101 protein-coding genes, 1 rRNA gene and 3 pseudogenes (1 of these 105 cut by a window edge) are annotated in these 114,337 nt (G+C 64.2%); 64 read left to right on the forward strand and 41 right to left on the reverse strand.

The features are described 5' to 3' along the window. Positions 1–86: ribosomal RNA gene (gene rrf, locus ABIB42_RS06860) — 5S ribosomal RNA — on the forward strand; the annotation flags it as partial. Between the two features lie 216 nt (positions 87–302). On the opposite strand, the gene ABIB42_RS06865 is transcribed toward rrf, so the two are convergent. The 4 genes from ABIB42_RS06865 to ABIB42_RS06880 all read right to left on the reverse strand — a co-directional run bounded on the left by ABIB42_RS06865 (position 303) and on the right by ABIB42_RS06880 (position 3,525). Continuing rightward, entirely contained in the window at positions 303–644 is a 342-nt protein-coding gene (locus ABIB42_RS06865; RefSeq protein WP_040778602.1) for a DUF1840 domain-containing protein, read from the reverse strand. Positions 645–720: 76 nt separating this feature from the next. Beyond that, on the reverse strand, positions 721–2,256 hold the full coding sequence (locus ABIB42_RS06870) for a putative ABC transporter permease subunit (protein ID WP_429248123.1): 1,536 nt from the start codon (positions 2,254–2,256) through the stop codon (positions 721–723). After that, the gene (locus ABIB42_RS06875; RefSeq protein WP_184240445.1) at positions 2,253–2,987 is read right to left on the reverse strand and encodes an ABC transporter ATP-binding protein; all 735 of its coding nucleotides are present in this window, start codon (positions 2,985–2,987) and stop codon (positions 2,253–2,255) included. The genes ABIB42_RS06870 and ABIB42_RS06875 overlap by 4 nt, the downstream gene beginning before the upstream one ends. Positions 2,988–2,994: 7 nt before the next feature. Next, complete coding sequence (locus tag ABIB42_RS06880) at positions 2,995–3,525, reverse strand: hypothetical protein (protein WP_229410043.1); 531 nt, start codon at positions 3,523–3,525, stop codon at positions 2,995–2,997. Between the two features lie 248 nt (positions 3,526–3,773). Here ABIB42_RS06880 and ABIB42_RS06885 point away from each other — a divergent pair, with 248 nt between their 5' ends. Continuing rightward, positions 3,774–4,724 carry a GlxA family transcriptional regulator gene (locus tag ABIB42_RS06885; protein ID WP_312183662.1) on the forward strand — a complete coding sequence of 317 codons (951 nt, stop codon included), beginning with the start codon at positions 3,774–3,776 and terminating at the stop codon, positions 4,722–4,724. 17 nt (positions 4,725–4,741) lie between these two features. Here ABIB42_RS06885 and ABIB42_RS06890 read toward each other — a convergent pair. After that, a pseudogene (locus ABIB42_RS06890) lies at positions 4,742–5,335 on the reverse strand (ATP-binding protein); the annotation flags it as partial. A gap of 78 nt (positions 5,336–5,413) precedes the next feature. On the opposite strand from ABIB42_RS06890, the gene ABIB42_RS06895 reads away from it, so the two are divergent. From ABIB42_RS06895 to ABIB42_RS06905, 3 genes are all read left to right on the forward strand, one after another. Continuing rightward, positions 5,414–6,577, forward strand: coding sequence for a tyrosine-type recombinase/integrase (locus tag ABIB42_RS06895; protein ID WP_429248124.1), 1,164 nt, complete (start codon positions 5,414–5,416; stop codon positions 6,575–6,577). A gap of 278 nt (positions 6,578–6,855) precedes the next feature. Next, positions 6,856–8,208, forward strand: a complete 1,353-nt coding sequence (locus ABIB42_RS06900; protein WP_429248125.1) for a hypothetical protein — start codon at positions 6,856–6,858, stop codon at positions 8,206–8,208. A gap of 2 nt (positions 8,209–8,210) precedes the next feature. Next, positions 8,211–10,031, forward strand: a complete 1,821-nt coding sequence (locus ABIB42_RS06905) for a tyrosine-type recombinase/integrase (protein ID WP_429248126.1) — start codon at positions 8,211–8,213, stop codon at positions 10,029–10,031. A gap of 376 nt (positions 10,032–10,407) precedes the next feature. Here ABIB42_RS06905 and ABIB42_RS06910 read toward each other — a convergent pair whose 3' ends face one another. The 7 genes and pseudogenes from ABIB42_RS06910 to ABIB42_RS06940 all read right to left on the reverse strand — a co-directional run. Beyond that, positions 10,408–11,376, reverse strand: a complete 969-nt coding sequence (locus ABIB42_RS06910; RefSeq protein ID WP_429248127.1) for a hypothetical protein — start codon at positions 11,374–11,376, stop codon at positions 10,408–10,410. After that, positions 11,373–13,190: a hypothetical protein gene (locus ABIB42_RS06915; RefSeq protein WP_429248128.1), complete on the reverse strand. Its 1,818-nt coding sequence runs from the start codon at positions 13,188–13,190 to the stop codon at positions 11,373–11,375. Before ABIB42_RS06915 ends, ABIB42_RS06910 begins: the two co-directional genes overlap by 4 nt. A gap of 1 nt (position 13,191) precedes the next feature. Further along, positions 13,192–14,268, reverse strand: a complete 1,077-nt coding sequence (locus ABIB42_RS06920) for an HD domain-containing protein (protein ID WP_429248129.1) — start codon at positions 14,266–14,268, stop codon at positions 13,192–13,194. A 3-nt stretch (positions 14,269–14,271) separates the two neighbouring features. Continuing rightward, positions 14,272–15,087, reverse strand: coding sequence for an FAD-dependent thymidylate synthase (gene thyX, locus ABIB42_RS06925; RefSeq protein WP_429248130.1), 816 nt, complete (start codon positions 15,085–15,087; stop codon positions 14,272–14,274). Positions 15,088–15,099: 12 nt separating this feature from the next. Beyond that, positions 15,100–16,218 (reverse strand): DNA cytosine methyltransferase, encoded by a 1,119-nt coding sequence (locus ABIB42_RS06930; RefSeq protein WP_429248131.1) that lies wholly within the window; start codon positions 16,216–16,218, stop codon positions 15,100–15,102. Between the two features lie 117 nt (positions 16,219–16,335). Further along, a complete protein-coding gene (locus tag ABIB42_RS06935) occupies positions 16,336–16,581 on the reverse strand; it encodes a helix-turn-helix domain-containing protein (RefSeq protein ID WP_429248186.1) in 246 nt (81 codons plus the stop codon). Between the two features lie 345 nt (positions 16,582–16,926). Beyond that, positions 16,927–17,868: pseudogene (locus ABIB42_RS06940) on the reverse strand (YifB family Mg chelatase-like AAA ATPase); the annotation flags it as partial. Positions 17,869–18,106: 238 nt separating this feature from the next. On the opposite strand from ABIB42_RS06940, the gene ABIB42_RS06945 reads away from it, so the two are divergent. The 4 genes from ABIB42_RS06945 to ABIB42_RS06960 all read left to right on the forward strand — a co-directional run bounded on the left by ABIB42_RS06945 (position 18,107) and on the right by ABIB42_RS06960 (position 24,284). Beyond that, positions 18,107–19,024: an ABC transporter ATP-binding protein gene (locus ABIB42_RS06945; RefSeq protein ID WP_005667776.1), complete on the forward strand. Its 918-nt coding sequence runs from the start codon at positions 18,107–18,109 to the stop codon at positions 19,022–19,024. Positions 19,025–19,034: 10 nt separating this feature from the next. Next, on the forward strand, positions 19,035–22,616 hold the full coding sequence (locus ABIB42_RS06950) for an ABC transporter permease/M1 family aminopeptidase (protein WP_429248132.1): 3,582 nt from the start codon (positions 19,035–19,037) through the stop codon (positions 22,614–22,616). Between the two features lie 112 nt (positions 22,617–22,728). Then, positions 22,729–23,103, forward strand: coding sequence for a DUF5329 domain-containing protein (locus tag ABIB42_RS06955; protein ID WP_005667779.1), 375 nt, complete (start codon positions 22,729–22,731; stop codon positions 23,101–23,103). A gap of 182 nt (positions 23,104–23,285) precedes the next feature. Next, the gene (locus tag ABIB42_RS06960; protein ID WP_005667781.1) at positions 23,286–24,284 is read left to right on the forward strand and encodes a tetratricopeptide repeat protein; all 999 of its coding nucleotides are present in this window, start codon (positions 23,286–23,288) and stop codon (positions 24,282–24,284) included. Positions 24,285–24,330: 46 nt separating this feature from the next. Here the strand turns inward: ABIB42_RS06960 and ABIB42_RS06965 are convergent, their stop codons facing one another. The 3 genes and pseudogenes from ABIB42_RS06965 to ABIB42_RS06975 all read right to left on the reverse strand — a co-directional run. Then, the gene (locus ABIB42_RS06965) at positions 24,331–24,711 is read right to left on the reverse strand and encodes a SirB2 family protein (RefSeq protein ID WP_005667783.1); all 381 of its coding nucleotides are present in this window, start codon (positions 24,709–24,711) and stop codon (positions 24,331–24,333) included. A gap of 75 nt (positions 24,712–24,786) precedes the next feature. Beyond that, entirely contained in the window at positions 24,787–27,258 is a 2,472-nt protein-coding gene (locus ABIB42_RS06970; protein ID WP_429248133.1) for an adenosylcobalamin-dependent ribonucleoside-diphosphate reductase, read from the reverse strand. A gap of 197 nt (positions 27,259–27,455) precedes the next feature. Continuing rightward, positions 27,456–27,683, reverse strand: a pseudogene (locus tag ABIB42_RS06975) (accessory factor UbiK family protein); the annotation flags it as partial. A gap of 251 nt (positions 27,684–27,934) precedes the next feature. Here ABIB42_RS06975 and ABIB42_RS06980 point away from each other — a divergent pair. From ABIB42_RS06980 to gshA, 4 genes are all read left to right on the forward strand, one after another. Next, positions 27,935–28,669, forward strand: coding sequence for a TorF family putative porin (locus ABIB42_RS06980; RefSeq protein ID WP_071360473.1), 735 nt, complete (start codon positions 27,935–27,937; stop codon positions 28,667–28,669). Between the two features lie 19 nt (positions 28,670–28,688). Next, entirely contained in the window at positions 28,689–29,027 is a 339-nt protein-coding gene (glnK, locus tag ABIB42_RS06985) for a P-II family nitrogen regulator (RefSeq protein WP_005667790.1), read from the forward strand. Between the two features lie 14 nt (positions 29,028–29,041). Then, positions 29,042–30,442, forward strand: coding sequence for an ammonium transporter (gene amt / locus ABIB42_RS06990; RefSeq protein ID WP_429248134.1), 1,401 nt, complete (start codon positions 29,042–29,044; stop codon positions 30,440–30,442). Between the two features lie 144 nt (positions 30,443–30,586). After that, positions 30,587–31,888 carry a glutamate--cysteine ligase gene (gene gshA, locus ABIB42_RS06995; protein WP_071360471.1) on the forward strand — a complete coding sequence of 434 codons (1,302 nt, stop codon included), beginning with the start codon at positions 30,587–30,589 and terminating at the stop codon, positions 31,886–31,888. 61 nt (positions 31,889–31,949) lie between these two features. Here gshA and ABIB42_RS07000 read toward each other — a convergent pair whose 3' ends face one another. After that, positions 31,950–32,663, reverse strand: a complete 714-nt coding sequence (locus tag ABIB42_RS07000) for a class I SAM-dependent methyltransferase (protein WP_005667796.1) — start codon at positions 32,661–32,663, stop codon at positions 31,950–31,952. A 170-nt stretch (positions 32,664–32,833) separates the two neighbouring features. Between ABIB42_RS07000 and gshB the strand changes: the two genes are divergently transcribed. The 8 genes from gshB (at position 32,834) to ABIB42_RS07040 (ending at position 40,123) form a co-directional block, all read left to right on the forward strand. Then, entirely contained in the window at positions 32,834–33,778 is a 945-nt protein-coding gene (gshB, locus tag ABIB42_RS07005) for a glutathione synthase (RefSeq protein WP_429248135.1), read from the forward strand. Positions 33,779–33,782: 4 nt separating this feature from the next. Continuing rightward, positions 33,783–34,184, forward strand: a complete 402-nt coding sequence (locus ABIB42_RS07010; RefSeq protein WP_219862502.1) for a PTS sugar transporter subunit IIA — start codon at positions 33,783–33,785, stop codon at positions 34,182–34,184. Positions 34,185–34,253: 69 nt separating this feature from the next. Then, positions 34,254–34,523 (forward strand): HPr family phosphocarrier protein, encoded by a 270-nt coding sequence (locus ABIB42_RS07015; protein ID WP_005667800.1) that lies wholly within the window; start codon positions 34,254–34,256, stop codon positions 34,521–34,523. Positions 34,524–34,561: 38 nt separating this feature from the next. After that, on the forward strand, positions 34,562–36,331 hold the full coding sequence (ptsP, locus tag ABIB42_RS07020) for a phosphoenolpyruvate--protein phosphotransferase (RefSeq protein ID WP_005667802.1): 1,770 nt from the start codon (positions 34,562–34,564) through the stop codon (positions 36,329–36,331). A 72-nt stretch (positions 36,332–36,403) separates the two neighbouring features. Beyond that, positions 36,404–37,540 (forward strand): homoserine O-succinyltransferase MetX, encoded by a 1,137-nt coding sequence (gene metX / locus ABIB42_RS07025; protein WP_081589939.1) that lies wholly within the window; start codon positions 36,404–36,406, stop codon positions 37,538–37,540. Beyond that, entirely contained in the window at positions 37,537–38,154 is a 618-nt protein-coding gene (gene metW, locus ABIB42_RS07030; RefSeq protein ID WP_005667805.1) for a methionine biosynthesis protein MetW, read from the forward strand. Before metX ends, metW begins: the two co-directional genes overlap by 4 nt. A 138-nt stretch (positions 38,155–38,292) precedes the next feature. Continuing rightward, positions 38,293–39,177 carry a M48 family metallopeptidase gene (locus ABIB42_RS07035; protein ID WP_429248136.1) on the forward strand — a complete coding sequence of 295 codons (885 nt, stop codon included), beginning with the start codon at positions 38,293–38,295 and terminating at the stop codon, positions 39,175–39,177. Between the two features lie 7 nt (positions 39,178–39,184). Continuing rightward, entirely contained in the window at positions 39,185–40,123 is a 939-nt protein-coding gene (locus ABIB42_RS07040) for a pseudouridine synthase (protein WP_429248137.1), read from the forward strand. Position 40,124: 1 nt separating this feature from the next. Here ABIB42_RS07040 and ABIB42_RS07045 read toward each other — a convergent pair whose 3' ends face one another. Continuing rightward, positions 40,125–40,895 (reverse strand): exodeoxyribonuclease III, encoded by a 771-nt coding sequence (locus ABIB42_RS07045; protein WP_005667810.1) that lies wholly within the window; start codon positions 40,893–40,895, stop codon positions 40,125–40,127. Between the two features lie 218 nt (positions 40,896–41,113). On the opposite strand from ABIB42_RS07045, the gene ABIB42_RS07050 reads away from it, so the two are divergent. After that, the gene (locus ABIB42_RS07050; RefSeq protein ID WP_273028960.1) at positions 41,114–43,081 is read left to right on the forward strand and encodes a hybrid sensor histidine kinase/response regulator; all 1,968 of its coding nucleotides are present in this window, start codon (positions 41,114–41,116) and stop codon (positions 43,079–43,081) included. Between the two features lie 33 nt (positions 43,082–43,114). Then, on the forward strand, positions 43,115–43,777 hold the full coding sequence (gene pyrE / locus ABIB42_RS07055) for an orotate phosphoribosyltransferase (RefSeq protein ID WP_005667813.1): 663 nt from the start codon (positions 43,115–43,117) through the stop codon (positions 43,775–43,777). Positions 43,778–43,872: 95 nt separating this feature from the next. Here pyrE and gatB read toward each other — a convergent pair whose 3' ends face one another. From gatB to gatC, 3 genes are read right to left on the reverse strand one after another with little or no spacing between them, the layout of a single operon-like run. Then, positions 43,873–45,333, reverse strand: a complete 1,461-nt coding sequence (gene gatB / locus ABIB42_RS07060; RefSeq protein ID WP_005667815.1) for an Asp-tRNA(Asn)/Glu-tRNA(Gln) amidotransferase subunit GatB — start codon at positions 45,331–45,333, stop codon at positions 43,873–43,875. 32 nt (positions 45,334–45,365) lie between these two features. Next, positions 45,366–46,853, reverse strand: a complete 1,488-nt coding sequence (gene gatA / locus ABIB42_RS07065; RefSeq protein WP_184239687.1) for an Asp-tRNA(Asn)/Glu-tRNA(Gln) amidotransferase subunit GatA — start codon at positions 46,851–46,853, stop codon at positions 45,366–45,368. 35 nt (positions 46,854–46,888) lie between these two features. After that, positions 46,889–47,188 (reverse strand): Asp-tRNA(Asn)/Glu-tRNA(Gln) amidotransferase subunit GatC, encoded by a 300-nt coding sequence (gene gatC, locus ABIB42_RS07070; RefSeq protein WP_005667818.1) that lies wholly within the window; start codon positions 47,186–47,188, stop codon positions 46,889–46,891. A gap of 314 nt (positions 47,189–47,502) precedes the next feature. Here gatC and ABIB42_RS07075 point away from each other — a divergent pair, with 314 nt between their 5' ends. From ABIB42_RS07075 to rodA, 5 genes are all read left to right on the forward strand, one after another. After that, the gene (locus ABIB42_RS07075) at positions 47,503–48,546 is read left to right on the forward strand and encodes a rod shape-determining protein (RefSeq protein ID WP_005667820.1); all 1,044 of its coding nucleotides are present in this window, start codon (positions 47,503–47,505) and stop codon (positions 48,544–48,546) included. Positions 48,547–48,646: 100 nt separating this feature from the next. After that, a complete protein-coding gene (gene mreC / locus ABIB42_RS07080) occupies positions 48,647–49,756 on the forward strand; it encodes a rod shape-determining protein MreC (protein WP_429248138.1) in 1,110 nt (369 codons plus the stop codon). A 6-nt stretch (positions 49,757–49,762) separates the two neighbouring features. Next, entirely contained in the window at positions 49,763–50,281 is a 519-nt protein-coding gene (gene mreD / locus ABIB42_RS07085; RefSeq protein ID WP_071360459.1) for a rod shape-determining protein MreD, read from the forward strand. Between the two features lie 16 nt (positions 50,282–50,297). After that, the gene (mrdA, locus tag ABIB42_RS07090) at positions 50,298–52,268 is read left to right on the forward strand and encodes a penicillin-binding protein 2 (RefSeq protein WP_429248139.1); all 1,971 of its coding nucleotides are present in this window, start codon (positions 50,298–50,300) and stop codon (positions 52,266–52,268) included. Between the two features lie 3 nt (positions 52,269–52,271). Next, positions 52,272–53,390, forward strand: a complete 1,119-nt coding sequence (gene rodA, locus ABIB42_RS07095; protein ID WP_429248140.1) for a rod shape-determining protein RodA — start codon at positions 52,272–52,274, stop codon at positions 53,388–53,390. A gap of 187 nt (positions 53,391–53,577) precedes the next feature. Here the strand turns inward: rodA and ABIB42_RS07100 are convergent, their stop codons facing one another. Continuing rightward, positions 53,578–55,731, reverse strand: a complete 2,154-nt coding sequence (locus tag ABIB42_RS07100) for an ATP-binding protein (RefSeq protein ID WP_429248141.1) — start codon at positions 55,729–55,731, stop codon at positions 53,578–53,580. Positions 55,732–55,928: 197 nt separating this feature from the next. On the opposite strand from ABIB42_RS07100, the gene ABIB42_RS07105 reads away from it, so the two are divergent. Continuing rightward, the gene (locus ABIB42_RS07105; RefSeq protein WP_005667831.1) at positions 55,929–56,942 is read left to right on the forward strand and encodes a septal ring lytic transglycosylase RlpA family protein; all 1,014 of its coding nucleotides are present in this window, start codon (positions 55,929–55,931) and stop codon (positions 56,940–56,942) included. 90 nt (positions 56,943–57,032) lie between these two features. On the opposite strand, the gene ABIB42_RS07110 is transcribed toward ABIB42_RS07105, so the two are convergent. From ABIB42_RS07110 to argS, 7 genes are all read right to left on the reverse strand, one after another. Beyond that, positions 57,033–57,827, reverse strand: a complete 795-nt coding sequence (locus ABIB42_RS07110; RefSeq protein WP_005667833.1) for a PEP-CTERM sorting domain-containing protein — start codon at positions 57,825–57,827, stop codon at positions 57,033–57,035. A 216-nt stretch (positions 57,828–58,043) separates the two neighbouring features. Beyond that, positions 58,044–58,787, reverse strand: a complete 744-nt coding sequence (locus tag ABIB42_RS07115; protein WP_005667836.1) for an SPOR domain-containing protein — start codon at positions 58,785–58,787, stop codon at positions 58,044–58,046. Beyond that, entirely contained in the window at positions 58,781–59,524 is a 744-nt protein-coding gene (locus ABIB42_RS07120; RefSeq protein ID WP_005667839.1) for a type III pantothenate kinase, read from the reverse strand. The genes ABIB42_RS07115 and ABIB42_RS07120 overlap by 7 nt, the downstream gene beginning before the upstream one ends. After that, positions 59,521–60,285, reverse strand: a complete 765-nt coding sequence (locus ABIB42_RS07125; RefSeq protein ID WP_071360454.1) for a biotin--[acetyl-CoA-carboxylase] ligase — start codon at positions 60,283–60,285, stop codon at positions 59,521–59,523. The genes ABIB42_RS07120 and ABIB42_RS07125 overlap by 4 nt, the downstream gene beginning before the upstream one ends. Continuing rightward, entirely contained in the window at positions 60,282–61,067 is a 786-nt protein-coding gene (locus ABIB42_RS07130) for an SDR family oxidoreductase (protein WP_071360453.1), read from the reverse strand. The genes ABIB42_RS07125 and ABIB42_RS07130 overlap by 4 nt, the downstream gene beginning before the upstream one ends. Before the next feature lie 4 nt (positions 61,068–61,071). Continuing rightward, entirely contained in the window at positions 61,072–61,737 is a 666-nt protein-coding gene (locus ABIB42_RS07135) for an SPOR domain-containing protein (protein WP_429248142.1), read from the reverse strand. A 190-nt stretch (positions 61,738–61,927) separates the two neighbouring features. Beyond that, the gene (argS, locus tag ABIB42_RS07140) at positions 61,928–63,640 is read right to left on the reverse strand and encodes an arginine--tRNA ligase (RefSeq protein WP_429248143.1); all 1,713 of its coding nucleotides are present in this window, start codon (positions 63,638–63,640) and stop codon (positions 61,928–61,930) included. A 205-nt stretch (positions 63,641–63,845) separates the two neighbouring features. Between argS and rsmB the strand changes: the two genes are divergently transcribed. From rsmB to ABIB42_RS07180, 8 genes are all read left to right on the forward strand, one after another. Continuing rightward, positions 63,846–65,474, forward strand: a complete 1,629-nt coding sequence (gene rsmB / locus ABIB42_RS07145; RefSeq protein WP_229520339.1) for a 16S rRNA (cytosine(967)-C(5))-methyltransferase RsmB — start codon at positions 63,846–63,848, stop codon at positions 65,472–65,474. 43 nt (positions 65,475–65,517) lie between these two features. Next, the gene (locus ABIB42_RS07150) at positions 65,518–66,093 is read left to right on the forward strand and encodes a DUF4390 domain-containing protein (RefSeq protein WP_429248144.1); all 576 of its coding nucleotides are present in this window, start codon (positions 65,518–65,520) and stop codon (positions 66,091–66,093) included. Further along, a complete protein-coding gene (locus ABIB42_RS07155) occupies positions 66,083–68,362 on the forward strand; it encodes a sensor histidine kinase (RefSeq protein ID WP_005667856.1) in 2,280 nt (759 codons plus the stop codon). Before ABIB42_RS07150 ends, ABIB42_RS07155 begins: the two co-directional genes overlap by 11 nt. Before the next feature lie 158 nt (positions 68,363–68,520). Beyond that, positions 68,521–69,276 carry a response regulator gene (locus ABIB42_RS07160; protein WP_005667858.1) on the forward strand — a complete coding sequence of 252 codons (756 nt, stop codon included), beginning with the start codon at positions 68,521–68,523 and terminating at the stop codon, positions 69,274–69,276. Continuing rightward, entirely contained in the window at positions 69,273–69,686 is a 414-nt protein-coding gene (locus ABIB42_RS07165; RefSeq protein WP_219862523.1) for a GTPase, read from the forward strand. Before ABIB42_RS07160 ends, ABIB42_RS07165 begins: the two co-directional genes overlap by 4 nt. Positions 69,687–69,803: 117 nt before the next feature. Then, a complete protein-coding gene (locus tag ABIB42_RS07170; protein ID WP_005667861.1) occupies positions 69,804–70,061 on the forward strand; it encodes a BTH_I0359 family protein in 258 nt (85 codons plus the stop codon). Positions 70,062–70,169: 108 nt separating this feature from the next. Further along, the gene (locus ABIB42_RS07175) at positions 70,170–70,934 is read left to right on the forward strand and encodes a class II glutamine amidotransferase (RefSeq protein WP_429248145.1); all 765 of its coding nucleotides are present in this window, start codon (positions 70,170–70,172) and stop codon (positions 70,932–70,934) included. A gap of 129 nt (positions 70,935–71,063) precedes the next feature. Continuing rightward, the gene (locus ABIB42_RS07180) at positions 71,064–72,341 is read left to right on the forward strand and encodes an EAL and HDOD domain-containing protein (RefSeq protein ID WP_429248146.1); all 1,278 of its coding nucleotides are present in this window, start codon (positions 71,064–71,066) and stop codon (positions 72,339–72,341) included. Between the two features lie 57 nt (positions 72,342–72,398). Here ABIB42_RS07180 and metH read toward each other — a convergent pair whose 3' ends face one another. Next, the gene (metH, locus tag ABIB42_RS07185; protein WP_005667868.1) at positions 72,399–76,166 is read right to left on the reverse strand and encodes a methionine synthase; all 3,768 of its coding nucleotides are present in this window, start codon (positions 76,164–76,166) and stop codon (positions 72,399–72,401) included. 237 nt (positions 76,167–76,403) lie between these two features. Here metH and ABIB42_RS07190 point away from each other — a divergent pair, with 237 nt between their 5' ends. Continuing rightward, positions 76,404–76,631: a BrnA antitoxin family protein gene (locus ABIB42_RS07190; RefSeq protein WP_040776893.1), complete on the forward strand. Its 228-nt coding sequence runs from the start codon at positions 76,404–76,406 to the stop codon at positions 76,629–76,631. Positions 76,632–76,755: 124 nt separating this feature from the next. Here ABIB42_RS07190 and fmt read toward each other — a convergent pair whose 3' ends face one another. Both fmt and def read right to left on the reverse strand, forming a co-directional pair. Further along, the gene (gene fmt, locus ABIB42_RS07195) at positions 76,756–77,703 is read right to left on the reverse strand and encodes a methionyl-tRNA formyltransferase (RefSeq protein ID WP_429248147.1); all 948 of its coding nucleotides are present in this window, start codon (positions 77,701–77,703) and stop codon (positions 76,756–76,758) included. A 13-nt stretch (positions 77,704–77,716) separates the two neighbouring features. Then, a complete protein-coding gene (gene def, locus ABIB42_RS07200; RefSeq protein ID WP_005667874.1) occupies positions 77,717–78,256 on the reverse strand; it encodes a peptide deformylase in 540 nt (179 codons plus the stop codon). 307 nt (positions 78,257–78,563) lie between these two features. Between def and ABIB42_RS07205 the strand changes: the two genes are divergently transcribed. The 4 genes from ABIB42_RS07205 (at position 78,564) to ABIB42_RS07220 (ending at position 84,445) form a co-directional block, all read left to right on the forward strand. After that, a complete protein-coding gene (locus ABIB42_RS07205) occupies positions 78,564–79,682 on the forward strand; it encodes a LysM peptidoglycan-binding domain-containing protein (RefSeq protein ID WP_429248148.1) in 1,119 nt (372 codons plus the stop codon). Positions 79,683–79,689: 7 nt separating this feature from the next. Next, complete coding sequence (dprA, locus tag ABIB42_RS07210) at positions 79,690–80,835, forward strand: DNA-processing protein DprA (RefSeq protein ID WP_429248149.1); 1,146 nt, start codon at positions 79,690–79,692, stop codon at positions 80,833–80,835. Between the two features lie 213 nt (positions 80,836–81,048). Beyond that, complete coding sequence (locus ABIB42_RS07215; RefSeq protein ID WP_005667881.1) at positions 81,049–81,507, forward strand: DUF494 family protein; 459 nt, start codon at positions 81,049–81,051, stop codon at positions 81,505–81,507. A 277-nt stretch (positions 81,508–81,784) separates the two neighbouring features. Continuing rightward, positions 81,785–84,445 carry a DNA topoisomerase III gene (locus ABIB42_RS07220; protein WP_005667883.1) on the forward strand — a complete coding sequence of 887 codons (2,661 nt, stop codon included), beginning with the start codon at positions 81,785–81,787 and terminating at the stop codon, positions 84,443–84,445. 94 nt (positions 84,446–84,539) lie between these two features. Here the strand turns inward: ABIB42_RS07220 and ABIB42_RS07225 are convergent, their stop codons facing one another. The 3 genes from ABIB42_RS07225 to ABIB42_RS07235 are packed head-to-tail and all read right to left on the reverse strand — an operon-like array spanning position 84,540 to position 89,272. Then, positions 84,540–84,746 (reverse strand): addiction module protein, encoded by a 207-nt coding sequence (locus tag ABIB42_RS07225; RefSeq protein WP_005667885.1) that lies wholly within the window; start codon positions 84,744–84,746, stop codon positions 84,540–84,542. 42 nt (positions 84,747–84,788) lie between these two features. Beyond that, complete coding sequence (locus ABIB42_RS07230; protein ID WP_005667887.1) at positions 84,789–88,376, reverse strand: ABC transporter permease/M1 family aminopeptidase; 3,588 nt, start codon at positions 88,374–88,376, stop codon at positions 84,789–84,791. 2 nt (positions 88,377–88,378) lie between these two features. Further along, positions 88,379–89,272: an ABC transporter ATP-binding protein gene (locus tag ABIB42_RS07235; RefSeq protein ID WP_273163589.1), complete on the reverse strand. Its 894-nt coding sequence runs from the start codon at positions 89,270–89,272 to the stop codon at positions 88,379–88,381. A gap of 233 nt (positions 89,273–89,505) precedes the next feature. Between ABIB42_RS07235 and ABIB42_RS07240 the strand changes: the two genes are divergently transcribed. Then, positions 89,506–89,982, forward strand: coding sequence for a hypothetical protein (locus ABIB42_RS07240; RefSeq protein WP_273163587.1), 477 nt, complete (start codon positions 89,506–89,508; stop codon positions 89,980–89,982). Between the two features lie 34 nt (positions 89,983–90,016). Further along, positions 90,017–90,661 carry a 2-polyprenyl-3-methyl-6-methoxy-1,4-benzoquinone monooxygenase gene (gene coq7, locus ABIB42_RS07245; RefSeq protein WP_040777181.1) on the forward strand — a complete coding sequence of 215 codons (645 nt, stop codon included), beginning with the start codon at positions 90,017–90,019 and terminating at the stop codon, positions 90,659–90,661. Between the two features lie 51 nt (positions 90,662–90,712). Here the strand turns inward: coq7 and ABIB42_RS07250 are convergent, their stop codons facing one another. The 4 genes from ABIB42_RS07250 to ABIB42_RS07265 all read right to left on the reverse strand — a co-directional run bounded on the left by ABIB42_RS07250 (position 90,713) and on the right by ABIB42_RS07265 (position 94,613). Beyond that, positions 90,713–91,135 carry an OsmC family protein gene (locus ABIB42_RS07250; protein ID WP_005667895.1) on the reverse strand — a complete coding sequence of 141 codons (423 nt, stop codon included), beginning with the start codon at positions 91,133–91,135 and terminating at the stop codon, positions 90,713–90,715. A 100-nt stretch (positions 91,136–91,235) separates the two neighbouring features. Further along, complete coding sequence (locus ABIB42_RS07255) at positions 91,236–92,420, reverse strand: ABC transporter permease (protein WP_005667896.1); 1,185 nt, start codon at positions 92,418–92,420, stop codon at positions 91,236–91,238. Next, positions 92,417–93,148 (reverse strand): ATP-binding cassette domain-containing protein, encoded by a 732-nt coding sequence (locus ABIB42_RS07260; protein WP_005667898.1) that lies wholly within the window; start codon positions 93,146–93,148, stop codon positions 92,417–92,419. The genes ABIB42_RS07255 and ABIB42_RS07260 overlap by 4 nt, the downstream gene beginning before the upstream one ends. A 13-nt stretch (positions 93,149–93,161) precedes the next feature. Beyond that, positions 93,162–94,613, reverse strand: coding sequence for an alpha/beta hydrolase (locus ABIB42_RS07265; protein ID WP_429248150.1), 1,452 nt, complete (start codon positions 94,611–94,613; stop codon positions 93,162–93,164). A 270-nt stretch (positions 94,614–94,883) separates the two neighbouring features. Between ABIB42_RS07265 and rplM the strand changes: the two genes are divergently transcribed. From rplM to ABIB42_RS07300, 7 genes are all read left to right on the forward strand, one after another. After that, the gene (gene rplM, locus ABIB42_RS07270; protein ID WP_005667902.1) at positions 94,884–95,312 is read left to right on the forward strand and encodes a 50S ribosomal protein L13; all 429 of its coding nucleotides are present in this window, start codon (positions 94,884–94,886) and stop codon (positions 95,310–95,312) included. Between the two features lie 9 nt (positions 95,313–95,321). Continuing rightward, a complete protein-coding gene (gene rpsI / locus ABIB42_RS07275) occupies positions 95,322–95,714 on the forward strand; it encodes a 30S ribosomal protein S9 (RefSeq protein ID WP_005667904.1) in 393 nt (130 codons plus the stop codon). 318 nt (positions 95,715–96,032) lie between these two features. Then, a complete protein-coding gene (argC, locus tag ABIB42_RS07280; protein WP_071360439.1) occupies positions 96,033–97,070 on the forward strand; it encodes an N-acetyl-gamma-glutamyl-phosphate reductase in 1,038 nt (345 codons plus the stop codon). 126 nt (positions 97,071–97,196) lie between these two features. Continuing rightward, positions 97,197–97,598: a bactofilin family protein gene (locus ABIB42_RS07285; protein WP_005667909.1), complete on the forward strand. Its 402-nt coding sequence runs from the start codon at positions 97,197–97,199 to the stop codon at positions 97,596–97,598. 53 nt (positions 97,599–97,651) lie between these two features. Continuing rightward, positions 97,652–98,020, forward strand: coding sequence for an iron-sulfur cluster insertion protein ErpA (erpA, locus tag ABIB42_RS07290; protein ID WP_005667912.1), 369 nt, complete (start codon positions 97,652–97,654; stop codon positions 98,018–98,020). Between the two features lie 127 nt (positions 98,021–98,147). Next, a complete protein-coding gene (locus ABIB42_RS07295; RefSeq protein ID WP_005667913.1) occupies positions 98,148–98,375 on the forward strand; it encodes a hypothetical protein in 228 nt (75 codons plus the stop codon). 35 nt (positions 98,376–98,410) lie between these two features. Then, the gene (locus ABIB42_RS07300; RefSeq protein ID WP_005667915.1) at positions 98,411–98,677 is read left to right on the forward strand and encodes a hypothetical protein; all 267 of its coding nucleotides are present in this window, start codon (positions 98,411–98,413) and stop codon (positions 98,675–98,677) included. Positions 98,678–98,680: 3 nt separating this feature from the next. On the opposite strand, the gene ABIB42_RS07305 is transcribed toward ABIB42_RS07300, so the two are convergent. After that, on the reverse strand, positions 98,681–99,778 hold the full coding sequence (locus ABIB42_RS07305) for an anhydro-N-acetylmuramic acid kinase (RefSeq protein WP_429248151.1): 1,098 nt from the start codon (positions 99,776–99,778) through the stop codon (positions 98,681–98,683). 105 nt (positions 99,779–99,883) lie between these two features. Further along, positions 99,884–101,248 (reverse strand): M23 family metallopeptidase, encoded by a 1,365-nt coding sequence (locus ABIB42_RS07310; protein WP_219862547.1) that lies wholly within the window; start codon positions 101,246–101,248, stop codon positions 99,884–99,886. Positions 101,249–101,396: 148 nt separating this feature from the next. Between ABIB42_RS07310 and tyrS the strand changes: the two genes are divergently transcribed. From tyrS to ruvB, 10 genes are all read left to right on the forward strand, one after another. Beyond that, complete coding sequence (gene tyrS / locus ABIB42_RS07315) at positions 101,397–102,656, forward strand: tyrosine--tRNA ligase (protein WP_071360435.1); 1,260 nt, start codon at positions 101,397–101,399, stop codon at positions 102,654–102,656. Further along, positions 102,653–103,111 carry a D-aminoacyl-tRNA deacylase gene (gene dtd / locus ABIB42_RS07320; protein WP_005667923.1) on the forward strand — a complete coding sequence of 153 codons (459 nt, stop codon included), beginning with the start codon at positions 102,653–102,655 and terminating at the stop codon, positions 103,109–103,111. The genes tyrS and dtd overlap by 4 nt, the downstream gene beginning before the upstream one ends. A gap of 47 nt (positions 103,112–103,158) precedes the next feature. Continuing rightward, positions 103,159–103,824, forward strand: a complete 666-nt coding sequence (locus ABIB42_RS07325) for a YbhB/YbcL family Raf kinase inhibitor-like protein (protein WP_005667924.1) — start codon at positions 103,159–103,161, stop codon at positions 103,822–103,824. A 38-nt stretch (positions 103,825–103,862) separates the two neighbouring features. Further along, entirely contained in the window at positions 103,863–104,549 is a 687-nt protein-coding gene (locus tag ABIB42_RS07330; protein WP_005667926.1) for a histidine phosphatase family protein, read from the forward strand. A 149-nt stretch (positions 104,550–104,698) separates the two neighbouring features. Further along, entirely contained in the window at positions 104,699–105,724 is a 1,026-nt protein-coding gene (dusB, locus tag ABIB42_RS07335) for a tRNA dihydrouridine synthase DusB (RefSeq protein WP_429248152.1), read from the forward strand. Between the two features lie 97 nt (positions 105,725–105,821). Next, positions 105,822–106,055, forward strand: coding sequence for a helix-turn-helix domain-containing protein (locus ABIB42_RS07340; protein WP_005667930.1), 234 nt, complete (start codon positions 105,822–105,824; stop codon positions 106,053–106,055). Between the two features lie 95 nt (positions 106,056–106,150). Beyond that, positions 106,151–107,737, forward strand: a complete 1,587-nt coding sequence (gene purH, locus ABIB42_RS07345; protein WP_429248153.1) for a bifunctional phosphoribosylaminoimidazolecarboxamide formyltransferase/IMP cyclohydrolase — start codon at positions 106,151–106,153, stop codon at positions 107,735–107,737. 119 nt (positions 107,738–107,856) lie between these two features. Beyond that, positions 107,857–108,396 (forward strand): crossover junction endodeoxyribonuclease RuvC, encoded by a 540-nt coding sequence (gene ruvC, locus ABIB42_RS07350; RefSeq protein WP_071360429.1) that lies wholly within the window; start codon positions 107,857–107,859, stop codon positions 108,394–108,396. A gap of 15 nt (positions 108,397–108,411) precedes the next feature. Beyond that, positions 108,412–108,990, forward strand: a complete 579-nt coding sequence (ruvA, locus tag ABIB42_RS07355; RefSeq protein ID WP_005667935.1) for a Holliday junction branch migration protein RuvA — start codon at positions 108,412–108,414, stop codon at positions 108,988–108,990. Between the two features lie 15 nt (positions 108,991–109,005). Continuing rightward, the gene (gene ruvB / locus ABIB42_RS07360) at positions 109,006–110,073 is read left to right on the forward strand and encodes a Holliday junction branch migration DNA helicase RuvB (RefSeq protein WP_005667936.1); all 1,068 of its coding nucleotides are present in this window, start codon (positions 109,006–109,008) and stop codon (positions 110,071–110,073) included. Positions 110,074–110,082: 9 nt separating this feature from the next. On the opposite strand, the gene ABIB42_RS07365 is transcribed toward ruvB, so the two are convergent. Further along, the gene (locus ABIB42_RS07365; RefSeq protein WP_429248154.1) at positions 110,083–110,484 is read right to left on the reverse strand and encodes a hypothetical protein; all 402 of its coding nucleotides are present in this window, start codon (positions 110,482–110,484) and stop codon (positions 110,083–110,085) included. Positions 110,485–110,969: 485 nt separating this feature from the next. Here ABIB42_RS07365 and ABIB42_RS07370 point away from each other — a divergent pair, with 485 nt between their 5' ends. The 3 genes in view from ABIB42_RS07370 to ABIB42_RS07380 are tightly spaced (each overlapping or abutting the next) and all read left to right on the forward strand, a layout consistent with a single transcriptional unit that may run on beyond the window. Next, positions 110,970–112,784, forward strand: a complete 1,815-nt coding sequence (locus ABIB42_RS07370) for a CIA30 family protein (protein ID WP_429248155.1) — start codon at positions 110,970–110,972, stop codon at positions 112,782–112,784. Then, entirely contained in the window at positions 112,781–113,899 is a 1,119-nt protein-coding gene (locus tag ABIB42_RS07375) for a sensor histidine kinase (RefSeq protein ID WP_312487299.1), read from the forward strand. Before ABIB42_RS07370 ends, ABIB42_RS07375 begins: the two co-directional genes overlap by 4 nt. Beyond that, positions 113,896–114,337 carry the 5' portion of a response regulator transcription factor gene (locus ABIB42_RS07380; RefSeq protein WP_071360424.1) on the forward strand. Its footprint extends 164 nt past the window's final position, so only the first 442 of its 606 coding nucleotides appear in the window; its start codon is at positions 113,896–113,898; its stop codon lies beyond the right edge, outside the window. Before ABIB42_RS07375 ends, ABIB42_RS07380 begins: the two co-directional genes overlap by 4 nt.

A 114,337-nucleotide genomic window follows, 5' to 3' on the forward strand; every position in this document is an offset into this window, starting at 1 on the left:
CCCCTTCCCATCCCGAACAGGACCGTGAAACGACTTTGCGCCGATGATAGTGCTGCAACCAGTGTGAAAGTAGGTTATCGTCAGGCTAGTTATATAGAAAAAGCCCGCTCAGTTGAACTGAGTGGGCTTTTTTGCTTTCCGGCCTTGGAAAGCCGTCTGGATCTGGTTTAACGATCGGGAATGCATGCATCTGGCGAACGCGTCGGCGGCAGAGCCGCCAACCCTACGGCAGGTGCTGATCCGAATACAGGGTTGGCAGCTGCGCTGCCGGCGCGTTCAACCAGCCTGGAATCAAGCGAAGCTCAAACACCCCACAAGATATCGGTCTTGTTGTCCCGCGCAGATCGCATCATTTCCAGCAGCGGATACATCCGTGCCGAGAAGGTGACCACTTCGATCGGCTGATGGTCGTGGTCGTCTTCATCGCGATGGTGCGCCTGGACGTCTTGCGCCACCTGATCGGTCGCCTGGTGCTTGCGACTCTCTTCGATCTCGGCCTCGAGCAGAGGGATCACGCGTTCCGCTTCTGCCGCGGTGATGACACCGCGTTCCGGTTCCTTGTGCAACAGGTCGAGGATGCGCTTGGCATGCTCCTGGTACATCAAGACCTCTGGGTAGGATCTGCATTTAAAGGTAATCAACATGGCTATCTCTTGGTATTGTTAGTGTCTAAACGATAGCACGACTGACGCAGGCGCACAGTGCGCGCGCTCGCACAACTCAGGCACGTTTCACCCTCAGGACCCAAGCGGCCCCGAGCACCACGACGGCCAGCGCACCGCTCCCCGTCACCGCCAGCGCGCTCGTATCCGACAAGGGCGAGCGCGTCGTCCCGGCCAGGAACCAGCCCAGCGCGCCCCAGGCGAGGCTGTTGAACATCTCGAGCATGTTCATCACCACGCCGCCCTTGCCGCGGCCCTTGAAGTTGCTGCGCACGTCAGGCCGGCCGCACCAGAACACGATCAGCCCGGCGCCCAGCACGGCGCCGCCCACTACAAAACAGACGATCAGCCCTGTGGCGGGCATACGCACGGTCAGCCACAGCAGCGGAACAGCCACCAGCGCCAGCACCGGCATGATGGCCGCCGCCAGTTTTGCGCGCCGCACCGTGGACAGCGACGCGGGCGACACCAGCAGCAGGTCCGGCGCATCCTCGGCCGACAGCGCGATCCAGGCCAGCGCGCCGGTCAGCGAGCCGCACAGCAGCGCCAGTCCGGCGCCCAACGCCTGCACCTGCACGTCAGACCGCTGGAAGATGAGGAAGAACAGCGGCAGCAGGAACAGCAGCTGCAGCAGCACCTGCGACAGCAGATGTGGATCGCGCACGATCAGGCGCCACTCCTTGACGACGACGGTCGAGAACAGACTGCGCCCGAAGCGGGGGCGCAGCGGCGCCGTGGGCGCCGTGCCCGCGCGCGCCGCCGATGCCGCCAGTTGCAGGCCATGCGCGAAAAAGCGGTGGGTGCGCCGCGCGGTCAGCACGAACACGACAGCAGCCAGCGCGGCCAGCAGCAGCATCGGCAGCGGCTCACCGAGCATGGCGCGCGCCGGCAGCAGCAAAGGGTGATCACCCATGCCATCCTGGCGCAACAGGCCGTCCAGCATCTCGCGCACGCGGCCTTGCGACTCCCTGGACGAGAGCGAGTGCAGCTGGGATGCGATGACGAACAGCGCCCCAGCCAGCGCTCCGATCACCTGCGCCACCACGCGGGTACGGCGCGCGCCGAGCACGCGCACCAGGCCGAGCGTGAGCAGCATCGCCGCGCAGCTGCACAGCGCCGCCACCGAGATCACGCCCGGATAGACGCCGAGCCAGGGCCACTGCCCCTGCAGCAGGCCGGCATGGGCGAACGGCGCCAGGAAGAACAGGTACACGGCGGCGGTGCTGGCCGCCACGCCGGCCAGGCGCACGCTGAAGATGCTGTACGAGGGCAGGGGCGACGACAGCAGCAAGTCGAGATCACTGCGCTCGAACAGCACCAGGACGCTCGACTTGATCGCCGACGACAGCATCAAGGCCGCGCCGCCTGCCAGCACGGCCGAGATGACGAACAGGATGCGCGGATCGTCGCCCGCCACGCCGGCCAGCCGTTGCACCGTCACCCATCCCAGCAGGTGCAGGGCGGCCCAGCCGAGCAGCGCCAGGCCGATCGCCGCATTGCCGGGCCGCCGCTTGCCGGCGCCCGAGGCATTGAACCAGGCCAGCCGCAGCTCATGCCGCAGCAGCCAGCCGACGCTGCCCGGCGCCGCCCTCATGGCGTGGCCGTCAGCTGCAGGAACACGTCTTCCAGGCTGCCGCCCCGGGTGCGCGCGCGCAGCTCGTCCAGCGTGCCCTCGGCGATCAGGCGCCCCTGGCGGATGATCCCGATGCGCTGCGCCAGCCGCTCCGCCACTTCGAGGATGTGCGTGGTCAGGATCACCGTGCCGCCCTTGGCCACGTGGGCCAGCAGCAAGTCCTTCACCTGGCGCGCCGCCGCCGCATCCAGGCCGGTGAGCGGCTCGTCGAGGATCAGGAGTTCAGGTTCGTGGATCAAGGCCCCGGCCAGCGCCAGCTTCTGCTTCATCCCGCGCGAGAACCCTTCGGTCAGCTCGTGCGCATGCCGGCTCAGGTCGAGCCAGTCGAGCAGCTCACGCGCGCGCGGCTCGGCCTGGTCGGCGCGCACGCCCCACAGCCCGGCCACGAATTCCAGGTACTCGAAAGGCTTGAGCTTCCCGTACAACATCGGCTCGTCCGGCAGGTAGGCCATCCTGGCCTTGGCCGCCGCCGGCGCGTCGGCCAGGTCGATGCCGAGCACCTCGATGCTGCCGGCGTCCGGCGCCAGCAGGCCGCTCACCAGCCGCAGCGTGGTGGTCTTGCCGGCGCCGTTCGGGCCGAGCAGGGCATAGAACTCGCCGCGCCGCACGACCAGGTCGAGGCCATCGACGGCGGGACGGCCGAAATCCTTGCGCAGGCCGGCCAGGCGCAGGGCGGGTGGTTGCGCATTCATGAAAGCCTCACAGGGGCGCGAACGAGGACAGGAACTGGTCGACCTGCTCGGGCGGCGTCGCATTCGCCGGTCCGAGCACGATGACCTGGTAGAAGCGCTCGCCGCGCGCCTCGAAGCGGCCATGCAGGCGCATCGGCTTGCCGTTGGCGGCGCCTGTCGCTTGCACGCGCAGGCCGTCCCGGGCCACCGGCGCCGGCGCCGCCTCCGCGCCGGCGCCGATATTGCGCAGCAGGGCCAGGCGCATCGCCGGCAGCGCGGCGCGGGCGCGCGCTGCATCGGGCGCCGTGGCGGCGCCGACGGCGAAGGTGGCGCCGTCGACCTCGGCCGCCGTCATGGTCATCTCCACCCGCAGGCCGTCGAGGTCCACCGCGCGCGTGAAGGTGGCCGGCTTGGCCGGGAACAGGATCTTGTAGCGGCCTTCCTGGCTCGTGTGCTCGCGCCAGTTATAGGTGGGATTGCAGCCGGCCAGCAGGCTGGCCGCCAGCATGGCCGGGACGAGGAAGCGCAAGCGCATGCGGAACGGATTCGGTGGTCGCATGGATGGGTCAATAGCGGGGTGCATGGCACGATAGTAGCAGCAGCGGCTACCTCCCTTGCCGTTTTTGGGGGAGGGCGGCCACGGTATTCTCTGGACATGGCGGCGTGTCCGGATGTCCTGAATCACGGGTATGCATCGGTCCCGGCTGGAACGTTCTGCGACCCGGCCTCCACCGAAAGATGGAGGACTTCGGCCCGCCCGGCGCGTCTTGGCGTATTATTTTCTCTATTGCGCATTCCAGGATCATCATGAAACGCAGAATCGGATTCCTGTTCCCGCCCGGCTTCCAGGCGCTCGACCTGATGGCCACCACCGTGTTCGAGATCGCCAACGGTCTCGACGGCGGGCCGTTCTATGACATGACCATGCTGTCGGAGCACGGCGGCGTGCTCTCCAGCTCGTCCGGCGTCGGCGTGTTCACCGAAGCTTTCGACCGGCGCGACTACGACACCCTGATCGTGGCCGGCATCATGACCCCGGTCGGCTTCAAGTCGAGCGCGCCCTTCCTGAACTTCCTGCGCGAAGCCAGCGCGGCCTCGCGCCGCACCGCCAGCATCTGCACCGGCGCCTTCATCCTGGCCGAGGCCGGCCTGATCGACGGCCGCCGCGCCACTACCCACTGGGCCCTGGCGCGCGACCTGCAGCGCGCCTGTCCAAAGTCGCGCATCGAGGAAGACCGCATCTACATCAACGACGGCCGCGTGTGGACCTCGGCCGGCATGACCGCCTGCATCGACCTGTGCCTGGCGATGGTGGAGGAAGACCTGGGCAAGGACGCGTCGAAGCACATCGCGCGCCATATGGTGGTCTACCACCGCCGCAGCGGCGGCCAGTCGCAGTTCTCGGCCCTGCTCGAGCTGGAGCCGAAATCGGACCGCATCCAGCAGGCGCTCACCTACGCCAAGAGCCACCTGCGGCGGCCGCTGTCAGTCGACGAGCTGGCCGAGGCGGCCAACCTCAGCACGCGCCAGTTCAGCCGCAGCTTCCGCCTCGAGACCGGGCAATCGCCGGCGCGCGCGATCGAGGTGCTGCGGGTCGAGGCGGCGCGCGCCATGATCGAGACCAGCAACCACTCGATCGACGTGGTCGCCCGCGAGACGGGCTTCGCCGACCCCGAGCGCATGCGGCGCGCGTTCCTGCGCGCCTTCGGCCAGCCGCCGCAGGCGATCAAGCGCGCGGCGCGCGAGCAGGCGGTCTAGGCCAAGGCGCAGACGGATCAATCGTCGCGCAACGCGCGCCGGTATCCGATCGCCTCGGCCACGTGCTTCGACCGCACGTCGTCCACGTCCGCCAGGTCGGCGATCGTGCGCGCCACCTTGAGCACGCGGTGGTAGGCCCGCGCCGACCAGTGCAGGTGCCGGGCGGCATCGTGCAGCAGCCGGCGCCCGGCATCGTCGGGCGCGCAATGACGGTCGATCGCGCCCGGCCCCAGCTGGCTGTTGGGTCGCCCCTGGCGCGCGAGCTGGCGCGCATGGGCGCGCGCCACCCGCTGCGCGATGCTCGCGCTCGGTTCGCCATCGGCCTGCGCGCCCATGCTATCCGGCGCCATGGCCGCCACCGGCAGCTGGATGTCGATGCGGTCGAGCAGCGGCCCAGAAATGCGGCCCTGGTAGCGCAGCACGGCGTCCGGCGTGCAGCGGCACTTTCCGCTGGCGTGGCCCAGCCAGCCGCAGGGACAGGGATTCATCGCCGCGATCAGCTGGAAGCGCGCCGGAAAATCGGCCTGGTGGGCCGCGCGCGAGATCGTGATCGATCCGGATTCCAGCGGTTCGCGCAGCACTTCCAGCACGCGGCGCTCGAACTCGGGCATTAGGTACTCTTTCTTGTCTGTCTGCTGACAGTACGTGCTAGCACCTGTAGATTTGCGCTATCGCATAGAGAGGAAACGATGAAGCCCGACTTCCACATAGTTGCGCTCTCTCCAGAAACGCTGATAGATAGCGTCCACATAGAGCTACGTAAGCTCGGCATTGTGGAGGAAAGCATTCCACAACGGCACCGAAATCTGAACCGCATTTACGTGATCGCAGACAAATCCGGCCGCCTAAATGAAACAGCAACGTCCTTTCTTTGTTACTGTGCACAGCGCAGCAGAAGTGTCGAGGGAGACACGTGCCGTGCCTATGCCGAGTCTCTCGTCGCATGGATGAACTATCTGAACCAAAATTGTAGAGACATACATATAACGCGCGAAATCGACATCCAAGAATACAGAAACATTTTGTGCATGAAAGCTCCAAGGGGATTAGGGTTGTCTCCCGCTACTGTAAATCTCCGCGTGGGAACGATCTTGCGATTCTTGAAATGGGGCGCGCGTTATAAATCACTAATTACTCCGCTTGGCGAGCAACTCATAACCGCAAGCTCCCCGGTGCAAAAATATCAAGGCTCAAGCCGATTCGCAAGAAATGAGGTGCAAATTGCACTTCCGAAAACCAGTACAACGAGTCCGTCACAAATATCAAGACCGCAGTTGAAACAGCTGTATTTCAACTTGGGGAGACCATATGATCTCATGATCCGCTGGGCAGTATCGACTGGAATGAGGCGATCCGAGATTTGTAGGTTAACCGTAAAAGATATTGAAACCGCCGTCAGCACAGGTTCCTCGAGGAAGCTGGGGGAACTAAATGTCATTCGGAAAGGCGGGCGAATCCAAAAGATTTTCGTCGTAAGAGAACTTATCGATGAATCAATTTGGTACATCAACAGTGAACGCGTCAAGCAAAACGATGACGGTGAACAATACCTATTTATAAATGCGCTTGGGCGACCAGTTAGCAAAACTTCGTTCACAAAAGCATACGCTCGAGCTTGTAAAGAAATTGGCGCGAAGTCCCATCTTCACATGCTAAGACATACGTTTGCAGTGACGGTTCTGCAAATACTAGAAGATCGCGCTGCTAAAGGTGCAGCAATAAATCCCCTGAAAATATTGCAATCAATGATGGGCCACGCATCAATCGAGACAACGGATATTTACCTTCGGACCATGCAAATTATTTCTCCGGCAGTTGAAGATGCATTAGGCTTTTTATATGGAGACTTCTAATGCTGCGTACAGCTAAAACGGCGCCTACGCCTGTACAGTTCGATGACAGGTCATTCGATTTAGGCATAAGTCACGAAATCGCAATTCTCATGCTCGAAGCACAAGAGTCTCTCTACGGACACACAGCGATAGTTTCACAGAATAGAATATGGATTCATGTGAGGATGATTGCTAGATACCTGAATTCGACAGGGGAAAGCCATCAGACTCGACTGCCTAATAACATATTGCCAGGAATCTACGAGTGGTTGGCTCCCCAAAGTTACTCTCGGAACTACATGCAGGCGGCATGGAATACAATTAAAAACCTAATAAGATGGTGTGATCGAAACTACCCTCAAATGTTTACAGGGCAAGTAATTTATGATCATAGATTCTTCGCCAGTGAACCGGCAAAAGCATTAAGTGCGCTCAGCAGCGAGATATCTAAAAAAATCATGACCTGCGCGTTAGCGGAGATAAGCGAGATTTCTGAGAGAATAGGGAATGGGCGGGAGGAACTTGCAGCACGTATAACCCCAAGAAGCTTATTGATTGCCGAGTTACTCGATTCAAATAAAGGATGGTTTCCGACGCAGGAAGCAATAATAATGCGCTCAAATAATCTGATCCGGCGCGTTCTGGACGCCGGCGGCGTACGAAAACTGGTCAGGACAATTTATCCAACGCGGCGTGATCTATTGCCATTCTTTATTGCAATTCAATTCCAATTAGCAGGTAATCCGTTAGCAGTAAAAAACATGAGGCGCGACTGCATAAGACCAAACTATCTGAGGGAGGATAGGGAACTGGTCAATTGGGATAAGCCTCGAAGTAATAGGACTCAACAGGCAGATTTCTCAGCGCAGAAGGCAAGCGCAGCGCCTAGTTTGATCAGAACACTCCTAAGACTAAACGACCCCCTTGTTGAATTCCCCGGCGCTGACAAAACCAAACTATTTATCTGTTACAACAGTGGCCGCGTTGGCATCCCTAGTGAAGGGTCGTGGTTGGCTGCGCTCGCGGACTTTCAAGAGCGTCACAGTCTTCCAGTTTTCAAGTTCGTACAACTGAGAAAAACAGCCGCCGTGCTACACCATAAAGCGGGCGGCTCGATTTTACACGCAAAAAACAAGCTAAATCACCGTTCAGTTTCCGCAACAGTACGCTATACCGATCTAAATGATCGGAGCGAACAGCATGATCAAATTATTGCAGAGAACCAAAGTGCACTTTCGTACGCAGTTACGCCGAATCTGCCAAGTACTGAAAGATCGCCAATCCGAAAGAAGATTGCGATTGCTCCTGTAGATACTGTTTTTGGTTTTTTATGCACTGATCCGATGACTGGATTCGGTACGACAAAGAACACCGATGGGCCATGCGACCATTTCAACCGATGCGCTGGATGTCCAGGCGCACTGGTGCCGCTAGATCGGATAGATGTTGTAGCGGCTTTACTACGTTCTCGAGATGCATTAATCGATACAAACCAACGTGCTCAACAGGAAAATTGGCTTGATCGATTTGATGCGCTGTATAAGCCGACGCTTGATGTAATCGAAACAAAGCTTTTGCCAGCTGTAAGCAAACAAGTCCTAGACGCCGCTAATGATTTGGCTAAACAACGTCCTTTTCCAAAATTGGAGTGAAGATGTCTAATTTATTAAGTGTTCGAAAACTTGGACCGAAGAAATGGGTCTTAGCTTCCCACCCGCTATATAGAGACGATTATCTAATTATAAGCTGGCTGCAGTTTCTTCCGGTCGGAGTCGGGACAAAGCACCAGCGGGAATATTTGCGAAAAAGCGCTCGTCAGTTTTTTTCTCAGTGGGTTTCTTATATGGAAGGGGGCAGGAAGAGAATAAGCCCTTCAACTGTGCGTATTATGTTCACTAGGTTGAAAACGTTTACTCTATGGATGATTTCACAGAAAGTTTGGCGTTTTAGCTCCCTGTCACAGAGTAACTTAAATGAATTTCTTCTATCAAGGAACAGTACGATTCACCACGATAACGATGCCAAACAAAGTGTATCGAAGAGTGTAACGAAGAGCTACATAACAATGCTTTCATTGATGTGGAGCTTTCGAGGAAACTATGACTCTCCTATCAGATTTGACGCCTCTAGAAGTATTGAATTTGATGACATCATGTTGTCAGCGAGACCACGACAACGGTGGATGCCTATAGAAATTTCCACAGCAGTTAGTTTGCTTCGTACGGCGTGCGGACGTATGGACAATCGTCTATCGCTTGAAGAAACAGCACTCAAACTCTGGCACGGTTCAAGAGGCCTAGTAGGGAAAACCAGTTGGCAGCGACGCGCTAGCATTGAGGTATTAGTGAAAGATGCCGAGCTAGAGTACGCTGGTGCATCGGACGTGACATATGGCACCTATACGGAACGAGGCGTGCCAATGGACATTAGCGACGTGTTTAAAGAATTCGTTGGAGTATGTTTAATCGTTATACTTTTTTTCTCGGGCATGCGAATTTCAGAAGCGCTTTCGCTTAGATCAGATTGTCTTGTTCAGCGGTTACATTCAAACGGAAAGCGATTTTGGTATCTACGCGGAATTGCTGCGAAAAAAGGTGGGGTAGAACGGCTATGGGTGGTGCCAGGAGTTGTTGTTGAGTTTGTCCAACTACTTGAAAAGATTTTTAGAAATATTCGCGAACTCTACAAGGTTGATCATTTATTCTTAGCGCGGATTTGGAGGACATCTCAAATTACCGGGAAGTTAAAGCCACGCCCACTTGGTACTGGTTCGGCGGCATATCTGCTTAAACAGACCATTCATAGAATCTACACTGCTGATCCCAACCTTTCTAAGCAATTTCACCCACACCGGGCGCGAAAAACATTCGCGAAATTTGTTGTTCTCCGGGATAAGTCCTCGCTCGAATCTATCGCTCATCACTACGGACATATTTATGCCGCTACGTTAGATAGCCAGTATGTTGGGAACGATTTCAATTTAGAAGAGCTTATTCACGAAGAGGATGCAGTTGAGCTTAGGCGCGGACTCTTAGAGCTTCTATCATCAGATAACTTGGGAGGTAAGGCTGGTGAGAGGCTTGCTGATTTACGTAACGATCAGGCAAGTGAAATATTTAAAGGAAAAATTAGCCTCGAATCGCTTGTAGATCGCATGATAAAGGGAGGAGTTATCCTTGCTCCCTGTGACTGGGGATTTTGTGTCTATGCGAGGGATCTTAGCCTTTGTGGTGGAAACCAATCTGGCCCAGATCTTGTTCAAAGAGCGCCCACTATCTGCGCGTCATGTTCAAATTTCGCTGTTACAGACCGCCATATTCCGTGGTGGGAACGGCGCGTTTCGGACGCCGAGGACTTCTTGCAGCACAAAAGCATCTCAGCACAGACTAGACGATTAGTCGAAGATCAAATGCAGAAGAGTAGACTCATTCTTACGAGATTAATTCGCAGGGGAGGAGACACTAATGGTGGTTAACGCAACTAAAAATTCAGTTCGAGAGCGACTTGACTCGGCAGTTACCTTCTTGCGCGCTAACGGTGACATCGGGCGAGTATCAATAGCAGAGCTGTGTCGAATTGCAGGAGTCAGCCGTGCTAACATCTATTCGAACCATAAAGACTTTTTGGAAGGGCTTGAGGGGCGTCGCGTGCGCAGGTCTCTAGAGTCCTTCAATCCTACACCTACTGTAATTAGCGAACTTGACGTCCTCCGTCAAAGAGTAAAGGCCTTACAGTACATAGTTTTGGAACTCAGTGAGGAACTGAAGCGGCAACAACTGCATAATCAAGAACTGCGCGCAGAGCTCGCAAAAAGAACTCTGCGGCCTAGAAAGTGATCACATAGCGAAAGTCTAGAACTCTGCGTTAAAAATGGTAGCACTATCGGCAGGCTCCGAGTAGCCTAGCTCATTATATGTAATGGCGCGTGAATATGAGATCTGCAGATTTTGATTCTCCATAGCGGCGAGGCCAGCTCCAAGTGTCGATATTTTGGTATTCATTGGGCAGATAACTGTATTATTCGCCTCGAATTGCTGACAATGTTGGAGTATCGATTGTTTAGTAGCCGTTGCATCAACTGGTGAGAATTCAAACGTGTGAACTTGTGAAAAAACGCTCTTACGAAGTTCGACAAAACTAATTAGTTCATCAAAAAACCGCTGATTAGTCTTATGGTGTTCGGAAGACACCGAGTGTGCCCTTCCACCAATTCCTAATGACAATATAGTTGGCTCGAACTGTTCAATCAGTATTCGCGCACGCTCAACCTCGAAACCAACTAGAACGACCAGGTGAAGTCGGCGGGATGGAAGAAACTTGCCTGGATATCCAAGCACTGTACGTACTTGGGCAACCCCTTTTGTGAGCCAGACATTTTCGGGCGTTGTGTTCGTACTATATCTCTCCGCGCCGGTGTAGCCGAAAATAATCTCTCTTGTGATTTTGGTTTTTGAAAGCACATGCATCAGAATCAATAGCTGTTCATGGGTGAACGTCGTTATATCAATAAAAATCTTTCCCGAAGGTGCTTCTTCGATGAGCGATTGAACTGATTGAAACGTATCCGCATTGCTAGTTGGATGATCTAAATCGAGCGAAATTGTTTGACTATTTTCTACATCAACGCTGATCATTTCCTCTAAATTTCGATTGCTTGCAGAGCTTGCATCCTTATTGATGAAAAACAGCCTTTTTCGGATGTTTTTATTTAAGGCAAAGAACAGCGATTTGCATCTACTTTCAAAGCTAACAGTTGTTATAAATAGGCCTACTTCGCCTGTTCGAGCGGCAACGTCAGCAAGTTTAATCTTTTCGTTCATTGATCAAGCTCCAAAGTAAGCTGCTGTTCATCAATGACAGTTCCAAGTCTTTGAGAAACGAAATTGTTTATCGCTTTGCGAGGGTTATGAATAGCTGTTGCTAGCAAGTCAGATGTTACAAACAAATATCCTGCGAAGCCGGCTGGATCAAGTTTAAAATGCGGAGCGAGCCTACGGGTCATGACGTATTTCCGTGTTCTCCAACGCCCATCTTTGCTACCAATGGCACCGTCATAAAGATAGCCGTGACGTACCGCAAGCTTCAATACCGCCGCTACTTCATCACTAGGGGTGTCGCTTAATGCGATAGAAAACACTCTACGTTCCGAACGGTCCGAAAGAAGAATTTCTAAGAAAATTCCACCTAATCCTAAGATTAGGTTTCGCAACTGACGAAATAGCAGCTTACTTTGCGACGCGTTGACCTCCAACTCTGCTTCTTCTTCAAGTCTGTCTAAGGTATCCATCATAAGAGCATCAGCGCTGTTTCGTGTGATCTCGTCTTGGATAGAGGGACTTATGCATTGAATTGCTGGTGGAGTCGCACCATTATTTTTCACCTGAGCTTGCTTCATCTCTGCCGCATACATCGATGCTGCGTCGTCTAGAAAATAGCGAACGATTCCGGACGAAATATGGACGAGTTGATCAAAACCAGCATATAGATACTTGCTTCCCTGTTTTGATGTTCCAAGTAAGCTTTTGATGTAATCCGGTCTGGCGTATCGTGTCGCATCGTCTCCTGGGCGATAGCCTCGCCCAGACTCGGCGTGATCGGCCTTATATTTCGCTTTTATTTTTTCGATCGCTTGCTCTTGTGCTTCGGGAACCGGGAAGAACTCTCTTGCAGTTCTTTGGATACCTATGCCATTCAAACGTTTTGTTACGATGTCTTCGACCCACCGGGGATAGTCTCCTTTCGACGACCCGCCAGTATAAATTGTAGAGATGTTCACTTCACGAAAATCGTGAGGCGCCTCAATCCGTTGGCCGTTTGTTGTTCTGTAATGCTTATAGCCGAGCTGGGTCGAGATCTTGAAGCAAAGTTTATCCGACGTGCGGTACGAAACCCATGTATTTAAAACTTGCGTCTGTAGAGAGTTAAGGTTGTCAGCATCGTCTAGCAGCACATAAACAGGGCCGTTTGGGAGGCAGTTCATTGATGTCAACGATGAACATAACGGGAATAAGAAATCGCGATAGCCGACAACTCGCCCTTGAAAAGGAGTGTAACTATTTTCGTCAGCAGCTAGGCTCAGCTGACGGAAATAACCACTGAGCTCGGTATATTTCTCGTCGATTGCATCCATCGCGTGCTTCAGCGGGTCGTTTAACCTCTCGCTATTAGGTGCGGAGTTACGTTCCTCGGGATTTAATCGTTGGAATACATATTTCGTTAAAAACGCGTTAAGCTCAGTCCGCGCTTGCTCACTTTGTAAATATGTTCCGGTATGCTCTCTTAAGGACATCAGAACTTTAGCGGCTAAGAACAAGCTCAACGAATGCTCTGCGAGGATTAGGCCCGCGTACTGATTTTTTATACGTTCGAACTCAACGATATTCAGATCGGTAGACTTGATTGTTGCGTACACTCCGAGGTAAGGCAACGACTGAAGAGTACCGTTCGTTTCGATCAATTTACAATCTGGAGCAAGCAGGCGTAACATCATGCTTTTGCCACAGCCACGATGGCCATGCAAGAACATATGCCCAGCGCTGTCTATCTCGAAATTCTCTGCGAGGGGAACGTACAACCTTCGCATTTCGGCAGCATCCATCATTTCCGGCGAGGATACGCTAAAAGGATTGTTCATATTAAGTTTGTTCCTGAATTTTAGCGGCAATTTTTTCGCCGAAGAACTCGTCATCCTGCCAGACTGAGGAGTTCGCTGGATAGCCATACATAGGCGGGATCTTGTAAGTATAAGTCGCTAATACGCCTTGCTGCAAAACAGCTCCGCCGGCAATTGCCTTCGCTTTAGTTATCTGAATAGATACTTCAATACGGTTGGTTTGCAAGCTTGGATCTAAAAATTGATTGCAGTATATCCGTTCTAGATCGAGTTTTATGATTCGCTCGCGCACCTCGTCAATCAAATATTTGTATACTGTTTCCTGCCCCGGCGCAGTTGGCGTAGGGTATTTGTTCTTGAGATATGCTGAGTCGATCTGGAGATTTAATCGAAACGACTTACTTGTTCTATCTGGAACAGCGCCCACGATACTTTTGGCGTAGTAATGGTATAGCTTGTTATGATCGGGCAGATCATCGTTTCGCATCATATGATGTGACGCGCGATTGCTGTGTTCACAAATCTCGTCTGCAAACCGCACAAGTGCTGCGACATACCGCGGACGAACTGTGGTTCCACCGACGGGATATTTGTCTTCAGGCAATTCGCTAATGGTATCTTTGTCCCCATCAAGCCGCTTGCCGCCGTGAGCTTGGGCGATAGAAGAAATTAAGTAGAAGTCTGTGGAATTATGAACGATATTTCCACCGTACTGCGCAAGCACGTCTGCCGCGCGCGTCTCGTGCGCTTCTCGACCACCTATGTTTCCTGCGTCATGAAGACGAATCGCACATAACAATAGATAGTACTCATACGGTTCAAGACCGTGATAGCTTTGACGATCAGGCGTCGAGAGAAGAAGTCCAGCGTATCTGACAACTTCGTCAAAATGATCAGGGCCGTGGTCAGTGTATATTCCGGGCGATTTCGAAAGCGAAGCAAGACCAGCATTCACGTGTGGATACACGTACTGCCGTAGGCCGGACAGTAGGTGCGTATATTGATCCCAATAATTTACTTTCGGATCTGGCAGATTTCCATTAGCGTTGGCCAGTTGCTGCTGAACGAAACGCTCAAAGGGGTCAAAATTTCCAGTCATACGTCATTTGCCTTCTAGTTTTTCTTTTAATTTCTGCATCCCTGGTTCGCCGCTCTTTTCGATTAATTCCAATAACTGCTCTACGTCTTCCGCAGAAATTTTTCTACCTTTGACGATATGGCGTTCAAAAGCTTGATACGCAAGAGGCGCGACTGCCTCAGCGGCAGAGGCAAGAACCCTAGCATAATCTCTAATCTCCTTCTGTGCGTGTGAATCCAAGCGTAGGCGCAAGAAGTGGAAAAGATTATGTAAATCAATCTGCCAATAAAATTCGGTATATAGACTTAAGGGCAAGTTAATGCGAGCCAGTTCACGCGCGACGCCGGTCTCAATATAAGACTCATATCGTTTGTAAAGTAAGGCCTGGTCGCTAGATAAAGTCTGACGAACATTCTGCACTACCTCAGCAGGTAATTCTTGTTCTGACCTACCCTGTTTATTATTACTGCTTTGAGGTTTTACGTCAGCTTCGATGGGAATATAGAAATCATCTTTCATGACGCTGTAGCGCCCTGATATTTCATTTATTCGAGCGGTACGATGTCTGATCCACTGACGAGCAATGAAAATTGGAGTTTTGATATGAAAGGTTAATATCACCTGCTCGAATGGTGAGGTATGGTCGTTCCTTAAGAGGTAGTCGATGAGGGCTGAGTCTTCTCGCACTGTTTTCGTGCCAGCTCCGTAGGAAACTCGCGCCGACTGAACGATCCGAGCATCGCCGCCCATATAGTCTACTAATCGGACAAAACCTTTGTCTAAGACTTGTATTTCTTTATCGATTAGTTCGTCTGCAGCAACAACATTTATACGTGCCAAAATGTTACCTCATCAGGAGAATTTTAATATTTGTTCAAACACGGCTTTGGCTAATAGCGGAGGGACCGCGTTTCCTACTTGTTGCTGCTGAAAACCAATAGATCCTGCAAACCGAAACGAGTCAGGGAATGATTGTAAGCGTGCCGCTTCGCGTACTGATAAGCCGCGATCTTCTACCGGGTGTATCAACATGTTTTTTCGGAAATTGCCGATAACTATCGATGGCTCATCGCTTTTTAGGCGTCGATAAATGCCTGTATGGCATCGAGAAGCGTCCGTATAATTTTCCATTAAATGCTTTGGAATATTCTCCCAGTTGCCGCCCTGCGGTATATGCTTATATCGATTAATTATTATTTCTGAATTACGTGTTACGATATTATTATGGCACTTGATAAGATCGCTACGCATTAATTTTGCATAACGGGTTCGTGCTTTCCTGGAATACTCTCTCTCGTCTACGCTGTCCCCGTTTTTCAACAATGGCAAATCTTCCAAAGCTTCTGCAACAGTTACATGTTTCTTATGAGTATGTTCGGGCATTGGTAAAGCTGTGCCGTGTTTTGACCCTACGATAAACAAGCGATTGCGCCGTTGGGGAACGCCAAAGTCGGCTGAGTTAAGTACAAAATGGCTAGTCGTGTACCCCGCGCGCTTAAAACCTTTCAATACCTCGTCCAAGAAATAGCCGTTTTCAGTTTCTAAAAGGCCTTTGACGTTCTCGAAAACGACCCAATCTGGAGATAATTTTCTGACAAGCCTGAAATACTCTTTGAAAAGCCAATTATTTGAATTTTCAGAATTTCTGTTCTTTTGATTAGATGTAGAGAAGCCTTGGCAAGGAGGTCCACCAAACACGATAGAAGGCTGCCGACGATCAAGATTCAGGAATTCATCTCCTGTAACCCGGCGGATGTCCTTCTCAAAAAGACAAGTTGTGTGATGGTTCAGCCGAAAAGTTGCTGCTGCTGCCTTGTCAAGCTCTACCGCGTAGGCCACGTCAATACCGCTCAGTTCGGCACCGATAGACATGCCACCAGCACCGCTGAATAAGTCGATTCCTTGCATAAATGTCCATACAAAAATAGCATGCGCCATGGCGAAGTTGCCATGCTTTTGTATGTCCGTCAAGCAAGAGTACTAGGAGACAAGCTGGCGCGCTCTGTACGTAGGATATCAGGTCGCAGTGTGGTGGTGTTAGGGGAGGTTGCGGACGATCATACAGCACTCACCAGGCGAATGCTGGACCTACAGATCTGCACGGAGGAGGATATCCGAAGGTTTGCATTGTAGGCCACGCGAAATCCGGAGGAGATTGAAGAACGACACATTGCGCTCGCCGCGTTCGATACGCCCCATGTGGCTACGGTCGAGTTGGCATAAATATGAAAGCTCCTCTTGTGAGATACCTTTTTCAAGACGCATAGCACGAATTGCCTTGCCAACGGCCTGTAAGACCTGGCTGCCATCGAATGGTCTCTCTGCGGTTTCCATTGCCGCATGGTCGAGGTTTCGTGCAAAATAGGCCACGGCATCCGCGGCCCATTTGGTTTCTCCTTTGCAACATTCTATATTTACATAAGCAAGACAACGATGAATAGTTCCGTAGTGGTCGAGAAAAAGAAGGCAGTTTTAATCAGGGTCCCAGTCACTCTATATGAGGATTTATTGAACCTTTCTGCAGCCTCCACATTGCTTCAACGTAAAAGTGTCAGTGTCCCTAGCTTGGTTGTTGAGCTGATCGGAGAAGCTGTTGAGAAGCGTGCCGGGCGAAGACAGCACAACACTTGAACGATAATAAAGAGATAACAGACACCTTGTACTTGACTACCTAAGTTCAAGCTCGTCGAGGAACAGCACCCCGTGGTGCGCCAGCGACACCTCGCCCGGCCGCGGCAGGTTGCCGCCGCCGACCAGGGCCACGCCGGACGTCGTGTGATGCGGACTGCGAAACGGCCGCTGGCGCCAGCGTTCGGGCGCGAAGCCGCCGGCCAGCGATTGCACGGCCGCCGACTCGAGCGCCTCGGCCTCGCTCATCGGCGGCAGCAGGCCGGGCAGGCGCGCCGCCAGCATGCTCTTGCCCGCGCCCGGCGGGCCGACCAGCAGGACGGAATGGGTCCCGGCTGCCGCCACCTCGAGCGCGCGCTTGGCATGCTGCTGGCCCTTGACCTCGGCGAAGTCGGGATAGGAAGGCAGCCGCGACAGGCCGGGGCCATGGTGGCGCGCCAGCTTCGGCGCGTCGGGCGCATTGGCGAAGTGGGCGCAGACCTCGAGCAAGGTGCGCGCCGGGTGGATGGCGGCTGCCTCGACCAGGGCCGCTTCGTCGGCATTGGCCAGTGGCAGGATGAAGGCGCGCATTTCGTCGTCGCGCATCTCGTCCTTGCCTGAGCGCGCCATCGCGAACGCCATCGCCAGCGCGCCGCGCACCGGGCGCAGCTCACCCGACAGCGACAGTTCTCCCGCAAATTCGTAGCGATGCAGCGCATCGTCGCGGATCTGGCGCGAGGCGGCCAGGATGCCCAGCGCGATCGGCAGGTCGAAGCGGCCCGATTCTTTCGGCAGGTCGGCCGGCGCCAGGTTGATCGTGATGCGGCGTGCCGGGATGTCGAAGCCGGAATTCTGCAGCGCCGCGCGCACGCGGTCTTTCGCTTCGCGCACTTCGGTATCGGGCAGGCCGACGATGGCGATGCCAGGAAGGCCGTTGGCCAAGTGGACTTCGACGTTGACGGCGGGCGCTTCCATGCCGGCAAGGGCGCGGCTTCTCAGGACGGCCAGACTCATAGTGTTCCTTCCGCATGAACGCTGGGAAGGCCCTATCGTACGGCGCGCGCGGCGGCATCTGTTGCGTGCGGACAGGCATGCGTATTCGCGCTGCATGGCGTACGCATATGCCCCCGAATTCGTCGTCCATTCCGGCTTTTCTACCGCCTGTCACAAAAACCTAACATCGCATTCCACTACCGCTACATTATCTGCAAGGAAATATCTGCCACCATTTACAGACCAGGAGTCACCGCCGATGTTATCGATCAAGCAGCTCAACAAGACGTATGCCAATGGCGTGAAGGCCATCAACGATGTCAGTCTCGAGATCCCGAACGGCATGTTCGGCCTGCTCGGACCGAACGGCGCCGGCAAGTCCTCGTTGATGCGCACCATCGCCACCCTGCAGGACCCCGACAGCGGCAGCATCCATTTCCACGGCCTCGACGTGCTGAAGGACAAGGAGAGCCTGCGCCGCCAGCTCGGCTACCTGCCGCAGGACTTCGGGGTCTATCCGAAAGTCAGCGCCGAAAAGCTGCTGAACCACTTCGCCGTCCTGAAAGGCCTGACCGCGAAGGGCGAGCGCAGGGAGATCGTCGAAGCCCTGCTGCACCAGACCAATCTGTGGGAAGCGCGCAAGCGCGGCCTGGGCACCTATTCGGGCGGCATGCGCCAGCGCTTCGGCATCGCCCAGGCGCTGCTCGGCGCGCCGCGCCTGGTGATCGTCGACGAGCCGACCGCCGGCCTCGATCCCGACGAGCGCAACCGCTTCCTGAACCTGCTGGCCAAGATCGGCGAGCAGGTGGTGGTCATCCTGTCGACCCATATCGTCGAGGACGTGACCGACCTGTGTCCGCGCATGGCCATGATCGCCAAGGGCACGGTGCTGCTGCAGGGCGAGCCGCAGGCCGCGATCGACACCCTGAAAAGCCGCGTGTGGCGCCGCACCGTCACCCAGGAAGCGCTGCCCGGATACCAGGAGCGCTTCAACGTGCTGTCCACCCGCCTGGTGGCGGGCCGGCCGCAGATCAACGTCTATGCCGAGTCGCAGCCGGACGACGGTTTCGTCAGCGTCGAGCCGGACCTGGAAGACGTCTACTTCCTGCAGATCCGCAATGCCAGCCGCGCGGCCGGCCAGGCGGCGTCGGCCCAGGCTGCGCCGGTGACGGCGTGAGGAGGGCGGCATGCTGAGAGAATTCTTCAAGTTCGAGCTGGACTTCCAGCTGCGCCAGCCCCTGCTGTGGGTGTGCGCGCTGATCTTCGGCGCGCTGGCCTTCGGCGCCACCACCAGCGATGCGATCCAGGTCGGCGGCAGCATCGGCAACGTCAACCGCAATGCGCCGACCGTGGTCGCGCAGCTGCTCGGCATCTTCAGCCTGATGTCGATGTTCGTCGTCACCATCTTCATCGCCGGCGGCGTGCTGCGCGACGCCGAAGTCGGCATCTCCGACATGCTGTTCGCCACCCCGATGAAAAAGCGCGACTACCTGATCGGCCGCTTCGCCGCCGGCCTGGTGGCCTGCCTGCTCATCTTCGCCATGATCGTGCTCGGCACGATGCTCGGTCCCCTGATGCCGTGGATCGATGTCCAGCGGGTCGGCCCATTCCCCGGCGCGGCCTACCTGTGGGCGCTGGGCGTGCTGGTCGTGCCCAACCTGTTCTTCATCGGCGCCTTGCTGATGCTGCTGGCCGCCACCACGCGCTCGATCATGATGGTGTACGTCGGCGTGATGGCTTTCTTCGTGCTGTGGATCGTCGCCGGCAGCTTCACTTCGAACATCGACAACGAATGGATCGCCGTGCTGGCCGATCCCTTCGGCCTGCGCGCGCTCGGCCGCGCCACGCGCTACTTCTCGACCGCCGAATCGAATGCCGGCCTGCCCGACATTGGCGGCTACATGCTGGCCAACCGCCTGCTGTGGAGCGCCGTGGCGCTGGTGCTGGTCGGCCTGACCCTGGCCCTGTTCAAGCCGCAGCGCGCCGGCACCGGCAAGCGCCTGTTCGGCAAGGCCAAAACGCAGGCCGCGCAGGCCTTCGTGCCGGTGACGGTGGCCCTGCCGCGCGTCGCGCCGCGGTTTACCGGCGCCACGCGCTGGGCCCAGTGCTGGCACATCTTCGCCTTCGACGCCGTCGCGGTGTTCAGAAGCGTGCCATTCCTCGTGCTGCTGCTGTTCGGCGTGCTGAACATGGTCGGCAGTGCGAGCGTGCTGGACGAGATGTTCGGCACCGACGTCTATCCGCGCACGCACCTGATGATCGAACTGCTGAAAGGGTCGTTCAACTTCCTCCTGATTGTCATCGTCACCTTCTATGCGGGCGAGTTGATCTTCAAGGAACGCCAGGCCAGGATCGCCGACGTGAGCGACGCCATGCCGGCGCCGAACTGGGCGCCGCTGGTCGCCAAGAGCCTGGCGCTGGTGGGCGTGGTGCTGGTGTTCCTGTTCGCCGGGATCCTGACCGCGATCGCCATCCAGCTGTTCCGGGGCGGGGCGCCGGTCGAATTCGGGGTGTACGTCCAGGGCGTGTTCATGGCCGGCCTGCCGTTCGTCCTGATGGCGCTGATCGCCATCGTGCTGCAGGTCGTCACCAACAACAAATTCATCGGCTACCTGCTGGTGATCGTCCTCCTGATCGCGCAGATCGTCCTGTCGGTGATGCACTTCGATCACAATCTGTACAACATCGCGCTGCTGCCCGAGACGCCGTATTCGGACATGAACGGCTTCGGCCATTTCGTCACGGGCTGGGCCTGGTTCGCGCTGTACTGGACCCTGTTCTGCCTGGCGGCGCTGATCGTGGCCCAGGCCTTCTGGGTGCGCGGCCTGTCGGTCGCGTGGCGGGTGCGGGTGCGCGAAGCGGGCCGCCGCCTGCGCGGAGGCGCCGGCGTGGCGCTGGCGCTGTGCACGATCGCCTTCGCCCTGGTCGGCGGCTGGATCTTCCATAATACCGTGACCCTGGGCGGCTACGAAGCCAAGAACGTGAGCATGGACAAGCAGGCCCGGTACGAGAAGAACTACCGCCAGTACAAGGACCTGCCGCATCCGAAGGTCATCGACGTGCGCGCCGCGGTCGACATCTATCCGGAGCAGCGCCGCGTGACGGTCAAGGGCAGCTACGTCCTGGAGAACAAGACCGACAAGCCGCTCGACACCCTGCGCCTGCAGTTCACTCCCGACGTCGTCACGACCCTGGGCAAGCTGCCGCCGCACCAGGTGGTGCTGGACGACACCGAATCGGGCTTCAGGATCCTGAAGCTGGCCGCACCCCTGGCGCCGGGCGCGCGCCTGCCGCTCGACTTCACGATCGATGCGCATCGCCAGGGCTTCTCGAATTCGGGCAAGGCCGACACCTTCAACCTCAACGGCACGTTCTTCAACAATCACGAGTTCTTCCCGATGCTCGGCTACCAGGCCGACTACGAGCTGCTAGAGCGCAACGAGCGCCGCAAGCGCGGGCTGGGCGAGCCGCAGCGCATGGCCAAGCTCGAGGACGAGGCGGCGCGCGTCGACTCCATGTTCGGCGGCGGCGCGGACTGGATCGGCTTCGAGACCACGGTGTCGACCAGCGGCGACCAGATCGCGCTGGCGCCGGGCTACCTGCAAAGATCGTGGAAGGAGAACGGCCGCAACTACTACCATTACAAGATGGACCAGAAGATGATGCCGTTCTTCGCCTACCTGTCGGCGCGCTGGCAGGTCAAGAAGGGCGACTGGAACGGCATCCCGATCGAGATCTACCACGACGCCAAGCACGGCTACAACGTGGACCGGATGATCGAGGCCACCCGCAAGTCGCTCGACTACTTCACCACCGAGTTCACGCCGTACCAGCACAAGCAGGTACGCATCCTGGAGTTCCCCAACTACCAGGCCTTCGCCCAGTCGTTCGCGAACACGATCCCGTTCTCGGAGTCGATCGGCTTCATCGCCGACCTGCGCGACAAGGAAGACATCGACTACGTGTTCTATGTGACGGCCCACGAGATGGCGCACCAGTGGTGGGGCCACCAGGTCACCGCCGCCAACGTGCAGGGCGCGAGCATGCTGATCGAATCGCTGTCGCAGTACTCGGCGCTGATGGTGATGGAGAAGGAGTACGGACGCCACCAGATGCGCCGCTTCCTGCGCTACGAGCTCGATCGCTACCTGCGTTCGCGCGGCGGCGAGGTGATCGAAGAGCTGCCGCTCATGCGCGTGGAAAACCAGGATTACATCCACTACCGCAAGGGCAGCCTGATCTTCTACCGCCTGCGCGACGAGATCGGCGAACAGGCGCTGAACCGCGCGCTCAAGCGCTTCCTCGAAGACAAGGGCTACCAGGAGTCGCCGTTCACCACCTCGAAGGAGCTGCTCGACTACATCCGCGCGGAGGCGCCGCTTGACAAGCACGCCCTGATCTCGGACATGTTCGAGAAAATCGTGTTCTACGATAACCGCGTGACGCAGGCGACGGCGAAGAAGCGCCCGGATGGCCAGTGGGACGTGACGATGACGCTGCACCTGGCCAAGATGGAGGCCGACGGCAAGGGCAAGGAAACCGCGCGCGCCTACGACGAGCCGGTGGAGATCGGTGTGTTCGCCCGCGCCGCAGGGGCCAGGGAAGCCGACGAAAAAGTGCTGCTCCTGGAGAAGCGCGTGCTGTCCGGCGCCAATCCGGTGGTGACGGTCACGGTGAAGGAGCAGCCGTTCGAGGTGGGCGTCGATCCCTACAACAAGATGATCGACCGCGTGTCGCGCGACAACCGCAAGGAGGTCGGTATCGAGTGATCCGGGGCGAACATGCCGCCATGGTCCGGCCGTTCGGCCAGGCCATGGCGGGGGAGGCGACGCGTGGACGGCAAACGCGGCATACTGGAACTTCTTCGTTCTTTCGCCGCTCATGATGAAACCTGTCGTCGCTGCCTTTCTGCTCGCCATCCTGCCGCTGTCGTCCCTCGCCGCGCCGGCCCCCGCCGCGCGCCAGGAGATCGCGCACCTGATCGGCTACCTGACCGCATCCGGTTGCAGCTTCCAGCGCAACGGCAGCTGGCACGACGCCGCGCAAGCGGCGAAACACCTCCAGCGCAAATACGACTACCTGCTCAAGCGCGACCTGGTCGCCTCGAGCGAGGATTTCATCGCGCGCGCCGCCAGCGAAAGCAGCCTCAGCGGCAAGCCCTACCTGGTCCGCTGCGGCGGCAATGCGCCGGTCGCCAGCGCAGCCTGGCTCAAGGCCGAGCTGGCGAAGTATCGCGCCGCGCGCCCATCCCGCTGAGTTCGCGCATCCGAAGAATTCGGCTGGCGCGCAACGATCGTCACCATGGGTATCCCCACCGCATTGACTCGTGCATAACTTTCGTGTGAGGATTTGTTCTATATTAAATAGCAACACTATCTGACTGCGGAAGCGGTACCGGTCGCCACGGAAAGGGCCGGGTCCCGACGAGAGGAAATGCAATGCTGGCTAAGAGCTGGGCATGGTGGGTGCCGGTATTGCTATTGGGCGCATGGGATGGCGCCGCACATGCCACCCAGACCGATCCGATCGCACGGCTGGTGCACCAGGAGCGCTATCAGGAGGCGAACAGTGCGATCCAGGCCAGGCTGGCGCGCGACGCCACCGATCCGACGGCACTGGCCGCGTCGGTCGACGTGCGCATCGCCCGGGGCGAGCCGGACGACTTGCCGCAGGCGCGCGCCGCGGCCGAGCGCTGCGTCGGGGCCAATCCGGACAGCAGCCTCTGCGCCGAAGCGCTGGGGAACGTCATGCTGGCGCAGTCGCGCGCCGGCGGCCTGGTCGCGTTCGTGCGCAATGCGCATGCCACGCGCGACACCCTGGAGCGCGCGCTGCGCTTCGATCCGATGAATTACCGCGCCCGCGTGACGCTGATGAGCTTTTATCTCGACGCGCCGTTCTTCCTGGGCGGCAGCGAAGTGCGCGCACGCGAACTGGCCACCGAAGCGCGCCGCCTCGACCCCGACCTGACCCGGCTGATGCGCGCCATGTGCGCTTTCGACGAGGGGAAACTGGACGAGGCCGAGCAGCACATCCTGGCGGCCGACCTGACGCAGTATGCACTGGTGCAGGGCAGCGAGCGCGAGCTGCTGCTGGCCCTGGCCAGCACCCACCTCGACGCCGGCCGCCATGCGCAGAGCGTCCGGCTGTTCCAGGAACTGAACCGCCGGCTGCCGTCCGGCGAGCATGGACTTTACGGACTGGCGCAAGTGGCGCGCGCCCAGGGGCGGCTGGCCGACGCCGCGCTGCAGCTGGAGAGGGCGGCGGCGATCGCCCCCAAGCCCTATGTCTACAAGACGCTGGGCGAAGTCTACGAAGCGCGCCGCGACCGGCCGCGGGCGATCGCGGCCTACCAGGCGGCGCTGGCGGGCGTTCCGCCGCTCGCGCGGCGCGAGAAGAGGCAGGTGACGGCGCAGCTGGCGCAGTTGCAGCGGCGCTGATGGCCGACCGGAGGATGGCGAATTACGCTTCGATTCACGCTTCGATTCACGCGACGATCAGCGGATTCTTGGTAAGCGCCACCGCCAGGATGTAGGCGAAGCAGGCCAGCGCGGCGACGAAAGCGAGGGCGCGCACCTGGCGCGTGCGGCCGCGCCTGAGCGCCACCGTGCCCAGGCCGATGTAGGCGACCAGGGCCAGCAGCTTGGCCGTCAGCCACGGCGATTGGCCGGGATACTGGCCGCTCCATACCGCCAGGCCGATGGCGCTGGCCAGCAGCAGGGTGTCGATCGCATGCGGCGCGATCTTCACCCAGCGCTGCTCCAGGCGCTTCGATGCGGCCAGCATCCACAGGCCGCGGACGAGGAACAGGGCGCCGCTCACCACGGCGAAGGTCATGTGGATATGCTTGAGGGCGTAATAACTCATCGTTGGGTCGGGTTGGTTGCGACCCCGGCAGTATGCCCGAACCCGGCCCGCGGGCGCGACTGTTCAAAGGACCGGTCAGCCGCACTCGCCGACGTAGTGGCACGACGCGCAGCGCGAACACCCGTCGACCTTGCGCAGCGCCAGCGCGCCGCATTCCGGGCATTTGGCGCCGTTCAGGACGGGCAGCGGCTCGGCCGGCGTCTCCTCTTGCAAGCGCGGCCCTGGCGCGGCGTCGTGCATGCGCCGTTCGAAGCTGCGCGCGAGCGCGTCCACCGGCACCTGGTTGCCCTGCTCGTCGAGGAAGCCGCGCCGCGTCAGGATCCGCTGCAGCATGAAGGCGATCGCCGCGACTTCGGAGTCGTGGTACACCGGCACCTGCACGCCGTCGTCGCGCACGATGTGGCCGCAGCGCACCGGGCCTTTTTCCCATACCACTTCGCGCATGTCGGCCAGCGCCCGCGCGATTGGACCGCCGGCGCGCGCCACCATCGACAGCAGCCGCATCGAGGCCGTGATCCACTGGTGGCCGCCGGTGCGCTGGTTGGCCGGCATGAAGAATTCGAAAGGACGCTCGACCGTCACCTGGCGGCCTTCCCACACGCCTTCGGCGCGCAGGAAGCTCACCGTCAGGTAGACGGTCTTGCGGCCTTCCTGGGTCGAGTACTCGATCTTCGACGTCACCGATTCCAGCTCGCCGAGCGGACGGTGCTCGAAGCGCCTGCGCAGCGGGTCGTCGTCCGCCACCGGCGCGGCCGATGCGTCGTCCGCCGCCGGCGCGGTTGACAACACGCTCCCCAGCACCGCGTTGGGGCGATAGGTCGCCAGCCCCTTCAGGCCGGCGCGCCAGGCTTCCAGGTACAGGTCGCGGAAGTCGTCATAGGGATAATCCTCGGGCACGTTGACGGTCTTGGAGATCGCGGTGTCGATGAAGGGCTGGACCGCCTCCACCATGCGCAGGTGGTCCAGCGCGCGCATCTCGAGCGCGGTGACGAAGCTTGGGGGCAAGGGGACGTCGCCGCGCAGCTGGCGGTACAGGCGCCAGGCGCGGTCGCACACTTCGTAGCTGCGCGTGCCGCCGTCCGCCGTGCGCTTCCTGCGCCGGTAGGTCCAGGAATAGGGCGGCTCGATGCCGTTCGAGGCATTGTCGGCGAAGGCCAGCGAGATGGTGCCGGTCGGCGCGATCGACAGCAGGTGCGAGTTGCGGATGCCGTGCTTGCGGATGCCGTCGCGCAGCGCCTCGGGCAGGCGCAGGGTGAACTGTCCGCGCAGGTACTTGTCGGCGTCGAACAGCGGGAAGGCGCCTTTCTCGCGCGCCAGTTCGATCGAGGCCGCGTAGGCCGCGTCGCGCAGCTCGCTGGCGATGCGCGCCGCCATGGCCCGGCCCGGGTCGGCGTCGTAGCGCAGGCCCAGCATCGCCAGCGCGCTGCCCAGCCCCAGGAAGCCCAGGCCGACGCGGCGCTTGGCGCGCGCCTCGTCGGCCTGCTGGGGCAGCGGCCATCGGGTGGCGTCCAGCACCAGGTCGAGCATGCGCACCGCGACGGTCGCCACCTTGCGCAGGCGCTCGAAGTCCAGCCGCGCATCCAGGGTGAACGGCGCGTCGATGAAGGCGGTGAGATTCAGCGAGCCGAGATCGCAGCAGCCATACGGCGGCAGCGGCTGCTCGCCGCAGGGATTGGTGGCGCGCAGCTCCTCGGCATACCAGAGGTTGTTCTCGGCATTCATGCGGTCGACGAACAGCACGCCCGGCTCGGCGTGGTCGTAGGTCGAGACCATGATGCGCTCCCACAGGTCGCGCGCGCGCACGCTGCGGTAGACCCACAGGCCGTCTTCGCGGCGGTGGCCGCCGGCCGCCTGGTCTTCGTCGCCCGGCTCGGCCGCGTGCACCAGCGCGAACGCCTCGTCCGCCTCGACCGCGCGCATGAAGGCGTCGGTCACGCCGACCGAGATATTGAAGTTGGTGAGACGGCCCGTGTCCTTGGCCGCGATGAAGCGCTCGATGTCGGGATGGTCGATGCGCAGCACGCCCATCTGGGCGCCGCGCCGGGCGCCGGCCGACTCCACCGTGCGGCATGAGGCGTCGAACACTTCCATGTACGACACCGGGCCGGAAGCGCGCGAGGCGGTGCCGGCCACCTTGCTGCCCAGCGGGCGGATCGCGGAAAAATCGTAGCCGACCCCGCCGCCGCGGCGCATGGTCTCGGCGGCTTCGCTGAGCGCGGTATAGATGCCGGGCAGGCCGTCGCTGGCGCCGGAGATCGAGTCGCCCACCGGCTGGACGAAACAGTTGATGAGGGTGGCCGACAGGCCAAGGCCGGCGGCGGACGCAATCCGGCCGGCGGGAATGAAGCCCTGTTGCTGGGCCTCCAGGTAACGGCGCTCGCAGTCGGCGCGCTGTGCTGCCGGCTCGAGGGCGGCCAGGGCGCGTGCGATGCGCCGCTGCACGTCCCCGATCGTGCGTTCGTCGCCGCGCGCGTATTTTTCGCGCAGCACGTCCAGCGACACTTCCTGCGCGGGCAGGGCGCCGGCTGGCGCTTCTGGTGCATTCATGCCGGTCGCCCTATCCATGAATGCACCCGCCATCAGGGTTTGTTGATCGGCGTATCGCCCGATTTGTCGAGATGCGGCGGCAGCACGATGGTCGGATCTTCGGGCTGGGCCGGGAACGGCGCGGTGGCCGACGGCGCCGCGCCTGGCGGCGGGGTGGTCGACGTGGACGATGCCGAGGTGGAGGCGCCGGAAGCGAGGCGGGCTTCGAGCTCGATCACGCGCAGCTCGAGCGCTTCGAGCTTGGCGCGGGTCTTGGCCAGCACCTGGGCCTGGATGTCGAATTCCTCGCGCGTTACCAGGTCGAGCTTGGCGAAGCCCGAGGTCATCGCGGCCTTGACGTTGCGCTCGATGTCCTTGGCCGGACCACTTTCGAGTGCCTGGTTGATCTTGCCCTGCAAGTCGCTGAAGAAGTTGCTGTTGTTCATGTCCCTATCCCTTTCTGCCGGGTTGTATGCACCAAGTCGGTGCAAACGAGCCTGATTTGGTGCGTCACGCAACACGGCGGACGCCGCTCGCGCTCGGTTGTATTGAAGCAAATCGTATGTGGGGCGTGTTTACCAAAAAAACAAGGCCATTTTGCGCGCTTTTATGAGCTGGCACACATCCTGCTAAATGAAAGAGGAATAACGCATGAAAAAAGGATTCCGAACGCAGTAACTGTCAAAGGGGGTTTGTCATGAAGTGCAATGCAAAAATCAACGCAATCAGTCTGGCGATTCTGGCTTTCACCAGCGTCCCGGCCATGGCACAGGAACAACCCGCCGAACATCAGGTGAGCTACAACGTGGCCCTCACCAGCGACTACCGTTACCGCGGCCTGTCGCAAACCGATTCCGACCCCGCGCTGTCCGGCGGCGTCGACTACGTGCACAGCCCAACCGGCTTTTACGTAGGCACCTGGCTCTCCACCATCAAGTGGACGAAAGACCTGGGTGGCGACGGCAATATTGAATGGGATGTGTATGCCGGCAAGCGTGGCCAGTTGACCGACGAGGTCAGCTACGACGTCGGCGGCCTGTATTACTGGTATCCGGATAACAGCCTGGATCCGAACGCAAATACGTTTGAAATTTACGGCAAGCTCGGCTTCGGGCCCGCATATATCAAGTATTCGCACTCGACGACCAATCTGTTCGGCACCGCCGACAGCAAGCGCAGCGGTTACCTGGACGTGGGCGCCGACATCGACGTCGGCAACGGCTTCCTGTTGAACCTGCACGTTGGCCGCCAGCGCGTGAAGAACAACAGCCCGGCGTCGTACACCGACTACAAGGTCGGCGTGACGAAGGACTTCGGGGTCGCCACCGTGGCCCTGGCCTGGCACAAGGCGAATACCGATGCCTACCTGAGTCCGGAAGGCAAGAACCTGGGCAAGTCAGCCGCCGTGCTGTCCGTGTCAAAAACTTTTTGATAGCAAAAGAGGCAATACCATGAAAATGATTACCGCCATCATCAAGCCCTTCAAGCTCGACGAGGTGCGTGAAGCGCTGTCGGAAATCAACGTACAAGGCATGACGGTGACCGAAGTGAAGGGTTTCGGTCGCCAGAAGGGTCACACCGAGCTGTACCGTGGCGCCGAGTACGTCGTCGACTTCCTGCCCAAGATCAAGATCGAAGCCGCCGTCGACGATGCCGTCGTCGACCAGGTGATCGACGCGATCCAGGGCGCCGCCCGCACCGGCAAGATCGGTGACGGCAAGATCTTCGTGGCCGACCTGAACCAGGTCATCCGTATCCGCACCGGCGAGACCGGCAACGACGCACTGTAAGAAGGAAAGTGTTCATGAAGCATATAACGACAAAAATCCTGACCGCCATGCTGGGCCTGGGCCTGGCCCTCCCGGCCATGGCGGCGCCGTCCATCAACAAGGGGGATACCGCCTGGATGTTCGTCGCCACGCTGCTGGTGATCATGATGGTGATCCCGGGCCTGGCGCTGTTCTACGGCGGCATGGTACGCGCCAAGAACATGTTGTCGGTCCTGATGCAGGTCATGATGGTGTTTTCGCTGATCATCGTGCTGTGGTGCCTGTACGGCTACTCGCTGGCCTTCACCGGCAACAACGCCTTCATCGGCGGCTTCGACCGTGCCTTCCTGCAAGGCATCTGGGACCCGGTCGCCGGCACGTTCTCGATGGGCGCCACCTTCACCAAGGAGGTGATGATCCCCGAGTTCATCTTCGTCGCCTTCCAGGGCACCTTCGCCGCCATCACCTGCGCGCTGATCGTCGGTTCCTTCGCCGAGCGCGCGCGCTTCGCGGCGGTGCTGGCCTTCGTGGTGATCTGGTTCACGTTCGCCTACCTGCCGATGGCGCACATGGTCTGGTTCTGGGCCGGCCCTGACGCGATTACCGACGCCGCCTCGCTGGCCACCGTCACCGCCGGCGCCGGCTACCTGTGGCAGCAGGGCGCGCTCGACTTCGCGGGCGGCACCGTGGTGCACATCAATTCCGCGGTCGCCGGCCTGGTCGGCGCCTACGTGATCGGCAAGCGCGTCGGCTACGGCAAGGAATCGATGGCCCCGCACTCGCTGCCGATGACGATGGTCGGCGCTTCGCTGCTGTGGGTCGGCTGGTTCGGCTTCAACGCCGGTTCGGCGCTCGAAGCGGGCGACATCGCGGCGCTGGCCTTCATCAACACCCTGCTGGCGACCGCCGCCGCCACCGTCTCGTGGGCGGCCGGCGAGTGGATCTTCAAGCGCAAGCCATCGATGCTGGGCGCCGCCTCGGGCGCCATCTCGGGCCTGGTGGCGATCACCCCGGGCGCCGGTTTCGTGGGGCCGATGGGCGCCTTGGTCATGGGCCTGCTGGCTGGTATCATCTGCCTGTGGGGCGTGACCGGCCTGAAGCGCATGCTGCGCGCCGACGATTCGCTCGACGTGTTCGGCGTGCACGGCGTGGGCGGCATCCTGGGCGCGCTGCTGACCGGCGTGTTCGCGGCGCCGTCGCTGGGTGGCCAGGGCGTGTGGGATTACACCACCAATGCCATGAACACCAGCTATTCGATCGGTAGCCAGGTGCTGGTGCAGGCGCACGGCGTGGTCGTGACCATCGCCTGGTCGGCCATCGTCGCCTTCATCGCCTTCAAGCTGGTCGACATCGTGATCGGCCTGCGCGTGCCTGAAGACGAAGAGCGCGAGGGCCTGGACATCACCAGCCACGGCGAATCGGCGTACCGTTACTGATATCTCCGGATATCGGTCAGAAAGGCGCCTGCGGGCGCCTTTTTTGCGTTCTTGGCAACACCTCTTTAAAAAGGCCAGGCAACCCCCATATGAGATACCCGATTAAGTAAACAACAAGAAGCGCATAACAAGGACGTCCTCTACATGGTTCCGCACCTCGCCACAGCCCAGACCGGTCCTCTGCTGGACCTGGAAAAGAAAATCCTCGAAGCCACCCCCGCCATCGAGCGCTGGTTCCGGCTCGAGTGGCAGGAGCATACGCCGCCGTTCTATTGCTCGGTCGACCTGCGTAACGCCGGGTACAAGCTGGCGCCGGTCGACACCAACCTGTTCCCGGGCGGCTTCAACAACCTGCCGACCGAAATGCTGCCGCTGACGGTGCAGGCCGCCATGGCCGCGATCGACAAGTATTGCCCGGACGCACGCAACCTGATCCTGGTGCCCGAGACGCATACGCGCAATCCGATGTACCTGCAGAACGTGGCGCGCCTGATGCAGATCTTCCGCCAGACCGGGCTGCACGTGCGCCTGGGCTCGTTCTCGCCGGACGTCACCGAACCGACCCCGTTGGCCCTGCCTGACGGCAATATGCTGGTGGTCGAGCCGCTGGTGCGTTCGCCCAACGGCCGCCGCGTCGGCCTGGCCGATTTCGATCCCTGCACCATCCTGCTCAACAACGATCTGTCGGGCGGCATTCCGGCCATCCTCGAGAACGTGCACGAGCAGTCGCTGCTGCCGCCGCTGCATGCCGGCTGGGCGCTGCGCCGCAAGAGCAACCACCTGAAGGCGTTCGACGAGGTGGCCAAGAAGTTCGGCAAGCTGATCGACATCGATCCGTGGCTGGTCAATCCGCTGCACAGCAAGTGCGGCGAAGTCGACCTGCGCGAGAACGTCGGCACCGAGGCCCTGGCCGACAACGTCTCGGCGCTGTTCTCGAAGATCAAGAAGAAATACAAGGAATACGGCATGAAGGAGCGCAAGCCCTTCGTGATCCTGAAGCCCGACGCCGGCACCTACGGCATGGGCGTGATGACCATCAAGGATGCGAGCGAAGTGCGCGACCTGACCCCGGCCCAGCGCGCGCGCATGTCGGTGATCAAGGATGGCGTGGCAGTGACCGACCTGATCATCCAGGAAGGCGTGCCCACCTTCGAATCGATCGACGACGCCGTGGCCGAGCCGGTGGTGTACATGATCGACCGCTACGTGGTGGGCGGCTTCTATCGCGTGCACGCCGAGCGCGGCATCGACCAGAACCTGAACTCGCCGGGCTCGCAATACGTGCCGCTGGCCTTCGCCCAGCAGCATGCGGTGCCGGACCTGAAGGCCAAGCCGGGCACGGCGGCGCCGAACCGCTTCTATGTGTATGGCGTGGTGGCGCGACTGGGCATGCTGGCGGCGTCGCTGGAAATGGAACGCACGGATCCGAATCCGGAAGTCTATTGACGGTAGCGGGGAGGGCGGCCGCTGCCGCCCGTTCTTGACTGACGGGCTCCCCGGCTGGTCCTCATTCTTCCTTGCGCACCACGTACATGAAATGCGAGCGCAGCACCGGCGCCAGCGCCGTCAGCAACTCGGACACCATGTAGGGCGCCACCGCCAGCAGCCGGTGGATCGGCGGCGCCAGCACCAGGCTGCGATAGCGCTGCTCTGTGCCCGGCCACCACGCTTGCAGCTCGGCGCGGGTGACCTTGTGCACGTTGCGGTTGCGTGGGTTGTCGTAGCGGAAATCGAACACGAGGCACCAGCCGCCCGGGCGCAGCATGCGCCACATCTGGGCGGCCAGCTCGCGCCGCAGGACGGGATCGAGCACCGAGGAAAACACCGTTTGCGCCGTGACGAGGTCGTAGCCGGCCTGCGGCAGCGCGTCGAGCGTGCCCAGGTGCCAGCGTACGCCGTGGGCGGTGCAGCGCCGCGCATGGTCGAGCCGGTCTTTTTGCAGCTCGGTGCCGGTGAGCTTGGCCGGCGTGGCGCCCCAGTCGATCATCTGGCGCAGGAAACCGCCAGTGCCGCAGCCGACGTCCAGCACTTGCACGCTCGATAGATCAGAGCCAACCGTGTTGGAGAGCAGGTCGGCAAAGCCGCGCGAACGCGCCGCCACCTGCTGCAGGATCTCGGGCCGGTGCCAGGCGTAGCGCGCCAGCGCGGCGCCGCCATGCCAGTTGCGGTAGACATCTTCGATGCGCTCCTGCTCGGCCTGTTGGCTTGGTTGGGTATCCATGCCCTCATGTTCTCGCGCGATCGTATTGACACGATTGAGCTGTCTCAGTCGCGTCGCGTGATACCTGACAAATTGCTGCAGTGCATTTCCAGCTGTCGGCGGATGAGGGCCTGGTCCGCGAGTTTCCACGATTCGGGCTAAAATCAGGCATTACTTCGAATGGACGCCCCATGAAAATCGCCTTTCTCGCCGACCCTCTGTCCGGATTCAAGATCTACAAGGATTCGACCTTCGCCATGATGCGCGAGGCGGCGCGGCGCGGCCATGCCATCTACCACTTCGAGCAGCGCGACATGGTGCTCGAAGAAGGCGTCGTCAGCGCGCGCGTGGCGCAGATCCATCTCACCGGCGACGCCGACGAGTGGTACCGCCTTGACCCCGCCGCCGACGTCAAGTTGTCCGAATTCGACGCCATCATCGAGCGCAAGGATCCGCCGTTCGACATGGAATACGTGTACGGCACCTATCTGCTGGAACTGGCCGAGCGCCAGGGCGCGCGCGTGATCAACAGCCCGCGCGCGATCCGCGACCACAACGAGAAGCTGGCCATCGGCCAGTTCAGCGAACACACCTCGCCGACCATCGTCACCCCGGATGCGGCGCGCCTGCGCGCCTTCCACGCGAAACACGGCGACGTCATCTTCAAGCCGCTCGACGGCATGGGCGGCGCCGGCATCTTCCGCGTCAAGAGCGATGGCCTGAACCTGGGGTCGATCATCGAGACCCTCACCGACAACGGCCGCAACACCATCATGGCCCAGAAGTTCATTCCGGCCATCGAGAAGGGCGACAAGCGCGTGCTGGTCATCGGCGGCAAGCCGGTGCCGTTCGTGCTGGCGCGCATCCCGCAAGGCGGCGAAGTGCGCGGCAACCTGGCCGCCGGCGGCCTGGGCGTGGCCCAGCCGATCAGCCCGCGCGAGCGCGAGATCGCCGAGGCCCTGGGCCCGGTGCTGGCCGAGCGCGGCCTGTTGCTGGTAGGATTAGACGTGATCGGCGACTTCCTCACCGAAGTCAATGTGACCAGCCCGACCTGTTTCCAGGAGATTCATGACCAGGCCGGATTCGACGTGGCCGCGATGTTCATCGACGCGGTCGAACAAAAGGTGAACGAATAACATCATGGTAGGCATCCTGCTCCTGACCCACGCGCCGCTGGGCCAGGCATTCATCGCGGCGGTGGCGCACGTGTTCCGCGGCCCGACCGAGCGCTTCGAGGCGATCGACGTGGCCGCCGACCAGGACATACGCGAGGTCAACGGCCTCGCCAAGGAGGCGATCGCGCGCCTCGACGAAGGCGACGGTGTGCTGGTGATCACCGACGTCAAGGGCGGCACGCCGTCCAATTGCTGCAACTCGCTGGCCGACGCCGGCCACGTGGAAGTCATCGCCGGCATCAGCCTGCCGATGCTGCTGCGGGCGATCACGTATCGGCGCGACACGCTCGACGTCGTGGTCGAGATGGCGCTGGCGGGCGCCCAGAACGGCGCGGTGCGGGTGGATAACCGGATTCGGGTGGGGTAGGGATTGCCGTAGCGGTAGCGGTGCAGGCGCCGGGGGGCGCGATTCGACAAGTACAACGATAAAGCGAATATGATTCAACAAGAACTCGAGATCATCAACAAGCTGGGCCTGCATGCCCGCGCATCCGCCAAATTCACGCAGCTGGCCGCCAAGTACCAGAGCGACGTCTGGCTCACCCGCAACGGACGCCGCATCAACGCCAAGTCGATCATGGGCGTCATGATGCTGGCCGCCGGCAAGGGCGCCAAGGTGACCCTGGAAGCCGACGGCAAGGACGAGGAAGCCGCGGTCGCGGCCCTGTCCGCCCTGGTCAACGACAAGTTCGGCGAAGGCGAGTAATGCCGCGTGAAGCGGCATCTCGTTCAGGAGACGTCAGCATGGCCTCCTTCCTTCTCCATGGCATACCGGTCTCGCGCGGGATCGCGATCGGCCGCGCCCACCTGCTCACCCCGGCCGCGCTCGACGTCAAGCACTACCTGGTCGCCGACGACCAGGTGGAAAACGAAGTGCGCCGCCTGCAGGACGCGATCGCCGCCGTGCACCGCAACCTGCAGGAACTGTGGACCGACCTGCCCAAGGACGCCCCCACCGAGCTGGGCGCCTTCATCGACGTCCACGCCCTGATCCTGTCCGATCCGATGGTGTCGGAAGCGCCGCTCGATATCATCCGCGCGCGCCACTACAACGCCGAATGGGCGCTGGTGACCCAGATCGACGACCTGTCGGCCCAGTTCGACGAGATCGAGGACGAATACCTGCGCGAGCGCAAGCACGACATCCAGCAGGTGGCCGAGCGGGTACTGAAGGTCTTGACCGGCACCGCGCTGAACGTGCCGCCGATCGTGATCGACGACGACCAGCCGCCGCCGCAGATGATCGTGGTCGCCCACGACATTTCGCCGGCCGACATGCTGGCCTTCCGCGACCGCGATGGCGGACCGCGCACCTTCATCGGCTTCGTCACCGACGTCGGCGGCCAGAACTCGCACACCGCGATCGTGGCGCGCAGCCTCGACATCCCGGCCGTGGTGGGCATGGACCAGGCCTCGCGCCTGGTCGAGCAGGATGACTGGGTGATCGTCGACGGCGACGCCGGCGTGGTGATCTGCAATCCGAGCCAGCTGGTGCTGGAGCAGTACCGCGAGCGCCAGACGGCGCTGGCCAAGGCGCGCAAACGCCTGCTCAAGCTCAAGAAGACCCCGGCCGTCACCCAGGACGGCACCGCCATCACGCTGCTGGCCAATATCGAGCTGCCCGACGATTGCCCGGCCGCGCTCGAGGCGGGCGCCAACGGCGTCGGCCTGTTCCGCTCCGAATTCCTGTTCATGGGCCGCGGCCCGCAGGGCCTGCAGATTCCTGGCGAGGACGAACAGTTCGAGCAGTACCGCAAGGCGGTGCTGGCGATGAAGGGCCGCCCGGTAACGATCCGCACGCTCGACGTCGGCGCCGACAAGCCGCTCGACCAGACCGATCAGACCGCGCTCAATCCGGCGCTGGGCCTGCGCGCGATCCGCTACTGCCTGGCCGAGCCGCAGATGTTCCTGACCCAGCTGCGGGCCATCCTGAGGGCGTCCGCCTTCGGCAAGGTGAGGATCCTGATCCCGATGCTGGCGCATGCCTTCGAGATCGACCAGACCCTGAACATGATCGAACAGGCCAAGGCCGAGCTGCGTCTTGAAAACATCAAATTCGACGAGGGCATCGAGGTCGGCGCCATGATCGAGATCCCGGCCGCGGCGCTGGCGCTGCCGCTGTTCGTGCGGCGCATGGATTTCCTGTCGATCGGCACGAATGACCTCATCCAGTATCTGCTGGCGATCGACCGGGTCGATTACGAGGTGGCGCACCTGTATAATCCGCTGCACCCGGCCGTATTGCAGCTGATCGCCTCGACCATCGCCACCGGCCACAAGGCCGGTCTGGACGTGGCGGTATGCGGCGAGATGGCCGGCGACGTCAAGCTCACCCGCCTGTTGCTGGGCATGGGCTTGCGCGAATTCTCGATGCATCCGGCGCAGCTGCTGGCGGTGAAACAAGAAATCTTGAACACCGACCTGGGCGCGGTCACCACCCGAACCCGGCGCATCCTGCGCGCGATCGAGCCGGGCGAGATCGCCAGCGCGGTCGAGCAGCTGCAAGCCCTCTGACGTTGTGGCGACGGCCAGGCCCGGCCGTCGCGAGCACCACCATCGCACCACCCAACACTTTTGAATACCTCCATGGGATCTCTTGGAATAGTCACACCGCAGGCGATGCATTTCGCCGAGCCCTTGCTGTTGCAAAGCGGCGCCCAGCTCGGCGACTACACGCTGATGTATGAAACCTATGGCACGCTCAACGCCGACAAGTCGAACGCGGTGCTGATCTGCCACGCGCTGAACGCCTCGCACCACGTGGCCGGCCACTACGCCACGCCGAAGAGCGCCGGCTGGTGGGACAATATGGTCGGACCGGGCAAGCCGGTCGACACCGACCGCTTCTTTGTCATCGGCATCAACAACCTCGGATCCTGCTTCGGCTCGACCGGCCCGATGCACGTCAATCCCGCCACCGGCAAGCCGTATGGCGCCGCCTTCCCGCTGGTGACGGTGGAAGACTGGGTGGCGGCCCAGGCGCGCCTGGCCGACCGCCTCGGCATCGAACAATTCGCCGCCGTGATGGGCGGCTCGCTGGGCGGCATGCAGGCCCTGTCGTGGAGCATCATGTTCCCCGAGCGCCTGCGCCACTGCATCGTGATCGCCTCGACGCCCAAGCTGTCGGCCCAGAACATCGCCTTCAACGACGTCGCGCGCCAGGCCATCCTGACCGACCCGGACTACCGCGGCGGCGACTTCTACGAGCATGGCGTGGTGCCGAAGAACGGCCTCAAGGTGGCGCGCATGATCGGCCACATCACGTATTTGTCGAACGACGACATGGCGGAAAAATTCGGACGCAAGCTGCGCAACGCGGCCGAAACCAATGACTACAACTTCGACTTCGGCATCGACTTCGAGATCGAATCCTATCTGCGCTACCAGGGCGACAAGTTTTCGGAATACTTCGACGCCAACACCTATTTGTTGATCACCAAGGCGCTCGACTACTTCGACCCGGCGCGCGAGCATGGCGGCGACCTGACGAAGGCGCTGGCCGGCACGAAAGCCCAGTTCCTGGTCGCCTCGTTCACCACCGACTGGCGCTTCTCGCCCGAGCGCAGCCGCGAGATCGTCGAGGCCCTGATTTCGAACCGGCGCCGCGTCAGCTATGCCGAGATCGACGCGCCGCACGGTCACGACGCCTTCCTGCTCGAAGACGCGCGCTACATGAACGTGGTGCGCGCCTATGTCAACCGCATTGCGCTGGAGGTCGCATGAATTTCAACGACCTGAACACGCTGCGGCCCGACCTGGCCTTCATCGCGCACTGGGTGGGCGAGGGCGCCCACGTGCTGGACGTCGGCTGCGGCGACGGCGCCATGCTGCGCTACCTGGAGTCCGGCAAGCGCTGCAGCGGCTACGGCATCGAGATCGCCGACGACAAGGTGTTGGAAAGCACCGCGCGCGGCATCAACGTGATCCAGCACGACATGGAGAAGGGATTGGGCCTGTTCGGCGACAATACCTTCGACACCGTGCTGTGCCTGAACTCGCTGCAGATGATGCAGCACGTCGAGGCGCTGCTGCGCGACATCGTGCGGGTGGGGACCGAAGCCATCGTCTCGTTTCCCAACTTCGCCCACTGGCCGCACCGCCTGGCGCTGCTCAAGGGCCGCATGCCGATGTCGCGCTCGCTGCCCTATAAATGGTATGACACGCCCAACGTGCGCTATGCAACGATCTACGATTTCCAGGAACTGGCGGTGTCGTGCGGCCTCGAAGTGCTGGAGTGCGTGGCGCTGGCCGACGGCGAGGTCGTCAAATTCCTGCCCAACCTGCGCGGCAGCCTGGCAGTGTTTCGTCTGCGCAAGAAAATAACGCCAGCAACTTGATACGTCTTATGTGCGTTGGCGGCTTGAGCGAACGCGGCGGATACGCGATGATCCTCGCCAATCCTGCGCGGGCGTGTTGCCCGTTTTGAATAATTTCTGAGAGGATAGCGCTGCTAACAACAGCCTGTCGGTGACGAGATGATAAAACTGAAACGCCTTGCCCTTTGCCTCACCCTGATGAGCGCCACCAGCCTGGGCCTTGCCCAGGACAACAGCCAGGTGGTCCAGGACGGCATCGCGGTCAAGCCGCTGTCGCGCATGCGCGTGCTGGCGCCGGAAGAACAGGTCAACGAGGCCGCGCGCCAGCAGTACACCGAAATGGTGGGCGAGGCCAAGCAGAAGGGCGTGCTGGCGCCGGAAGGCGACCCCCAGCTCAAGCGCCTGCGCGTGATCGCCCAGCGCATCATCCCGCAGACCACGCGCTGGAATCCGGCCGCGAGCAAGTGGGAATGGCAGGTCAACCTGTTCAAGTCCGACCAGGTGAACGCCTTCTGCATGCCGGGCGGCCGTATCGGCTTCTATACCGGCATCATCAATCAGCTGAACCTGACCGACGACGAAGTGGCGGCCGTGATGGGCCACGAGATCGCGCACGCGCTGCGCGAACACGGGCGCGAGCGCCTGGCCAAGACCAATGTCACCGCGCTCGGCGCCCGCGTCGGCGGCGCGCTGCTGTCGGGGATCTTCGGCGTCGACCCCAACCTGACCGGCATGGCCGCCAACTATGCCGGCCAGTTCCTGGTACTGAAATTCTCGCGCGACGAAGAGCGCGAGGCCGACCTGGTGGGCCTGGACATCTCGTCGCGCGCCGGCTACGACCCGCGCGCCGGCATCGCGCTGTGGCGCAAGATGGCGGCGCTGAACCAGAGCGCGCCGCTCGAGATCTTCTCGACCCACCCGGGCGGCGAAACCCGCATCAAGGACATGGAAGCGCACATGAACGTGCTGCTGCCGCTGTACGCGCGCGCCAAGAACACGAGCGTGTCCAAGCTCCCGGCCTACCAGAGCACCGCCCTCAAATGATGGTTCGATGGGCCGTGTAGTCGTCAAGGGCCGGCAGGCCGAAGCCAATGCCCATGTGCCGCTGCCGATCCGCGACGGCGTCTCGCCCAGCTACCTGTGGCTGACCGAGACCCGCGCCGGGGGCATGCTGCGTTTTCTCACCGAGCGGTTTCCGGACGTGAGCCGCGAGGCCTGGGCCGCGCGCCTGAACCGCGGCGAGATCGTCGATGCGAAAGGCGCTGCCCTGGGCCCCGACAGCCACGTGCGCCAGGGCATGCGCATCTGGTATTACCGCGAGCTGGAACAGGCCGAGACGCCGATCCCGTTCCACGAACAAGTGCTGTTCCGGGACCAGCACATCCTGGTGGCCGACAAGCCGCACTTCCTGCCGACCATCCCGACCGGGCGCTTCCTGAAAGAGACGCTGCTGGTGCGCCTGAAGCGCGCCCACGACCTGCCGCACCTGGTGCCGATCCACCGGCTCGACCGCGAGACGGCGGGCGTGGTGATCTTCTCGCACAATCCCGACTCGCGCGGGGCGTATCAATCGATGTTCCAGAAGCGGGTGGTGAAGAAGACCTATGAGGCGCTGGCGCCGATGATGGCGGGACGAGAATTCCCCTTCACCTACCGCAGCCGCATGCAGGATGCGGAGCAGTTTTTTGTGAGCGAAGAGGTGGAGGGCGAGCCGAATTCGGAGACGCTGATCGAGCTGATCGAACAGCGCGGAGACCTGGCGCGTTATCGCCTGCATCCGCACACGGGCCGCAAGCACCAGCTGCGGCTGCACCTGTCGCGCCTCGGCGCGCCGATCGTGAACGACGCCTTCTATCCGGTCGCGCTGCCGTGCAAGGGCGACGATTTCAGGTCGCCGCTGCAGCTGCTGGCGCGCTCGATCGCCTTCGACGATCCCTTGAGCGGCCAGCCGCGCAGCTTCTGCAGCGATTTCAGCCTGGATTGGCCCTGAATCAGCGCTCGTAATCGATGATCAAGGGAGCGTGGTCGGAGAACTTGACGTCCTTGTAGACCGAGACGGCCTTGGCGCACTTGGCGAGGCCCGGGGTGGCGACATGGTAGTCGATGCGCCAGCCCACGTTCTTGGCATAGGCCTGCCCGCGGTTGCTCCACCAGGTGTACTGCTCGGGACGCGGGTCCAGGCCGCGGTGCACGTCGACCAGGCCCAGTTCGTCGAAGATGCGCGTCATCCAGGCGCGCTCCTCGGGCAGGAAGCCCGAATTCTTCAGGTTGCCCTTCCAGTTCTTGAGGTCGATCTCTTTATGCGCGATGTTCCAGTCGCCGCAGATCACGATTTCGCGGCCCTCGGCCTGCAGCTCCTGCAGGTGCGGCAGGAACACTTCCATGAAGCGGAACTTGGCCAGCTGGCGCTCGGGCGACGAGGAGCCCGACGGCGCATACAGCGAGATCACGGTCAGGTCGCCGAAGTCGCAGCGCGTATAGCGGCCCTCGGCGTCGAACTCGACGCAGCCGAAGCCGATGCGGTGCTTGTCCGGGGCGGTGCGGCTGTAGACGCCGGTGCCCGAATAGCCCTTCTTCTCGGCGTAGTGGAAGTGGCCATGGTAGCCGTGCGGGCGCAGGAAATCCTCGGTCATGTCGGCTTCCTGGGCCTTGAGCTCCTGGACGCAGATATAGTCGGCATCCTGCGTGGCGAGCCATTCGAAGAAGCCCTTCTTGTGGGCGGAACGGATGCCGTTCAGGTTCGCAGAAATAATTCGTGGCATGGTGATGATAAGACTGGTAATGGATCAGCGGGTTTAATGGCCACCCGGCAACAAGCGGGACAGTGTAGCGCGTTTTTGAACCGTCCGTCATGCCTGCCGACTGTTGCGGATATGCAGTAGATGCCGTGATGAAGGGCAACGATCTGTTACACTAGGCATTCTCCTGCGTCGTACGCCGCGTCAACTTCCTGACGTTGCATTGCCTCCTTCCCAAGTCCATGAACACTGACAAACCGCTACTCGCGGGCATCGTCGATTCCGGCGTTTGCCTGCCCGCCGCATCGAACGCCGAGCTGGCCGACTTTGTGGAAAACGCCGTCGAAGGCCTGCACCGGGTCGGCCCGGACGGCACCATCCTGTGGGCCAACCGCGCCGAACTGCAGCTGCTCGGCTATGAGTGGGACGAATACGTCGGCCGCCACATCGCCGACTTCCACGCCGATCCGGCCACGATCGACTACATCCTGACGACCCTGCTGTCGGGCGGGGTGCTGTACGACCAGCCGGCGCGGCTGCGCTGCAAGGATGGCTCGATCAAGCATGTGCTGATCCACTCCAACGGGCATTTCGAGGACGGCCGGCTGCGCTACACGCGCTGCTTCACGCGCGACGCCACCGAGCGGCACGAGCGCGACGTGGCGCTGGCCCAGCGCGACGCCATGCTGCTCAATGCGCCGGTGGCGGCGGCCCTCCTGATGGGGCCCGAGCTGCGCTTCCACCTCGTCAATCGCCGCTATTGCGAACTGGTCGGCTCCAATGAACTGGTCGGACGCACCTTCGGCGAGGCTTTCCCGCGCCTGTCCGGCAGCGGCGTGGCCGAGCGCATTGCCCACGTGTTCGCCACCGGCGAGCCGTATCACGCGGAAGAACTGGCCCTCGGCCGCCTCGACCCCCAGGGCCAGCTGGAAGAGCGCTATTTCAAGTTCAGCCTGGAGCCGCTGACGGGCGTGGGCGGGCGGCCGGACGGCGTGATCCTGGTCGCGGTCGAGGTGACCGACCACGTGCGCAGCCGCCAGGCGATCGAGCGCGCCCATCGCGAGCGCGAACAGTTGCTGGTGGAGTTGAGCGCGGCCAGCCGGGCCAAGGACGAGTTCCTGGCCATGCTGGGCCATGAGCTGCGTAATCCCCTGTCGCCGATCGTCATCGCGTTGCAGCTGATGCGCATGCGCGGCGACGGCGCGCACGGCCGCGAGGGCGAGATCATCCAGCGCCAGGTGGACCATCTGGTGCGGCTGGTGGACGACCTGCTCGACGTCTCGCGCGTCACGCGCGGCAAGATCGAGCTCAAGGTCGAGCGGGTCGAACTGGCGCGGGTGGTCGACAAGGCGGTCGAGATGGCAAGCCTGCTGATCGAGCAGCGCCGCCACCGCCTCGAAGTCGAACTCGAACCCGGCCTGGCGTGGGAAGGCGATCCGGTGCGATTGGCGCAGGTGGTGTCGAACCTGCTGACCAATGCGGCGCGCTATACCGAGCCGGGTGGCCAGCTGTGGCTGCGCGTACTGCGCGTACTGCGCGACGGGCTTGAAGCGGTCGAGATCAGCGTGCGCGACACCGGCATCGGCCTCGCGCCCGAGGTGCGCGAACAGGTGTTCGAGCTGTTCTTCCAGGGCAAGCGCAGCATCGACCGCGCCGAAGGCGGACTCGGGATCGGGCTGGCGCTGGTGAAGAACATCGTCGAGCTGCACGGCGGCAGCGTCCATGCGCACAGCGAGGGACGCGGCCTGGGCAGCGAATTCGTGGTGCGCCTGCCGCTAAGCAGCGTAGCCCAGGCGCCGGCGCCATCGGAGCCGGCGCCGGCTCCGATGGCGGGCGTCGCCTCGCAGCGCGTGCTGCTGGTGGACGACAATGCCGACGGCGCCGATACCCTGGGCCGCCTGCTGCGTGCGCACGGCCACGCGGTCGAGGTGTACCACGATCCGGTCGGCGCGCTGGCGGCGCTGGAGCGCTTCAGGCCCACGGTCGCCTTGCTCGACATCGGCCTGCCGGTGCTGGACGGCTACCAGCTCGCCGCGCGCATCCGCGCGCTGCCCGGCGGGGCGGGCTGCCGCCTGGTGGCGCTGAGCGGCTACGGGCTGGCGGCCGACCATGCGAGGAGCGAGGCGGCCGGCTTCGAGCGCCACCTGGTCAAGCCGGTCAATCCGGACGAGGTGGCGCGGGTGGTCGCGGCCGACGCCGCGACGGATTAAAATAGCCGCTTTCGACATTCAGGGAGAGAGTACATGAGCGATCTGCGCCAGCAATTCATCGGGTTTTCGGTCGAGGCCGAGGTATTGAAGTTCGGCCAATTCACGACCAAGGCCGGCCGCCTGTCGCCGTACTTCTTCAACGCCGGCCTGTTCCACGACGGCGCCACGCTGGGCAAGCTCGCCCAGTTCTACGCCCAGACCCTGCTCGATTCGGGCGTCGAATTCGACATGCTGTTCGGCCCTGCCTACAAGGGCATCACCCTGGCCAGCGCCACCGCCGTGGCCCTGGCCGCGAAGGGCCGCGACACCTCGTTCGCCTACAACCGCAAGGAAGCGAAGGATCACGGCGAGGGCGGCACCATCGTCGGCGCCAAGCTGCAGGGTAAAGTGGTGATCATCGACGACGTGATCTCGGCCGGCACCTCGGTGCGCGAATCGGTGACGATGATCCGCGCCGCCGGCGCCGAACCGGCCGCCGTACTGATCGCGCTGGACCGCATGGAGCGTTCGGGGAAGGACGACGCGCTGTCCGAACTGTCGGCAGTGCAGGAAGTCGCGCGCGAGTTCAACATCCCCGTGATCTCGATCGCCAACCTCGAAGACCTGTTCACCTACCTCGACACCCACACCCAGGACGCGCGCCTGTCCCAGCACAAGGACGCCGTCGCCGCATACCGCACCCGCTACGGTATCTAACATGTGAAAACAATGAGGGTCAGCGTCGCATTACTGGCAGTTCCGGGAAACTGCTCAATAATGCGACGCTGACCCTCATTGTCGATGGCTGAGGGTTAGCCGGCGAGTTTTTGTTTCAGCAGTTCGGTCACCTGGGCCGGGTTCGCCTTGCCCTTCGACGCCTTCATCGTCTGGCCGATCAGGGCGTTGATGGCGGCTTCCTTGCCGGCGCGGTATTGCTCGACCGACTTGGCGTTGGCGGCCAGGACTTCGTCGACGATCGCTTCCAGCGCGCCCGTGTCCGAGATCTGCTTCAGGCCCTTCTGGTCGATCACGGTGTCGGCCAGGTTTTCGTCGTCCGATTTGGCTTCCCACATCGCGGCGAAGACTTCCTTGCCCGCCTTGTTCGAGATCGTGCCGTCGGCGATGCGCTTGAGCAGCAGCGCCAGTTGCGCCGCGCTCACCGGCGCGTCGCCGATGTCCACGCCTTCGCGGTTCAGGGTCGACGAGACGTCGCCCATCATCCAGTTGGCGGCCGCCTTGGCGTTTTCCTTGCCGGCCTTGGCCACCACGGCTTCGTAGTAGCCCGCCATCGCCTTCGACGAGGTCAGGACCAGGCTGTCGTACTCCGGCAGGCCATACTCGCCCGTGAAGCGCGCGCGCAGGGCGCCCGGCAGCTCCGGCATCCCGGCCTTCACGCGGTCGATCCAGTCCTGGCCGATCACCAGGGGAGGCAGGTCGGGGTCGGGGAAGTAGCGGTAATCCTGGGCGTCTTCCTTGGTGCGCATCGAGCGCGTCTCCTTGCGGTCCGGGTCCCACAGGCGCGTCGCCTGGATCACCTTGCCGCCGTCCTCGATCAGCTCGATCTGGCGCCGCACCTCGTAGTGGATCGCCTCTTCCATGAAGCGGAACGAGTTCAGGTTCTTGATCTCGCAGCGGGTGCCGAATTCCTTCTGGCCGACGGGGCGCACAGAGACGTTGACGTCGCAGCGGAACGAACCCTCCTGCATATTGCCGTCGCAGACGCCCAGCCACATCACCAGCGAGTGCAGGGCCTTGGCATACGCCACCGCCTCGGCGGCGCTGCGCATCTCGGGCTCGGACACGATCTCGAGCAGCGGCGTGCCGGCGCGATTCAGGTCGATGCCGCTCATGCCGGCATAGTCTTCGTGCAGCGACTTGCCGGCGTCTTCCTCGAGGTGGGCGCGGGTCAGATTGACGGTCTTGGTCTCCAGCTTGCCGTCTTTTTCATAGGCGAAGCTGATGGTGCCGCCCTGGACCACCGGATCCTCGAACTGGCTGATCTGGTAACCCTTCGGCAGGTCGGGATAAAAGTAGTTCTTGCGCGCGAAGACCGATTGCGGCGCGATCTTCGCGCCGACCGCCAGGCCGAAGCGGATCGCGCGCTCGACCGCGCCGCGGTTCAGCACCGGCAGCACGCCCGGCAGCGCCAGGTCGACCGGGCTGGCCTGCGTGTTCGGCTCGGCGCCGAAGCGGATCGAGCTGCCGCTGAAGATTTTCGATTGGGTCGTGAGCTGGACGTGGTTCTCAAGACCGATGACGACTTCCCATTGCATAGTGTTCTCTCTTTGTTCAGTAGCGTCGCGGATCACACGCCTTCGGGCGTGCGCTTGTGCCAGTCGGTCGCCTGCTGGTACTGGTGCGCGATGTTCAGCAGCTTCGCCTCGGCGAAGTAGTTGCCGATGATTTGCAGGCCCACCGGGCGCTTGCCGTTCGCTTCACTGCCTTCCTTGCCTGCTCCGAAACCGCAGGGGATCGACATGCCGGGCAGGCCGGCCAGGCTGGTCGACAGCGTGAAGATGTCGGCCAGGTAGTTCGCCACCGGGTCATTGGTCTTGGAGCCCAGGTCCCAGGCCACCGTCGGCGCCACCGGCCCCATGATCACGTCGCATTTGTCCGCGAACGCAGCCTGGAAGTCGTCCGCGATCAGGCGCCGGATCTTTTGCGCCTGCACGTAATAGGCGTCGTAGTAGCCGTGGCACAGCACGTAGGTGCCGACCATGATGCGGCGTTTCACCTCGCTGCCGAAGCCTTCGGCGCGGGTTTTGCGGTACATGTCCTGCAAATCCTTGTACTCCGCTGCGCGGTGGCCGTAGCGCACGCCGTCGAAGCGCGACAGGTTCGACGAGGCTTCCGCCGGCGCGATGATGTAGTAGGTCGGAATCGACAGCGCCGTTTTCGGCAGCGAGATGTCGACCAGTACCGCGCCCAGTTTCACGAACTGCTCGAGCGCCGCGCGCACCGCGCCTTCGACGTCGCTGGCCAGGCCTTCGCCGAAGTATTCCGAAGGCACGCCGATGCGCAGGCCGGCCAGCGGCTTGTTCAGGTCGCGCGTATAGTCTTCGCGGACGTTGCCCTGTTCGACCGTGAGGCTGGTCGAATCGCGTTCGTCGAAGCCGATCATTTCGTTGAGCAGCAGAGCGCAGTCCTCGGCGGTCTGGGCGATCGGGCCGCCCTGGTCCAGCGACGAGGCGAAGGCGATCATGCCGAAGCGCGACACGCGGCCATAGGTCGGCTTGATGCCGGTGACGCCGCAGAAGGCGGCCGGCTGGCGGATCGAGCCGCCGGTGTCGGTCGCGGTGGCGGCCGGCGCCAGGCGCGCGGCGATCGCCGCGGCCGAGCCGCCCGACGAACCGCCCGGCACGGCTGCTGCGTCCCATGGGTTCTTCACCGCGCCATAGGCCGAGTTCTCGTTGGCCGAGCCCATCGCGAATTCGTCCAGGTTGACCTTGCCCAGGGTGACCATGCCGGCCGCGTTGAAGCGGTCGACGACGGTCGCGTCGAACGGGCTGACGTAACCGTCCAGCATCTTCGAGCCGGCCGTGGTGCGCCAGCCGCGGGTGACGAAGATGTCCTTGTGCGCGATCGGCACGCCGGTCAGCGGGCCGGCCGTGCCTTGCGCGAAGCGGGCGTCGGCGGCCGCGGCCTGGGCCAGCGTCAGTTCGTGGTCCACGTGCAGGAAGGCATTGTGCCCGCTCGCGTCGATGCGGCCGAGGTAGTGGCGCGCCAGCTCGGTCGCGGACACCTGTTTCGAGTGCAGGAGCGCGGACAGCTCCTTGATGGTCTTGTTATGCATGTGCGTGTCGATTCTCTAGCGATTTTCTGGGCGGTTTACTCGATGACCTTCGGCACCAGGTACAGGCCATCCTGCGCCTTCGGCGCCGGCGCCTGGTAGTCTTCGCGGCGGTTCTCTTCGGTGACCGCGTCGTCGCGCAGGCGCAGCGGCAGGGCCAGGATGGCCGACAGCGGCTGGGCCAGCGGCGCCACGCCGGTGGTGTCGACCGCCTGCATCTGCTCGGCCAGCGCGAAGATGCCGTTCAGCTCGGCCAGCGCGGTCTCGGCATGGGCGTCATCCATGTCGAGCTGGGCCAGGTTGGCGATGCGTTTTACGTCGGAAAGGGTCAGGGACATGGCTATATGGCACGCCATCAGCGCGCAAAAAGTGATTCGGCGAATAATGAATGTTAGCAAGTTGTCAGCGAACGGCTTCTTAAAGGCGATAAAACCCTGCAAACACCGCTCAAATCGCTTGCAATTCGGTGGGGAAAACCACCCGTATTCAGCATGTAAACGACAAATTATAAGGTAGAATGGCGGGCTAATGCGTTGTCGTGCCGAAAGCCCGGCGCCCGCGCATGCGAAGTCCGCGGTGCCCATGCGAGGCAGGTGCGGCACAGAATCCCCGATCAATGTTTAGGCGCACATTGATGCGCATCAGGACACCCATGTTTGGTTTTTTACGCAGCTACTTCTCGAATGACCTGGCGATCGACCTCGGCACCGCCAACACGCTGATCTACGTCCGCGGCCTGGGCATCGTCCTGGACGAGCCGTCGGTGGTCGCGATCCGCCAGGAAGGTGGCCCGAACGGCAAGAAGACCATCCAGGCAGTCGGCAAGGAAGCCAAGCAGATGCTGGGCAAGGTGCCCGGCAATATCGAAGCGATCCGCCCCATGAAGGATGGCGTGATCGCCGACTTCACCGTCACCGAGCAGATGCTCAAGCAGTTCATCCGCATGGTGCACGACTCGAAATTCTTCCGTCCGTCGCCGCGCATCATCATCTGCGTGCCTTGCGGCTCGACCCAGGTCGAGCGCCGCGCGATCCGCGAATCGGCTCTTGGAGCGGGCGCCTCGCAGGTGTACCTGATCGAAGAGCCGATGGCGGCCGCGATCGGCGCCGGCCTGCCGGTCTCGGAAGCGACCGGCTCGATGGTGGTCGACATCGGCGGCGGCACCACCGAAGTGGGCATCATCTCGCTGGGCGGCATGGTCTACAAGGGCTCGGTGCGCGTCGGCGGCGACAAGTTCGACGAAGCCATCGTCAACTACATCCGCCGCAACTACGGCATGCTGATCGGCGAACAGACCGCCGAAGCGATCAAGAAGGCGATCGGCTCGGCGTTCCCTGGCTCGGAAGTCAAGGAAATGGAAGTCAAGGGCCGCAACCTGTCGGAAGGCATACCGCGCTCGTTCACCATCTCGAGCAACGAGATCCTGGAAGCCCTCACCGATCCGCTGAACCAGATCGTGTCGGCCGTGAAGAACGCGCTGGAACAGGCGCCGCCGGAACTGGGCGCCGACATCGCCGAAAAAGGCATGATGCTGACCGGCGGCGGCGCGCTGCTGCGCGACCTCGACCGTCTCCTGATGGAAGAAACCGGCCTGCCGGTGCTGGCCGCCGAAGATCCGCTGACCTGCGTGGTGCGCGGCTCGGGCATGGCCCTCGAGCGCATGGACAAGCTTGGTTCGATCTTCTCGTACGAATAAGACGCGCGTGATCAACCGGGGCGGGCAGGGCGTGCGGTCACAAGCTGCGCGCATCTGCCCGCCTTGGTATTGACCGCCCGCGTTATCACCAACGGACGTCATGGAATACAGTCCTCCGCCGCTGTTCAAGCAAGGCGCCCCGGCACGAGTCAAGGCCATGGTGTGCGCCTTGATCGCCATCGTATTGCTGTTCGTCGACGCCCGCATGGGATTGCTGTCCGGCGTGCGCCAGGTGGCCGCCACCGTGCTCTATCCGATGCAGATGGCGGCCCTGATGCCGCGCGAGGCGCTGGCCAATATGGGCGATTATTTCTCGTCGCTGTCGACCTTGCAGAAGGAAGTGCAGGCCCTCAAGCACCAGGAGCTGGCGCGCGCCCAGTTGCTGCAGCAGGCCCAGTTCCAGATGGCCGAGAACGCGCACCTGCGGCGCCTGATGGAAGGCAAGCAGCAGTTGCCGGTGCAGTCGCAGATGGCCGAGATCCTGTACGACGCGCGCGACCCGTCCACCCGCCGCATCGTGATCAACCGCGGTTCGCGTGACGCCGTGTCGCTCGGCCTGCCGGTGATCGACCACGCTGGCGTGGTCGGCCAGGTCACCCGCGTGTTCCCGTTCACCTCCGAAGTCACGCTGCTGACCGACAAGGACCAGGCCATTCCGGTGCAGGTGCTGCGCAGCGGCTTGCGCAGCATCGTCTATGGCCGCGGCAATACGGGCCTGCTCGACCTGCGCTTCGTGGCCCAGGACGCCGACATCCAGGTCGGCGACGTGCTGGTGACCTCGGGCCTGGACGGGATGTACCCGGCCGGCCTGGCGGTGGCGCGCGTGACCCAGGTCGAGAAGGCGGCCGGCTCGTTCGGCCGCGTGGTCGGCCAGCCGCTGGCCGGCATCGACCGCAATCGCCAGGTGCTGGTGATCATGTCGCACAATCCCTTGCCGCCGCGCCCGGCGCCGGAAGCGCCGTACAGCGGCAGCCGGCGCAATATGCCGAAGATGCCGGCGGTGCCGACGCCGCCGCTGCCGGCCGCGCCGCTGCCGGCGGCCGGCGCGCCCGCCGCCGCCGCCACCAACGGCGCGCCAGCGCCGACGCCGGCCAACCAGCCTGCGGCGACGCCGCCCGCGGCCCAGCCCACGCCACGTCCGGCGGCGCCCGCCGCCACGCCACCTGCAACGACCGCGACCGCGCCCGCGCCGGCCGCCCGAACGGAGTAAGCCGCCATGCCCGGTCGCCGTCCGCATTACATCCTGCTGCCCGTCAGCCCGCTGTTCATCGCCTTCAGCCTGGTGTGCGCCTTCATGCTCAACCTGATGCCCTGGGGGCGCTGGGTCGGGGCGCCCGACTTCGTCGCGCTGGTGCTGGTGTTCTGGGGCATCCACCAGCCGCGCAAGGTCGGCATCGGCGTCGCCTTCTGCATGGGCCTGTTGATGGACGTGCACGACGCCAGCCTGCTGGGCGAGAACGCGCTCGCCTACACCGTGCTGTCCTACCTGGCCATCATGATCCACCGCCGCGTGCTGTGGTTCCCGCTGCTGACCCAGGCCATGCACGTGTTCCCGCTGCTGCTGCTGGCGCAGGCCATCCAGCTGGTCGTGCACCTGGTGGTCTCCGGCCGCTTCCCCGGCCTGCTGCCGTTCGTCGAGAGCGTGGTGGCGGTGGCGCTGTGGCCGCTGATCACCTGGCTGCTGCTGGCGCCCCAGCGGCGCGCCGTCGACCGCGACCATACCCGCCCCATCTGACCAGGTTTGCCCAGGAATGACCGAGTTCAAGGATAGCGACCGCGAGATCCACCAGTTCCGGATGCGCCTCACGGCGCTGGTGGCGCTCGTCTTCATCTGCTTCGGCCTGCTGGTCGCGCGCGTGGTCTGGCTGCAGGTGCTGCACCACGACCAGTACGCGGCGCAGGCCGAGGACAACCGCATCGCGCTGGTGCCGATCGTGCCCAACCGCGGCCTGATCGTGGACCGCAACGGCGTGGTCCTGGCGCGCAACTATTCCGCCTACACGCTCGAGATCACGCCGTCCAAGCTGCAGGCCGACATGGAGTCGGTGATCGACGAGCTGGCCAAGCTGGTCGAGATCGACGCGCGCGACCGGCGCCGCTTCAAGCGCCTGCGTGAAGAGTCGCGCAGCTTCGCCAGCATCCCGCTGCGCACCCGCCTGACCGACGACGAGGTGGCGCGCTTCACCGCCCAGCGCTTCCGCTTTCCCGGCGTCGAAGTCCAGGCGCGCCTGTTCCGCCAGTACCCGATGGGCGAGGTGGCCTCGCACGTGATCGGCTACATCGGCCGCATCAACGCCAAGGAAGCCGCCGCGATCGAGGAGGGCGACGACGCCGCCAACTACAACGGCACCGACCATATCGGCAAGGAAGGCGTCGAGAAGCGCTACGAGCGCCAGCTGCACGGCATCACGGGCTACGAGCAGGTCGAGCGCTCGGCCGGCGGCCGCGCGATCCGCACGCTCAAGCGCACGCCGCCAGTGCCGGGCAGCAACCTGATCCTGTCGATCGACATCGAGCTGCAGAAGATCGCCGAGGAGGCCTTCGGCGACCACCGCGGCGCGCTGGTGGCGATCGAGCCCGCGACCGGCGACGTGCTGGCCTACGTTTCGCGGCCCGGCTTCGATCCGAACCTGTTCGTCGACGGCATCGACTACCAGAGCTGGAACGAGCTGAACACCTCGCTCGACCGGCCGCTGATGAACCGTCCGCTGTCGGGCACCTATCCGCCGGGTTCGACCTTCAAGCCCTTCATGTCGCTGGCGGCGCTCGAGCTGGGTTACCGCCGTCCGCAGGACGCGATCCGCGATCCCGGCTTCTTCATCCTGGGCGGACACCGCTTCAACGACGACAAGCCGGGCGGCCACGGCATCGTCAACATGTACCACTCGATCGCCCATTCGTGCGACACCTATTACTACCAGCTGGGCAACGAGATGGGGATCGACAACATCTCGAAATTCATGAGCGAATTCGGCTTCGGCCATCCGACCGGGATCGACCTCGATCACGAAAAGACCGGCGTGCTGCCGTCGAAGGAATGGAAGGCCGAGCGCTTCAAGCGCAGCCGCGCGGCCCAGAAATGGGTGGGCGGCGACACCATCTCGATCTCGATCGGCCAGGGCTTCAACAACTACACCATGCTGCAACTGGCGCATGCGACCGCGATCCTGGCCAATGACGGCGTGGTGATGAAGCCGCACCTGGTCAAGATGGTCGAGGATGGCGTGACCCGCGAGCGCACCCTGACCGTGCCCAAGGAGACCCGGCGCCTGTCGATGAAGCAGGAGCACCTCGATTTCATCAAGGATGCGATGGCCGGCGTGATGCGCGAAGGCACCGGGCAACGCGCCTTCTCCAGCGCCACGTACACGTCGGCCGGCAAGACCGGCACCGCGCAGGTGATCGGCCTGCGCGGCAAGAAGTACGACGCCAATGCGATCGACGAACGCCATCGCGACAATGCGCTGTTCACCGCCTTCGCGCCGGTCGAGCAGCCGCGCATCGCGCTGGCGATGATCGTCGAGAACGCCGGTTTCGGCGGCGTGGTGGCGGCGCCGATCGCGCGCAAGGTGCTCGACTATGCGATCCTCGGCAAGCGTCCTGCGCCGCCGCCGGAGCCGAAGGATAGCGCCCGTCCCGCCACCGTCAAGGCGGCCGCGCCGGCCGCTGCAGCCGCTGCGCCCCAACCTTCGGCCCCCGCCACCGCCACCCGAACCGAATAAGCCATGGCCCATATTCCAGAACGGCGCTCGCTGCGCCGCCGCCTGCGCCCGTACTTCACGGTGTTCGACCTGCCGCTGACCCTGATCCTGGCCATGCTGGTGACGATCAGCATGGTCACCATGATGTCGGCCGGCGCCGATTTCCCGGACCGGGTCGAGCACCAGATCCGCAACTTCCTGCTGTCCTTCGCCGTGATGTGGGTGGCCGCGAACATCGCGCCGCAAACCCTGATGCGGCTCGCGGTGCCGGTCTATGCGGTCGGCGTGGCCTTGCTGGTCGCGGTCGCGCTGTTCGGCCTGATCAAGAAGGGCGCGCAGCGCTGGCTGCACATCGGCGTCATCGACATCCAGCCGTCCGAGATCATGAAGATCGGCCTGCCGCTGATGCTGGCCTGGTACTTCCAGACCCGGGCCCAGGTCGCCGGCTGGAAGCATTACATCGTGGCCGCCGTGATCCTGATGATCCCGGTCGCCCTCATCATGGAGCAGCCCGACCTCGGCACCTCGCTGCTGGTCGCGTCGTCGGGACTGTACGTGATCTTCCTGGCCGGCCTGTCGTGGAAGGCGATCGCGGCGGTGACGGTGAGCGTGCTGGCCTTCCTGCCGATCGGCTGGTCGATGATGCACGACTACCAGCGCCAGCGGGTGATGACCCTGATCGATCCGACTTCCGACCCGCTGGGCAAGGGCTTCCACATCATCCAGTCGATCATCGCGATCGGTTCGGGCGGCGTGACCGGCAAGGGCTATATGCAGGGCACCCAGGGCTACCTGGAATTCGTGCCGGAACGCACCACCGACTTCGTGTTCTCGGTGTATTCCGAGGAGTTCGGCCTGATCGGCAACCTGTTCCTGCTGTTGGTCTACCTGCTCTTGATCGGACGCGGCCTGATGATCGCAGCCAATGCGCCAAACGCCTTCGGCCGCTTGCTGGCCGGTTCGATCGCGATGATTTTCTTCACCTATGCCTTCGTCAATATGGGCATGGTTTCAGGGATATTGCCTGTAGTTGGGGTGCCACTACCGTTCATGAGCTATGGCGGCACGGCCTTCATCACGCTGGGCCTCGGCGCCGGCATCCTGATGAGCATCCAGCGGCATCGCAAGCTGGTGCAGACCTAGGGAAGCGCTGATTTATTCATGGCGGCGGCCTTGGCACGGAAAAAAGACGCCCTGCTGCGTTGTAAATCCTCGCCATACCACGCGGTATGGCTGCGGTTTACGCCTTGCCGGGCGCCTTTTTCCGTCGCCAATTCCATCCGTCAGAATAAAACAGCGCTTCCCTAGGACGGCCAAGCCGTCCACGCGTCTAGCGCACCGGGCCGCCGCGCGCCGCGGGGCCTGCCGTGTGCACCTCGGTCAGCAAGGCCATCAAGCGGGAAATATCGACCGGCTTGGTGAAGAAATGGTCGAAGCCTGCCGCGAAGGCCTTGTCGCGGTCGGACTGCTGGCCATATCCGGTGACGGCAACCAGCACCGGAGGCGGCAGCCGCGGCATCGCGCGCAGCCGGCGCGCCAGCGCGTTCCCATCGAGCTCGGGAAGGCCGATGTCGAGCAGGCAGATATCCGGCCTGATCGTCTCGACGTTGTCGAGCGCCCTCACCGAGCTCAGTTCGACCACGACGTCATGGCCGGCCGATTCGACCAGCATCGACAGCATGGCGGCGGCGTCGGCATTGTCGTCCACCACCAGCACTTTCAGCCCGCCCGCCGCCGGCGCGAGCCCCGTGGCGGAACCGGCGCTGCCGGCCGGCGCGGCATCGGGTTCGATCCGCGGCAGGGTCACGGTGAACCGGCTGCCCTGTCCGGCGCCCGCGCTATGCGCGCCGACGCTGCCTCCGTGCAGCTCGACCAGGTTGCGCACCAGGGCCAGGCCGATGCCCAGCCCGCCCTGGGTCCGGTCGGCATCGCGCTCGCCCTGGGCGAACAGATCGAACACGCGGCCGACCAGCTCGTGGGCCATGCCGATGCCGTTGTCGCTCACCGAGATGGCGACGTCGCGCTCCCGCACCTCGACCCGCATGTCGATCGCGCCGCCCGGCGGCGTGTACTTGGCCGCATTGTTGAGGAGATTGGCGAGCACCTGCACCAGCCGCTTGCGGTCGCCGCGAACGTAGGCCTTCCCCGCGCGGCAGATGCAGCGCAGCGCATGCTGGCGCTTTTCCATCAGCGGGCGCGCCTGTTCCTCGGCGTCGGCGATGACGTCGTGCACGTCGATCTCTCTCTGTTCCAGCGTGATCAGGCCGCGGGTCACGCGCGAGATGTCGAGCAGGTCGTCGACCAGCGCGGTCATGTGCGCGACCTGGCGCTGGATGACGGCGCTGGTCCGGTGTATCTTGTCCTCGTCGAGGCGGGCGGCGGCGAGCAGGTCGGCCGCGGCGCTGATCGGCGCCAGCGGGTTGCGCAGTTCATGCGCCAGCATCGCGAGGAATTCGTCCTTCAGGCGGCTTGACAGGCGCAGCGCTTCTTCGGCCCGGGCCCGCTCGATCGCGTCCCAGGTACGCTCGGCCACGTCGGCGATGATCTCGAGTTCACCCGGCGTCCAGCGGCGCGGCACCGAATGGCCGACATTGAAGTTGGCGCGCAGCTGGCCACCCCGGTTCAGCGGCATGACGACGACCGACTGCATCCCGACATCCTGGTAGGCCTGCGCATGCCCGGCCAGGTGCGGGTCGGCCGCGATGTCCTCGGCCACCACCGCCCGCGCGGCGCGCAGGCTTTGCAGCAGGTAGGGACTGAACGAGGCCACCGATCCGTGCATCGGCAGGCCGGGCAGGGCGGGCAGCTCGCCGCCGTGCGTCCATTGCGCGGGAATGTGGAAGCAGCCGGCCTGGTCGTCGATTTCGGCGTAATAGGCGCGCGTGACGCCCAGGTGCTGGCGGATCAGCCGGGTCGCCGTGCCGATGATGTCGTCGGTCGTCGCCAGCCCCCTCAATTCGTCGGCCAGGTTGAGCTGGAAAGCGCGCCGGCGTTCCGCCATGACGCGCGCGCTCGTCTCGACCGCCGCGGTGAACATGCCGACGACGGCGCCCGAAATATCGCGGATCGGGCTGTACGAAAACGTGAAGTGGCACAGTTCGGGGTAGCCGTTGCGCAGCAGTTCGAGCGGCATGTCCTCGCCCCTGACCGCGATGCCGTCGTTCATCACCTGGTCGACCATGGCGCCGATCGTCGGCCAGATTTCGGGCCAGGTTTCCCGGGCCGGGCCGCCGAACGACGCCGGGTGCTTGCTCGAACCGAGGATCGGCCGGTAGAAATCGTTGTACAGCTGGATCAGGTCCGGGCCCCACCATATCGCGATCGGGAACTGCGATTCGAAACAGACGTTCACCTGCAGCCGCAAGGCGTCGGGCCAGGTGGATGGGTCGCCCAGGCCGGTGCGCGACCAGTCGGTCTGCCGCAGCAGGGTCACGGTGTCGCCGTTACCCGGCAGGTGATCGAAAATATGCGAAGCGTGCGGCATGGTTGAAAGTGGACAGACCGGCGATGCCGCAGTATGCCCTGTTTTTTTGCGCCGGAACCACACTTTCGGAACGATCAGGGCACGCGGACGTCTTGCCAAAACGGCCATTATCGCATTCCGGCTTGATGCCTGCATATTGATGAGTCTGGCAAGACAACGTAAACTGGGGGTCGACCTAACACGATGGAGGACGGCCAATGGGCGTTCGTACAAGCTTCCTGGCGGTCATACCGGTTGCCATTCTAGTATCGGCCTGCAGCAGCACGGGAGAGCATAAAAAGCTCAATCCTTTCCCCTGGCCGCACAAGCCGACCGCCAAGCATGGCAAGGCGCCCCAGCTGCCGGCCGCCAAGTCGGGCCGCGGCGGCTACTACAAGGACGACGGCCCGGGCGACGACATCCCCGACGGCCTGCTCGACGTGCCGGACGCCGTGGTCAAGGCCGAGCCCTTCAACAAGTGGACCAGCCGTCCCTACACGGTGCTGGGCAAGACCTATACGCCGCTGGGAAATGACGAGCGGTACAGCGCGCGCGGCGTCAGCACCTGGTATGGCGTCAAGTTCCACGGCCAGCGCACGGCGTCCGGAGAACTGTACGATATGTACAAGATGACGGCCGCGCATCCGACGCTGCCGATCCCGTCCTATGTGCGCGTGACCAGCCTCGACACCGGCAATTCGGTGGTGGTGCGCATCAACGACCGCGGCCCCTTCCATTCCAGCCGCATCATCGACGTCTCGTACACGGCGGCGCTCAAGCTCGGGCTGCTGGGCAAGGGCAGCCATGAAGTCGAGATCGAGCGCCTGTTCCCGGGCGATCCGATCGTCCCGCCGGCGCAGATCGCGGCCGCGCGCCGCGAAGTCGCGTCGATCGCGCAATCGGCGCCGCCCGAGATCGAGGCGCTGATGCTGGAAGACCGGATTCATTCCGACAGCGCGGCGCTGGTGAGCCAGGCAGAGCCGGTGTCCGCGCCCGCGCCGGCCGGTCGCTTCTTCATCCAGCTCGGCGCCTATGGCCGCGCCGGCACCGCCGAGGCGATGGGAGAAAAGATCGCCGATGCCGGCGTCGAGCTGGGCAAGCTCGAAGTGGTGAAGGTGGGTTCCCTGAATCGCCTGTACGGCGGCCCCTACGCCAGCCGCGCCGAAGCGATGGAAGCCATGCGTGCGCTGCCGTCCAGCCTCGGCTTCAAGCCGATCGTGGTCCAGCGCTGATCGCCCCCTCGTCGAACGCGGCGCGCTGAACCTCCGCGCCATGAAAAATGGCCGGCGAACCGGCCATTTCTTCGAGCGGAAAAGAAGCGCTTATGCCTGTGCGGCGGTGCGGCGGCGGCGCAGGAAGCCGATGGCGGCCAGGCCGGCGCCGGCCAGCAGGACGCTCGACGGCTCAGGCACTTCGCCCGGCTCTTCAGTCGGCTCTTCCACCTTGGTGTAGTCGAGCAGGAGCTCGGAGTTGGTGAGCATCAGGTCGCCGAGCACTTTCAGCTTGAACGTCAGTTGGCCATCGTTCAGCAGCGCGTCGATGATGGACTGGTTCGTCACGGTGCCGCTGATGGTGAACTCACCGGTGTACGCCTTCTTCACGGTCGTCGTCGTGGTCGTGGTATCCGAATATTGCGAGTGCGATTGTTTGCAGATGAAGAAGAACCATTTCGTGCATTTTTGGCCGTCGTAAATTTCCTGGAAGCTCGACGGGGAGGTATAGCTCGACTCGAAGAGCTGGGTGCTTCCGCTTCCGAGCAGGAAGTCGCCGAACCACAGGGCGGCGCTCTCTTGTTCACCGGTATAGGTATGGGTATTGGTGACCGTCACATCACGGGTGCTCTTGCCATTCTTGACCTTGCCGTATTCGCCTTCGTCGCGGTCGCTGGTCGAGGTCAGTTTCATCAGTTCGCCATCGTCCTTGAAGGAGAACGAATACGACAGGCTATTGAAGGTATATTTTTCTGGCAGCGGCGTATCGTTGATGAAAGCGACTTTGTAGCTGCCCTGATCCAGCATCCCGTTGGCCAGCGAGCCGTTCAGCGAAATGGGTGCAGCGGCAGCGGTGGTCGACAGCGTGGCAGCGGCGAGCAGCAAGGCGGTGATGATCTGTTTCATGGCTTCCCCTCGGAACGTCAAATTATATTGGAACAACTTAATTTGATATAGAGCAAATAGTGTGCCAAGGATATAAGTGTTTGTTTTGGTTAATTAAAATTTCTTGAGGAAAATTAAGTGTAAAGATATTCGACAGCTTGCGGGTGGTCAACTGCACACCGCATAAAAAAGCGCGCCATGTGGCGCGCTGGATGGATGCGATACACGACCGCGACGTTATTCGCAGTTGCGCAAGTCGGCGCCGGAGAAGTTGCCGATGAGCGTGGAAAGCCGGTTGCGCGCACCGGCATCGATCGCCTGGTACTGGTAGGCGGGGCGCATGACTTGCGGGCCACGCGGCAGCACCCGCACACCGCGCACACCCTGGCGCTGCAGTTGCGCCACCAGCTTCTGGGCCGCGCTGTCGGTCTTGAACACGCCCAGCGAGATCGCCCAGCGCAGCGGCGAGTCGCCCTGCATGATGTAAAAATTCTCGACACCGCGTTCCTTGAGCTCGGCGGCGCGGCGCTGGGCGCCTTCGCGGCCGCCGTTGGGAGGCAGGTAGACCAGGCGGCTGGTCACTTCCTGGAAGGGGACGTCGACCCGCGACTGGCGCGCAGCGAGGTCCAGGCTGGCCACCCGGGTTTCGAAACGGCGGGCGTCGGCGGCGCTGAAGGGACCGGCCTGGACGCAGGCGATCAGGTCCGGCGCCACGGCGGCCGGCGGCGCCGGCTCCGGCGAGGGCGCGGCGGCGGATGGCTCGGCGCGGGCTTCGGCGTCGCCGGCTTCCATGGCCTCGGCCTCGTCCAGCGCGCGCTTGGCCTCGACCGCCGTCAGTTGCGTGATGCGTTCGGGCGCCAGCTGGTTGTTCAGCCGGCCTGGCTCGCGCTCACCGGCGCCGGGCTGGCCCAGCATGCCCTGGCCATACGCCAGCAAGGCCGCGTTCGCGGCCAGCAGCGCCCAGAATACGAATTTCAACACCGTGCTTCCCCCTCTCTCCAGGCGGTCGCCGCCTGCAGGCCGACCAGCACGATATTATCGACCACCCTGTGCGCGACCTTGAGCGCGGGCGCGATGGTCGGCGCCGCGCCGCCCGAGACGATGCAGGAAGAGGCGCCATGTCCGGCCACGGCGCGCTCGATGGCGCCGGCCTGGGCCGACAGCACGCCGGAGAGAATCGCGTCGTTGGTATTGTCGCCAAACAGCGCCGGCACGGCGCCAGGGACTACCTGCGGCAGCTGCGCCGTGTTGCTGGCCAGGCTGGACGCCATCAGCGCCAGGCCGGGCAGGATCATGCCGCCCACGAACAGGCCGTCGGCGCTCACCGCGTCGACCGTGGTCGCGGTGCCGCAGGTGGCGACGATCAGGTTCTGCCTGGGCGCCAGGGCGCGCGCGCCGATGGCGGCGGCGAAGCGGTCGCAGCCCAGGCGGCCGGGGTCGCGGTAGCCGTTGCGCAGGCCGGCGCGCTCCACGCTGGAGGCGAACCATTCGACCTCGATCCCGGCCGGCAGCAGGGCCGCGATGCGCCCGGCCAGCTGTGGGCCGGCGACGTTCGACACCAGCGCGCGGGTCACGCCGGCGCTCGCCCATCGGGCAGCTGCTTCGTCCAGCTGCGCATGCAGCACGGCGCCGTGCAGGCGCCACGCGCCGAGGGCGCTGCCGGCGTCGGCCAGCGCCCACTTGACGCGGGTATTGCCCGCGTCGACCAGCAGCATCATGTCTTCACCCGCAGCGAGACGTCGCCGGCCATCACGGTGATGCGGCCCTCCGACGTGTCGAGCAGCAGGCGGCCGCTGTCGTCGACGCCGGCGGCGCGGCCCTCGTGCCGCACCGCGCCGTGGTCGAGCAGGACAACGGTCTCGCCCTGCCAGGCGTGGCGCAGGTTCCAGCGCGCGGCGAAGGCGGCGAAGCCGCGCGCGGAAAACTCCGCCAGCGCCGCGGCCAGGCCGTCGAGCAGGGCCGCCATCAGGACGTCGCGCTCCATGCGCGCCAGCCAGGGCACGCCGGCCGCGCTGCGTCCCAGCTGCGCTTCCATCTCGTCCGGCATCAGGAGATTGAGGCCGATGCCGATCACGGTCCAGGTGCCGCCACCGGGCGCGGACTGGGTCTCGACCAGGATGCCGGCCAGCTTGTCGCCGTCCTTGAGCAGGTCGTTCGGCCATTTCAGCTGGACTTGCTGGCCCAGCGCGCCGAGCGTCTCGGCCAGCGCCACGCCGATTGCCAGCGGCAGGCCAACCAGCGCCTGCGGGCCGCCGTCGAACTTCCACGCCAGCGAAAAGGTCAGCGAACCTTCGGGCGAAGACAGCCAGCTGCGGCCGGCGCGACCGCGGCCGGCGGTCTGGTGTTCGGCCACCAGCAGCAATGGCGCTTCGAGCGTCGCGGCGCGCGCCAGCAGGTCGGCATTGGTGGAGCCGGTCTGCGCCACGACGTCGACCGCCACGCCGGCCTTCGACAGTGCGCGGATGGCATCGGCGTTCATGCTTCCCCCTGGCGCTGCTTGGTCGGCGCGCGCGCGAACAGGCGGTCGAACACGAAGTTGGGCAGCAGGCGCAGCAGCTTGGCGACGACGCCCATCTGCCAGGGTAATACGCGGTAGCTGTCGCCGCGCGCGATCACGGCGGCGGCTTGCGCCGCGAAGCGGTCGGCGGGCATCAGGAAGGGCATGGGAAAACGGTTCTTGCTGGTCATGGGGGTGTCGATATAACCGGGGGCGATCGTCACCACCCGGATGTTGGTCGCGCGCAGCTCGACCCGCAGCGCTTCGCAGTAGCTGTGCACGGCGGCCTTGCTGGCGCAGTAGGCGCCGGCGCCGCGCATGCCGCGCACGCCCGCCACGCTGCCGATGCCCACCAGGCGGCAGGGCGTCGCCTGCCGCCGCATGGGGGCAATGAACGGGGCGAAGGTGGCGACCGTGGCGTTCACGTTGGTGGCGAACACCGCGTCGAACACGGCCAGGTCGGCCGCGCGGTCGGTGAGCGTGCCGTGCGAAATGCCGGCGCTGGCGATGACGACGTCGGCGCCGCCGTTGGCGGCGATGAAGTCAAGCGCGGCCGCGGCCAGGCCGTCGCGATCGAGCACGTCGACCGCGTAGATGTGATGCCGTTCCGGGTGGGGCAGCGAAGCGGCCAGCGCAACCAGGTGGTCGCGCCGCCGCGCCAGCAGGCCGAGCGTGGCGCCGCGCGCGGCGTATTCGCGCGCCAGGGCGGCGCCGATGCCGCTCGAGGCGCCGGTGATGAAGACGCGCTCCGTCCGCGTCGACATGGGCTTAGCGCTGGTTGCGCACGATGGCGACGTCGATGCCGCTGTCGAGCAGCTTGGCGCGCGCCTTGTTGACGGCTTCGACTTGCGAGTAGGGGCCGACCCGCACCCGGTGCAGCACGCCGCTGTCGGTGCTGCGGTCGGTGATGGCGGCCTCGAAGCCGAGCAGGGCCAGCTTGGCGCGGGTGTTCTCGGCGTCCGACATCTCGCGGAAGGCGCCGGCCTGCAGGTAATAGATGTAGCCGTCGGTCACGGCCGCCGCGCCGGAGGCGGGGGCGGCGGTGTTGACCGGGCCCGGCGGCGGTGGCGGCGCGCTCGGGCGCGGCTCCTGCATGCCGGCGATGGCGGCGCCCAGCGGGTCGGAGTCGGGCTGCTGCTGTGGCGACGGCGCCGGCGCGCTCGCCGGCGCGCTCGGCTGGGCCGGCGTTTGCGGCACCGGCGCCCGGTTGCCGTACATCGGCTTGTTGGGATCGGACGCCTGGCTCGGCTCGAGGTCGGCCGGGCGGCCCATCTTGTTGGAACGGTCGGTGAACGGCGAGGCGCCCTTGGTGATCACGAGCGCGACCGCCACCGCGATCCCCAGCCCGATGATCAGGCCGACGATGATGCCGGTCAGGGTGCTGCCGCGTTGATGGCGTTGGCTACGCTTCGAGAAGGTACGGATGACGGTCATGACGCTTTCTGGTGATGAGACGTTGGGCTTCGGTTCCAGTGCTGCCTGCACTTTAGGGCACTTCGAAAAACCTGCTGCGCGTTGCAGTTTCGGTCGGGCCGCGTAGGTCTGCGATGCTCACCGTACGGCCGTACGGTTGCGCTTCTCGACCGAAACTGCTGCCGCTCGCGACGGTTTTTCGAGGCGCCCTTCACATCTTGTCCGGCGCCGAGACGCCGATCAGGGCCAGGCCGTTGCGCAGCACCTGGCGGGTGGCGGCGGCCAGCGCCAGGCGGGCCAGCTTGAGCGACTCGTCGTCGTCGAGCAGCCACTTGTGCGCGAAGTAGTAGCTGTGCAGCTCGCCGGCCAGTTCGCGCAGGTAGAACGCGACCTGGTGCGGGCCGAGTTCGGCCTGCGCGCGCTGCAGCATCTCGGGATAGGCCGCCAGCTTGGCCAGCAGCTGCGACTCGTGCGGTTCGGTCAGCGGCGACAGATCCGCCTTGGCCAGGCTGGCGACGTCGCCGCCCCAGTTGGCCAGCGCCGAGCAGATGCGCGCGTGGGCGTACTGCACGTAGTAGACCGGATTCTCGTCATTGGTCGCGAGGGCGACGTCAACGTCGAACACGAACTCGGTGTCGGCCTTGCGCGAAATCAGGAAGAAACGCACCGCGTCGCGGCCGCGCGTGACGTCGCCATTGCCCGACCATTCGATCAGGTCGCGCACGGTGACGTAGGAGCCGGCGCGCTTGGAGATCTTGACCTCTTCGCCGTTCTTCATCACGGTGACCATCTTGTGCAGCACGTAGTCGGGATAGCCCTGCGGGATGCCGATGTTCACCGCCTGCAGGCCGGCGCGCACGCGCGCGATGGTGCCGTGGTGGTCGCTGCCCTGGATGTTGATCGCCTGGTCGAAGCCGCGGCGGAATTTCTGGATGTGGTAGGCGACGTCGGGCACGAAATAGGTATAGGTGCCGTCGGACTTGCGCATCACGCGGTCCTTGTCGTCGCCGTAGTCGGTGGTCTTGAGCCACAGGGCGCCGCCGTCTTCATAGGTCTTGCCGGCATCCACCAGGGCCTGCACCGCGGCTTCCACCTTGCCGTCGGCGTACAGCGACGATTCGAGGTAGTAGTTGTCGAACTTGACGCCGAATGCCTGCAGGTCCTGGTCCTGCTCGTTGCGCAGGTAGGTCACGGCGAAGCGGCGGATCGATTCGATGTCATTCACGTCGCCGCTGGCGGTGGCGGGTGCGCCGTCGCTGGCCGACACGGTCTTCTTGGCCAGGAAGTCGGCCGCGATGTCGGCGATGTAGTCGCCGTTATAGGCCGACTCCGGCCATTCGGCGTCGCCCGGCTTGAAGCCGCGCGCGCGCGCCTGCACCGAGGTGGCGAGGGTGGCGATCTGGACGCCGGCGTCGTTGTAGTAGAACTCGCGCGTCACTTCGATGCCCTGCGATTCGAACAGCGACGACAGCGCATCGCCCAGCGCGGCCTGGCGGCCGTGGCCGACGTGCAGCGGACCGGTCGGGTTGGCCGAGACGAATTCGATGATCGCATGGTGGCCGCTGGCGGCGCCGGCGCGGCCGAAGGCTTCACCCTGCTCGAGCACGCTGCGCACCACCGACTGCTTGGCGGCGGCGGCCACGCGCAGGTTGATGAAGCCGGGGCCGGCAATCTCCGCCGATTCGATCAGGCCCTGCGCGCCCGGCTCGGCCTGCAGCGCGGCGACCAGGCGGGTGGCCAGTTCGCGCGGATTGGTCTTGAGCGGCTTGGCCAGCTGCATGGCGATATTGCAGGCGATGTCGCCGTGCGAAGGATCGCGCGGACGCTCCAGCACCACATTGGGGGCCAGGTCGGTGCCGGCGACGATCGGGGCGAGGGCTGCCTGGAACAGGGCAACGATTTGTTGTTTTTGTTGGGCGAGCATGGGAATGGTCGAAAAATTAGGTACTACGGATGGACGGCGCCTATTATCGGGAAGACGAGCAGGCAAACAGTGAACATTATACTAGTTTGATGCCACGCTTTGGCTGGCCACGGCGTTCGCGATTGGCGGTTCAACAACCATATTAAGCGTCGCCAAAGGCATAACCGTTACAATGGGAGCCCATTTTCGCAACATTTTATTCGCCATGACTGACAAGCGTCCAACGCTCACCCTGAAACCCAAGGCCAGGCCCGCCGCCGACCGGCGCGCGCCAGGCGCGGTCGGCCGCAACCCGGTTCCGGCCGGCGCTGCGGCAAAGGGTCCTGCGCGGGGGCAGGGCGGTCATGGCAAGCCCGGTCCGAGCGCATCAGGCCAGCCCCGGCCGGCAGATCCCGACCGCCGCCCGGTCGGCAAGCCGCCTCGGGCGCAGGGTGGCGACTTCCCCGGCCAGCAGCCGCGTGCGCAGCGTGAAGAAGCGCCGCGTCTGCGCCAGAGCCACGAAGTGAAAGTCGCGCCGCAGCGCGACTACCGCCCCGACCTCAAGTCCGATTCGCTGGCGCTGGCGCTGCTCGGCGCCGCCAGCGCCGTGGCGCGCGTGCGCGGGGGCAGCGCGCTGCCGCAGGCCCTGGCTGCCGTCTTCGGCGCCTACGACGCCACGCCGCAGGCGCGCGGCGCGATCCAGGACATCGCCTACCGCACCATGCGCCAGCTGGGCCGCAGCGAGACCCTGCTGGGCCTGATGACCAGCAAGGCGCCCGAGCCGCCGATGCTGGGCGGCCTGTTGTGCGCGGCGCTCTCCCTGCTCGATCCGCCCGAGGGCCAGGCGGCCCCGTATGAGGCCTTCACCGTGGTCGACCAGGCCGTCAACGCGGCCGCGGCCCATCCCGATTTCGCCCATGCCAAGGCCATGGTCAACGCCGTGTTGCGGCGCTTCCTGCGCGAGCGCGAGGCGCTGGTCGCAGAAGCCCTGCGCGAGCCGCTGGCGCGCTTCAATTATCCGCAGTGGTGGATCGACACCATGCGCGCGGCCTATCCGCGCGACTGGGAAGCCGTGCTCGAGGCCGGCAACGTCCATCCGCCGCTGACCCTGCGCGTCAACCGCCGCAAGACCGATGTCTCTGCCTATCTGCACGCCCTGAACGAAGCCGGCCTGCAGGCCGAGCAGGTGGGCTTGACCGCGGTGCGCCTGGCCCAGGCCATCAACGTGGCCCAGATCCCGGGCTTCGCCGACGGCGTGGTGTCGGTGCAGGACGCCGGCGCCCAGCTGGCCGCGCCGCTGCTCGACCTGAAGGACGGCATGCGCGTGCTGGACGCCTGCGCCGCTCCCGGCGGCAAGAGCGGTCACATCCTCGAGACCGCCGACGTGCAGCTGACCTCGGTCGACGCCGACCCGGCGCGCCTGGCGCGCGTGGGCGACAACCTGGGCCGCCTCGGCCTGGACGCGACCCTGCTGGCCGCCGACGCCGGCAGCCGCGATTGGTGGGATGGCCGTCAATACGATCGTATCCTGGCCGACGTGCCGTGCACCGCCTCGGGCATCGTGCGCCGCCACCCGGATATCCGCTGGCTGCGCCGCAAGTCGGATACATCCCAACTTGCAACACTTTCTTCCAAAATACTCGACAATCTTTGGCAGATGTTGCTGCCCGATGGTAAATTGCTGTTCGTGACATGTTCGCTCTGGCCCCAGGAATCGGAGGCGCAGGCAGCCGCTTTCGCGGCTCGCCACGACGCAGTCCGCCTTGATGCGCCGGGCCAACTCCTGCCGCTCGGCGGCGCCGGACAGGATCATGACGGTTTGTTCTACGCCCTGTTCCAGAAGAAAGCGGCGTAAGTTCTTTTACACTACGCGCATTTTTTAAGGCCCCGGCTCACCCGTGACGTTACGACTTTTACGCCTCCTCGCCTGCCAGCTGCTGCTGGCGTTCGCGTGCGTTGGTGCGTGGGTACCGGCGTGGGCTGCCGACGGGATCGAGATCAGCCGCGCCGCGATCGAAGCCAGCGACGATGGCTACCGGCTCAACACGGTCTACGACTTCGAGCTCAATAGCGGCCTGCGGGATGCGCTCCAGCACGGCGTGCAGCTGCATTTCACCACCGAGATCGAGCTGGTGCGGCCGCGCTGGTGGTGGCGCGACGAGCGGGCGGTGTCCGCCAAGCGCACCATCCGCATTTCCTATGACGTGCTGACGCGCCAGTATTACGTGACGGTGGTCGGCTCCTTCCAGGAACGCTTCCAGACCTTCGAGGATGCGATGTTCATGGTGCGCCGCCCGACCCGCTGGCTGATCGCGCCCAAGGGCAAGCTCAAGCCGGGCGAGGTCTACGAAGTCTCGCTGCGCATGTACATGGACCGCGAATACCTGCAAAAACCCCTGCAGGTCAACGCCTTCAACGATTCCGACTGGCGCCTGACGTCCAGCCGGAAGACCTTTACCTATCGTGCAGAGTAGACCGGTCAACCAGGTCTTGCGCTACGCCCTCGTCGTGGGCTGCGCGGTAGTGTGCATCCTGCTGTTCCTGCTCGCGTCGGCCTCGGCCAATTCCGAATTCCTTGGCCGCTACTACGGCTGGCTGATCGGACTGATCGGCGCGGTGGCCTTCGTGCTGCTGGCCTTCGTCGCGGTCGCCCTCGGCCGCCTGTATTCGCGCCACAAGGCCGGCAAGTTCGGCTCGCGCCTGATGGCGAGACTGGTGCTGCTGTTCGCCGGCATCGGCATCCTGCCCGGCGTCGTCATCTTCATGGTGTCGGTGAATTTCGTCTCGCATTCGATCGACTCGTGGTTCGACGTCAAGATCGAGTCGGCGATCGAGTCGGGCCTGAACCTGGGCCGCGCCGCGCTCGACGAATCGCTGGCCGAACTGGGCGCGACCGCGCAGACCGCCGCCGCGACCCTGGCGGGCCAGGGCGACATGAGCGCGCAGCCGGTGCTGGCTCGCCTGCTGGCCGACACCAGCGGCCTGCAGAGCGCGATGCTGGTCGACGAGAAGGGCGCGGTGCTGGCCGCGGCGCTGGAAGACCGCGGCGCCAACCTGGCGGCCGACGCGCCCAACGAACGCATGCTGAAGAGCGCCGCCATGCCGGGCGGGTATGCGCTGGCCGAAGGCGGCGTCGACCGCGACCTGAGCGAAGAGGGGCTCGATGGCGTCTCGAGCGCGCTCGACGCCGTCACGGGCCTGCGCCTGCGCGTGGTGCTGGCCGTGCCCGAGCCGCCCGGCGCGCCGCAGCGCTACCTGCAGCTGCTGCAGTCGGTGCCGGTCAACCTGGCCTCGAACGCCGAGGTGCTGCGCTCGGCCTACAGCGAATACCGCCTGCGCCTGGAAGCGCGCACCGGCCTGCGCAAGATGTACATCGGGATGCTGACCCTGACGCTGCTGCTGGCGATCTTCGGCGCCGTCGGCAGCGCCTTCCTCATCGCCGGCAACCTGGCGCAGCCGCTGCTGGTGCTGGCCGAGGGCACGCAGGCGGTGGCCGAGGGCGACCTGTCGCCCAGGCCGATCGTCCAGACGAAGGACGAACTGGGCACGCTGACGCAATCGTTCAACGCCATGACCGGCCAGTTGTTCGAGGCCAGGAGCGCGGTCGAGCGCAACCGCGCCGCGCTGCAAAGCGCCAAGGCCCACCTCGAATCGGTGCTGGCCAATATGTCGGCCGGCGTGATCGTGCTCGACGCCGAGGGCCTGGTGGTGAACTCGAACGACGCCGCCTACCGCATCCTGCAGGTGGAACCCGGCGCGATGGCCGGGCCGCTGGCGCGGATCCCGGGACTGGAACACTTCTCGAACTGCATCACGCGCGCCTTCTCGGCCCAGAGCGCGCACTCGGCGGCCGAGCGGCGCAAGCGCGCGCACTGGCAGCAGCAGATCGAGATCCCGCGCCGCGGCAGCGGCGACGACCACGACCACGACCTGGTGCTGCTGGCGCGCGGCTCGCGCCTGCCGGTGGGCGCCGACAGCGGCTTCATCGTCGTGTTCGACGACATCTCGGACGTGATCACGGCCCAGCGCTCGGTGGCCTGGGGCGAGGTCGCGCGGCGCCTGGCGCACGAGATCAAGAACCCGCTCACGCCGATCCAGCTGGCGGCCGAGCGCATGCAGATGAAGCTCGAGGACAGCCTGCCGCCGAAGGAGGCCGAGCTGCTCAAGCGCGGCACCACCACCATCGTCAACCAGGTCGACGCCATGAAGCGCATGGTGGACGACTTCCGCGACTACGCGCGCACGCCGCCGGCCATGCTCGAGCAGCTCGACCTGAATGGCCTGATCGGAGAAATCCTGAACCTTTACCTGGCCGAGGATGGCAATGACGTCATCCACGCCAGCCTGGCGCCGAACCTGCCGCGCGTGATGGGCGACGCCACCCAGCTGCGCCAGGTGATCCACAACCTGGTGCAGAACGCCCAGGATGCGCTGGTCGACCGCGGCCCGGACGCGCCGCCCCCGCGCGTGGACGTGAGCACCGAGGCGATCCACTACACCGGCGCCGACGGGCTCGCGGGCACCGCGGTGCGCCTGGCGATCGTCGACAACGGCCCCGGCTTCGCGCCGCGCATCCTGGCGCGCGCCTTCGAACCGTATGTCACCACCAAGGCCCGCGGCACCGGCCTGGGCCTGCCCATGGTCAAGAAAATCGTGGACGAGCACGGGGGCCGGATCGACGTCGGCAACCGCAGCGATGGAACTGGCGCAGCGGTATCGATTTTGCTGCTAAAGTTAGCTTGAGTGTCCTGAAATGAAGATTCATTGAATCAAACCTGATTGTTCAACGAACCTCCATTTCAGGGCATGAGAACTCAGCCCCATCAGCAAACTTGGCTTAAGTGCAAAAAAACTTATAAAATTGCACACGTGACGGGTAGAAGATCAGGAAGGTAGAAACGATGGCGAACATACTCGTAGTTGACGATGAAATGGGCATCCGGGAACTCCTGTCGGAGATTCTCGGCGACGAAGGCCATGCCATCACCCTGGCCGAGAACGCGCAACAGGCGCGCGAGGCGCGTGCGGCCGCGACGCCAGACCTGGTGCTGCTCGACATCTGGATGCCGGATACCGATGGCGTGACCCTGCTCAAGGAGTGGCAGCGCGACGGCATGTTGACCATGCCGGTCATCATGATGTCGGGCCATGCGACCATCGACACGGCGGTCGAGGCGACCCGCATCGGCGCCCTGAATTTCCTCGAAAAGCCGATTGCCCTGCAAAAGCTGCTCAAGGCGGTCCAGCAGGGCCTGACCCGCGCGCAAGAGGTGGCGCGCGCACCGATGGCGCCGCCGCGCCCGATCGCGCCGAGCGCGCCGCCGGTGGCGAGCGACGCCGCCATCGCCGCCCCCAGCGCGCCGATGTTCGCGTCCCCCGGCGTGCAGCCCGGCCCAGGCGTCGGCATGGGCAACGGTACGCGCATGGTGCATGCGGTGTCGCAGGGCGAGGGCACCGGCTATACGCTGTCGTTCGACCTGCCGCTGCGCGAGGCGCGCGACGCCTTCGAGCGCATGTACTTCGAGCACCACCTGGGCCGCGAAGGCGGCAGCATGACGCGCGTGGCCGAGAAGACCGGCCTCGAGCGCACCCACCTGTACCGCAAGCTCAAGCAGCTCGGCGTCGAACCGGGCAAGCTCGCCAAGAAAGGGGGATGATGGCCCGCGCGGCCACCGTCCTCGTCACAGGGCCCAGCGCCGCCGCCCGCGAACAGGCGATCGCGGCGCTGCTGGCCGTTCCTCCCGCTGCCGTTTCCGATCCTGGCGCGCCTGGCGCCGGCGCAGCCACGTCGCGCGACTTCAGCGCGGTCATCCTCGAAGGCCTGGGCGTGGCCGCCACGCCGCTCGAGACCGGCCCCGGCATGCAGGTCGTGCGCATCGCTCCCGGGTGTTTGTGCTGCGACGGCAATCTCGTTTTGCGTGTAACATTGAATCGACTGCTGCGCCAACGCCCGGGACGCCTGTTTCTCGGCCTGGCGAGCAGCGAACACCTTGATCAGTTGCGATCGTGGCTTGCAGCGCCGCCATACGATCAGCTGTTGGCACTGAACCCGACCGTCCACGCCTGAAGGCACTTGACGGTCTTGAAATCGGTTCGGACAGCCCCACCTCTGAAGCGAAGTGAACAGCCTGCCGTACGCCGCCATGCGGCAGGGTTGCACTAATTTCTGATCGAAGGAGTCATCATGAACATGATCTATAACAGCGAACAGTACAGCGTCGTCGAGTTCGGCGTCGACCGTGAACTCGAAGCGCTGCGATTTGGCGGCTTCGAGATCGTCGACAAGGCCGGCCGTCGCGAGGCCTTCATCGGCGGCCGCCTCGCGCAATCGTTCCGGCGCGACGTCAACAACCTGATTGCCAGCGAACCCACCATGGAAGAGATCGACGACTTCCTGGGCTCGTATGACACCCTGATGAGCCAGCCCGTGGTTCTTCATTGAGCACGTGCATTGAGCCAGGACAGCATTTCGCCGCGCTGACGCCCCCGAGCGCCATTGCCACCAGCGGGCGATGGCGCTTTTTTCATCGGTCATGGTAAGCTGCGGGCCATGTGCCAGCTCCTCGGAATGAACTGCAATGTCCCTACCGACATTGTCTTCTCTTTTACCGGCTTCGCCCACCGCGGCGGCCGCACCGATACCCACCACGACGGCTGGGGAATCGCCTTCTTCGAAGGCAGCGGCGTGCGCCACTTCGTCGATCACCAGGCCGCCATCGCCTCGCCGATCGCCGAACTGATCAAGCGTTACCCGATCAAGTCGACCAACGTCATCGCCCACATCCGCAAGGCCACCGTCGGCCACGTGGCGCTGGAAAACTGCCATCCCTTCGTGCGCGAACTGTGGGGCCGCTATTGGGTGTTCGCCCATAACGGCGACCTCAAGGATTTCGCGCCCGTGCTCGACGGCGCCTTTCGTCCGGTCGGCACCACCGACAGCGAACTGGCCTTCTGCTACCTGCTGCAAAGCATGCGCCGCGAGTTCGGCGACACCGCGCCGGGCCGCGAGGACTTGCGCGCACTGCTCGAGCGCATCATTCCCGGCATTGCCGCCCATGGCACCTTCAATATGATGCTGTCCGACGGCGCCGCGCTGTTCACCCATTGCTCGACCAAGCTGTGCTACGTGGTGCGCAAGTATCCCTTCGTGACGGCCTGCCTGTCCGACGAAGACCTGTCGGTCGACTTTTCGCAGGTGACCACGCCCGACGACCGGGTCGCGATCATCGTCACCGAGCCGCTCACGACGAACGAGGAGTGGACCCATTTCGCGCCGGGTGAGCTGAAGGTGTTCGTCGACGGATTGCCGCAGTAAACACTGTGTATCGATTGTGACAACACCGATGTTTCGCGAATAACGTTCTTCTAATAAATTAGTGCCAAGAAGACACACGCCGGGATGGATGCGGTAAAGTAGTCCGATTGATGCGAGAACGAGAACGAGATGACCGATACCGCCAGCCTCGACGAGGCCTCCCAGCCGCTACGCATGCGCCATTTCTACCTCGCGCGCCAGCCCGTGCTGGACCGCAACCAGGCGCTGTTCGGCTATGAACTGCTGTTTCGCGGCAGCGCCCAGGGCCCGGCCCATTTCGATTCGGGCCTGTCGGCCAGCGCCAGCGTCATCCACCATGCATCCCAGCTCGGCCTGCCGCGTGCGATCGGCGACGCCAGCGCCTTCATCAACGTCGACAAGGACGTCCTGATGAGCGATATGTTCGCCTTCCTGCCACGCGAGCGCACGGTGCTGGAGATCGTCGCTTCGGTCGAGCCGGACGACGCCGTCATCGAACGCATGCGGGCCCTGGGCAAGCATGGCTTTCGCTTCGCGGCCGAGGCGGCGGCCCACGGCCCGGCGCTGTCGCGCCTGCTGCCCGTGATCGACTTCGTCAAGATGGATTTGCGCGCGCTGCCGGCCGTGACCCTGCTGTCGCTGGCGCCGCGCCTGCGCACCACGGGCAAGCGCCTGGTGGCCGAAAAAGTCGAGAACCACAGCGAATACCGCACCTGCCTGGACATCGGCTTCGACTACTTCCAGGGCTATTATTTCGCCAAGCCGTCGGTGCTGGCCAGCCGCAAGCTGTCGCCGTCGCAGACGACGGTGCTCGACCTGGTGAACCTGGTGGCGTCCGACGCCGACAACGCCGAGATCGAAAGCGTGGTCAAGCGCGAGGTGACGATCGGCCTGAACCTGCTGCGCCTGGTGAACACGCCGGCGGTGGGGGCGGGGCGACGCATCGAATCGATCAGCCAGGCCCTGACCCTGCTGGGCCGGCGCCAGCTGCAGCGCTGGCTGCAGATCCTGCTGTATGCCGAGCCCGACGTGCGCGGCCACAGCCAGAGCCCGCTCCTGCTGCTGGCCACCACGCGCGCGCGCCTGATGGAGCTGCTGGCCCAGCGCCTGCGCCCCGGCCAGAAGAACGTCGCCGACGTCGCCTTCACGGTCGGCATGATGTCCCTGATGGACACGCTGTTCTGCATCCCGATGATGGACATCGTGGAGCAGATCCCCGTGATCGACGAAGTGCGCGCCGCGCTCCTGCAGCGCAGCGGCTTCTTCGGCGAGCTGTTGAAGCTGGCCGAATCGATCGAGCGCATGGACGACGAGGGCGACGACCTGCTGGCGGGCCTCAAGAGCCTGTCGATGGATGGCGACGACCTGGCCGAACTCGAGGTGTCGGCGTTCGAGTGGAGCGACAAGGTGGTGCGCTACGCGATCTGAGCGCCGCACACTTGGCGCGTCACGAAAAAAACGCCGCGGATCTCGCGGCGTTGTGTTTTACAGGTTCGGCGCCAGGTGGCGCTCCACCTCGGCCTTGTCCATCCCGCGCCGCCGCGCCATGTCCTCGACCTGGTCGTCGCCTATCTTCCCGACCACGAAGTACTTCGAGTCCGGGTGCGCGAAGTAGAAGCCCGACACCGCCGCGCCCGGATACATCGCGAACGATTCGGTCAGCTCCATGCCGATCTCCCCGGCCTGCAGCGTACGGAACATATCGGCCTTGACCGTGTGCTCGGGGCAGGCCGGATAGCCCGGCGCCGGACGGATGCCCTGGTACTCTTCGGCGATCAGCGCCTCGTTCGACAGGGATTCGTCCGCCACGTAGCCCCACAGGTCGGTGCGCACGCGCTCGTGCATGTATTCGGCGAAGGCTTCGGCCAGGCGGTCGGCCAGCGACTTGAGCATGATCGACGAGTAGTCGTCATGCGCCGCCTCGAAGCGCTGCTCGTGCTTCTCGATGCCAAGGCCGGCGGTCACGGCGAACATGCCGATGTAATCCGGGATGCCGCTCTCTTTCGGCGCGATGAAGTCGGCCAGGCACTGGTTGGGGCGCTGCACGCCGTCGACGACCGGCCTGACGCCCTGCTGGCGCAGGCCGTAATACGTGAAGGCCACCTGTTCGCGCGATTCGTCGGTATACACCTCGATGTCGTCGTCGTTCACCGTGTTGGCCGGCAGCAGGGCGATCGCGCCGTTGGCGGTGAGCCAGCGGCCTTCGATGATCTTCTTGAGCATGGCCTGGCCTTCGGCATACACCCTGGTGGCGGCCTCGCCCACCACCTCGTCGGTGAGGATGGCGGGGAAGGGGCCGGCCAGGTCCCAGGTCTGGAAGAACGGGCCCCAGTCGATGTAGCGCGCGATCAGGCCCAGGTCGACGTTCTTGAACACGCGGCGCCCGATGAACTTCGGCTTGACCGGCGCGAACGCCAGCTTGGCCTTGTTGGCGCGCGCCTGGTCGAGAGGCAGCATCGGCAGCGCCTTCTTGCCGGCGTGCTGGATGCGGATGCGCTCGTAGTCCTGGGCCAGTTCGATGATGTAGGCGTCGCGCGTGTCGTCAGTGACCAGCGCCTGGCCGACCGAGACCGAGCGCGACGCGTCCGGCACGTAGACCACCGGACCGTCGTAGTGCGGCGCGATCTTGACCGCGGTGTGGGCGCGGCTGGTGGTGGCGCCGCCGATCAGCAGCGGCACCTGGCGCTCGCGGAACCACGGGTCGCGCTGCATTTCGCGCGCCACATGCGCCATCTCTTCGAGCGACGGCGTGATCAGGCCCGACAGGCCGACCATGTCGGCGTTTTCTTCCTTGGCCTTGGCAAGGATGTCGGCGCAAGGCACCATCACGCCCATGTTCACGATCTCGAAGTTATTGCACTGCAGGACCACCGAGACGATGTTCTTGCCGATGTCGTGCACGTCGCCCTTGACGGTGGCGATCACCATCTTGCCCTTCGGCTTGGCGACGATGCCGGTGCGCGCTTCTTCCGCCGCCTTCTCTTCTTCGATGAACGGCACCAGGTGCGCCACGGCCTGCTTCATCACGCGCGCCGACTTGACCACCTGCGGCAGGAACATCTTGCCCTGGCCGAACAGGTCGCCGACGATGTTCATGCCGTCCATCAGCGGACCTTCGATCACGTGGATCGGGCGGCCGTTGGCTGCTGCGACCTGCTGGCGCATCTCTTCGGTGTCTTCGACGATCCATTGCGTGATGCCGTGCACCAGCGCATGCGCCAGGCGCTTCTCGACCGGCGCGTTGCGCCACTCGAGGTTCTGTTCCTGTTTGGCGCCGCCGGCCTTGAGCGTGCCGGCGAATTCGATCATGCGTTCGGTGGCGTCCTTGCGGCGGTTGAGCACCACGTCTTCCACGCGTTCGCGCAGCTCGGGATCGAGGTCGTCGTAGACGCCGACCATGCCGGCGTTGACGATGCCCATGGTCAGGCCGGCCTTGATCGCGTGGTACAGGAACACGGTGTGGATCGCTTCGCGCGCCGGGTCGTTGCCGCGGAAGCTGAACGAGACGTTCGACACGCCGCCCGAGATCTTCGCGTGCGGCAGGTTGTCGCGGATCCAGGCGCAGGCTTCGATGAAGTCGTTGGCGTAGTTGTCGTGCTCTTCGATGCCGGTGGCGATGGCGAAGATGTTCGGGTCGAAGATGATGTCTTCGGGCGGGAAGCCCACCTGTTCGGTCAGCACCTTGTAGGCGCGTTCGCAGATCTCGATCTTGCGCGCGAAGGTGTCGGCCTGGCCCTGTTCGTCGAAGGCCATCACGATCACGGCGGCGCCGTAGCGGCGGCACAGCCGCGCCTGGCGGATGAATTCCTCCAGGCCTTCCTTCATCGAGATCGAATTGACGATGGCCTTGCCCTGCACGCACTTCAGGCCCGCCTCGATCACCGACCACTTGGACGAGTCGATCATCACCGGCACGCGCGAGATGTCGGGCTCGGACGCGATCAGGTTCAGGAAGCGCGTCATGGCCGCCTGCGAATCGAGCATCGCCTCGTCCATATTGATGTCGATGACCTGGGCGCCGTTCTCGACCTGCTGGCGTGCCACCGACAGCGCCTCGTCGAACTGCTCGTTCAGGATCATGCGGGCGAAGGCCTTCGACCCGGTGACGTTGGTGCGCTCGCCGACGTTCACGAACAGCGACGATTCGTCGATGGTGAAAGGCTCCAGGCCCGACAGGCGCATCGCGACCGGCACTTCCGGCACCTGGCGTGGAGCCTGGGTTTCCAGGATCTTCGCGATCGCCGCGATGTGCTCGGGCGTGGTGCCGCAGCAGCCGCCGGCGATGTTGATGAAGCCGGCGTCGGCGAATTCGCGCAGCAGGGCGGAGGTGTCAGCCGGCAGCTCGTCGAAGCCGGTGTCGCTCATCGGGTTGGGCAGGCCGGCGTTCGGGTAGATGCACACGAAGGTGTCGGCGATTTGCGACAGCTCCTGCGCATAGGGGCGCATCAGCGCCGCGCCGAGCGCGCAATTCAGGCCGATCGTCAGCGGCTTGGCATGGCGCACCGAATTCCAGAAGGCCGGCACGGTCTGGCCCGACAGGATGCGGCCCGAGGCGTCGGTCACGGTGCCCGAGATCATCAGGGGCAGGCGCGGCGTCTCGGGATGCTCGTCGAAATACTGGTCGATCGCGAACAGCGCCGCCTTGCAGTTCAGGGTGTCGAAGATGGTCTCGACCAGCAGCAGGTCGGCGCCGCCGTCGACCAGGCCGCGGACCTGTTCGTGGTAGGACGCGACCAGCTGGTCGAAGGTGATGTTGCGCGCCGCCGGGTCGTTGACGTCGGGCGAGATCGAGGCGGTCTTCGGGGTCGGTCCCAGGGCGCCGGCGACGAAGCGCGGCTTGTCAGGGGTTGAATATTTGTCGCAGGCGGCGCGCGCGAGCCTGGCCGCTTCGACGTTCATCTCGTAGGCCAGGTGCGCCATGTGGTAATCCTCCTGCGCCACGCCGGTGGCGCCGAAGGTATTGGTCTCGAGCAGGTCGGCGCCGGCGGCGAGATAGCGCTCGTGGATTTCCTGGATCACCTGCGGCTGGGTGAGCGTGAGCAGCTCGTTATTCCCTTTCACGAACAGCTCGCGCTGGCCTGCTCCCTCGGGCGCCGCGAAGTTCGCGAAACGCTCACCGCGGTAGGCCGCTTCATCGAGCTTGTACTGCTGGATGATGGTGCCCATCGCGCCATCCAGGATCATGATGCGGCGCGCGAGGATCTCGCGCAGCTGGGTTTCGATCGGGGAGACGGGATTGGTACGGGCGTTCATCGTGTTTTTCCGAAGGTGCGGCTTGACAGGCCGGTTGAGAAAGGGCGGTCTACGATTATACGTCAAGCGGCGCGATAGGCCCGGCAGTGGGGGTGTGTATGTATCGTTATGTATTCAACGCCGCATGCGTTACATAGCGTTACATTTGTTGGGGTGGCTGCAATCTTTACGATACATGGCGAGACGACAATCAAGGTCCGCCTCCACGAGTGGCGAACGTATAGATGGGATAACCGCATGAACAAAGAATACCAACCGGATTGGGATCAGCCTATGGACCGCAACCCGGAGCCAGCAATGTCGTCGAAGCCACAAGTCGCCAGCAATGGTGTGAAACAGATCGTCACGATCCGCCTGGATGTGGATATGCTTGAATGGTTCAAGGCCGCAGGTCCCGGCTACCAGACCCGCATCAACCAGGTTCTGCGTGAACACATGGACGCCCAGCGTACGTCGCAGGCGTAGGGGTGGCGGCTTTGCCGCCGACGCGGTGATCGTTATCGGTTGATCGCCGCAACCGTTTTGCACGTCATCCCCGCCCGCGGGGACGACGTGTTATGAAATCGACTTCAGGAGCGCCGCGAGCGCTTCAATTGAACGTCAACCCCGCCAGCGAAAACCCTTTCAGGAATTCCGCCGCCTTCAGGCGCTTGCCGCCAGGCTTCTGCAGCTCGTTCAGGCGCAGCGCACCTTCTCCGCAAGCGACCACGATGCCGCCGGCGTCGGCCTGCAACACCGCGCCCGGTGCGCCGCTGCCTTCAACCGCTTCGGCCGACCAGAACTTCACCGCCACGCCATCGACCACCCCGTTCGCGCCGGGGAAGGGGGTGAAGGCGCGCACCTTGCGCGCCAATACCGCGGCCGGCAGGCTGAAATCGAGCTTCGCTTCTTCCTTGCCGATCTTGGCGGCGTAGGTCACGCCTTCGTCCGGCTGCGGCACGGCGGTCAGCTCGCCGGCTTGCATCTTGCGCAGCGCGTCGACGATCATGCGTCCGCCCAGCGCGGCCAGCTTGTCGTGCAGGCTGCCGGTGGTATCAAGCGGGTCGATCGGCAGGCGCTCCATGGTCAGCATCGGCCCGGTATCCAGGCCTTCTTCCATCTCCATGATGGTCACGCCGGTTTCCAGGTCGCCCGATTCGATCGCGCGGTGGATCGGCGCGGCGCCGCGCCAGCGCGGCAGCAGCGAACCGTGGATATTGATGCAGGGACGGATGTCGAGCGTGCTGCGCGGCAGGATCAGGCCATAGGCCGCGACCACCATCACGTCGTAGTCGATCGACTGCAATTGCTCGTGCGCGGCGCGCGCCTGCGCGGCGCGCTCCGGATCCCTGGCGTCCATGCGCAGCGACAGCGGCTGCGCCACCGGCATGCCGTGCGCCAGCGCGTACTGCTTGACGCTGGATGCCTGCAGTTGCATGCCGCGCCCGGCGGGGCGGTCGGGCTGGGTCAGGACCAGCGGGATCTCGAAGCCGGCCTCGTGCAGGGCACGCAGGGCGACGGCGGCAAATTCGGGGGTGCCGGCGAAAACGACTTTCATGTCACCGCCGCAATCAACGGCGGGCGGCGCGCTGGGCGGCGTCGCGCTGCATGCCGCGTTCTTCCTTCTGCAGCTTGGCCTTGATGCGGTTGCGCTTGAGCGGCGACAGGTATTCGACGAAAACCTTGCCCATCAGGTGGTCCATCTCGTGCTGGATGCACACGGCCAGCAGGCCGTCGGCCTCGACCTCGAACGGCTTGCCGTCGACGTCGAATGCGCGCACCTTGACCCGGGCCGGGCGCTCGACGCCGTCGTAGATGCCGGGCACCGACAGGCAGCCTTCGTCGTAGACCTGCTTTTCTTCGCTGGCCCAGGTGATCTCGGGGTTGATGAAGACCATCAGCTTTTCTTGCGCTTCGGTCACGTCGATGGTAACCACGCGTTCGTGCACGTCCACCTGGGTGGCGGCCAGGCCGACGCCAGGCGCGTCGTACATGGTTTCCGCCATGTCGGCCACCAGCTTGCGCAGGCGCTCGGTGCCGAATTCGGTGACCGGCTTGGCGACCTTGTGCAGGCGCGGGTCGGGGTAGCGGAGGATGTCGAGAAGTGCCATATCGGATCGGATGTCGGTGGAGTTGTCTAGGTTGAACGGGTACTTGGCTGGCAGGCAAGACAGGACGCAAACCCGCCACACGCCCTGGCGCGCAGACCTCGGTTTGCTTGCTAGTTCAGGGATTTGTGTGCAGAATTTGATTCTATACAGCAACCCTTCCGTGAGCGGGGAGCGGTACGTCGTGCTGTCTCTCGCTGCGGCCGGGCCGGATGACGGAGCGGCCTGTTCAGCATCATGACCTGCATTGGATGCAGCTGCAATCTGGCGGCATCATTTAATCTTACGCCGCATTAAACGGACGTCTTCAATGAAAAATTTTAGCACAGTCGTGGCCCGTGCTGCTGCGGCGGCGTTGCTCGCATGCGCCGCCGGCGCCTCGGCCCAGACCCCAGTGCCCGCTGCCGCCTGCAGCTTCCGCCCGGACGCACCCGACAAGCACGTCGTGGTCAAGGGCGATACCCTATGGGATATTTCTGGCGCCTTCTTGCGCAACCCATGGTGCTGGCCCCAGGTCTGGGGCATGAACCGTGACGAAATCCGCAACCCGCACTGGATCTATCCGGGCCAGACCATCTGGTTCGACCGCGCGCGTGGCCGCCTGAGCCTGCAACAGCCCGGCACTAGCCTCGATGGCGGCGACGACCGCGATGCGCCTCCGCTGACCCGCCTGTCGCCGCAGGTGCGCAGCGAAAGCCTGGCGCGCGACGCCGTGCCGGCGATTCCCGCCGGCGCCATCGAACCCTACCTGACCCAGCCGCTGGTGGTCGAGGCCGACGAGCTGGCGGGCGCGCCACGCATCGCCGCCTCGCAGGAAGGCCGCGTCTACCTGGGAGAAGGCGACCGCGTCTACGTGCACGGCGACGTCAAGCACGAGAGCGTGTTCCAGGTATTCCGCCCCGGCGCCGCGCTGACGGACCCGCAGACCGGCCTGGTGGTGGCGCACGAAGCCGCCTTCCTCGGCACCGTCAAGCTGCTCAAGCCGGCCGCGCCCGGCGTCGACGTGCACACCTTCCAGGTGGTCGATACCGTGCAGGAGATGGGCGTGGGCGACCTGCTGCTGCCGGCGCCGCCGACGCCGGTGCGCAACTACGTGCCGCACGCGCCGCTGCAACCCGTCGACGGCCGCGTCATGTCGATCTACTCGGGCGTGACTTACGCCGGACAGAGCCAGGTCGTCACTGTCAACCGGGGCACGGTTGACGGGCTCGATGTCGGCGCCGTGCTGCAGCTCTATCATCTCGGGAAGACTGTGGCCGATCCGCAAAGCCGGGGTTTCCTGGGCCTGGGCCGGCAGCAGTTGAAACTGCCCGACGAGCAATACGGCAGCCTGTTCATCTTCCGCGTGTTCAAGAACGTCTCGTACGGCTTGGTCATGCAGGTGACGGCGCCGGTGCAGGTGGGCGACGTCGCCAGATCACCGGAGTAACCCCGCCGTGCAAGACACGGAACCCCATCCCATTGCCGAGCGCGCCACCCTGATCGCCGATTGGCTGCGCCTGGAACAGGCGCATGGGGTGGGGTGCCGCAGCGCGCATGCGCTGTTGTCCGCCTTCGGCTCGCCCGGCGCCATCTTCAGGGCCGGGGCAACGGCGCTGGCGGCCCATGTGTCGGCGGGCCAGGCGCAAGCGGTGAGCGCGCCGGTCACGCCCGCCTTGACGGCCCTGGTCGCGGCCACCCTGGCCTGGCTGGAGCAACCCGGCCACCACCTGATCACCTTCCACGATTCCCTGTACCCGCCGGCGCTGGCCGAGATCACCGATCCGCCGCTGCTGCTGTACGCCGCCGGCCGCATCGAGCTGCTGGCGCGGCCCCTGGTCGCCGTGGTCGGCAGCCGCAACGCCAGCGTGCAGGGCAAGCTCGACGCCGAATCCTTTGCCGCGGCCCTGTCCGGCGCCGGCCTGTGCGTGGTGTCGGGGCTGGCGCTGGGCATCGACACCGCCGCCCACGAAGGCGCGCTGCGCGGGCCCGGCGCCACCATCGCCGTGGTCGGCACCGGACTCGACCGCGTCTACCCGGCGCGCAACCGGATGCTCGCCCACCGCATCGCCGAACACGGCTGCCTGCTCAGCGAATACGCGCTGGGCACGCCGCCGCTGGCCGCCAATTTCCCGCGCCGCAACCGTGTGATCAGCGGCCTGGCGGCCGGCGTGCTGGTGATCGAGGCGGCGGCCCAGTCGGGCTCGCTGATCACGGCCCAGATGGCGGCCGAGCAGGGCAGGGAGGTGTTCGCCTTGCCCGGCTCGATCCATTCCGCGCTGGCCAAGGGATGCCACCGCCTGATCCGCGACGGCGCGCAACTGGTCGAGACGGTGGACGAGGTGCTGCTGGCGATGCGGGTGTCACCGCTGGCGGCCCTCGGGCAAGCATGTCGCCAGAAGCGCGACGCCGGGCCGGACGAAACGGCGGAAGAAGACGCCGAGCTGTTGCTCGCGCTGGGCCACGAACCGGTGGCGCTCAACGATTTGCTGGCGCGGCTGGGGACCGATGCTGGCGAGCTCGGCGGGCGACTGCTGGGCCTGGAACTGGCCGGTCTGGTGGTGCAGTTGCCGGGCGGAAGGGTGCAGCGCATCTGGCCTTAGGCCTACTTCGAATCAGGCCGCGTGGATGCACATTTAATAGATTGCCTGTGCTTCATCTCACGAAGTTTGCGAATTGTATGTTCTTGTTTTTAATCGTTTTTGGTAAGCTAGCTGATCGAACAAGGCTTGCATACAACGTTTTTTCCACGAGGCAGCGCGACAGGCGCGCTCTACTTGTGCCGCACGAAGTTTAGCTGCTACAGTAGCGTCACTATGTTCGACATCCTGGTCTATCTCTACGAGACGTACTACCGTCCCGACGCCTGCCCCGAGCCGGCAGCCCTGGCTCGCAAACTGTCCGCCGTCGGCTTTGACGACATCGAAATCTCGGAAGCGCTGGACTGGCTGACCGGGCTGACCGATGCGCCGCTGCCCGACACGATCGATGCCTCCACCGGCATGCGCTACTACGTGGACGAAGAATATATCGAGCTGGGCAGCGCCGCGATCGGCTTCATCGCCTTCCTCGAAAGCGCCAAGGTGCTCGGCCCCATCCAGCGCGAAATCGTCATCGAGCGCGCACTGGCCTGCGACGAGTCCCCCATCGCCTTGAGCAAGCTCAAGATCATCGTGTTGATGGTGCTCTGGAGCCAGGGCAAGGAACCGGACGCGCTGATGTTCGACGACTTGTTCAGCGACGACGACGAGCAGGAACCGCGTCTGCTGCACTGACCGCGGCGTCGCTTTTGTAAGACATTCGACGGGGCTAGTGCCCCGTTTTGCATTTCTGGCTCACCATTTCTGGGCGGCACATAGACCATATGTGGCCCGCATCGCACCATCACGAAGCGCAAGGTGTACTTGCAGGGAGCGCGATAACGCGCTTATCATTGGCCGCTTCATCTTGACAGTTACCAATCAGACACTATGGCCGGAATTTCATCGGCCCGGCTGCCAGCATGTATGATGCGCAAGCCCACACTATATAGATAGCACGACGAGAATCACTATGACCAAATCCCTCATCATCGCCGAGAAACCGTCGGTCGCGAACGATATCGCGAAGACGCTGGGCGGCTTCACCAAGCACGATGAGTACTTCGAATCGGACGACTACGTCCTCTCGTCCGCCGTCGGCCACTTGCTCGAGATCGCGGTGCCCGAAGAACACGACGTCAAGCGCGGCAAGTGGAGCTTTACCCACCTGCCGATGATCCCGCCTTACTTCGCGCTGAACCCGATCGCCAAGACCGAGTCGCGTCTCAAGGTGCTGAATAAGTTGATCAAGCGCAAGGATGTCACCACCCTGATCAACGCATGTGACGCGGGCCGCGAAGGAGAACTCATCTTCCGCCTGATCGCCCAGAACGCGAAAGCCAAGCAACCGGTCAAGCGCCTGTGGCTGCAGTCGATGACGGCCAACGCGATCCGCGAAGGCTTCAATAACCTGCGCAGCGACGAAGAAATGCTGCCGCTGGCCGACGCCGCGCGCTGCCGCTCCGAAGCCGACTGGCTGATCGGCATCAACGGCACCCGCGCCATGACCGCCTTCAATTCGAAAGAGGGCGGCTTCTACCTGACGACGGTGGGCCGGGTGCAGACCCCGACCCTGTCGATCGTGGTCGAGCGCGAAGAAAAGATCAAGAAGTTCGTGCCGCGCGACTACTGGGAAGTGCGCGCCGAGTTCGTGTGCGCCGCCGGCGTCTACGAAGGGCGCTGGCTCGACCAGAAATTCAAGAAGGACGAGAACGATCCCGAGAAGCGCGCCGAGCGCCTGTGGAGCAAGGCTGCCGCCGATTCGATCGCGGCCGCCTGCCGCGGCAAGCAGGGCAACGTCACCGAAGAAAGCAAGCCGACCACATCGATGGCGCCCGGCCTGTTCGACCTGACGTCGCTGCAGCGCGAGGCCAACGGCCGCTTCGGCTTCTCGGCCAAGAACACGCTGGGCCTGGCCCAGGCGCTGTACGAGAAGCACAAGGTGCTGACCTACCCGCGTACCGATTCGCGCCACCTGCCCGAGGATTACATCGGCACCGTGAAGTCGACCCTGGAAGCGCTGGCCGAGACCAATAACTACAATCAGTTCGCCAAGCAGATCAGCAAAAATGGCTGGGTCAAGCCGAACAAGCGCATCTTCGATAACACCAAGATCTCGGACCACTTCGCCATCATCCCGACCGGCGTGGTGCCCAAGAACCTGAGCGAGCCGGAACAGAAGCTGTACGACCTGGTGACGCGCCGCTTCCTGGCCGTGTTCTTCCCGGCCGCCGAGTTCCTGGTCACGACCCGCTATACCGAAGTCTCGGGCCACCAGTTCAAGACCGAGGGCAAGGTCATGACCAACCCCGGCTGGATGGCCGTGTACGGTAAGGACACGGGCGACGACAAGGACGGCGCCAACCTGGTGCCGGTGGCCAAGGGCGAGAAGGTGCTCACCGACAAGGTCACGGCCAACGGCCTGGTCACCAAGCCGCCGGCGCGCTACAACGAAGCGACCCTGCTGTCGGCGATGGAAGGCGCGGGCAAGCTGGTCGATTCCGACGAGTTGCGCGATGCGATGGCCGGCAAGGGCCTGGGCACGCCGGCCACGCGCGCGGCCATCATCGAGGGCTTGCTGACCGAGAAATACCTGCTGCGCGAGGGGCGTGAGCTGATGCCGACCGCGAAGGCCTTCCAGCTGATGACCTTGCTGCGTGGCCTGGGCGTGAACGAACTCACGGCGCCCGAGCTGACCGGCGAATGGGAATTCAAGCTGTCGCAAATGGAGAAGGGCAAGATTTCGCGCGAAGAATTCATGCGCGAGATCCAGCAGATGACCCAGATCATCGTCAAGCGCGCCAAGGAATACGACAACGACACGATTCCCGGCGAGTACGCGACCCTGGTCAACCCGTGCCCGAACTGCGGCGGCATGGTCAAGGAAAACTACCGCCGCTTCGCCTGCACCAAGTGCGACTTCTCGATGAGCAAGACGCCGGGCAGCCGCCAGTTCGAAATCGCGGAAGTCGAAGAACTGCTCAAGAACCGCACCATCGGTCCGCTGCAGGGCTTCCGCTCGAAGATGGGGCGCCCGTTCGCCGCCATCCTGCGCATCGTACGCGATGAAGAGATCAAGAACTTCAAGCTCGAGTTCGACTTCGGCCAGGACGAGGAAGGCGAAGAGGGCGAAGGCGTCGATTTCAGCGGCCAGACCCCGGTCGGCCCTTGCCCGAAGTGCAATGGCGGGGTGTACGAAATGCCGCTCGCCTATGTTTGCGAGCACAGCGTGGCCAAGCCGAAGACCTGCGACTTCCGCAGCGGACGCATCATCCTGCAGCAGGAAATCGTGCCGGAACAGATGGCCAAGCTGTTGAACGACGGCAAGACCGACCTGCTGCCGGGCTTCGTGTCCCAGCGTACCCGTCGTGCATTCAAGGCCTTCCTGGTGCGCGGCAAGGACAACAAGATCAGCTTCGAGTTCGAGGAACGCAAGGCCAAGCCGGGCGCCGCCGCCAAGGGCAAGGCGGGCGATGAGGCCGCTGCCGGCGCGGACGGCGCCGATGGTGCGGCAGCGCCAGTGAAGGCAGCGCGCAAGGCGGCCGCCAAGCCGGCCGCCAAGCCGGCGGCGAAGAAGGCAGTGGCCAGGAAGGCGCCGGCCAAGAAGGCGACCGCGGCCGCTGCGAAGAAGTAACAGGTCGAGGGCGGGTGCATCCCGCCTGGTCCGGACGTAAAAAAACCGCGGCTTGCCGCGGTTTTTTCATTCCAGCATCAGGGATGTGCGATGCTCACTCCTGCCATTCCTTCAGTGCGAGGATTGCCGCCTCGCCATTGCGGATCGCTTTCACACGCCGCACGACTTCATTGCGCCACGCTTCATCGGCGTCCTGGTCGGGGCCGTCGATGTCCTGTAGCAGCAGCTGCATGATTTCCTGTTTCTCGGACGGACTCAGCAGCTTGAGTCGTTCGGCGATTTCCGCGACGGCGTTGGACATGATGCTCTCTCCTATAATTTTGTTTCGATCATAGCGCGAGAACTATTGATTGTCGACTGGCAGCATATTGTCATTCGGTTTGCGATCGATCAATTTGTTGTCGGGATCGATGCCGGCGCGGCCCGGCACGCCATCGACCACCAGGGTCAGCTGCTGCGCGGCCTGGGTCACCAGCCGCCGTTCGCGCGCCAAGGGGTTGCCATTGCGGTCATCCACGCCGAATTCGACGTAGTCGTTCATTGGCACCGGCCGCTCCTCGCCCTGTTCCGTCATCCGCAGCTTGGCGGCGTGGGCATCGATCGTGACCTCATGCTTGCCGTCCGGACGGCGGCGCGCGACGGCGCTGGCGGCGCGGTTTTCGTAGAACACGATCGATTCGAACAGGTCGTCGATCAGGTAGGCCTTGTCCTGCGGCGTCACCGCGCGCAAGGCCCCGACCAGGCTGGAGGCGGTCGGGTAGGGCGCGCCGCGGTAGGCGTATTGCTGCAGCAGGCCGCGCAGCACGCCGCTCACGACGTCCTCGCCGAGCATGTCCTGCAGCAGGTACAGCGCCAGGCCGCCCTTGTACTGGTGGATGTAGCGCTGGTTCTCGTTATGGGCCAGCGGCAGTTCCTTCTCCTGTTCCTGGGCGCGGCCGATCAGGTAGGCCTCCAGGTCATGGCGCAGGAAGCGCCGCATCTTGTCCGCGCCAAGCGAGCGCTTCATCACCATCAGCGCCGTGTACTCGGCCAGGCTCTCGGACAGCAGGGTGGCGCCGCGCGTGTCGGCGCCGACCAGCTGCTGGCCCCACCACTGGCGCGCGGTCTCGCGGGCGCTGACGTAGAACGGGTAGTCGAGGTCCTTGGGCGAACCGGGATCGACGCGCGCGATGAAGGCGGCGCCTTCGGACAGGGGGATCAGGCCCGGGAAGGCTTGCGCGGTGCGGACGGTGCGCGGGAATTCGGCGATGCGCAGCTCGCGCAGCGGATAGCGGCCGACATGGCGCGCGCCGTAGTCCAGCCCGGCCTGGGCGCCGCGCACCAGGCGCTCGACGTTGACGTCGTGCCCCGGCTGGTAGTAGACGTCGATCGTCACATCCTGCCAGCGGTCGTGGCGGACTTCGTAGCGCGCCGACTGGAAGGCATAGGCGTTCAGCATGGGACGGTCCATCTTGTAGCGGAAGTGGCGCCGCCCGCCCTCGTTCCATTCGCGCACCAGGGTGCCGGGCGCGATCGCGACCTGGTCCGCGCTGGTGCTGACGGTGGCCTCGAAACCGATCCAGTCGGCGTCGACGCCGATGCGGTGGGTGGCGCGGCCGGCCGGGTCGTCGCGCGCCGGCATGGGCGCGCGCGCGGCCAGTCCGTGGCGGCGCCGGTCACGCACGTCGCTCAGTTCGACCGAAGGTTGATAGCCGATGCGCGGCATGACCTCGTTGGTGAAGAAGGTGCCGTTGGCGACCACCGGCGTGTCGCTGCCCAGGCCCAGCAGGCCGCGCGGCGCGTAGTCGAGTTCGAAATCGAGGTCCAGGCGCGCGCCAGGCGCCAGCGGGGCGGCCAGGCGGTAGTGGTAGAAACCGCGGTCGGGATCGCGCGTGACCGTCGTCGCCGGCTGGCCGAAGTTCGGCGTCAGGCGCGCGCCGCGCTGCTGGTACAGCACCAGGTCGCGGATCGGCGCGCCGCTGCGGTTCTCGAGCCGGTAGCTGCCCTTGACGTGCAGGGCGCGCCGTTCGGGATGGATGGCGGCGTCGAGCCTGACGTCGACGATGCGCGGCTGCGGCAGCCGGGCGAAGCCGTGGTAGCGCTTCTCGTATTCGGCGCGCAGCAGTTCGCTGCGCCAGGTGGTCAGGTAGCCGCCGCCCGACAGTTCCCAGGCCAAAAAACCGCCGGCGCCCGCGAACACGGCCAGCCCCAGGCCGAAGCAGGTCAACACCTTTGGCGTCAGGTTGCGGCGCGCCAGGCGCAGGCGCTCGCGCCAGGCGTCGTCGACCCCGCGCGGCCACAGCGCGCGCGCCAGCGCCAGCAGCATCAGCGCCGCGCCGCTCCAGTACAGCAGATAGAAGCGCTCGCGCAGCAGCTGGTGGCCGAAGCCGTTCATCGGCGAATACGTCAGGTCGGGCCAGACCCCGTACAGCAGCAGCGGATGGTTCTGGCCGGCGCTGTTCAACAGCAGCGCCGCCACGAGCCAGGCGATCATTAAAAAGTTGGCCAGGTATTTGTGATTGACGACGACCTGCACCGCGATCGCCAGCACCGCGATCAGCGCGTAGTTCGGCAGCAGGATGGTAAACAGCGCATGCAGGTACAGCCCTGGCTCGAGCTGGAAGTAGCCCTTGAACAGCTGGATCAGCATGCCGGTGACCATCGCCAGCAGCACCAGCAGCGCCTGCAGGCCGATCAGGGCCAGGGTCTTGCCGGCCAGCGGCAGCCAGCTCGGCACCGGCAGCGCGTCCAGCATCTGGGCCACGCGCGTCTCGCGTTCGCGCCAGACCAGTTCACCGGCATAGAAGATCGTGATGGCCAGCATGAACAGGCCGAACACCGCGCGGATCAGCTCCAGCACCATATAGGTCACCGGATAGGTGGCGGCGCCGTAGATGGCGTCGAGGTCGATTCCGCCGGCGACCAGCGCCAGCACGCCGCCGGTGGCCAGCGCCGCGAAATAGACGTTGCGGGTCATTTCGCGCAGTTCGCTGCGCGCCGACTTGAACAGCAGCAGCGCCAGGCTGCGCGCCGCGAAATCGGGTTGCGCGGTGGTGTCGCGCGCGGCCTGCGACAGTTCGACCGGCAGGTCGGGCTGGGCCTGGCCGCGGCCACGCGTGCGCGCCTGCACGTCGGCCTCGCCGATGAAGTGGAAGCGCCAGTAGCCGAGCAGCAGCGCCAGCAGCGCGAAGCCGCACCACAGCAGGCGGTTGATCAGGTAGACGTCCTGCAGGTCGATCGGATTGAGGTTGCGCTCGGCCAGCGGCCAGTACTCGGTCAGCAGGAACAGGGAGGTGGTGCCGAACGGGTCGATCAGGGCGGCCAGGGTCTTGAAGTCGAGGTCGCGCGCCAGCGAGGGCGCGACGGTATAGCCGATGGTCATGACCACGGCGGCCACGTAGACCGGCAGCATGCGCCGGGTCAGCGCGGCGAGCACGAAGAAGATCGCGCCGAAGATGAACAGGTTGGGCAGCAGCGTGAACAGGTAGGGCTTGATCCAGGCCGACGCCAGAGATCCGCCCAGGCGGTCGGACGCGATGCCGGGAATGAAGGTGCCGAGCCACAGCCCGATCACGATGCCGGAAAAGATCACCGCCAGGGTCGCGAACGCGCCGAGGAAGCGGCCGAACACGTAGTCGGCCTTGCTTAACGGCGCGCTGAAGAAGAAGTGGTGCATCTCGTGTTCGAAGTCCTGCTGCACCGCGCGTCCCATCACCGCCGCCGTCACCACCGTGCCCAGGCTGCCGAGCAGCGCCGTCGCGATCGCGATCTGGCGCGGCGCGTCGACCAGGACCCGGCTGCCGAAGGTGACGAGCAAATCGCGAAACGCCCCGCCCGAGGCGGCCATCCAGGTCATGGCGAGCGCCAGGAAGACGGCGAAATAGACCCAGGTCGAGAGCCGCCGCAGGCGCTGGCCCGCTTCGAAGCGGGCGATGACGAACAGGGCGCGCACGGTCAGCAGTTCCCGGCGGCCGGGTTGTGGCGGCCGGCGATGGTGGCGAAATACACGTCTTCCAGGCTGGCGCGCGCCGGCTCGAAGCCGTCGCCCGGATCGTCCTCGGAATACACATGGATCAGGGTGCGTCCGCTGAGCAGGCGGGTCGAGATCACGCTGTAGCGCGCTTGGTAAGCGGGCAGCTCGGCCTTGGTGACGAAACGGGCCCAGATGAAGTCCTCGATCCCGTAGATCAGCTCTTGCGGCTCGCCGCACAGCAGCACCTGGCCCTTGTTGATGATCGCCATATTGGCGCACAGGTCGGCCACGTCGGACACGATGTGGGTCGACAGCAGCACCGTGCGTTCTTCGCCGATGTCCGACAGCAGGTTGTGGAAGCGCACCCGCTCCTGCGGATCGAGGCCGGCGGTGGGTTCGTCGACGATGATCAGGCGCGGGTCGCCCAGCAGGGCCTGGGCGATGCCGAAGCGCTGGCGCATGCCGCCCGAGAAGGTGCCCAGGCGCTGGTCGCGCACTTCCCACAGATTCGTTTGCTGCAACAGGCCTTCGACCACTTCGCGCCGGCGCGCCTTGTGCGACAGGCCTTTCAGTTGGGCGAAATGGTCCAGTAGTTCGTAAGCGCTCACCTTCGGGTAGACGCCGAAATCCTGCGGCAGGTAACCGAGCATGCGGCGCACCGCGTCCTTTTCGTCGAGCACGTCGATATCGTCCAGGAACACCGAACCGGAGTCGCACTCTTGCAAGGTCGCCAGGATCCGCATCAAGGTCGATTTGCCCGCGCCGTTCGGGCCGAGCAGCCCGAACATCCCGGCCGGGATGTTGAGCGTGACACGGTCCAGCGCGACCACGCCGTTGGCGTAGGTCTTGGACAAATTGCGGATTTTCAATTGCATGACGACTCCTGGCTACTGCCTCGCGCGTATTTACGCCAGGCCAAACACTTTTTCACACTGGCATTGTATTCAATCGGCACGGCCACGGCGGGCGCGGTGCGACATACGGTCCAAACAGGGACCCAGACCGCATTATCCGGTGACAGGACGCACGATGGTTTTCTTTCGATAAATTTCTTGCAATAGAGGACCGCGTGCGGCGCAAGCCGGGGCAAAGCATGGATAATGGCTGCATGGACTCCATCACCCAAGAAAAGCTCTTGATCCTGATGCGCGAGGGGCGCAGCCGGGCCGAATCCACCGACTGGTTCCGCGTCGCGCTGGGACTGGTCTACCTGGCCGGCCTGATGACCAAGGAGGCGATCGACTTCAAGACGGTCGACCGCGAGTACAACCGCTTCATCTATCACACGCTGGGCAAGGGCCACACCATCACCAGCGTGCTGCAGTTCATGAGCGGCGTGAAGGTGATGCCGACGGTGGAGTCGGCGCGCTTCCTGGACGCCTTCAGGCGGCATTGCCCGGGCGTGCCGCTGGTGTCGCTGCCCTTCCTGCTGGAGTTGAACCTGGGCGTGGCCAAGAACATCTCGGGGCTGGAGCCCGAGGGCCCGCTGGCCGACTGGATCGCGCGCAAGAAACAGGAACAGGGAACGCAGCAGGATGGCGCCGGAGAGCAGGCGCACGCTGGGCCGCATGCCGAAGGCATATAATGAACGCTTCAGCGACCAGAACATCGAGCACACCATGATTGCGAACCGTTTCATCAGCCCCCTGGACCAACTGATCGTCGGCGTCGACAAGGCCTTGCGCGTCGTCGGCGGCGTGGCGGCGATGTCGCGCCCGAATCCGGGCGCGCACGCCATCGACGGCGAATTGAGCGACGCCGAGCGCCGTCACAGCGCGGGCCTGATGCGGGTGAATCACGTGGGCGAGGTATGCGCGCAGGCGCTCTACGATTCGCAGGCCAACTTCGCCCATACGCAAGAGGTGCGCACCCAGTTCGAGCACGCCGCGCGCGAAGAAGAAGACCACCTGGCCTGGTGCGCGCAGCGCCTGACCGAGCTCGGATCGCAACCGAGCGTGCTGAATCCCTTGTGGTATGCGGGCGCCTACGTGATGGGCAGCGTGGCGGCGCGGATCGGCGACCCGGTCAGCCTGGGCTTCGTGGTCGAGACCGAGCGCCAGGTCGAGGCGCACCTGAACAGCCACCTCGAGCTGCTGCCGGCGCAGGACGCCAAGTCGCGCGCCATCGTCGACCAGATGCGCATCGACGAGATCGCGCACGCCGACGCGGCGCAATCCGCGGGCGCGGCGTCGCTGCCGTTGCCGGTCAAGGTGGCGATGCGGGCGATGGCGAAGGTGATGACCACCACCGCTTACCGCATCTGAGGTGACGGCGTTGGCGGCGGGCGCCGCCAATGTGGGTGGTATGCGTGGTTCTTACACTTCCACGATCTCGAACGAGTGCGTGATCTCGGCCGTCCTGGCCAGCATGATCGACGCCGAGCAGTACTTCTCGTGCGACAGCTTGACCGCGCGTTCCACCGTCGCCTGCTTCAGGTTGCGGCCGCTGACCGTGAAGTGGAAGTTAATCTTCGTGAACACCTTGGGATCAACGTCGGCGCGTTCGGCCTGCAGGGTCACGTCGCAGCCGCGCACGTCCTCGCGGCTGCGCTTGAGGATCAGGACCACGTCATAGGCGGTGCAGCCGCCGGTGCCCACCAACACCATTTCCATCGGGCGCGGCGCCAGGTTATGGCCGCCGCCCTCCGGCGCGCCATCCATGGCCACCATGTGGCCGCTGCCGGTCTCGGCCCGGAAACTCATGCCCGACGGGCCGTTCCAGCTGACTTTCACTTCCATGCGATTCTCCGTGTTGCTGATGCGTCGATAAGGACGTCGATTGTACGGCAGCCGCCGGCCGCGCGCAGGCGGCTGCTGCCTCAGGCTCACACGCCCCGCATCAAACACCCAGCACGTACTTCTCGCTCTTCATGCGCCAGCTGGCAAAGGCGACGATCAACAGCGCCGGGACCAGCGAACAAAGGAAGGTCAGCACGAACGGCGCGAAGCCGATGTCGCCGCTCTTGGCCAGCTCCTTGATCAGGGTCTGGTTCGACAGCATCGGCATCAGGTACATCCATTGCGCGGTCTTGAGTTCCATGAACGAGACCACGAAGCCAGGCAGCAGCGGCAGGATCATCACCAGGCTGACCGTGGTCTGGGCTTCCTTGAAGGTCTTGGCGTTCATCGCCATGGCGACGTACAGGGCCGAGGACAACAGCGCCAGCGGCATCGTCGCCACGCACACCAGCAGCAGCTCGCCCCAGCCCAGGTTCCACGACATGCCGATTTCTTCCAGCGGCAGCCAGCGCAGGATCGCGTGGCCCAGCATCAGCACCACGGTGACGCCCAGCAGGGCCAGCACGCTGGAAGCGAGCCACTTGCCGCCCACCAGCTCCCAGCTGTGCGCCGGCTGCGCCATCAGCACTTCCAGCGAGCGCCGTTCGCGTTCGCCGGCGGTGCTGTCGACTGCCGACGACATGTTCAGCAGGAAGGCCGGGAAGAACAGGAAGCCGATCAGGCCGCCGATGACCATGGCCGAGCGCGAGGCATTGGTGCCGGTGTCGTAGCGCTGCAGCTGGATCGGCGCCAGCGTGGCCGGGGACACGCCGTGCGCCAGCAGGCGCGCGCTGGCGATATTGCTGCCGTAGGCCTGCAGGATCTCTTCGAGCTCGCGCCGCTGCGGGCCGCTTTCGGTCGACGAATCGAACCACAACTCGATGCGCGCGGGCCGCATCGAGTGGTAGTTGTCGATGAAGTCGTCCGACAGGCGCAGCACGGCCGAGATCTTCTTGCCATGCAAAAGTTCGCCGATCGCTTCCTCGGTCATGGGCCCGGATTCGTTGATCGTCACGCTGCGTTCGCGCAGCTGGGAGATCAGGGTCGGGGCCTTGGCCCCGCCGATCACGGTCAGGTGGATGCCTTCGCGCTCGGTCTTGGTGCTCTTGTCGATCAGCTGGTGCAGCGTGACGCCGAGGATCGCCGGATAGAACAGCACCGCCAGCACCAGGAAGCCGAAGGTGCGCCGGTCGCGCAGCGTTTCGCGCAGCTCCTTGAGGAATACGACCTTGAGTTTGGACTTCATGCGATACCTTCCTCGGTGCCCACCAGGCTGACGAACGCGTCTTCCAGGTCGGCGATGCCGGTGCGCCGGCACAGTTCTTGTGGCGAGCCCTGGGCCACGGTATGGCCCTTGGCGATGACGATCACGTCCTCGCACAGGTGGACCACTTCCTGCATCACGTGGGTGGCCATGATCACGCAGCAGCCATCCTCGCGCAGGGCGTTCAGCGCGGTGCGCAGCGCGCGCGTGCTCATCACGTCCAGGCCGCGGCTCGGTTCATCCAGCAGCAGGTGGCGCGGGCGGTGCAGCAGGGTGCGCGCCAGCGCCACCTTGATGCGCTGGCCCTGCGAGAAGCCCTTGGTCTGGCGCTCGAGGATGTCGTCCATCCCGAGCAGTTCCGACACCTCGACGATGCGGGCGCGCAGCGCGGCGCCGTCCATGCCGTTCAATTCGCCGAAGTAGTTCAGGTATTCGCGCGTGGTGAGGCGCTCGTACAGCCCGAACTGGTCGGTCAGGAAGCCGATATTGCGGCGCACCGCCATCGGATCCCGCTCGGGGTCGACGCCGCCGATCGAGATGGTGCCATGGTCGCGCCGGAGGAGGCCGACCAGGGTGCGCAGCAGGGTGGTCTTGCCGGCGCCGTTGGGGCCCAGCAGCGCGGTGATCTGGCCGTCGCGCGCGGTGAAGGAAACGCCGCCCAGCGCCTGGACGGCGCCGAACTGCTTGCGTACATCGTGGACTTCGATCATGGGGTTCCCAGATTCAAGGTTGCGGCCCGGCGCTGCCGAGCTGGAAGGTGGGGGCCGGCACCTCGGCCATGCAGGCGGCGTCGAGTTTGTCTTGCGGCCGGTCGAGGAAGGCGCGCAGCAGGCGCGGCGCGCAGCCGAGCTGCGACACGCCGTGGCCGGCATTGGCCACCACGACGTGCTGGGCCCGGGCCATCGATGTCGCGGCCGCCTCCGCGCGGTGCGGCGGCGTGACCGGATCGAGGGCGCCCGAGAGCAGCAGGGCCGGCGCCTCGATGCGCGCCGGCCGCACATACGGCACCGCCGGCACCTTGATGTCCTGGCACAGCTTGGGGATCATCTCGGCCAGCGGGCGCGCCAGCACGGCGGCGTCGGATTTCATCAGTTCGGGCGTGAAGCGCGGCACGTCTTCGGCGCACACCACGGCGAAGTGCAGCAGCATCGACATGCTGGCGTCGTTGCCGAAGTCGCCGGCCAGGTTCTGGCGCGCGACGAAAGGCTCCCAGCGTCCACGGCTGGCGCTGTGGATCAGGAAGGGCAGGCGGCGCGCATCGGCCGGCGCATACAGGATGTTGTGCACGGTGCCCAGGAAGCGCTGCGAACTCATGGTGAATTCGGTCGGCTCGGCGGTGCGTGGATTCGGCAGCGACAGGCGCACATTGCCCGACTCGACCTTCTGAACCAGCGCATCGAACTCGGCGCGCAGGTTCGGGTAGGCTTTGTTGCAAGCAGCATCTTTGGCGCAGGCGGCGAACAGGCCGTCCAGCGCCGCCTGGCCGTCACGCCCGCCGGCCGGGATCACCTGGTCGGGCGCGGCCACGCCGTCCAGCACCAGGCTGCGTACGCTGTCCGGATAAGCGCGCGCATAGGCCTGGCCCAGGCGGGTGCCGTAGGAGCCGCCCCACAGGTTCACCTGGCGGTAGCCCAGCGCGCGCCGCACCTGCTCCAGGTCGCGCGCGGCGGCCGCCGTGGTGTAGGCGGCCAGCGGCTGCTTGTTATTGGCGATGCAGGCGCGCAGCTCGGCCATCAGCTGGTCGTCCGTCATGCGCTCGTGTTCCGGCTTGCTTTCGCAATCGAGCTTGCCCGAACGGCCGGTGCCGCGCTGGTCGATGAAGACGATGTCGCGGGTGGCGCGCACCCGGTCGAAGGCGAGCTTGAGCAGGGGCAGCACGTCGCTGCCGGCCTGGCCGGGGCCGCCCGCCAGCACGAACAGCGGGTCGCCGCGCGTGCCCTGGCGATAGGCCGGGGCGACGGTGACGTGCAGCTTGAGGGTGCCGGATTGCGGCTTGGCATGATCGAGCGGCACGTCGACGGTCACGCAGCGCAGCGCTTCGACCACGCCGGGCAGGTGGCAGCTGCGTTCGGTCGTCGCCGGCGCCGGCGTGCTGGCAGCGGGCTGGGCGCTGGCAAGGCTCGTCGCCAGGAGTGGCAGGAACAGTATGGCGGGCAGAATCTTAGATCTCTTCACAGCATCTCCTCAGGTTGCAACGATGATAAGTTCGCGCTGTTTCTCCGGTCAACCGATTGTTTCAACAACGCATCAAGGCATGCGTATCGGGTAGCAGCCCGCAGGCAAGCGCGTGGAGACGTTGCGCTCGACGCGGATGAGGATTGACGGCAAGGCGGTGGCGGGGTATGATTGCCGGCTTTCCGTTTGCTCAGGAAAGACAATAAGGACGAGTCCGCTGAAGTCTTGTGCGGAACCACCATTTGAGCAATTTTTTCTTTTGGATTAAACATGAAAACTTTTTCCGCTAAGGGCCACGAAGTCCAGCGCGACTGGTTTGTCATCGACGCGACGGACCTGGTCCTCGGACGTGTTGCCAGCGAAGTGGCACTCCGACTGCGCGGCAAGCACAAGCCAGAGTTCACCCCGCACGTCGACACCGGCGATTTCATCGTCGTGATCAACGCCGGCAAACTGCGCGTGACCGGCACCAAGGCCACCGCAAAAACGTACTACCGTCACTCGGGCTACCCGGGCGGTATCTACGAAACCAACTTCCTGAAAATGCAACAGCGTTTCCCAGGCCGCGCACTCGAGAAGGCTGTCAAGGGCATGCTGCCTAAGGGCCCACTCGGCTACGCCATGATCAAGAAGCTGAAAGTGTACGCGGAAGGCACCCACCCGCACGCTGCTCAGCAACCACAAGCACTGACCCTCTAAGGAACTGACATGATCGGTAACTACAACTACGGCACCGGCCGTCGCAAGAGTGCAGTCGCTCGCGTGTTCATCAAAGCTGGCACCGGCCAGATCATCGTGAATGGTAAGCCGGCATCGGAATACTTCTCGCGTGAAACCGGCCTGATGGTGATCCGTCAGCCGCTGGAACTGACCGGCAACGTCGAGCGTTTCGACATCAAGGTCAACGTGCACGGCGGTGGCGAATCGGGCCAGGCTGGCGCCGTCCGTCACGGCATCACCCGCGCACTGATCGACTACGACGCAGGCCTCAAGGGCGACCTGGCACGTGCCGGTTTCGTCACCCGTGACGCCCGTGAAGTCGAGCGTAAGAAAGTTGGTCTGCGCAAAGCACGTCGCGCAAAGCAATTCTCGAAGCGTTAATTGTCTTCCTCAGTGCCTTCGGGCACTGGTTCAGAAAAGCCGTCCGCCGCAAGGTTGGGCGGCTTTTTTGCATGAGCCTGTCTCAGTAGGCGGGAGTCGCTGCTGGCGCGCCTGACAAGCGTGGGCTGCGTTGCTCGTCGTTGCATGGCGCGCCATGCGGCCTCCTCGCGCCTTGTCCACGCTTGCCATGCATCGCCATCAGCTTCCCCCCGCCTACTGAGACAGGCTCGGGACAGGTACAACGCCCGCATACACAGGCTGTTAAAATGCAGCCTCGTCCTGGGAAAGGGCCTTTTTACCATTATTGAAGGAACAGATATGATTAAAGTTGGCATCGTCGGCGGAACCGGATACACGGGCGTGGAATTGCTGCGGCTGTTGGCCGTTCATCCGGATGTGCAACTGACCGCGATCACCTCGCGCAAGGAAGACGGCCTGCCGGTGGCCGATATGTTTCCTTCGCTGCGCGGTCGCGTCGATATCGCCTTCTCGAGCCCGGACAAGGCCGATCTGAAGCAGTGCGACGTGGTGTTTTTCGCCACCCCGCACGGCGTGGCGATGGCCCAGGCGCCCGAGCTGCTGGCGGCCGGCGTCAAGGTGATCGACCTGGCGGCGGACTTCCGCATCAAGGACCGCGCCGTCTTCGAAAAATGGTACAAGATCGAGCACACCGCGCCCGAGCTGCTGGATGAAGCCGTCTATGGCTTGCCGGAACTGAACCGCGACGATATCAAGGGCGCACGCCTGATCGCCAATCCGGGTTGCTATCCGACCACGATGCAGCTGGGCTTCTATCCGCTGCTCAAGGCCGGCCTGATCGACGCCGGCAGCCTGATCGCCGACTGCAAGTCGGGCGTCTCCGGCGCCGGCCGCAAGGCCGAGATCGGCACGCTGTTCTCGGAGTCGAGCGACAACTTCAAGGCCTACGGCGTGCATGGCCACCGCCACACCCCGGAAACCTCGGCCCAGCTGGCGCGCTATACCGACCAGAAGGTCGGCCTGATCTTCACCCCGCACCTGGTGCCGATGATCCGCGGCATGCACGCGACCCTGTACGCGCGCCTGACGAAGGAAATCGACAACGCCGCCCTGCAGGCGCTGTTCGAAGAACAATACAAGGACAGCGAATTCGTCGACGTCATGCCGTTCGGCTCGCACCCGGAAACGCGCTCGACCCGCGGCTCGAACATGCTGCGCCTGGCGCTGCACCGTCCGGAAGGCACGGATACCGTCGTGATCCTGGTGGTGCAGGACAACCTGGTCAAGGGCGCGTCGGGCCAGGCCGTGCAGTGCATGAACCTGATGTTCGGCCTGCAAGAGTCGAAGGGCCTGCAGCAGATCGCGCTGTTGCCATAACGCTGTTGCCATAATCGTCACCCTTGATCTGCGACCCGACGCAGATCAAAGCGACGACCTTTGAGCCGGGTAAATTGACTGTTGGATACACCCACTCCAACGGTCAATTTTCCTCAGAGGTGCGTCATGTTCGGTCGACAAGTAAAAAGCGAAATAGACAGCCTGGTCGGAATTTCGGCCCGCATCGAAGGGGACCTGTGTTTCACCGGCGGACTGCGCATCGACGGCGAAGTCCATGGCAATGTGGTGGCGGTGGATGGCGCCGACAGCATGCTGATCGTGTCGGAGCACGCGCGGATCGAAGGCGAGGTGCGCTGCGCCAGCCTGGTGGTCAATGGTTATATCGCCGGCGCGGTTTACTCGTCGGAACTCCTTGAATTACAGCCGAAAGGCCGCATTAATGGGGATGTACACTACCGTTTGCTCGAGATGCACGGTGGGGCGTTGGTAACAGGTAAATTGACGCACCAACCCGCCAGCGAGCCGGTGTTTCATCTAGCCGACGCCGTCGAAGGCTCGGCAGCATGACTTCCGCCAACCGTCTATAATGGACGGTGTTTGATTTATTCAGGAGCTTTCCCATGACCGCAGTCGCCGAAGTGCAAGATTTCGACACGATTCCCGTACCAATCAACTTCACCGACAGCGCCGCTCAGAAAGTTGCTCAGCTGATCGAAGAAGAAGGCAACCCCGACCTCAAGCTGCGCGTCTTCGTGCAGGGCGGTGGCTGCTCGGGCTTCCAATATGGTTTCACCTTCGACGAGATCGTCAATGAAGACGACACGACGATGGAAAAGAACGGCGTCCAGCTGCTGATCGACTCGATGAGCTACCAGTACCTGGTCGGCGCCGAGATCGACTACAAGGACGACCTCGAAGGCGCCCAGTTCGTGATCAAGAATCCGAACGCCACCTCGACCTGCGGCTGCGGTTCGTCGTTCTCGGCGTAATCGTTGCCTGCCCATCCAGACCGCGGTCTGGATCATCGACGGCCCGCTCCTGCGGGCCGTTTGTATTTGCTATCTATGCAGCCGACCTGCAGTGGTAGCATGACGCTTTTTTGAGACAGAGATAGCCATGACCGTATTCGCGATGCCCGTGTTCGACGCCACCGTCATCTATGAGGGCAAGGAATTGTTCAAGGGGCAGGGCGCCGCCAAAGGCTGGGCCGAGAAGCTGGCCCGGGAAATCGAGAGCGAGGTCACGGTGGAAAAAATCGGCACCGGCTGGGCGTTGTGCGGCGTGGTCGATGGCGCGCCGTGCCAGTGGGGCATCCTCGGCCAGCGGCTCAAGCGTTTCGACTGACGCCGCAACCTATCAATCCAATAGCAAGGTAAGCAATGAACAAGAACGAGCTCGCGAAATTCGATGCGAAGAAGCTGATGAACAAGATGGGCCCCAAGGGCGCCGTCGTCGGCAAGCCCGGGGATGCGCCGGCAGCGGACCGCCGCGAACAACGCGAGCGCGACCGTGCGCTGGGGCTGGTGCCGTTCGCCGTCAAGCTCAATGGCGACCTGGTCAAGCAGCTGCAGGCGCAGAGCAAGGAGCAGGGCGTCGACCTGAACGAGCTGGTGGCGCAGTTGCTGCAAAAAGGCCTGGCCGCCTGAGTTTCAGGCTGGATACAAGGCGCCCAGGATGCGCGGACCGCGCGCGCCGGTGACCGCCGCCAGGTTGCCCGGTTCGCGGTTGGCGAAACGCCAGCCCAGCCAGGCGAAGGCCAGCGCCTCGACCCGGTTCGGCGCCACGCCCAGTTCCGCCGTCGAGGCCACTTTCACGCCGCCCAGCCCGGCGCCAATGGCGCGCAGCAGGGCGCCGTTGTAGGCGCCGCCGCCGCAGACGTACACCGCATCCGGCGTCACGCCTTCCTCGATGATCGCGCGCGCGATCGTCACCGCCGTCAATTGCACCAGGGTTGCCTGCACGTCGGCCGACGCGAGATTGCCGAAGGGCGAGAGATTGGCATCGAGCCATGGCGCATGGAACAGGTCGCGTCCGGTGCTCTTGGGCGCCGGCTGGCGGAAATACGGTTCGTCGAGCAGGGCGTCCAGCAGCGGCTGGTGGACAGTGCCGGTCGCACCCCAGGCGCCATCCTCGTCATAGGCGCGCCCCAGGTGGCGCGCGATCCACAGGTCGAGCAAGACATTGCCCGGACCGGTATCGAAACCGGTCACGCGGCCGTCGCCGTGCAGCACGCTGATATTGCCGATGCCGCCGATGTTGACCACCACGCGCGCCGTGCCCGGCTTGCCAAAGGCGGCCTCGTGGAAGGCCGGCACCAGCGGCGCGCCCTGGCCGCCGGCGGCGACGTCGCGGCTGCGGAAGTCGGCGATCACGTCGATGCCGATCAGCTCGGCCAGCAGGGCCGGGTTATTGGTCTGGCGCGTAAAACCCAGCTCGGGGCGGTGGCGGATGGTCTGGCCGTGGACGGCGACGGCGGCCACCGGGCCGGGGCTGGATGGCAGCAGTGCGCGCACGCAGTCGGCGTAGGCCAGGGCCAGGCCGTTGGCGGCCAGCGCCTCGCGCTCCAGCTCGTTGTCGCTGGCGGCCTGCAGGGCCATCAATTCGCTGCGCAATGCGGCGGGGAAAGGCGTGAAGGCGGCGGCCACGGTCTGGATGGCGCCATTGCTGAAGTCGGCCAGCACGCCGTCGACGCCGTCGAGGCTGGTGCCGGACATCAGGCCGATGTAGAGGGAAGGTGTCTCGGTCATTGTTGTATCGGGTTCAGGTGCCTATAGAGGCCAGCAAGCATACAAAAGAAAACGCCCTCCGGCATCGAAATGCGAGGAGGGCGTTTTTATACAGGACGGTGCGGCTTAGCGGGCTGCCATCGACGAGCCGCTTGGCGCCATCAGCGAGAAGCGGTGGTTCATCTCGGCGGCTGCCATGCGGAAGCGTGCCAGTTCGGCCTGGTTCAGCGGTTGCTGGGCCAGCGACTTGAACTTGTTCGGGTCCTTGGCCACGCCTGCGACGCGGAATTCGTAGTGCAGGTGCGGGCCGGTCGACCAGCCGGTCGAGCCGACGTAGCCGATCACCTGGCCCTGGCTGATCTTGGCGCCCTTGCGCATGCCTGGCGCGATGCGGCTCATGTGGGCGTAGGCGGTGCTGTAGTTCGACCAGTGCTTCAGGACGACCATATTGCCGTAGCCATTGCCGTTGCCCGCGAAATCGACGGTGGCGTCGGCCACGGCGCGGATCGGGGTGCCGGTGGCGGCGGCGAAGTCGACGCCTTTATGCGCCTTGAACTTGCCCGAGATCGGGTGCACGCGCATCGAGAAGCCCGACGAGACGCGCGAGTATTGCAGTGGCGACTTGAGGAAGGCTTTCTTGAGCGACTTGCCGTCCAGCGAGTAGTAACCACCCTGCTTGGAGACCGGATCTTCGTACCACACCGACTGGTAGCTGGTGCCGCGGTTGACGAATTCGCCGGCCAGGATGCGGCCGGTCTTGATCAGTTCGCCGTCGAGCCAGAAGGTTTCGTACACGACATTGAAACGGTCGCCGCGCTTGACGTCGCTGCGGAAGTCGATATTGGTCGAGAACATCTCGATAATCTGGCCAACGATCGAATCCGGGATGCTGCCGCCGTCGACGTTGGCGTCGGTGGCCGCGTACAGCGAGCTGGTGATTTCGCGCGAACGCATCTCGACGCGGCGCTCGAGCTTGGCCGGCGCCTCGAGGGCGACGAATTCCTCGCCCTTGCGCTGCACGGTGATCGTGCGTGCTTCGCCGCTCTTGCCGTCGCTGACGGTGGCGCGCATCGACAGCAGCAGGCCGTTCTCGTCGGTCTCGGCCTGGATGCGCTTGCCGGTCTGGAGCGACAGCAGGCGCTTTGCGAGCTTGTCGGAGCGAACGAACTTTTGCGCTTGCGCGTCTTCGATGCCGAGGCGGGTGAAGAGCGAGCCGAGCGAATCGCCGCGGCGGATGCGTTCTTCGTGGATGAATTGCTGCTCGTCTTGCTGGAGCGCGGCGATCTGGTCGGCCAGGTTCGGCAGTTCCAGGTCTTGCGCAACGGAGGTGACGGGCAGGTCGGAGGGATCGGGAGCGATCGGTGCAACGCCCACGGCGCCAAAGGCGCACACGCTCAGGAAGACGGCGCCGGCGCTCAGGACGCGGGCTTTGCGGGTCTTCGGCAGCAGCGCTAGCAGGCTTTTACCAGTGATTTTCTGTATAGGGTTCATGCAATCAGTTAAAATTTGCGGCTGAACTTTCAAGGGCCATGTATTGCGTTTCCGAAAAAGTTTTCTCTAGGAAACGAAAACAGGATCGTGAATTATACCAAAAGAAGTGGTCCTACAACCGTTTTAGCCAATTTCCTACACGAATTTTATGACCTCAAATGCAGCTGGTGCTAGCACTCCGGCAACTTCCATTAATGCTTTGCCACTGACTGACAAGGTCCTTGAGTCCCTCGCGATCGCCAAGCGCGGCGTCGACGAACTGTTGATCGAGAGCGATTTTGCGCAAAAACTGGCGCGCTCGGAGCAGACCGGCAAGCCGCTGCGCATCAAGCTGGGGCTGGATCCGACGGCCCCGGATTTGCATCTCGGCCACACTGTCGTACTGAATAAATTGCGTCAATTGCAAGACCTGGGTCACCAGGTGATCTTTTTGATCGGCGACTTCACTTCCATGATTGGCGACCCGTCGGGCCGCAACGCCACCCGTCCGCCGCTGACCCGCGAGCAGGTCGAGGAAAACGCGATGACGTATTTCCGCCAGGCCTCGCTGGTGCTGGACGCCAGCCGTACGGAAATCCGCTACAACTCCGAATGGTGCGATCCTTTGGGCGCGCGCGGCATGATCCAGCTCGCCTCGCGATACACCGTGGCCCGCATGATGGAGCGCGACGACTTTACCAAGCGCTACAAGAGTGGGACTCCGATCGCCGTGCATGAGTTCCTCTATCCGCTGATGCAGGGCTACGATTCGGTCGCTTTGCAGTCAGACCTTGAGCTGGGTGGAACGGACCAGAAATTCAACTTGCTGGTTGGCCGCGAGCTGCAGAAGGACTACGGCCAGGAGCCGCAGTGCATCCTGACCATGCCGCTGCTGGAAGGCCTGGACGGCGTCGACAAGATGTCCAAGTCCAAGAACAACTATATTGGCATCACCGAAGCGCCGAACAGCATGTTCGGCAAACTGATGAGCATCTCGGACGAGATGATGTGGAAGTACTTCAACTTGCTGTCGTTCCGCTCGCTCGACGACATCGCGCAATTGAAGGCGACGATCGACGGCGGCGCCAATCCGCGCGATGCGAAAGTGGCGCTGGGCAAGGAAATCGTCACGCGCTTCCACTCGGCCGCTGCGGCCGACGACGCGCTGGCCGACTTCGTCAACCGCTCCAAGGGCGGCATTCCGGACGACGTGCCGGAAGTGTCGCTGTCCGGCGCTCCGCTGGGCCTGCCGCAACTGCTGAAGGCCGCCGGCCTGTGCGCCTCGACCTCGGAAGCCATGCGCATGGTCGACCAGGGCGGCGTGCGCATCGACGGCGCCGTGGTCAGCGACAAGGGGCTGCAAGTGGCTGCCGGCACCGTCGTGGTGCAAGTCGGCAAGCGCAAGTTCGCCCGCGTCACGCTCGCATGATTGGCCTGCTGCAACGCGTGAGCGAAGCGGCGGTGCGCGTCGACGGCCAGACCGTCGGCGCCATCGGGCCCGGCCTGATGGTGTTGGTGTGCGCCGAAAAGGGCGATACCGAACGCGAGGCCGACCTGCTGCTGACCAAGCTGCTGGGGTACCGCGTGTTTTCCGACGAGGCCGGCAAGATGAATCGCAGCGTGACGGACACTGGCGGCGGCCTGCTGCTGGTGCCGCAGTTCACCCTGGCGGCCGATACGAAATCGGGCACGCGTCCTTCGTTCTCGCCGGCCGCCGCGCCGGAAGACGGACGGCGCCTGTTCGAGCATGTCGTGCGCCAGGCGCGCGAGCGCCATGGCATTGTCGAGACCGGCGTATTTGGTGCCGACATGAAAGTGTCACTCATCAACGATGGCCCGGTCACATTCTGGCTGCGTATTGATCCCGTCGGGGCGGCGCGCTGAAACCCGCGCCTGGCGCCAAGGTCAAATTTAGTAGCCAGGGAGGTCATATGCGAATCTGGAGCGATTCATTCACCGATGGGGCCGACATCCCCGCCGCTTACGCGTTCGCGGTCAGCGATCCTGATGCCCACGTCAAGCTGTCGAGCAACCGCAATCCCCATATCGCCTGGGACGACGTGCCGGCCGGCACGCAGTCGCTGGTACTGATCTGCCACGATCCCGACGTGCCGTCCGAAGGCGGCGACGTCAACAAGGAAGGCCGTACCGTACCGGCCGCCTTGCCGCGCGTCGATTTTTTCCACTGGACGCTGGCCGACATCCCGGTCTGCCTCAAGTCGCTGGCCGAAGGCATGTTTTCCGATATGGTCACGCCGCATGGAAAGCCCGGTCCCGAAGTCGCCTTCACCGTCAAGAACGGCACCGAACACCAGCTGCGCCACGGCGTCAACGACTATACCGGCTGGTTCGCGGGCGACCCCGACATGGCGGGCGAGTTCTACGGCTATGACGGCCCGTGCCCGCCATGGAACGACGAGCGCGTGCACCATTATGTGTTTACGCTGTATGCGCTCGACATCCCGCGCCTGCCGCTGGAGGGGCGGTTCACAGGCCACGAGGCGCGCATGGCGATCCAGGGGCATATCCTGGACGAAGCGCGTATCTTCGGCACGTACTCGCTCAATCCGCGCATCGTGGCCGACCTGTCCAAATAAATCATTTCGCTGCCCCGAGGTTCGGGTGCAAGAACCTCATGACCCAGAACGCAACGCCCGCGGGCGCCACCACCATCCTCCTGATCCGCCACGGCGAAACCGCCTGGAATGCCGAGCGCCGGCTGCAGGGCCATCTCGATATCGCACTCAATGCCGAAGGCGAGCGCCAGGCCGCGGCGCTCGGCGCGGCGCTGGCCGGCGAACGCATCGACCTGGTCGTGTCGAGCGACCTGGCGCGTGCGCGGCAGACGGCCGAGGCGATCGTGCGCGCCCGCGGCCCGCACGGGATCGATCGCCCGGGTCCGCAGCGCGACCCCCAGCTGCGCGAACGCTGCTACGGCGGCTTCGAAGGCTTGCTCTACAGCGAAATCGCGGCCCGCTTTCCGCTCGAGTTCGCCGCCTGGCAGGCGCGCAACGTCGATGCGGTCCTGCCACCGGGTAAGAATCAGGGTGAAACTTTCCGCAGCTTCTACGAGCGCGCCACGAAGGCGATCCTGGGCCATGCGGCGCGCCACCCCGGCCAGACCCTGGCGCTGGTGGCGCACGGCGGTGTGCTCGAGTGCGCCTACCGGGCGGCTCTCGGCCTGCCGCTGGAAACGCCGCGCGACTTCAAGGTGCACAACGCCAGCATCAACCGTTTCGTGGTCGAGCAGGGCTGCTTGACACTGGTCAGCTGGGGTGAAATTGGTCACTTGCGCCAGACGGCGCTGGACGACTTGCCCTGACAGCCAAGCGCGTAAAACAGGCGCGACAACGCCTGTTTCTTCGGCCTGCCAATATCGCACACGCAACAATCACATTAATTTTGCTGATAATTTGAGCAGCGCTTGGGGTAAAATAGCAGGTTCCCAAGAAACTTCTGAGTTTTTCTGCTGTGCAAATCGGTCCATATCACCTGCGTAATAACGTCTTTGTCGCCCCCATGGCCGGAGTGACGGACCGTCCGTTCCGGCAGCTGTGCAAGCAGCTCGGCGCGGGCTATGCGGTGTCCGAAATGGCGGCGTCGAACCCGCGCCTGTGGGCCAGCGAGAAGACCTCGCGCCGCATCGACCACGCGGGCGAGATGGAGCCGAAGGCGGTGCAGATCGCCGGCGCCGATCCTAAAGACCTCGCCGATTGCGCGAAGTTCAACGTCGAGCGCGGCGCCCAGATCATCGACATCAATATGGGGTGCCCGGTCAAGAAGGTGTGCAATAGCTGGTGCGGTTCGGCCCTGTTGCAGCACGAAGACCTGGTCGAGCGCATCCTGCACGCCGTGGTCGAGGCGGTCGACGTGCCGGTCACCCTGAAGTTCCGCACCGGCTGGGATCGCCAAAACAAGAACGCGCTACGCATTGCGCGCCTGGCCGAGCAGGCCGGCATCCAGATGCTGACCCTGCACGGCCGCACCCGCGCCGACGGCTACAAGGGCGAGGCCGAATACGACACCATCCGCGCCGTGAAGCAGGCGGTGAGCATCCCGCTGGTGGCCAATGGCGACATCACGACGCCCGAGAAGGCGAAGTTCGTGCTCGACCATACCGGCGCCGATGCGGTCATGATCGGCCGCGCGGCCCAGGGCCGTCCCTGGATCTGCCGCGAGATCGACCACTACCTGCGCACCGGCGAACACCTGCCGGCGCCGCTGGTGGACGAAGTGCGCGAATTGATGAACGAGCACTTGCCGGCCCATTACGCCTTCTACGGCGAATACGTCGGCGTGCGCACCGCGCGCAAGCACATCGGCTGGTATGTACAAGACCTGCCGGGCGGCGAGGAATTCCGGCAGCGCATGAACTTGCTTGAATCGACGGTCGAGCAACTGGCGGCGGTCGATGAGTTTTTCAAATCGCAGCACAGGCATGGCGAGCGGTTACAATACCGCCCCGCGCATCCTGGCCTCGACGCGATCGCGGCATAGGCAAGTCCGGCAGCACGCAGCAAACCAGAACAAGAACACGGGGACGCGCTTCGCGAGAGCGGAGCAATCATTAAACCAGGATGAAGCAGCAGAAGACATGAGCAAAGAAAGTATCCAGGAAGTCGTCCAGAAGAGTCTCGAAGACTATTTCAACGATCTGGGCGAACAAAAGCCGACCAACATCTACGACATGATGGTGTTGACCGTCGAAAAGCCCGTCCTCGAAGTCGTCATGTCGCGTGCCGACGGCAACCAGTCGCACGCCGCACAGATGCTGGGCATTAACCGGAACACTTTGCGCAAGAAACTGCAGGAGCACGGGCTGCTCTAAGCGTGACCCACGTGGCCGCGCACCGGGCGCGCGGCCATGACCGGATCCCCGATCCGCCTGCCCGCCGCCAGGAATTCTCAACCATAGGCCACACCATGATCAAACAAGCTCTCATTTCCGTATCCGACAAGACCGGCGTGCTCGATTTCGCGCGCGCGCTCTCTTCGCTCGGCGTCAACATCCTGTCCACCGGCGGCACCGCCAAGCTGCTGCAGGATAACGGCGTGCCGGTGACCGAAGTCGCCGACTACACCGGTTTCCCGGAAATGCTGGATGGCCGCGTCAAGACCCTGCACCCGAAGGTGCACGGCGGCATCCTGGCGCGCCGCGATTTTCCTGAGCACGTCGCCAAGCTGGAAGAGCACGGCATTCCGCAGATCGACATGGTCGTGGTCAACCTGTACCCGTTCCAGCAGACCGTCGCCAAGGAAGAGTGCTCGCTGGAAGATGCAATCGAGAACATCGACATCGGCGGCCCGACCATGCTGCGTTCGGCGGCCAAGAACCACCGCGACGTGGTCGTGATCGTCGACCCGCTTGACTATGGTGTGGTGCTGGCCGAGATGAAGGGCCAGGGTGAAGCCACCGGCCCGGTCAGCTATGAAACCAAGTTCCGCCTGGCCAAGAAAGTGTTCGCGCATACCGCGCAGTACGACGGCGCGATCACCAACTACCTGACCAGCCTGGGCGAAGACCGCGCGCACGCGACCCGTTCGAGCTTCCCGCAGACCCTGAACATGGGCTTCGAGAAAGTCCAGGACATGCGCTACGGCGAGAACCCGCACCAGGGCGCCGCCTTCTACCGCGACCTGGTCACTGTCGATGGCGCACTGGCCAACTACACCCAGCTGCAGGGCAAGGAACTGTCGTACAACAATATCGCCGATGCGGATGCGGCCTGGGAATGCGTCAAGTCGCTGGGCGGTCTCGGCCAGCCGGCCGGCTGCGTGATCGTCAAGCACGCCAACCCGTGCGGCGTGGCGATCGGCGTCGATGCGCTGGACGCCTACTCGCGCGCGCTGCAGACCGACCCGACCTCGGCCTTCGGCGGCATCATCGCCTTCAACGTCGAAGTCGACGGCAAGGCGGCCGAAGCGCTGGCCAAGCTGTTCGTCGAAGTGCTGATCGCGCCATCGTTCACCGCAGAAGCGCGCCAGATCATGGCGGCCAAGCAGAACGTGCGCCTGCTGGAGATCGCGCTGGGCGCCGGCCAGAACGCGTATGACGTCAAGCGCGTCGGCGGCGGCCTGCTGGTGCAGTCGCCGGATGCGAAAAACGTGGGCCTGGGCGAACTGCGCGTGGTCACCAAGAAGCACCCGACCCAGCAGCAGCTGCAAGACATGATGTTCGCCTGGCGCGTGGCCAAGTTCGTCAAGTCGAACGCGATCGTGTTCTGCGCCAATGGCATGACCCTGGGCGTCGGCGCCGGCCAGATGAGCCGCATCGACTCGGCCCGCATCGCCTCGATCAAGGCCCAGAACGCCGGCCTGTCGCTCACCGGTTCGGCCGTGGCGTCGGATGCCTTCTTCCCGTTCCGCGACGGCCTGGACGTGGTGGTCGATGCCGGCGCGACCTGCGTGATCCATCCGGGCGGCTCGATGCGCGACCAGGAAGTGATCGATGCGGCCGACGAGCGCGGCGTGGTGATGCTGTACACCGGCACCCGTCACTTCCGTCACTGATCTGGTAACACCATCGGGCCGGCGGAATTTGCCGGCCCGATGCGATCAAACCGTGGTGAACCTGTGTTTTTGCACAGTATTTTTCCCACTAACACCCCCAGCCGGGGTAACATTCCATAATGATTATTCTCGGCATCGACCCGGGCCTGCGCACGACGGGGTTCGGCGTCATTGAAAAACACGGCGCCAAGCTGCGCTACATCGCCTCGGGCACCATCAAGACCGGGCTGGAGGGCGCTTTGCCGCCGCGGCTCAAGGTCATCCTGCACGGCGTCAGCGAAATCATCGCCACCTACCGCCCGGCCTGTTCGGCCATCGAAAAAGTCTTCGTCAACGTGAACCCGCAATCGACCCTGCTGCTGGGCCAGGCGCGCGGCGCGGCGATCACGGCCCTGGTCAGCGCCGACCTCGACGTGGCCGAATACACGGCGGTGCAGGTGAAGCAGGCCGTGGTCGGCACCGGGAAGGCGGCCAAGCCGCAGGTGCAGGACATGGTCGCGCGCCTGCTCAAGCTGCCGGGCCTGCCGGGCACCGACGCCGCCGACGCCCTGGGCGTCGCCATCTGCCATGCTCACAGCATCGACACCTTGTCGCTACTGGGCACGCTGTCGCCCGATATGCAGGCGCTGCGCATGAAGAACAGCCGTCTCGTCTCTTAATTAGGAACCTTACCGATGATCGGTCGCCTCTCTGGAATCCTGCTCGAAAAAGCGCCGCCGCACGTGCTGGTCGATTGCAATGGCGTCGGCTATGAAGTCGACGTGCCGATGAGCACCTTTTATAACTTGCCGCATACCGGCGAAAAAGTCGTGCTGTTCACCCACCTGGTGGTGCGCGAGGATGCGCACCTGCTGTTCGGCTTCGGCTCCGCTTCCGAACGCGCGTTGTTTCGCCAGCTGATCAAGATCACCGGCATCGGCGCGCGCATGGCGCTGGCGATCCTGTCCGGCATGTCGGTGGCCGAATTGTCGCAGGCCGTCACGCTGCAGGAAACCGGCCGCCTGGTGAAGGTGCCGGGCATCGGCAAGAAGACGGCCGAACGCCTGCTGCTCGAACTGAAAGGCAAGCTGGGCGCCGACATCGGCATGGTCGCCGGCGCGGCGCGTGACGACGCGCAGGTGGACGTGCTCAATGCGCTGGCCGCGCTGGGGTATTCTGACAAGGAAGCGCTCCTCGCGATCAAGAACATGCCGGCCGGCTCGAGCGTCTCGGACGGCATCAAGTTCGCGCTGAAGGCGCTGTCCAAAGGCTGAGGAAGAATCTGAGCAATGAGCATCCAGACCGACAACTTCACCGAACACCGCGTGATCGACGCCGCGCCGGCCTCGCCCAACGAAGAGGCGATCGAACGCGCCTTGCGTCCGAAGCAGCTGGACGAATACGTCGGCCAGGAAAAGATCCGCGATCAGCTCGAGATCTTCATCCACGCGGCGCGCAAGCGGCGCGAGGCGCTCGACCACACCCTGCTGTTCGGTCCGCCGGGCCTGGGTAAAACGACGCTGGCCCACATCATCGCGCGCGAGATGGGCGTCAACCTGCGCCAGACCTCGGGCCCGGTGCTCGAGCGTCCCGGCGACCTGGCGGCGCTGCTCACGAATCTCGAGCCGAACGACGTGCTGTTCATCGACGAGATCCACCGGTTGTCGCCGGTGGTCGAGGAGATTTTGTATCCGGCGCTCGAGGACTACCAGATCGACATCATGATCGGCGAGGGTCCGGCCGCGCGCTCGGTCAAGCTCGACCTGCAGCCGTTCACCCTGGTCGGCGCCACCACCCGCGCCGGCATGCTGACCAATCCGCTGCGCGACCGCTTCGGCATCGTGGCGCGCCTCGAGTTCTACAACGTCGACGAGCTGACCAAGATCGTGGCGCGCAGCGCCGCATTGCTGGAAGCCCCGATCGACGAGGACGGCGCGCGCGAAGTCGCCAAGCGCGCGCGCGGCACGCCGCGTATCGCCAACCGCCTGCTGCGCCGCGTGCGCGACTACGCCGAAGTGAAGGGCAATGGCGAGATCACGCGCGAGATGGCCGACCGCGCGCTCAAGATGCTCGACGTCGACACCGTCGGCTTCGACGTCATGGACCGCAAGCTGCTGGAGGCGGTGCTGTTCAAGTTCGCCGGCGGCCCGGTGGGCATCGGCAACCTGGCGGCGGCAATCGGCGAGGCCGCCGACACCATCGAGGACGTGCTCGAACCGTATCTGATCCAGCAGGGCTATCTGCAGCGCACCCCGCGCGGACGCATCGCCACGCCGCTGGCCTACCAGCACTTCGGCGTCACCGCGCCGCGCATCAGCCCGACGGGCGATTTGTGGGATAACTTGCCTCCCGGCTGAATCGCGCGCTCAGGCTCCCGGCGCGGGATGACGGCGCCGCCGCTGCAACAGCGCGGCGAGGAGGGGCGCAGGCCGGTAGACGAGCTTCAGGTACAGCAGCACGCTCAAGCCGATGACGGCGCCGGCCAGCCACAATACCGCGGGCGAGCTGCCGCGCCACAGCAGTGCGGCGCTGGCGACCGTCGGCACGCCCAGCAGGATCGCGGCCGCCGTGCGCAGCAAGGCCGAGCGGCGCAGGCGCTGGCCCGCCATGCCGATCATGATGAAACCGCTCGAGGCCAGCACCACGCAGGCGAGCGCCGCGCCGGCCCGGCCCGTATCCGGGGGCATGCCGCCGACGCGGATCAGTATGGCGGGTGCGATGAGCACCAGCACGCCGGCCACCAGGCTGGCGAGTCGAAGAAAGATCATGGCACATCCTTGCAGGGTGAAGAGACGACAAACGTCGGTTCATGGATAGCCATACGAAAAACATGCTGCCTGTCCGGCAGTGGAACCAAGATGGCACACAAGAAAAAATACTTGTCGTAATTGTTTCTTCGTGCGCGACGCCTTGTCACATCCCGGTCGCCGATCGCACGGTATTTCCGCGCGCATGCGCGGCGATCCGCGCCGCGTCGCGCATCGCAGACAGCGCTCGGACGGGTGGGCGAGGCGGATGAAGTGGGGCGCGTGATCGCCAGCCTGCCGGGTCCGGAACTGGCCTGGGTCAATGCCGAGTCGATCGAGGTCGGCGGCGGCTACCAAGTCTGAGTGGAAGGAAGCGCGATGCGATCCGGATGGCAGCATCCGGAACTGGGCGGATGACATTTGTCAGCCAGGATTGATGGCAAGCGATTCTGTCGGGCCGGCGGCGGCACCGACATACTGGTTTCACACCAACTCGTGAGGAAACCATGCCCATCCCCGTCCTGAAAACCTTATTCGTCGCCACCTGCGTCGCCCTGTCCGGCACGACCCTGGCCGCCGCCACCCTGGTCCAGGACGTGCGCGTCTTCGACGGCAAGGCCGTGCACGAACGCCGTTCGGTGCTGTTCGACGGCGGCGTCATCGTCGACGCCGACTTCCGCGGCGCGCCGCCCGCGGGCAGCCGCATCGTCGGCGGCGCCGGCCGCACCCTGCTGCCGGGCCTGATCGACGCCCATACCCACGCGTTCAGGCAGCTCGACCTGCCGCTGCTGTTCGGCGTCACCACGCAGGTCGACATGTTCACCGCCGTGCCGCTGATGCAGGAGGTGAAGGGCAGCATGGCGGCCGGCCGCAATGCGGGGCGGGCCGACATGTTCTCGGCCGGGACGCTGGCCACTGCCCCGAACGGCCACGGCACCCAGTACGGCCTGCCCATCCCGACCCTGAGCCGGCCGGAGCAGGCGCGCGACTTCGTCGACGCGCGCATCGCCGAAGGCTCCGACTTCATCAAGATCGTGCTCGAAGCCGGCGGGCAGGGCACGAGCAGGATGAATTCGATCGACCTGGCGACCGCCAGGGCGCTGATCGAGGCCGCCCACCTGCGCGGCAAGCTGGCCGTGGTCCACGTCAGCAACGAACAGGATGCGCGTGCCGCGCTGGAGGCCGGCGCCGACGGCCTGGTGCACCTGTTCCTGGGCGCCGCGCCCGATCGGCAGGCCGTCGACGGTCTGGCCCGGCTGGCCAGGACCAGGGGCGCCTTCGTGATCCCGACCTTCGCGGTCCTGGAAAGCATGGCCGGCGTGCGCGGCGACGACCTGCTCGCCGACGCCCGGCTGGCGGCGCTGGTCGACCGCGAAGGCGCCGCCACGCTCAAGGCGCGCTACGGCGCGCAGGCGCGGCCGCAGGCGCTGGCGGCGCCGAAAGCCGTCACCGCCGCATTGCGCAAGGCCGGCGTGCCGATCCTGGCCGGGACCGATGCGGGCAACGCCGGCACCCTGTACGGCATCAGCATGCACCGCGAACTGGCGGCGCTGGTCGAGGCCGGCCTGAGTCCGGCCGAGGCGCTGGCCGCCGCCACCAGCGTCCCGGCCGCGGCCTTCAGGCTGGGCCGGCGCGGCTGCATCGCCAGGGGCTGCAAGGCCGACCTGCTGCTGGTCGAGGGCAATCCCGCGGCCGACGTCAGGGCCACGCGCCACATCGTCGAGGTGTGGAAGGATGGCCAGAGCGCCAATCCCCTGCGCGATGCGCGACGCCAGCGGGTGGCGCAGGAAAGCGGCGGCGCCACCCGCCAGGCGCTGCCGCCGGATGGCCGCATCAGCGACTTCAGCGCCAGCCGCCTGGGCAGCCCGTTCGGCAGCGGCTGGCTGCCGTCGACCGACCAGTTCGCGGGCGGCAAGTCGACCGTCAAGCTCGACGTGCTGGCGCCGCTGCCCGACGGGCAAGTGCCGCTGGCGGTGCGCGCCACGGTCGCGCCGGGCCTGCCGTTCGCCTGGTCCAGCGTGGCCTTCATGCCCGGCGCCCAGCCGATGCAGCCGGCCGACCTGAGCGCGGCGAAGATCCTGCGCTTCAAGGTGCGCGGCGACGGCAAGACCTACCAGGTGATGATGATGGGCGCCGGCAGCCAGCGGCCGAGCATGGTGCCCTTCGTGGCCAAGGGGGAATGGGAAGAAGTGAGCGTGCCCTTGTCGGCCTTTGCCGGCATCGATCCGGCCGCCGTCGCCATGCTAGCATTCAGTGCCGGACCGCAACCGGGCGACTACCGCTTCGAACTCGCCGACGTGCGCCTGCTGGAGCAAGAATGATGACCGAGCCAACCATGATGACGACGCTCCGAAACGCGCTGGCGCGCCCCTGGATCCCGCCCGCCTACGGCAGGCTGCAATACCTGTGGCTGCTGTCGCTCGGCTACCTGTTCTGGAAGTTCGCCTATGTGGCGCCCGGCGCGCTGGAGGCGGCCCTGCTGGCGCTGACGCTGCCGGTCTTCGTCGCGCTGTACTGCTTCAGCTTCTGGGCCCGCGGCTGGCAGGTCCACGCCTGCGTGGCGGCCGGCTGCCTGCTCGGCGCAGCGTGGGCGCACTGGAATTCGGGCGCCGCCTGCTTCTTCATCTTTGCCTGCGCCATGTGCGCCCGCATCCCGCGGCCCGGCCACGCCGTCGGCGGCATGCTGGCGGTGCTCGCCGGCGGGACGGCGGCGTCGTTCCTGGTCGAGGGCCGGATGCAACTGGTGTTCCTGTTGCCGCTGCTGCTGGTCGGCCTGCCGGTGGGCCTGTCGACCCTGATGGACCAGCGCCTGCGCGACTCGCGCGCCCGCCTGATGCGCAAGCAGGAAGAAGTCGAGCACATGGCGCGCATCGCCGAGCGCGAACGCATCTCGCGCGACCTGCACGACCTGCTCGGCCATTCGCTGTCGCTGATCGCCCTCAAGGCCGAACTCGCGCGCAAGCTGGCCGGCCGCGACGACGCCGCCTGCGCGCGCGAAATCGCCGACATCGAAGCCAGCGCGCGCACCGCCCTGGCCGAGGTGCGCACGGCCGTCACCGGCTACCGGGAGAGCGGCCTGGCCCAGGCCCTGGCCAGCGCCCGCGCCAGCCTGCAGGCTGCCGACGTGGCGCTCGACGAACGGGTCGAGCGCATCGACCTGGCCCCGGCCGCCGAGCACGTGCTGGCGCTGGCGGTGCGCGAAGCGGTGACGAACATCGTGCGCCACGCCCGGGCGTCGCGCTGCACGCTGTCGCTGAGCCGCGAAGCCGGCCACGCCGTGCTGCGCGTGCACGACGACGGCCGCCTGCGCGATACCGATGAGTTAAGGCATGGCAACGGGCTGGCCGGCATGCAGGAGCGGGTGGCGGCGCTCGGCGGGCGCTTGAAACTGGCGGCCGGCGACGGCCTGGCGCTCGAGCTGCAGGTGCCGGCATGATCCGCGTCCTGATCGCCGAAGACCAGAAGCTGGTGCTGGGGGCCCTGAGCGCGCTGCTGCGGCTGGAGCCGGACATCGAGGTGGTGGCCGGCGCGCTCGATGGCCGCGAGGCGCTGGCCCTGTGCGAGCGCCTCGTTCCCGACATCGTGCTGACCGATATCGAGATGCCGCACATGACCGGCATCGAACTGGCGCAGGCGCTGTCGTCGAGAAAGCTGGCGTGCCGCGTGGTGGTGGTGACGACCTTCGCCCGCAGCGGCTACCTGCGGCGCGCGATGGAGGCGGGCGTGCGCGGCTACCTGCTCAAGGATGCGCCAGTCGAGGCGCTGGCCGACGCCATCCGCGTCGTGCATGGCGGCGGGCGCGCGATCGCGCCCGAGCTGGCTTTGGAAAGCTGGAACGGCGGCGGCGACCCGCTGACCGAGCGCGAACGGCAAG

Origin of the sequence: Massilia sp. UYP32 (genome assembly GCF_050434365.1) — a bacterium.
Taxonomy (GTDB): Bacteria; Pseudomonadota; Gammaproteobacteria; order Burkholderiales; family Burkholderiaceae_D; genus Telluria; species Telluria timonae.

Coding starts and splice junctions, on each gene's coding strand:
- ABIB42_RS06865 (WP_040778602.1), bottom strand. CDS start 644: ATGTTGATTACCTTTAAATGCAGATCCTACCCAGAGGTCTTGATGTAC.
- ABIB42_RS06870 (WP_429248123.1), bottom strand. CDS start 2,256: ATGAGGGCGGCGCCGGGCAGCGTCGGCTGGCTGCTGCGGCATGAGCTG.
- ABIB42_RS06875 (WP_184240445.1), bottom strand. CDS start 2,987: ATGAATGCGCAACCACCCGCCCTGCGCCTGGCCGGCCTGCGCAAGGAT.
- ABIB42_RS06880 (WP_229410043.1), bottom strand. CDS start 3,525: ATGCGACCACCGAATCCGTTCCGCATGCGCTTGCGCTTCCTCGTCCCG.
- ABIB42_RS06885 (WP_312183662.1), top strand. CDS start 3,774: ATGAAACGCAGAATCGGATTCCTGTTCCCGCCCGGCTTCCAGGCGCTC.
- ABIB42_RS06895 (WP_429248124.1), top strand. CDS start 5,414: ATGAAGCCCGACTTCCACATAGTTGCGCTCTCTCCAGAAACGCTGATA.
- ABIB42_RS06900 (WP_429248125.1), top strand. CDS start 6,856: ATGCAGGCGGCATGGAATACAATTAAAAACCTAATAAGATGGTGTGAT.
- ABIB42_RS06905 (WP_429248126.1), top strand. CDS start 8,211: ATGTCTAATTTATTAAGTGTTCGAAAACTTGGACCGAAGAAATGGGTC.
- ABIB42_RS06910 (WP_429248127.1), bottom strand. CDS start 11,376: ATGAACGAAAAGATTAAACTTGCTGACGTTGCCGCTCGAACAGGCGAA.
- ABIB42_RS06915 (WP_429248128.1), bottom strand. CDS start 13,190: ATGAACAATCCTTTTAGCGTATCCTCGCCGGAAATGATGGATGCTGCC.
- ABIB42_RS06920 (WP_429248129.1), bottom strand. CDS start 14,268: ATGACTGGAAATTTTGACCCCTTTGAGCGTTTCGTTCAGCAGCAACTG.
- ABIB42_RS06935 (WP_429248186.1), bottom strand. CDS start 16,581: ATGGAAACCGCAGAGAGACCATTCGATGGCAGCCAGGTCTTACAGGCC.
- ABIB42_RS06945 (WP_005667776.1), top strand. CDS start 18,107: ATGTTATCGATCAAGCAGCTCAACAAGACGTATGCCAATGGCGTGAAG.
- ABIB42_RS06950 (WP_429248132.1), top strand. CDS start 19,035: ATGCTGAGAGAATTCTTCAAGTTCGAGCTGGACTTCCAGCTGCGCCAG.
- ABIB42_RS06955 (WP_005667779.1), top strand. CDS start 22,729: ATGATGAAACCTGTCGTCGCTGCCTTTCTGCTCGCCATCCTGCCGCTG.
- ABIB42_RS06960 (WP_005667781.1), top strand. CDS start 23,286: ATGCTGGCTAAGAGCTGGGCATGGTGGGTGCCGGTATTGCTATTGGGC.
- ABIB42_RS06965 (WP_005667783.1), bottom strand. CDS start 24,711: ATGAGTTATTACGCCCTCAAGCATATCCACATGACCTTCGCCGTGGTG.
- ABIB42_RS06970 (WP_429248133.1), bottom strand. CDS start 27,258: ATGAATGCACCAGAAGCGCCAGCCGGCGCCCTGCCCGCGCAGGAAGTG.
- ABIB42_RS06980 (WP_071360473.1), top strand. CDS start 27,935: ATGAAGTGCAATGCAAAAATCAACGCAATCAGTCTGGCGATTCTGGCT.
- glnK (WP_005667790.1), top strand. CDS start 28,689: ATGAAAATGATTACCGCCATCATCAAGCCCTTCAAGCTCGACGAGGTG.
- amt (WP_429248134.1), top strand. CDS start 29,042: ATGAAGCATATAACGACAAAAATCCTGACCGCCATGCTGGGCCTGGGC.
- gshA (WP_071360471.1), top strand. CDS start 30,587: ATGGTTCCGCACCTCGCCACAGCCCAGACCGGTCCTCTGCTGGACCTG.
- ABIB42_RS07000 (WP_005667796.1), bottom strand. CDS start 32,663: ATGGATACCCAACCAAGCCAACAGGCCGAGCAGGAGCGCATCGAAGAT.
- gshB (WP_429248135.1), top strand. CDS start 32,834: ATGAAAATCGCCTTTCTCGCCGACCCTCTGTCCGGATTCAAGATCTAC.
- ABIB42_RS07010 (WP_219862502.1), top strand. CDS start 33,783: ATGGTAGGCATCCTGCTCCTGACCCACGCGCCGCTGGGCCAGGCATTC.
- ABIB42_RS07015 (WP_005667800.1), top strand. CDS start 34,254: ATGATTCAACAAGAACTCGAGATCATCAACAAGCTGGGCCTGCATGCC.
- ptsP (WP_005667802.1), top strand. CDS start 34,562: ATGGCCTCCTTCCTTCTCCATGGCATACCGGTCTCGCGCGGGATCGCG.
- metX (WP_081589939.1), top strand. CDS start 36,404: ATGGGATCTCTTGGAATAGTCACACCGCAGGCGATGCATTTCGCCGAG.
- metW (WP_005667805.1), top strand. CDS start 37,537: ATGAATTTCAACGACCTGAACACGCTGCGGCCCGACCTGGCCTTCATC.
- ABIB42_RS07035 (WP_429248136.1), top strand. CDS start 38,293: ATGATAAAACTGAAACGCCTTGCCCTTTGCCTCACCCTGATGAGCGCC.
- ABIB42_RS07040 (WP_429248137.1), top strand. CDS start 39,185: ATGGGCCGTGTAGTCGTCAAGGGCCGGCAGGCCGAAGCCAATGCCCAT.
- ABIB42_RS07045 (WP_005667810.1), bottom strand. CDS start 40,895: ATGCCACGAATTATTTCTGCGAACCTGAACGGCATCCGTTCCGCCCAC.
- ABIB42_RS07050 (WP_273028960.1), top strand. CDS start 41,114: ATGAACACTGACAAACCGCTACTCGCGGGCATCGTCGATTCCGGCGTT.
- pyrE (WP_005667813.1), top strand. CDS start 43,115: ATGAGCGATCTGCGCCAGCAATTCATCGGGTTTTCGGTCGAGGCCGAG.
- gatB (WP_005667815.1), bottom strand. CDS start 45,333: ATGCAATGGGAAGTCGTCATCGGTCTTGAGAACCACGTCCAGCTCACG.
- gatA (WP_184239687.1), bottom strand. CDS start 46,853: ATGCATAACAAGACCATCAAGGAGCTGTCCGCGCTCCTGCACTCGAAA.
- gatC (WP_005667818.1), bottom strand. CDS start 47,188: ATGTCCCTGACCCTTTCCGACGTAAAACGCATCGCCAACCTGGCCCAG.
- ABIB42_RS07075 (WP_005667820.1), top strand. CDS start 47,503: ATGTTTGGTTTTTTACGCAGCTACTTCTCGAATGACCTGGCGATCGAC.
- mreC (WP_429248138.1), top strand. CDS start 48,647: ATGGAATACAGTCCTCCGCCGCTGTTCAAGCAAGGCGCCCCGGCACGA.
- mreD (WP_071360459.1), top strand. CDS start 49,763: ATGCCCGGTCGCCGTCCGCATTACATCCTGCTGCCCGTCAGCCCGCTG.
- mrdA (WP_429248139.1), top strand. CDS start 50,298: ATGACCGAGTTCAAGGATAGCGACCGCGAGATCCACCAGTTCCGGATG.
- rodA (WP_429248140.1), top strand. CDS start 52,272: ATGGCCCATATTCCAGAACGGCGCTCGCTGCGCCGCCGCCTGCGCCCG.
- ABIB42_RS07100 (WP_429248141.1), bottom strand. CDS start 55,731: ATGCCGCACGCTTCGCATATTTTCGATCACCTGCCGGGTAACGGCGAC.
- ABIB42_RS07105 (WP_005667831.1), top strand. CDS start 55,929: ATGGGCGTTCGTACAAGCTTCCTGGCGGTCATACCGGTTGCCATTCTA.
- ABIB42_RS07110 (WP_005667833.1), bottom strand. CDS start 57,827: ATGAAACAGATCATCACCGCCTTGCTGCTCGCCGCTGCCACGCTGTCG.
- ABIB42_RS07120 (WP_005667839.1), bottom strand. CDS start 59,524: ATGATGCTGCTGGTCGACGCGGGCAATACCCGCGTCAAGTGGGCGCTG.
- ABIB42_RS07125 (WP_071360454.1), bottom strand. CDS start 60,285: ATGAACGCCGATGCCATCCGCGCACTGTCGAAGGCCGGCGTGGCGGTC.
- ABIB42_RS07130 (WP_071360453.1), bottom strand. CDS start 61,067: ATGTCGACGCGGACGGAGCGCGTCTTCATCACCGGCGCCTCGAGCGGC.
- ABIB42_RS07135 (WP_429248142.1), bottom strand. CDS start 61,737: ATGACCGTCATCCGTACCTTCTCGAAGCGTAGCCAACGCCATCAACGC.
- argS (WP_429248143.1), bottom strand. CDS start 63,640: ATGCTCGCCCAACAAAAACAACAAATCGTTGCCCTGTTCCAGGCAGCC.
- rsmB (WP_229520339.1), top strand. CDS start 63,846: ATGACTGACAAGCGTCCAACGCTCACCCTGAAACCCAAGGCCAGGCCC.
- ABIB42_RS07160 (WP_005667858.1), top strand. CDS start 68,521: ATGGCGAACATACTCGTAGTTGACGATGAAATGGGCATCCGGGAACTC.
- ABIB42_RS07165 (WP_219862523.1), top strand. CDS start 69,273: ATGATGGCCCGCGCGGCCACCGTCCTCGTCACAGGGCCCAGCGCCGCC.
- ABIB42_RS07170 (WP_005667861.1), top strand. CDS start 69,804: ATGAACATGATCTATAACAGCGAACAGTACAGCGTCGTCGAGTTCGGC.
- ABIB42_RS07175 (WP_429248145.1), top strand. CDS start 70,170: ATGTGCCAGCTCCTCGGAATGAACTGCAATGTCCCTACCGACATTGTC.
- ABIB42_RS07180 (WP_429248146.1), top strand. CDS start 71,064: ATGACCGATACCGCCAGCCTCGACGAGGCCTCCCAGCCGCTACGCATG.
- metH (WP_005667868.1), bottom strand. CDS start 76,166: ATGAACGCCCGTACCAATCCCGTCTCCCCGATCGAAACCCAGCTGCGC.
- ABIB42_RS07190 (WP_040776893.1), top strand. CDS start 76,404: ATGAACAAAGAATACCAACCGGATTGGGATCAGCCTATGGACCGCAAC.
- fmt (WP_429248147.1), bottom strand. CDS start 77,703: ATGAAAGTCGTTTTCGCCGGCACCCCCGAATTTGCCGCCGTCGCCCTG.
- def (WP_005667874.1), bottom strand. CDS start 78,256: ATGGCACTTCTCGACATCCTCCGCTACCCCGACCCGCGCCTGCACAAG.
- ABIB42_RS07205 (WP_429248148.1), top strand. CDS start 78,564: ATGAAAAATTTTAGCACAGTCGTGGCCCGTGCTGCTGCGGCGGCGTTG.
- ABIB42_RS07215 (WP_005667881.1), top strand. CDS start 81,049: ATGTTCGACATCCTGGTCTATCTCTACGAGACGTACTACCGTCCCGAC.
- ABIB42_RS07220 (WP_005667883.1), top strand. CDS start 81,785: ATGACCAAATCCCTCATCATCGCCGAGAAACCGTCGGTCGCGAACGAT.
- ABIB42_RS07225 (WP_005667885.1), bottom strand. CDS start 84,746: ATGTCCAACGCCGTCGCGGAAATCGCCGAACGACTCAAGCTGCTGAGT.
- ABIB42_RS07235 (WP_273163589.1), bottom strand. CDS start 89,272: ATGCAATTGAAAATCCGCAATTTGTCCAAGACCTACGCCAACGGCGTG.
- ABIB42_RS07240 (WP_273163587.1), top strand. CDS start 89,506: ATGGACTCCATCACCCAAGAAAAGCTCTTGATCCTGATGCGCGAGGGG.
- coq7 (WP_040777181.1), top strand. CDS start 90,017: ATGATTGCGAACCGTTTCATCAGCCCCCTGGACCAACTGATCGTCGGC.
- ABIB42_RS07250 (WP_005667895.1), bottom strand. CDS start 91,135: ATGGAAGTGAAAGTCAGCTGGAACGGCCCGTCGGGCATGAGTTTCCGG.
- ABIB42_RS07255 (WP_005667896.1), bottom strand. CDS start 92,420: ATGAAGTCCAAACTCAAGGTCGTATTCCTCAAGGAGCTGCGCGAAACG.
- ABIB42_RS07260 (WP_005667898.1), bottom strand. CDS start 93,148: ATGATCGAAGTCCACGATGTACGCAAGCAGTTCGGCGCCGTCCAGGCG.
- rplM (WP_005667902.1), top strand. CDS start 94,884: ATGAAAACTTTTTCCGCTAAGGGCCACGAAGTCCAGCGCGACTGGTTT.
- rpsI (WP_005667904.1), top strand. CDS start 95,322: ATGATCGGTAACTACAACTACGGCACCGGCCGTCGCAAGAGTGCAGTC.
- argC (WP_071360439.1), top strand. CDS start 96,033: ATGATTAAAGTTGGCATCGTCGGCGGAACCGGATACACGGGCGTGGAA.
- ABIB42_RS07285 (WP_005667909.1), top strand. CDS start 97,197: ATGTTCGGTCGACAAGTAAAAAGCGAAATAGACAGCCTGGTCGGAATT.
- erpA (WP_005667912.1), top strand. CDS start 97,652: ATGACCGCAGTCGCCGAAGTGCAAGATTTCGACACGATTCCCGTACCA.
- ABIB42_RS07295 (WP_005667913.1), top strand. CDS start 98,148: ATGACCGTATTCGCGATGCCCGTGTTCGACGCCACCGTCATCTATGAG.
- ABIB42_RS07300 (WP_005667915.1), top strand. CDS start 98,411: ATGAACAAGAACGAGCTCGCGAAATTCGATGCGAAGAAGCTGATGAAC.
- ABIB42_RS07305 (WP_429248151.1), bottom strand. CDS start 99,778: ATGACCGAGACACCTTCCCTCTACATCGGCCTGATGTCCGGCACCAGC.
- ABIB42_RS07310 (WP_219862547.1), bottom strand. CDS start 101,248: ATGAACCCTATACAGAAAATCACTGGTAAAAGCCTGCTAGCGCTGCTG.
- tyrS (WP_071360435.1), top strand. CDS start 101,397: ATGACCTCAAATGCAGCTGGTGCTAGCACTCCGGCAACTTCCATTAAT.
- dtd (WP_005667923.1), top strand. CDS start 102,653: ATGATTGGCCTGCTGCAACGCGTGAGCGAAGCGGCGGTGCGCGTCGAC.
- ABIB42_RS07325 (WP_005667924.1), top strand. CDS start 103,159: ATGCGAATCTGGAGCGATTCATTCACCGATGGGGCCGACATCCCCGCC.
- ABIB42_RS07330 (WP_005667926.1), top strand. CDS start 103,863: ATGACCCAGAACGCAACGCCCGCGGGCGCCACCACCATCCTCCTGATC.
- ABIB42_RS07340 (WP_005667930.1), top strand. CDS start 105,822: ATGAGCAAAGAAAGTATCCAGGAAGTCGTCCAGAAGAGTCTCGAAGAC.
- purH (WP_429248153.1), top strand. CDS start 106,151: ATGATCAAACAAGCTCTCATTTCCGTATCCGACAAGACCGGCGTGCTC.
- ruvC (WP_071360429.1), top strand. CDS start 107,857: ATGATTATTCTCGGCATCGACCCGGGCCTGCGCACGACGGGGTTCGGC.
- ruvA (WP_005667935.1), top strand. CDS start 108,412: ATGATCGGTCGCCTCTCTGGAATCCTGCTCGAAAAAGCGCCGCCGCAC.
- ruvB (WP_005667936.1), top strand. CDS start 109,006: ATGAGCATCCAGACCGACAACTTCACCGAACACCGCGTGATCGACGCC.
- ABIB42_RS07365 (WP_429248154.1), bottom strand. CDS start 110,484: ATGATCTTTCTTCGACTCGCCAGCCTGGTGGCCGGCGTGCTGGTGCTC.
- ABIB42_RS07370 (WP_429248155.1), top strand. CDS start 110,970: ATGCCCATCCCCGTCCTGAAAACCTTATTCGTCGCCACCTGCGTCGCC.
- ABIB42_RS07375 (WP_312487299.1), top strand. CDS start 112,781: ATGATGACCGAGCCAACCATGATGACGACGCTCCGAAACGCGCTGGCG.